This window comes from Pararhizobium sp. (genome assembly GCF_965279435.1).
GTDB lineage: Bacteria > Pseudomonadota > Alphaproteobacteria > Rhizobiales > Rhizobiaceae > Pararhizobium.
The window spans coordinates 3,669,961-3,783,040 of sequence record NZ_CBDIHY010000003.1 but is presented as its reverse complement, the minus strand read 5'-3'; the positions used below and the strand labels follow the sequence as shown (position 1 = coordinate 3,783,040).

The 113,080-nt window shown below is 59.8% G+C and carries 102 protein-coding genes and 1 riboswitch (1 of these 103 cut by a window edge); of the genes, 60 read left to right on the top strand and 42 right to left on the bottom strand.

Features of this window, described 5'->3' with window-relative positions; all coding sequences use genetic code 11:
- Positions 1–774 carry the 5' portion of an ABC transporter permease gene (locus ACQY8Q_RS24155; protein WP_428428994.1) on the bottom strand. It extends 30 nt beyond the left edge of the window, so 774 of the gene's 804 nt are visible here — the first part of the coding sequence; its start codon is at positions 772–774; the stop codon falls past the left edge of the window.
- Between the two features lie 114 nt (positions 775–888).
- On the bottom strand, positions 889–1,671 hold the full coding sequence (locus ACQY8Q_RS24150; RefSeq protein WP_428428993.1) for an ABC transporter substrate-binding protein: 783 nt from the start codon (positions 1,669–1,671) through the stop codon (positions 889–891).
- 386 nt (positions 1,672–2,057) lie between these two features.
- Here ACQY8Q_RS24150 and ACQY8Q_RS24145 point away from each other — a divergent pair, with 386 nt between their 5' ends.
- Together ACQY8Q_RS24145 and ACQY8Q_RS24140 are read left to right on the top strand one after the other, a co-directional pair.
- On the top strand, positions 2,058–4,409 hold the full coding sequence (locus tag ACQY8Q_RS24145) for an OmpA family protein (protein ID WP_428428992.1): 2,352 nt from the start codon (positions 2,058–2,060) through the stop codon (positions 4,407–4,409).
- Between the two features lie 129 nt (positions 4,410–4,538).
- On the top strand, positions 4,539–5,273 hold the full coding sequence (locus ACQY8Q_RS24140) for a polysaccharide deacetylase family protein (RefSeq protein ID WP_428428991.1): 735 nt from the start codon (positions 4,539–4,541) through the stop codon (positions 5,271–5,273).
- A gap of 7 nt (positions 5,274–5,280) precedes the next feature.
- On the opposite strand, the gene mobB is transcribed toward ACQY8Q_RS24140, so the two are convergent.
- From mobB to ACQY8Q_RS24120, 4 genes are read right to left on the bottom strand one after another with little or no spacing between them, the layout of a single operon-like run.
- Positions 5,281–5,814: a molybdopterin-guanine dinucleotide biosynthesis protein B gene (gene mobB, locus ACQY8Q_RS24135; RefSeq protein WP_428428989.1), complete on the bottom strand. Its 534-nt coding sequence runs from the start codon at positions 5,812–5,814 to the stop codon at positions 5,281–5,283.
- Positions 5,811–6,467, bottom strand: coding sequence for a molybdenum cofactor guanylyltransferase MobA (gene mobA / locus ACQY8Q_RS24130; protein WP_428429859.1), 657 nt, complete (start codon positions 6,465–6,467; stop codon positions 5,811–5,813). The genes mobB and mobA overlap by 4 nt, the downstream gene beginning before the upstream one ends.
- A 28-nt stretch (positions 6,468–6,495) precedes the next feature.
- Complete coding sequence (locus tag ACQY8Q_RS24125) at positions 6,496–7,401, bottom strand: DMT family transporter (protein ID WP_428428988.1); 906 nt, start codon at positions 7,399–7,401, stop codon at positions 6,496–6,498.
- 18 nt (positions 7,402–7,419) lie between these two features.
- A complete protein-coding gene (locus tag ACQY8Q_RS24120) occupies positions 7,420–7,569 on the bottom strand; it encodes a hypothetical protein (RefSeq protein ID WP_428428987.1) in 150 nt (49 codons plus the stop codon).
- A 284-nt stretch (positions 7,570–7,853) separates the two neighbouring features.
- Between ACQY8Q_RS24120 and ACQY8Q_RS24115 the strand changes: the two genes are divergently transcribed.
- On the top strand, positions 7,854–10,406 hold the full coding sequence (locus tag ACQY8Q_RS24115; RefSeq protein WP_428428985.1) for a methyl-accepting chemotaxis protein: 2,553 nt from the start codon (positions 7,854–7,856) through the stop codon (positions 10,404–10,406).
- 328 nt (positions 10,407–10,734) lie between these two features.
- Here ACQY8Q_RS24115 and ACQY8Q_RS24110 read toward each other — a convergent pair whose 3' ends face one another.
- A complete protein-coding gene (locus tag ACQY8Q_RS24110; protein ID WP_428428984.1) occupies positions 10,735–11,655 on the bottom strand; it encodes an aminoglycoside phosphotransferase family protein in 921 nt (306 codons plus the stop codon).
- A gap of 34 nt (positions 11,656–11,689) precedes the next feature.
- Positions 11,690–12,679 carry a GTP 3',8-cyclase MoaA gene (gene moaA / locus ACQY8Q_RS24105; protein WP_428429858.1) on the bottom strand — a complete coding sequence of 330 codons (990 nt, stop codon included), beginning with the start codon at positions 12,677–12,679 and terminating at the stop codon, positions 11,690–11,692.
- 296 nt (positions 12,680–12,975) lie between these two features.
- Between moaA and ACQY8Q_RS24100 the strand changes: the two genes are divergently transcribed.
- Positions 12,976–13,350, top strand: a complete 375-nt coding sequence (locus tag ACQY8Q_RS24100) for a gamma-butyrobetaine hydroxylase-like domain-containing protein (RefSeq protein WP_428428983.1) — start codon at positions 12,976–12,978, stop codon at positions 13,348–13,350.
- Positions 13,351–13,368: 18 nt separating this feature from the next.
- On the opposite strand, the gene ACQY8Q_RS24095 is transcribed toward ACQY8Q_RS24100, so the two are convergent.
- Positions 13,369–13,854, bottom strand: a complete 486-nt coding sequence (locus tag ACQY8Q_RS24095; RefSeq protein WP_428428982.1) for a MarR family winged helix-turn-helix transcriptional regulator — start codon at positions 13,852–13,854, stop codon at positions 13,369–13,371.
- A gap of 47 nt (positions 13,855–13,901) precedes the next feature.
- Between ACQY8Q_RS24095 and ACQY8Q_RS24090 the strand changes: the two genes are divergently transcribed.
- From ACQY8Q_RS24090 to ACQY8Q_RS24075, 4 genes are all read left to right on the top strand, one after another.
- Complete coding sequence (locus ACQY8Q_RS24090) at positions 13,902–14,816, top strand: alpha/beta hydrolase (RefSeq protein WP_428428981.1); 915 nt, start codon at positions 13,902–13,904, stop codon at positions 14,814–14,816.
- Positions 14,817–14,921: 105 nt separating this feature from the next.
- The gene (locus tag ACQY8Q_RS24085; RefSeq protein ID WP_428428979.1) at positions 14,922–15,530 is read left to right on the top strand and encodes a pyridoxamine 5'-phosphate oxidase family protein; all 609 of its coding nucleotides are present in this window, start codon (positions 14,922–14,924) and stop codon (positions 15,528–15,530) included.
- Between the two features lie 110 nt (positions 15,531–15,640).
- Positions 15,641–16,027, top strand: coding sequence for a hypothetical protein (locus ACQY8Q_RS24080; RefSeq protein ID WP_428428977.1), 387 nt, complete (start codon positions 15,641–15,643; stop codon positions 16,025–16,027).
- Positions 16,011–16,814: a M15 family metallopeptidase gene (locus ACQY8Q_RS24075; RefSeq protein WP_428428975.1), complete on the top strand. Its 804-nt coding sequence runs from the start codon at positions 16,011–16,013 to the stop codon at positions 16,812–16,814. Before ACQY8Q_RS24080 ends, ACQY8Q_RS24075 begins: the two co-directional genes overlap by 17 nt.
- 75 nt (positions 16,815–16,889) lie before the next feature.
- Here ACQY8Q_RS24075 and ACQY8Q_RS24070 read toward each other — a convergent pair whose 3' ends face one another.
- Together ACQY8Q_RS24070 and fumC are read right to left on the bottom strand one after the other, a co-directional pair.
- The gene (locus ACQY8Q_RS24070) at positions 16,890–17,957 is read right to left on the bottom strand and encodes a GGDEF domain-containing protein (protein ID WP_428428973.1); all 1,068 of its coding nucleotides are present in this window, start codon (positions 17,955–17,957) and stop codon (positions 16,890–16,892) included.
- A gap of 184 nt (positions 17,958–18,141) precedes the next feature.
- Complete coding sequence (gene fumC, locus ACQY8Q_RS24065; protein ID WP_428428972.1) at positions 18,142–19,608, bottom strand: class II fumarate hydratase; 1,467 nt, start codon at positions 19,606–19,608, stop codon at positions 18,142–18,144.
- Between the two features lie 471 nt (positions 19,609–20,079).
- On the opposite strand from fumC, the gene ACQY8Q_RS24060 reads away from it, so the two are divergent.
- Complete coding sequence (locus ACQY8Q_RS24060) at positions 20,080–21,957, top strand: L,D-transpeptidase family protein (protein ID WP_428428971.1); 1,878 nt, start codon at positions 20,080–20,082, stop codon at positions 21,955–21,957.
- 69 nt (positions 21,958–22,026) lie between these two features.
- On the opposite strand, the gene gph is transcribed toward ACQY8Q_RS24060, so the two are convergent.
- Positions 22,027–22,704 carry a phosphoglycolate phosphatase gene (gene gph / locus ACQY8Q_RS24055; protein WP_428428969.1) on the bottom strand — a complete coding sequence of 226 codons (678 nt, stop codon included), beginning with the start codon at positions 22,702–22,704 and terminating at the stop codon, positions 22,027–22,029.
- 219 nt (positions 22,705–22,923) lie between these two features.
- On the opposite strand from gph, the gene rpiA reads away from it, so the two are divergent.
- The 5 genes from rpiA to ACQY8Q_RS24030 all read left to right on the top strand — a co-directional run bounded on the left by rpiA (position 22,924) and on the right by ACQY8Q_RS24030 (position 28,095).
- Positions 22,924–23,616: a ribose-5-phosphate isomerase RpiA gene (gene rpiA / locus ACQY8Q_RS24050; protein ID WP_428428968.1), complete on the top strand. Its 693-nt coding sequence runs from the start codon at positions 22,924–22,926 to the stop codon at positions 23,614–23,616.
- Between the two features lie 160 nt (positions 23,617–23,776).
- Positions 23,777–24,328 (top strand): DUF2059 domain-containing protein, encoded by a 552-nt coding sequence (locus ACQY8Q_RS24045; RefSeq protein WP_428428966.1) that lies wholly within the window; start codon positions 23,777–23,779, stop codon positions 24,326–24,328.
- A gap of 206 nt (positions 24,329–24,534) precedes the next feature.
- A complete protein-coding gene (gene gor / locus ACQY8Q_RS24040) occupies positions 24,535–25,926 on the top strand; it encodes a glutathione-disulfide reductase (RefSeq protein WP_428428965.1) in 1,392 nt (463 codons plus the stop codon).
- A 275-nt stretch (positions 25,927–26,201) separates the two neighbouring features.
- On the top strand, positions 26,202–27,575 hold the full coding sequence (locus tag ACQY8Q_RS24035) for a class II 3-deoxy-7-phosphoheptulonate synthase (protein WP_113244794.1): 1,374 nt from the start codon (positions 26,202–26,204) through the stop codon (positions 27,573–27,575).
- A gap of 121 nt (positions 27,576–27,696) precedes the next feature.
- Complete coding sequence (locus tag ACQY8Q_RS24030) at positions 27,697–28,095, top strand: GFA family protein (RefSeq protein WP_428428964.1); 399 nt, start codon at positions 27,697–27,699, stop codon at positions 28,093–28,095.
- A 44-nt stretch (positions 28,096–28,139) separates the two neighbouring features.
- Here the strand turns inward: ACQY8Q_RS24030 and ACQY8Q_RS24025 are convergent, their stop codons facing one another.
- The 5 genes from ACQY8Q_RS24025 to ACQY8Q_RS24005 form a co-directional block, all read right to left on the bottom strand.
- Positions 28,140–29,060 (bottom strand): hypothetical protein, encoded by a 921-nt coding sequence (locus ACQY8Q_RS24025; RefSeq protein ID WP_428428963.1) that lies wholly within the window; start codon positions 29,058–29,060, stop codon positions 28,140–28,142.
- A 217-nt stretch (positions 29,061–29,277) separates the two neighbouring features.
- Positions 29,278–31,011: a pilus assembly protein TadG-related protein gene (locus ACQY8Q_RS24020; protein ID WP_428428962.1), complete on the bottom strand. Its 1,734-nt coding sequence runs from the start codon at positions 31,009–31,011 to the stop codon at positions 29,278–29,280.
- 1 nt (position 31,012) lies between these two features.
- Complete coding sequence (locus tag ACQY8Q_RS24015; RefSeq protein WP_428428961.1) at positions 31,013–31,435, bottom strand: TadE/TadG family type IV pilus assembly protein; 423 nt, start codon at positions 31,433–31,435, stop codon at positions 31,013–31,015.
- Between the two features lie 209 nt (positions 31,436–31,644).
- Positions 31,645–32,196, bottom strand: coding sequence for a DUF1003 domain-containing protein (locus ACQY8Q_RS24010; RefSeq protein WP_428428960.1), 552 nt, complete (start codon positions 32,194–32,196; stop codon positions 31,645–31,647).
- Between the two features lie 89 nt (positions 32,197–32,285).
- Positions 32,286–34,232, bottom strand: a complete 1,947-nt coding sequence (locus tag ACQY8Q_RS24005; protein ID WP_428428959.1) for an LTA synthase family protein — start codon at positions 34,230–34,232, stop codon at positions 32,286–32,288.
- A gap of 272 nt (positions 34,233–34,504) precedes the next feature.
- Between ACQY8Q_RS24005 and ACQY8Q_RS24000 the strand changes: the two genes are divergently transcribed.
- The 3 genes from ACQY8Q_RS24000 to ACQY8Q_RS23990 all read left to right on the top strand — a co-directional run bounded on the left by ACQY8Q_RS24000 (position 34,505) and on the right by ACQY8Q_RS23990 (position 38,657).
- On the top strand, positions 34,505–36,184 hold the full coding sequence (locus ACQY8Q_RS24000; RefSeq protein ID WP_428428957.1) for an NAD+ synthase: 1,680 nt from the start codon (positions 34,505–34,507) through the stop codon (positions 36,182–36,184).
- A 22-nt stretch (positions 36,185–36,206) separates the two neighbouring features.
- Complete coding sequence (locus ACQY8Q_RS23995) at positions 36,207–37,040, top strand: TolB family protein (RefSeq protein WP_428428956.1); 834 nt, start codon at positions 36,207–36,209, stop codon at positions 37,038–37,040.
- Between the two features lie 114 nt (positions 37,041–37,154).
- Positions 37,155–38,657, top strand: coding sequence for a diguanylate cyclase domain-containing protein (locus ACQY8Q_RS23990; protein WP_428428954.1), 1,503 nt, complete (start codon positions 37,155–37,157; stop codon positions 38,655–38,657).
- Here ACQY8Q_RS23990 and ACQY8Q_RS23985 read toward each other — a convergent pair whose 3' ends face one another.
- Positions 38,658–39,686 carry a LacI family DNA-binding transcriptional regulator gene (locus ACQY8Q_RS23985; RefSeq protein ID WP_428428953.1) on the bottom strand — a complete coding sequence of 343 codons (1,029 nt, stop codon included), beginning with the start codon at positions 39,684–39,686 and terminating at the stop codon, positions 38,658–38,660.
- A 104-nt stretch (positions 39,687–39,790) separates the two neighbouring features.
- Between ACQY8Q_RS23985 and ACQY8Q_RS23980 the strand changes: the two genes are divergently transcribed.
- The 3 genes from ACQY8Q_RS23980 to bluB all read left to right on the top strand — a co-directional run bounded on the left by ACQY8Q_RS23980 (position 39,791) and on the right by bluB (position 42,883).
- Positions 39,791–40,984 (top strand): phytanoyl-CoA dioxygenase family protein, encoded by a 1,194-nt coding sequence (locus ACQY8Q_RS23980; RefSeq protein ID WP_428428952.1) that lies wholly within the window; start codon positions 39,791–39,793, stop codon positions 40,982–40,984.
- An 86-nt stretch (positions 40,985–41,070) separates the two neighbouring features.
- Positions 41,071–41,892 carry an SDR family oxidoreductase gene (locus tag ACQY8Q_RS23975; RefSeq protein ID WP_428428950.1) on the top strand — a complete coding sequence of 274 codons (822 nt, stop codon included), beginning with the start codon at positions 41,071–41,073 and terminating at the stop codon, positions 41,890–41,892.
- Between the two features lie 42 nt (positions 41,893–41,934).
- A riboswitch (cobalamin riboswitch) is annotated at positions 41,935–42,146 on the top strand.
- A 44-nt stretch (positions 42,147–42,190) separates the two neighbouring features.
- Positions 42,191–42,883, top strand: coding sequence for a 5,6-dimethylbenzimidazole synthase (gene bluB, locus ACQY8Q_RS23970; protein WP_428428948.1), 693 nt, complete (start codon positions 42,191–42,193; stop codon positions 42,881–42,883).
- Here bluB and ACQY8Q_RS23965 read toward each other — a convergent pair whose 3' ends face one another.
- The 4 genes from ACQY8Q_RS23965 to ACQY8Q_RS23950 form a co-directional block, all read right to left on the bottom strand.
- On the bottom strand, positions 42,884–43,921 hold the full coding sequence (locus ACQY8Q_RS23965) for a DUF2865 domain-containing protein (RefSeq protein ID WP_428429857.1): 1,038 nt from the start codon (positions 43,919–43,921) through the stop codon (positions 42,884–42,886).
- A gap of 252 nt (positions 43,922–44,173) precedes the next feature.
- Positions 44,174–44,818, bottom strand: coding sequence for an acyl-homoserine-lactone synthase (locus ACQY8Q_RS23960; protein ID WP_428428947.1), 645 nt, complete (start codon positions 44,816–44,818; stop codon positions 44,174–44,176).
- A 189-nt stretch (positions 44,819–45,007) separates the two neighbouring features.
- Positions 45,008–45,745: a LuxR C-terminal-related transcriptional regulator gene (locus ACQY8Q_RS23955; protein ID WP_428428946.1), complete on the bottom strand. Its 738-nt coding sequence runs from the start codon at positions 45,743–45,745 to the stop codon at positions 45,008–45,010.
- 172 nt (positions 45,746–45,917) lie between these two features.
- A complete protein-coding gene (locus tag ACQY8Q_RS23950; protein ID WP_428428945.1) occupies positions 45,918–48,230 on the bottom strand; it encodes an NADP-dependent malic enzyme in 2,313 nt (770 codons plus the stop codon).
- Positions 48,231–48,435: 205 nt separating this feature from the next.
- On the opposite strand from ACQY8Q_RS23950, the gene ACQY8Q_RS23945 reads away from it, so the two are divergent.
- Positions 48,436–49,269: a UDP-2,3-diacylglucosamine diphosphatase gene (locus tag ACQY8Q_RS23945; protein WP_428428944.1), complete on the top strand. Its 834-nt coding sequence runs from the start codon at positions 48,436–48,438 to the stop codon at positions 49,267–49,269.
- 93 nt (positions 49,270–49,362) lie between these two features.
- On the top strand, positions 49,363–50,583 hold the full coding sequence (locus ACQY8Q_RS23940) for an MFS transporter (RefSeq protein ID WP_428428943.1): 1,221 nt from the start codon (positions 49,363–49,365) through the stop codon (positions 50,581–50,583).
- Here the strand turns inward: ACQY8Q_RS23940 and dgcA are convergent.
- Positions 50,535–51,518 (bottom strand): N-acetyl-D-Glu racemase DgcA, encoded by a 984-nt coding sequence (dgcA, locus tag ACQY8Q_RS23935; RefSeq protein WP_428428941.1) that lies wholly within the window; start codon positions 51,516–51,518, stop codon positions 50,535–50,537. The genes ACQY8Q_RS23940 and dgcA overlap by 49 nt on opposite strands.
- Before the next feature lie 140 nt (positions 51,519–51,658).
- On the opposite strand from dgcA, the gene ACQY8Q_RS23930 reads away from it, so the two are divergent.
- From ACQY8Q_RS23930 to ACQY8Q_RS23915, 4 genes are all read left to right on the top strand, one after another.
- Positions 51,659–52,801 carry an MlaE family ABC transporter permease gene (locus tag ACQY8Q_RS23930; protein ID WP_428428940.1) on the top strand — a complete coding sequence of 381 codons (1,143 nt, stop codon included), beginning with the start codon at positions 51,659–51,661 and terminating at the stop codon, positions 52,799–52,801.
- A gap of 35 nt (positions 52,802–52,836) precedes the next feature.
- Positions 52,837–53,652, top strand: coding sequence for an ABC transporter ATP-binding protein (locus ACQY8Q_RS23925; protein WP_428428939.1), 816 nt, complete (start codon positions 52,837–52,839; stop codon positions 53,650–53,652).
- 123 nt (positions 53,653–53,775) lie between these two features.
- A complete protein-coding gene (locus tag ACQY8Q_RS23920) occupies positions 53,776–55,146 on the top strand; it encodes an MlaD family protein (protein ID WP_428428938.1) in 1,371 nt (456 codons plus the stop codon).
- A gap of 212 nt (positions 55,147–55,358) precedes the next feature.
- A complete protein-coding gene (locus ACQY8Q_RS23915) occupies positions 55,359–55,973 on the top strand; it encodes an ABC-type transport auxiliary lipoprotein family protein (protein WP_428428937.1) in 615 nt (204 codons plus the stop codon).
- On the opposite strand, the gene ACQY8Q_RS23910 is transcribed toward ACQY8Q_RS23915, so the two are convergent.
- Entirely contained in the window at positions 55,974–56,237 is a 264-nt protein-coding gene (locus tag ACQY8Q_RS23910) for a BON domain-containing protein (RefSeq protein WP_428428935.1), read from the bottom strand. It lies immediately after the preceding gene.
- A 156-nt stretch (positions 56,238–56,393) separates the two neighbouring features.
- Here ACQY8Q_RS23910 and ACQY8Q_RS23905 point away from each other — a divergent pair, with 156 nt between their 5' ends.
- A complete protein-coding gene (locus ACQY8Q_RS23905) occupies positions 56,394–56,651 on the top strand; it encodes a hypothetical protein (protein WP_428428934.1) in 258 nt (85 codons plus the stop codon).
- Between the two features lie 69 nt (positions 56,652–56,720).
- On the opposite strand, the gene hemF is transcribed toward ACQY8Q_RS23905, so the two are convergent.
- Entirely contained in the window at positions 56,721–57,632 is a 912-nt protein-coding gene (gene hemF / locus ACQY8Q_RS23900; RefSeq protein ID WP_428428933.1) for an oxygen-dependent coproporphyrinogen oxidase, read from the bottom strand.
- 211 nt (positions 57,633–57,843) lie between these two features.
- Here hemF and ACQY8Q_RS23895 point away from each other — a divergent pair, with 211 nt between their 5' ends.
- Positions 57,844–58,104, top strand: coding sequence for a hypothetical protein (locus ACQY8Q_RS23895; RefSeq protein ID WP_428428932.1), 261 nt, complete (start codon positions 57,844–57,846; stop codon positions 58,102–58,104).
- A 37-nt stretch (positions 58,105–58,141) separates the two neighbouring features.
- Here ACQY8Q_RS23895 and soxR read toward each other — a convergent pair whose 3' ends face one another.
- A complete protein-coding gene (gene soxR / locus ACQY8Q_RS23890) occupies positions 58,142–58,621 on the bottom strand; it encodes a redox-sensitive transcriptional activator SoxR (protein WP_428428931.1) in 480 nt (159 codons plus the stop codon).
- 74 nt (positions 58,622–58,695) lie between these two features.
- On the opposite strand from soxR, the gene ACQY8Q_RS23885 reads away from it, so the two are divergent.
- Entirely contained in the window at positions 58,696–59,265 is a 570-nt protein-coding gene (locus tag ACQY8Q_RS23885) for an NADPH-dependent FMN reductase (RefSeq protein ID WP_428428930.1), read from the top strand.
- A gap of 16 nt (positions 59,266–59,281) precedes the next feature.
- Here ACQY8Q_RS23885 and ACQY8Q_RS23880 read toward each other — a convergent pair whose 3' ends face one another.
- A complete protein-coding gene (locus tag ACQY8Q_RS23880; RefSeq protein WP_428428929.1) occupies positions 59,282–59,746 on the bottom strand; it encodes a tRNA (cytidine(34)-2'-O)-methyltransferase in 465 nt (154 codons plus the stop codon).
- 392 nt (positions 59,747–60,138) lie between these two features.
- Here ACQY8Q_RS23880 and ACQY8Q_RS23875 point away from each other — a divergent pair, with 392 nt between their 5' ends.
- The 7 genes from ACQY8Q_RS23875 to ACQY8Q_RS23845 all read left to right on the top strand — a co-directional run bounded on the left by ACQY8Q_RS23875 (position 60,139) and on the right by ACQY8Q_RS23845 (position 68,318).
- Positions 60,139–62,004, top strand: coding sequence for an ABC transporter ATP-binding protein (locus ACQY8Q_RS23875; RefSeq protein WP_428428928.1), 1,866 nt, complete (start codon positions 60,139–60,141; stop codon positions 62,002–62,004).
- Positions 62,005–62,046: 42 nt separating this feature from the next.
- Positions 62,047–62,430: a hypothetical protein gene (locus ACQY8Q_RS23870; protein WP_428428926.1), complete on the top strand. Its 384-nt coding sequence runs from the start codon at positions 62,047–62,049 to the stop codon at positions 62,428–62,430.
- 113 nt (positions 62,431–62,543) lie between these two features.
- Entirely contained in the window at positions 62,544–64,412 is a 1,869-nt protein-coding gene (locus ACQY8Q_RS23865) for an ABC transporter ATP-binding protein (protein WP_428428924.1), read from the top strand.
- Between the two features lie 371 nt (positions 64,413–64,783).
- Positions 64,784–65,362, top strand: coding sequence for a ubiquinol-cytochrome c reductase iron-sulfur subunit (gene petA, locus ACQY8Q_RS23860; protein WP_037095693.1), 579 nt, complete (start codon positions 64,784–64,786; stop codon positions 65,360–65,362).
- 14 nt (positions 65,363–65,376) lie between these two features.
- Positions 65,377–66,690, top strand: a complete 1,314-nt coding sequence (locus ACQY8Q_RS23855; protein WP_428428921.1) for a cytochrome b — start codon at positions 65,377–65,379, stop codon at positions 66,688–66,690.
- Between the two features lie 29 nt (positions 66,691–66,719).
- On the top strand, positions 66,720–67,613 hold the full coding sequence (locus ACQY8Q_RS23850) for a cytochrome c1 (RefSeq protein WP_428428919.1): 894 nt from the start codon (positions 66,720–66,722) through the stop codon (positions 67,611–67,613).
- Positions 67,614–67,751: 138 nt separating this feature from the next.
- The gene (locus ACQY8Q_RS23845; RefSeq protein WP_428428917.1) at positions 67,752–68,318 is read left to right on the top strand and encodes a carbon-nitrogen hydrolase family protein; all 567 of its coding nucleotides are present in this window, start codon (positions 67,752–67,754) and stop codon (positions 68,316–68,318) included.
- A gap of 361 nt (positions 68,319–68,679) precedes the next feature.
- On the opposite strand, the gene ACQY8Q_RS23840 is transcribed toward ACQY8Q_RS23845, so the two are convergent.
- Positions 68,680–75,156 (bottom strand): kinesin, encoded by a 6,477-nt coding sequence (locus tag ACQY8Q_RS23840; protein WP_428428915.1) that lies wholly within the window; start codon positions 75,154–75,156, stop codon positions 68,680–68,682.
- Positions 75,157–75,818: 662 nt separating this feature from the next.
- Between ACQY8Q_RS23840 and ACQY8Q_RS23835 the strand changes: the two genes are divergently transcribed.
- A complete protein-coding gene (locus ACQY8Q_RS23835; RefSeq protein WP_428428913.1) occupies positions 75,819–76,187 on the top strand; it encodes an Hpt domain-containing protein in 369 nt (122 codons plus the stop codon).
- A 206-nt stretch (positions 76,188–76,393) separates the two neighbouring features.
- Complete coding sequence (locus ACQY8Q_RS23830; protein ID WP_428428912.1) at positions 76,394–76,714, top strand: 2Fe-2S iron-sulfur cluster-binding protein; 321 nt, start codon at positions 76,394–76,396, stop codon at positions 76,712–76,714.
- 443 nt (positions 76,715–77,157) lie between these two features.
- Here ACQY8Q_RS23830 and ACQY8Q_RS23825 read toward each other — a convergent pair whose 3' ends face one another.
- A complete protein-coding gene (locus ACQY8Q_RS23825) occupies positions 77,158–77,781 on the bottom strand; it encodes a DUF922 domain-containing Zn-dependent protease (RefSeq protein ID WP_428428910.1) in 624 nt (207 codons plus the stop codon).
- Positions 77,782–77,986: 205 nt separating this feature from the next.
- Here ACQY8Q_RS23825 and folP point away from each other — a divergent pair, with 205 nt between their 5' ends.
- From folP to folK, 3 genes are read left to right on the top strand one after another with little or no spacing between them, the layout of a single operon-like run.
- On the top strand, positions 77,987–78,868 hold the full coding sequence (gene folP / locus ACQY8Q_RS23820; protein WP_428428908.1) for a dihydropteroate synthase: 882 nt from the start codon (positions 77,987–77,989) through the stop codon (positions 78,866–78,868).
- The gene (gene folB, locus ACQY8Q_RS23815; protein WP_113244701.1) at positions 78,865–79,233 is read left to right on the top strand and encodes a dihydroneopterin aldolase; all 369 of its coding nucleotides are present in this window, start codon (positions 78,865–78,867) and stop codon (positions 79,231–79,233) included. The genes folP and folB overlap by 4 nt, the downstream gene beginning before the upstream one ends.
- Position 79,234: 1 nt before the next feature.
- Positions 79,235–79,762 carry a 2-amino-4-hydroxy-6-hydroxymethyldihydropteridine diphosphokinase gene (gene folK / locus ACQY8Q_RS23810; protein WP_428428905.1) on the top strand — a complete coding sequence of 176 codons (528 nt, stop codon included), beginning with the start codon at positions 79,235–79,237 and terminating at the stop codon, positions 79,760–79,762.
- Positions 79,763–79,814: 52 nt separating this feature from the next.
- On the opposite strand, the gene ACQY8Q_RS23805 is transcribed toward folK, so the two are convergent.
- On the bottom strand, positions 79,815–80,363 hold the full coding sequence (locus ACQY8Q_RS23805; protein WP_113244703.1) for a hypothetical protein: 549 nt from the start codon (positions 80,361–80,363) through the stop codon (positions 79,815–79,817).
- Positions 80,364–80,625: 262 nt separating this feature from the next.
- Between ACQY8Q_RS23805 and ACQY8Q_RS23800 the strand changes: the two genes are divergently transcribed.
- Together ACQY8Q_RS23800 and ACQY8Q_RS23795 are read left to right on the top strand one after the other, a co-directional pair.
- On the top strand, positions 80,626–81,489 hold the full coding sequence (locus tag ACQY8Q_RS23800) for a cytochrome b/b6 domain-containing protein (RefSeq protein WP_428428903.1): 864 nt from the start codon (positions 80,626–80,628) through the stop codon (positions 81,487–81,489).
- Positions 81,486–82,277, top strand: coding sequence for a molybdopterin-binding protein (locus ACQY8Q_RS23795; protein ID WP_428428901.1), 792 nt, complete (start codon positions 81,486–81,488; stop codon positions 82,275–82,277). The genes ACQY8Q_RS23800 and ACQY8Q_RS23795 overlap by 4 nt, the downstream gene beginning before the upstream one ends.
- Here the strand turns inward: ACQY8Q_RS23795 and ACQY8Q_RS23790 are convergent.
- The 3 genes from ACQY8Q_RS23790 to ACQY8Q_RS23780 form a co-directional block, all read right to left on the bottom strand.
- Positions 82,274–83,350, bottom strand: a complete 1,077-nt coding sequence (locus tag ACQY8Q_RS23790) for a YcjF family protein (RefSeq protein ID WP_428428900.1) — start codon at positions 83,348–83,350, stop codon at positions 82,274–82,276. The two genes, ACQY8Q_RS23795 and ACQY8Q_RS23790, sit on opposite strands and share 4 nt — an antisense overlap.
- Positions 83,347–84,810: a YcjX family protein gene (locus tag ACQY8Q_RS23785; protein WP_428428899.1), complete on the bottom strand. Its 1,464-nt coding sequence runs from the start codon at positions 84,808–84,810 to the stop codon at positions 83,347–83,349. Before ACQY8Q_RS23785 ends, ACQY8Q_RS23790 begins: the two co-directional genes overlap by 4 nt.
- A gap of 117 nt (positions 84,811–84,927) precedes the next feature.
- Positions 84,928–85,458: a SixA phosphatase family protein gene (locus ACQY8Q_RS23780; RefSeq protein WP_428428897.1), complete on the bottom strand. Its 531-nt coding sequence runs from the start codon at positions 85,456–85,458 to the stop codon at positions 84,928–84,930.
- Between ACQY8Q_RS23780 and ACQY8Q_RS23775 the strand changes: the two genes are divergently transcribed.
- Positions 85,457–85,699: a hypothetical protein gene (locus tag ACQY8Q_RS23775; RefSeq protein WP_428428895.1), complete on the top strand. Its 243-nt coding sequence runs from the start codon at positions 85,457–85,459 to the stop codon at positions 85,697–85,699. The two genes, ACQY8Q_RS23780 and ACQY8Q_RS23775, sit on opposite strands and share 2 nt — an antisense overlap.
- A 237-nt stretch (positions 85,700–85,936) precedes the next feature.
- Positions 85,937–86,356 carry an RNA polymerase-binding protein DksA gene (dksA, locus tag ACQY8Q_RS23770; protein ID WP_037096519.1) on the top strand — a complete coding sequence of 140 codons (420 nt, stop codon included), beginning with the start codon at positions 85,937–85,939 and terminating at the stop codon, positions 86,354–86,356.
- A 114-nt stretch (positions 86,357–86,470) separates the two neighbouring features.
- On the opposite strand, the gene ACQY8Q_RS23765 is transcribed toward dksA, so the two are convergent.
- The gene (locus tag ACQY8Q_RS23765; protein WP_428428893.1) at positions 86,471–87,544 is read right to left on the bottom strand and encodes a flagellar biosynthetic protein FliO; all 1,074 of its coding nucleotides are present in this window, start codon (positions 87,542–87,544) and stop codon (positions 86,471–86,473) included.
- A gap of 334 nt (positions 87,545–87,878) precedes the next feature.
- Between ACQY8Q_RS23765 and cckA the strand changes: the two genes are divergently transcribed.
- Positions 87,879–90,479: a cell cycle histidine kinase CckA gene (gene cckA / locus ACQY8Q_RS23760; RefSeq protein WP_428428891.1), complete on the top strand. Its 2,601-nt coding sequence runs from the start codon at positions 87,879–87,881 to the stop codon at positions 90,477–90,479.
- A 250-nt stretch (positions 90,480–90,729) separates the two neighbouring features.
- Positions 90,730–91,803: a D-alanine--D-alanine ligase family protein gene (locus ACQY8Q_RS23755; RefSeq protein WP_428428889.1), complete on the top strand. Its 1,074-nt coding sequence runs from the start codon at positions 90,730–90,732 to the stop codon at positions 91,801–91,803.
- 51 nt (positions 91,804–91,854) lie between these two features.
- Here ACQY8Q_RS23755 and ACQY8Q_RS23750 read toward each other — a convergent pair whose 3' ends face one another.
- On the bottom strand, positions 91,855–92,778 hold the full coding sequence (locus ACQY8Q_RS23750) for a pseudouridine-5'-phosphate glycosidase (RefSeq protein WP_428428887.1): 924 nt from the start codon (positions 92,776–92,778) through the stop codon (positions 91,855–91,857).
- 32 nt (positions 92,779–92,810) lie between these two features.
- Complete coding sequence (locus ACQY8Q_RS23745) at positions 92,811–93,758, bottom strand: carbohydrate kinase family protein (protein ID WP_428428886.1); 948 nt, start codon at positions 93,756–93,758, stop codon at positions 92,811–92,813.
- Between the two features lie 236 nt (positions 93,759–93,994).
- On the opposite strand from ACQY8Q_RS23745, the gene recA reads away from it, so the two are divergent.
- The 3 genes from recA (at position 93,995) to ACQY8Q_RS23730 (ending at position 98,993) form a co-directional block, all read left to right on the top strand.
- Positions 93,995–95,086 (top strand): recombinase RecA, encoded by a 1,092-nt coding sequence (recA, locus tag ACQY8Q_RS23740; RefSeq protein WP_113244714.1) that lies wholly within the window; start codon positions 93,995–93,997, stop codon positions 95,084–95,086.
- 226 nt (positions 95,087–95,312) lie between these two features.
- Positions 95,313–97,976 (top strand): alanine--tRNA ligase, encoded by a 2,664-nt coding sequence (gene alaS, locus ACQY8Q_RS23735; protein ID WP_428428884.1) that lies wholly within the window; start codon positions 95,313–95,315, stop codon positions 97,974–97,976.
- 165 nt (positions 97,977–98,141) lie between these two features.
- On the top strand, positions 98,142–98,993 hold the full coding sequence (locus tag ACQY8Q_RS23730; RefSeq protein WP_428428882.1) for an AraC family transcriptional regulator: 852 nt from the start codon (positions 98,142–98,144) through the stop codon (positions 98,991–98,993).
- Positions 98,994–99,072: 79 nt separating this feature from the next.
- On the opposite strand, the gene ACQY8Q_RS23725 is transcribed toward ACQY8Q_RS23730, so the two are convergent.
- The 5 genes from ACQY8Q_RS23725 to ACQY8Q_RS23705 form a co-directional block, all read right to left on the bottom strand.
- A complete protein-coding gene (locus ACQY8Q_RS23725) occupies positions 99,073–99,834 on the bottom strand; it encodes an HAD-IIB family hydrolase (RefSeq protein WP_428428881.1) in 762 nt (253 codons plus the stop codon).
- Positions 99,816–101,159, bottom strand: a complete 1,344-nt coding sequence (locus ACQY8Q_RS23720; protein ID WP_428428880.1) for a glycosyltransferase family 4 protein — start codon at positions 101,157–101,159, stop codon at positions 99,816–99,818. The genes ACQY8Q_RS23725 and ACQY8Q_RS23720 overlap by 19 nt, the downstream gene beginning before the upstream one ends.
- A gap of 147 nt (positions 101,160–101,306) precedes the next feature.
- On the bottom strand, positions 101,307–102,521 hold the full coding sequence (locus ACQY8Q_RS23715; protein WP_428428878.1) for an NADP-dependent isocitrate dehydrogenase: 1,215 nt from the start codon (positions 102,519–102,521) through the stop codon (positions 101,307–101,309).
- A 124-nt stretch (positions 102,522–102,645) separates the two neighbouring features.
- Positions 102,646–103,038, bottom strand: a complete 393-nt coding sequence (locus ACQY8Q_RS23710; RefSeq protein WP_428428877.1) for a ribbon-helix-helix domain-containing protein — start codon at positions 103,036–103,038, stop codon at positions 102,646–102,648.
- Positions 103,039–103,101: 63 nt separating this feature from the next.
- A complete protein-coding gene (locus ACQY8Q_RS23705) occupies positions 103,102–103,710 on the bottom strand; it encodes a DJ-1/PfpI family protein (protein WP_428428876.1) in 609 nt (202 codons plus the stop codon).
- A gap of 205 nt (positions 103,711–103,915) precedes the next feature.
- Between ACQY8Q_RS23705 and ACQY8Q_RS23700 the strand changes: the two genes are divergently transcribed.
- The 5 genes from ACQY8Q_RS23700 to ACQY8Q_RS23680 all read left to right on the top strand — a co-directional run bounded on the left by ACQY8Q_RS23700 (position 103,916) and on the right by ACQY8Q_RS23680 (position 108,236).
- Positions 103,916–104,443 (top strand): hypothetical protein, encoded by a 528-nt coding sequence (locus ACQY8Q_RS23700; protein ID WP_428428874.1) that lies wholly within the window; start codon positions 103,916–103,918, stop codon positions 104,441–104,443.
- A gap of 89 nt (positions 104,444–104,532) precedes the next feature.
- Positions 104,533–105,366, top strand: a complete 834-nt coding sequence (locus ACQY8Q_RS23695; RefSeq protein WP_428428872.1) for an RNA methyltransferase — start codon at positions 104,533–104,535, stop codon at positions 105,364–105,366.
- Positions 105,353–106,159: a glutamate racemase gene (gene murI, locus ACQY8Q_RS23690; RefSeq protein WP_428428871.1), complete on the top strand. Its 807-nt coding sequence runs from the start codon at positions 105,353–105,355 to the stop codon at positions 106,157–106,159. Before ACQY8Q_RS23695 ends, murI begins: the two co-directional genes overlap by 14 nt.
- 82 nt (positions 106,160–106,241) lie before the next feature.
- Entirely contained in the window at positions 106,242–106,595 is a 354-nt protein-coding gene (locus tag ACQY8Q_RS23685; RefSeq protein WP_428428870.1) for a GNAT family N-acetyltransferase, read from the top strand.
- Positions 106,596–106,721: 126 nt separating this feature from the next.
- The gene (locus tag ACQY8Q_RS23680; RefSeq protein ID WP_428428869.1) at positions 106,722–108,236 is read left to right on the top strand and encodes a helicase HerA domain-containing protein; all 1,515 of its coding nucleotides are present in this window, start codon (positions 106,722–106,724) and stop codon (positions 108,234–108,236) included.
- 24 nt (positions 108,237–108,260) lie between these two features.
- On the opposite strand, the gene ACQY8Q_RS23675 is transcribed toward ACQY8Q_RS23680, so the two are convergent.
- Positions 108,261–108,596 carry a cupin domain-containing protein gene (locus ACQY8Q_RS23675; protein WP_428428868.1) on the bottom strand — a complete coding sequence of 112 codons (336 nt, stop codon included), beginning with the start codon at positions 108,594–108,596 and terminating at the stop codon, positions 108,261–108,263.
- Between the two features lie 67 nt (positions 108,597–108,663).
- On the opposite strand from ACQY8Q_RS23675, the gene ACQY8Q_RS23670 reads away from it, so the two are divergent.
- From ACQY8Q_RS23670 to ACQY8Q_RS23650, 5 genes are all read left to right on the top strand, one after another.
- Positions 108,664–109,242, top strand: a complete 579-nt coding sequence (locus ACQY8Q_RS23670) for a MarR family winged helix-turn-helix transcriptional regulator (protein ID WP_428428866.1) — start codon at positions 108,664–108,666, stop codon at positions 109,240–109,242.
- Positions 109,243–109,469: 227 nt separating this feature from the next.
- Positions 109,470–110,087, top strand: coding sequence for a 30S ribosomal protein S4 (rpsD, locus tag ACQY8Q_RS23665; protein WP_113244728.1), 618 nt, complete (start codon positions 109,470–109,472; stop codon positions 110,085–110,087).
- A 100-nt stretch (positions 110,088–110,187) separates the two neighbouring features.
- Positions 110,188–111,126, top strand: a complete 939-nt coding sequence (locus ACQY8Q_RS23660; RefSeq protein ID WP_428428864.1) for a glutaminase — start codon at positions 110,188–110,190, stop codon at positions 111,124–111,126.
- A 134-nt stretch (positions 111,127–111,260) separates the two neighbouring features.
- A complete protein-coding gene (ttcA, locus tag ACQY8Q_RS23655) occupies positions 111,261–112,151 on the top strand; it encodes a tRNA 2-thiocytidine(32) synthetase TtcA (protein WP_428428862.1) in 891 nt (296 codons plus the stop codon).
- On the top strand, positions 112,148–112,972 hold the full coding sequence (locus tag ACQY8Q_RS23650) for an inositol monophosphatase family protein (RefSeq protein ID WP_428428860.1): 825 nt from the start codon (positions 112,148–112,150) through the stop codon (positions 112,970–112,972). Before ttcA ends, ACQY8Q_RS23650 begins: the two co-directional genes overlap by 4 nt.
- The last annotated feature ends 108 nt before the right edge of the window (positions 112,973–113,080 follow it).

Here is a 113,080-nt window from a genome sequence, read left to right as displayed (position 1 = left end):
GCGTTCGAGCGCGGAAAACACCAGCGATGATACCATCGCCAGAATCAGGAACAGCAGGCAGGCGATCGAGAAGAATTCGAAAGCATTCTTGGTGACACGCGCCGCAATACCCGTCTGGCGCAGGATGTCCGGCAGGCCGATGACGGAGACGAGCGCTGTATCCTTCAGCAGCGCCATCCAGAGGTTGCCAAGACCGGGCAGGGCGATCCGCACCAGCTGTGGCAGGATGATCAGGCGCATGGTCTTGCCGCGGTGCAGTCCCAGCGCATCGCCAGCCTCATACTGGCCGCGCGGAATGGCCTTGAAAGCCGACAGCAGGACTTCCGAGCAATAGGCCGAGAAGACGACGCTAAGGGCAATCATGCCGGCGATGAAGGCGTTGATCTCGACGGGGCCTTCATAGCCCATCGCCGCCATCACCTGCTGGGCGACAATCTGCAGCCCGTAATAGACGATGAACAGGGTCAAGAGTTCCGGCAGGCCACGAAAGATCGTCGTGTAGATGTTGGTGGCCAGCCGCAGCGACTTTTCTTCGGACTGTTTCGCCAGTGCGATGAAGAACCCGAGGAGGAGGCCGATGGGCAAGGTGCAGATCGCCAGGCTTGCCGTGATCAGAAAACCATGGGCGATCTCGTCGCCCCAGCCGGTATCGCCGCAGGCAAGCAGTGTATCCTGAGCAATAAGCCGGAAAATCCCGATCGGGCCGCACATCGGATCGATGATGCTGGCGAACCACGAGACAATGGAAGAGAGGGCAGCAAAAGCAGCCTGCATGCGTCAAATTTCCCCGGTACGGCGTCTTGGCGCGCTTATTGTTATTGGGCGTTGTCATACAAGAATGGCGGAAGGACAAGCCTTCCGCCATCGTATTTCAGCAACAGGTAAAGATTAATCGCCGTAAACGTCGAACTCAAAATACTTGTCGTTGATTTCCTTGTACTTGCCGTTGGCGCGGATCGCGGCGATGGCCGTGTTGAACTTGTCCTTCAGAGCCGTATCGCCCTTGCGCACGGCAATGCCGGCGCCGATGCCGTTGATGACCGGATCCGGCTTCAGGGCCTTGAGGAGCTTGCAGCAGGCGCCATCGGCGGTCTTCAGCCAGGACGTCAGAACGACGACGTCATCGATGACGGCATCGACGCGGCCGTTGGCAACGTCAAGCTTGTACTCGTCCGGGGTCGGATAGAGCTTCAGCTCCGATTCCTTGAAGAAGGCTTCGGCATAGTTGGAGTGAGTCGTCGATGACTGCGCGCCGAGCGACTTGCCAGCGAGGCCAGCTTCGGTTGCTTCGGTGATCGGCGAATCCTTCGGAACGACGATGGCCGGGCCGGTGTTGTAATACTTGTTGGTGAAATCGACCTTTTCCAGCCGCTCGGGCGTGATCGACATCGATGCGATGATGGCATCGAATTTCTTGGCGGCGAGGGCTGGAATCATGCCGTCCCAATCCTGGGTGACGATGGTGCAGTCAGCCTTCATCTCGACGCAGAGCGCCTTGGCGATATCGACGTCGAAGCCGGTCAGGGTGCCGTCGGCTTCAAGATTGTTGAAGGGCGGGTAGGCGCCTTCCGTACCGATGACGATTTTTTCGCCATCGGCCATGGCAGTGCCTGCCATCAGCGCGAAAACGGCAGCCGAAGCTGCCATGGCGAGACGTCTGGAAATACGCATTGTGATCCTCTCTGTTGGCGGACAGCCGGTTTCTTGTTCTTCGCGGCCGCCGGTACGCCGACCGTCGTTGCGATCGGGCTGAGGCGATATTCCTACGCTTTAAATGGAAAAATCAACAGGAAAGCAGCGCCAGCTTCATGAAATGTCTGCACATCCTCATGTCTTTGCACTGGTTGAGCGCCGATGCCGGCCTATGTCTGGCGAAGATGAACGCAACATTCATGCTGAGTTAATGCAGGCTTGGCTAATCGTCCTTAGCTGATTTGAACCGGTTTGCCTTTTTTTCACCGCTTGGCCTGTCCAAAGAGCGGGTGAACGACTGAAGGACAGGGATGTCTTTCCGGCTCAAGACAACGAAAACGGAACCTCTGAAGGAGGAGACATTTATGAGCATCCGATCCAAACTTTTCGCGACGGTGGCGTTTCCCATGCTGTCGATCTCGGTCGCAATCCAGCCGGCCTTGGCCGATAGTCTGATGAAGCCTTTCGAGGTGGCGCAGGAAGATGGGGCCGCCCAGGCTGACGGCGGCGAGCAGGCACCGGAAGAGGTGATCAAGAAACGCCGTCCGCGCGCCGAGCAGTCCGGGGAGCAGCCCGCTCAGGAAGAAGAGCAGCAGCCAAACCGCGCGGAGCGCCGCAAGGCGCGCCAGGATGCCGAGCAGCAGCAGGAAGCACAGCCTGCACAGGAAGAACAGCCGGCGCAGGAGGAGCAGCCAAGCCGCGCCGAGCGCAGGAAGCAGAAGGCCGAACAGCAGCAGCAAGAAGAGCAGGCCCAGCCTTCCGGCGATGACGACGCTGCAAAGGCAGCGGAAGAGAAGGCCAAGGCTCGCGCCGAGCGCAAGAAGCAGCAGGCCGAACAGCAACAGCAGGAAGAACAGGCCCAGCCGTCTGGCGACGATGACGCTGCAAAGGCAGCGGAAGACAAGGCCAAGGCTCGCGCCGAGCGCAAGAAGCGGCAGGCTGAACAGCAGCAGCAGGAAGAACAGGCCCAGCCGTCTGGCGATGACGATGCTGCCAAGGCTGCTGAAGACAAGGCCAAGGCTCGCGCCGAGCGCAAGAAGCAGCAGGCGGAACAGCAACAGCAGGAAGAACAGGCCAAGCCGTCTGGCGATGACGACGCTGCAAAGGCAGCCGAAGAGAAGGCCAAGGCTCGTGCCGAACGCAAGAAACAACAGGCTGAACAGCAACAGCAGGAAGAACAGACCAAGCCGTCTGGCGACGACGATGCTGCAAAGGCTGCTGAAGACAAGGCCAAGGCTCGCGCCGAGCGCAAGAAGCAGCAGGCTGAACAGCCGCAGCAAGAAGAGCAGGTCAAGCCGTCCGGTGACGACGAGGCTGCCCAGAAAGCTGCCGAGGAACGCCGGCGTATCCGTGCCGAGCAGAAGGCAAGGGCGCAGGCAGGCCAGCAGGATGACGGCCAGCAGCCGGTCGCCGAAGACGGGTTGCGCCCCGCAATCGATGACAATGGCGAGCCAGCCACCGATCGTAAAAGGCCTGATCGCCGCAAGCCGGCCCCTGAAGTCATCGATACGCGTAGCCAGGAAGAAAAGCAGGAAATCGCCCGCGACCCGTCCAAGAGCGACGAGACGGTGGTGCTTCCGGTCGATAATGGTGCTGCCGTTCTCGACAGCGACAAGGATGCGGACAATGCCGATGGCAATGCCCGCGAAGACCGCCGCAAGCAGCGTGAACGCGCCCGGGCCGAAGACGACAATGTCGAGGTGCCAAAGAGCGACGCAGAAGCCCAGTCGAGCCGCAGGGACCGCCGTCCGAGCCGCGAGGAACTGGGAGCTGGTCTCCGCGAAGAAGGCCGCCGCGTCGAACGCGTGCCGGAATTCGGTGTCAACGAGCTGATCGACGCCTTCACGGGCAATAATGGCCGGCGTCCGCGCGTCGACGAGACCCGCGACAACCGCACGGTTCTCGATTTCGGCGACCAGATCATCGTTCGCAGCGACGATCGTCCACGCCTGCGCCGCAACGCCCAGGAAACCTATTATGAAGAACTGTCGCGCGGCCGGTCGCGCGAGACTATCGAGCGGCCGAACGGCATTCGCATCGTGACGATCTACAATCGCTATGGCGATATCATGCAGCGTTCGCGCATCGATCAGGACGGACGCGAGTATCTGATGATCTACGCGCCGGAAGCCGATGAGGGTCCGCGGCCGCCGGCCTACGATGTCGGTGAAGACCTGCCGCCGATGCGCCTGCGCGTACCGGTTCGCGATTACATCATCGATACATCGAGCGAGCCCGACCGCGACTACTACGACTTCCTGGCCGAGCCGCCGGTGGAGCGGGTCGAGCGGACCTACACGATCGACGAAGTGAAGAACTCGGCCCGTATCCGCGACAAGGTGCGCCGTATCGATCTCGATACGATCACCTTTGCGACCGGCAGCGCGGAAGTCCCGCTTTCGCAGGCGAAAACCCTGCGCAAGGTGGCCGATGCCATGCTGGAAGTGATCGAAAAGGATCCGGGCGAAACCTTCTTCATCGAAGGTCACACGGATGCCGTCGGTGGCGACGAGCCGAACCTGGTGCTGTCGGACGAGCGCGCCGAATCGGTGGCATCGCTGCTGACCGAGGTCTACGATATCCCGGCTGAAAACCTGGTGACGCAGGGCTACGGAGAGCGCTTCCTCAAGGTTCGTACCCAGGTTGCCGAACAGCAGAACCGCCGCGTGACAATCCGTCGCGTGACGCCGCTGGTCCGTCCGGTAGCCCAGAAATAGCCATAGTCCGGTTTCTCTGATGGAGACGCCGTTTCAGACGGCCCGGTGCGCAAGCGCCGGGCCGTTTTGCATGGTCTTTACGTTTTTCCGGTATCGAGGCCGGATCGCATACCGCATTGTGAGTTCCCGATGAAAACCCTTGTTGCCGCACTTCTGTTTAGCGTTTTGGCTGGCCATGCCTCTTTCGCCGCAACCCGGCTGTTGGAGCCGCAGCTTCGGCTTGAAAGCCAGGAGAAGGGAGCAGTGCCGCGCGTCGCCCTGACCTTCGATGCCTGCAGTGGGAAGACGGACGAGCGTATCTTGTCGACGCTGATCGATAACCGTATTCCTGCAACCATTTTCGTGACGGCCCGCTGGGTGAAGCGCAACGCCGCGGCAATGGCCGTCTTCAAGGCGCATCCGGATCTGTTCGAGATCGAGAATCACGGGGCGATGCATGTTCCGGCCGTCGATCGTCCCGTGTCGATCTACGGAATCGCCGCCGCCGGAAGTCCGCAGGCCGTCGAGACGGAAGTCGCTGGTGGTGCAGCCGCAATCGTGGCACAGGGATTGCAGCCGCACTGGTTTCGGGGCGCGACGGCGAAATACACCCTGTCATCGATCGGGCAGATCCGGCAGATGGGTTTTCGTGTTGCCGGATATTCGGTGAACGGTGATGGCGGTTCGCTGCTGGGGGCGGGGGCCGCGCAAAAGCAGTTTTTGTCGGCCAGGGATGGTGACGTGATCATCGCCCATATCAACCAGCCGACCCATGCAGCCGGTTATGGCGTCGTCAAAGGTATCCTGGATCTGAAGGCCAAGGGATACGCATTCGTCCGTCTGAATGACGCAACGGAAGACGGCAGCGACGAAACCAGCAACTGATTCTCTTTCAATCCTGTTTTTTCAAGCCGGTGGTGCGCTCGATGAAATCGGCGATGGCCAGCGTGTCGTTGAGATCGAACACGATGAGCCCGCTGTCCTCGACCGGGTGGTCTGCAGCAATGGCTATGATGTGTGGATCGGTAGGTGCGAGCGGCTCGCGGTTTTTTGAGTCCAGCCGGCGGGCCTCGATCTTCGGAATGGGTTCGCGCTTGTAGCCTTCGATCAGCACCAGATCGCACGGGGCAAGGCGTGCGAGGATTTCCGGGAATGTCGGTTCAGCCGCGCCCCGCAATTCGTGCATGATGGCATAGCGCGTGCCTGAGACGATCGTCACTTCATGGGCGCCGGCTTCGCGATGGCGAAAACTGTCGGCACCGACCTTGTCGATATCGAAATCATGATGGGCATGCTTGACCGTTGAGACGCGATAGCCGCGCTGCGTCAGTTCGGTGACGAGGCGGACGGCAAGGCCGGTCTTGCCTGAATTCTTCCAGCCGGCGATGCCGAAGACTTTCGGGCCGGCGGTTTCTGGCGGTGTCATCGTTCAATCCTCTCGATAAGCGGCAGCCAGCGTTCGGCCGTTTCGAGGTCGGCAGGCGTATTGATGTTGAAGAACGGGTCGATCGGTCCGCCCACCGTTTCGATCATGGGGAAATCGACCTTCGCCACCGGGTGACGTTCGATGAAGCCGCGTACCCGGCGTTTGTCGTCGGTCAGCAGCCAATGTTCAAGTTCATCGGCGAGGGCGACCGGCCAGAGGGCGAACACCGGGTGCATGACGCCGGCCGAATAGGCGACGGCGATCTCGCTGGGCTGGGTTATCGCTGCCTGAAGGCGTGCAACAAGGTCCGGTGGAAAGAACGGTGTGTCAGTCGGAACGGTGGCGACGTGGCTAACCACAGCAGAATGTCTTGCCGCATGGCGCATGCCCGAAAGCACGCCTGCCATAGGTCCCACATGGCCTGGAACGGTATCACCAAAGACGGCAATGGCGGGAGCAAGGTCCAGGTCGGTGCTCATGTTGCTGTTGACGCTAAGGCCGGCCGTCTGTGGGGCAAGGCGTTCGATGACATGATGGACAAGCGGTTTGCCGCCAAGCATCACAGCCGCCTTGTCTTGGCCCATGCGCGAAGACAGGCCGCCGGCCAGGACGACGCCGCGCGGGAGATTTGCCGATGGGGTTGCCGATACAATCATCGAGCTGTCCTGCCTTTCAGTCCCGTCATTTCGGCGATCCCGGTTCGGACTGCTGCGCGAGGACGGTCCGCCGTTTGTTTTCGCGGGTGAATGTATAAAGCCCGGACGCGATGATGATCGCCACGCCCGTGACCATCCAGACATCCGGCTCCTCGGTAAAGAACAGGACACCGATGCTGATCGACCAGATCAGGCTTGTATAGCGGAAGGGAGCGACGATAGCGATTTCGCCGTTGCGCATGGCCAGCACGATACACTGATAGCCGACAAGAAGCAGCAGGCTGGCGGCGGCCAGAATGCCGATCGAGGCCATCGACATTGGCTGCCAGCCACCGAGTGGCACGATCAAGACCGCACCCGTCATTGTTATGACCGTGGCGGTGATGACGGAAATGAACAGCGACGGCACGGCGGGGTCGATCCGCCGGGTGCACAGATCCCGGATGGCCGCAAAGACCACCGAGGCCACGACGCTGAGTGCTGCGCCGGTGAAACCTTCCGGCCCGGGCCTGAGCACGATCAGCACGCCAGCGAAACCGACAAGGATTGCCAGCCAGCGCTGCCAGCCGACGGGTTCGCCGAGGAACAGCGCTGCTCCCAGCGTGACGGCCAGTGGCAGTGCCTGCAGGATCGCCGAGGCATTGGCGAGCGGGATTTGCCCGAGCGCGTAGATATAGGAGATCGAGGCGCCGACTTCGGCAGCGATGCGCAGGGCGACCACCGGTGACAGAACCAGCCGGAACGAGCGCATGGCGCCGAAATGGCGCGCGAGCAGCATAACCAGCACCGATGTGAAGAAGCCGCGTACCAGCATGATCTGGCCGGTGTTCATGACGCCGGTGACGGATTTTATCAACGCGTCGTTGCAGGTGAAGCCCGCCATGGCCAAACACATGAAAATGGCGCCGCGAAAATTGGCGGTAGGTTGCATTATTCCAAAAATCCGTTCTCAGCGCTGCCCGGTTTTACAAATCAGCGATGCGGCGGGCTGGAAGTCTGCGCTGCTGGTCTTGCCTATCTCTAAAGCATCGGCATTTCTTTTATGCAACTGCGATCCTTCGTGTGTTTGAATTGATCGCAGCAATGCAAGAATAGCCATTTCCATCAGTCTTGTAGAACCGCGAAATATGGCTGTGCCGATTTTTTAAGCGCAAGATTAAACCTCGGTATTTTTGGCGAAATATTAAGTTTCGCTGCCTATCTTGCCGGAATTCCGCTGCCCTTCGCATGATGCGAATAAGGTTGACGTAACGGCAAGTATTTCCGTTCAGGTCAACCGGATGACATTCCGGTAAGCACTATCGCTGCGCCCCGGTTCGTTCGTTCTCAACCAGAGAGCAATCTGGCGGAAATGTCCGATTTGCTCAACATCTGGAGTACGGAATGTCCCTGATCGATCGCTCTTTGCAGCGCCTGCGCATTGTCACCAAGGTTTTGCTGTTCGTCGTGCCGCTGGTGGTGCTCATCGCAGGTATTGGCCTTGTCGGTTATTTTACCGCGAGCACGCTGAACGGGCACATGACCGTGACACGGGAAACGATCAACAATCTCTCCGATTTCCAGTCGCTGCGCAGTGGGCTGCAAAGTTTTGTCGATAATCCCACCGAGGAGGCGCGCTCAGCGCTTGCCGGCCGCATCGACGAGCAGGAAAGCGGTATTCGTACACTGGATGGCCTGCTGACCGCCGGCGAAGACAAGGCCAAGGTCCACTCGGTCGTTTCGCTCGGGGAAGCGATGCGCGGGCAACAGGACAAGCTCTGGTCGATCAAGACTGAGCGCGACACTGTCACGGCCTCGCTCGATGCGGCGCTGGCCGACATGACGGCGCAGGGCAACACCGCCTTCAAGCAGATCGACATCCTGCGCAAGGAATCCGGCGAGAAGGAATCCTTTGCAAAGGCGCTGCTGTTCGATGCTGCCGCCTATCAGGGGCTTGCCGAACGCATCAAGAAATTCCGCCTGCCGGTCACCATGGCGATGGCGCCGGATGCCAAGGTGCAACAGGCCGCCACGCTGATGCCGCACCTGCGCAAGCAGATCGCCGAAGCCGAAAAGATCGCGTCCGACAAGGTTTTGAAGCGGATTGGCGAAGTGAAGGCCGATACCATGGTCATTCAGGATATTCTGGCCAGCGGCGATACCAATGACGTCAAGAAGACGCAGCTCGGTTCGGCAATGATCAAGTTTTCAAAATACGAAGCCGATTTCGCCAAGGAAGCCGTCGCCAATTCGGACACGGCGGCCAAGCGTTTTGTCGGCATGGACAGCGAGATTTCGACCCTGAAGACGCTGATCGGCCTGATGAACGAGACCTTCAAGGGACTTGACGATACACGGTTGCATATCAGCGAACTGCACCGCAAGCTCGATACGGCGAGCCGTGACAGCGTGATTGCCGATATTGCCGCAGTGCGCGAAAGCGTGACGAAGCTGTCCGAAATGGGCGCCAAGAATGCGGCGCTGCGCGATCTGGCCGGCAAGCTGGCACCGTCGCTTGAGCAGATCGATACCGGCACGGCCCAGCTGATCGATGTCGGCGCCCGCTGGCAGGCAGCCAAGGCTGAAGCGGCAACACTGGTGGCAGACGCCAGCCAGACGCTGGAGAATTTCGTCAGTAGTGCCCAGGAAGCAGGCAAGAAGGACAGCCAGCGTTCTGCCGATGTGTCGATCATCGCCATGGTTGCCGGCACGCTGCTCGCCATCGTCGGCGGCCTGATGCTGATCGAGACCCTGCGCGGTCCGCTGAAGCGGGTGACCGAGACGATGACGCGGCTTGCCAATGGCGATCTCGAGGTCGCCATCGAAGGCCGCAATCGCGGTGATGAGATCGGCGACATGGTGCGCTCGGTTGCCGTGTTCCGTGACAATGCCGTTGAAAACGTCCGGCTGGGCCAGGAGGCGGAAGCCGCCCGCACGCTATCGGCCGAAGAGGAAGCTCTTCGCCGCCGCGAACGCGCCCGCATCGAGGCCGACCAGATGGAAGCGTTGACTGCGCTCTCCGACGTGCTCGCCAAGCTCGCCGACGGCAATCTGGAGGAGGGCATGGCGGAGGATCTGTCCGAAGATTACATCGTCATGGCCCGCACCTATAACAACGCCGTCGAGGCGCTGCGGGCGACGCTGATCGATGTCCGCTCGGTGACCGACGAGATCACCAGCGGAACCGGCAATCTGGCAACCTCCGCAGACGATCTTGCCCGCCGCACCGAACAGCAGGCGGCAGCACTGGAAGAAAGCTCGCGCGCCCTTGGCCAGTTGACGGAAATCGTCCGCTCGACGGCCGAAAGTGCCCGCAAAACTACCGTCTCGGTTGATCAGACCCACAGCTATGCGAAGCACTCCGGCGAAGTCGTCGCCAAGGCAATCGACGCGATGGCGGCAATCAACAAGTCGTCAGACAAAATTTCGACGATCATCGGCGTCATCGACGAGATCGCCTTCCAGACCAACCTTCTGGCGCTGAATGCCGGGGTCGAGGCAGCCCGTGCCGGTGATGCCGGCCGCGGCTTTGCCGTCGTCGCTCAGGAAGTCCGCGAGCTTGCCCAGCGCTGTGCGGGGGCCGCGCGCGAGATCAAGGGGCTGATTTCGGAAAGCTCTGTGCAGGTGCGCGGTGGCGTGGAGCTGGTACAGGAAACCGGCAAGGCACTGACCGTCATCAACGATCACATCTCGACCATCCACCAGCTAGTCAGCAACATCGAATCGGCTGCCGCCGACCAGTATCGCGGCCTCAACGAGGTCAACGAGGCGGTGCGCGAGGTCGAGCTGATCACCCAGCAGAACGCCGCCATGGTCGAGGAAAACACCGCGGAAATCCACGGTCTGCGCCATCAGGTCGATATCCTCAACGAGAAGATCGAACGCTTCAAGACCGGCACCAGCCGCTCGGTATCGGGTGGCCGGGTGCAGGCGTATGGCAGAAGCTACGCGGCTTGAGGCGTGAAAGGTTGATGCGCCTGGAGGCTCCTTAAAACGAGCGGCTCAGACCCGCGACGAACGTAACCTTTGAAAATTGGGCTCACCTCTTATCATTTTGGTACCTAATTTCCCCATCATGCTCGCCCTTGTGGCGGGCATCCAACCAGGTCAAGTCTTTCAGCTGGAATAGTCCTTTGACCCGACCGACGTCGGGTCACTGGATCCCCAGCACAGGGGTGAGGATGACGGAGTTTGAGGTAGTCCATCTGCCAGAAAGACCATCCGTAGAGTTTCTCGGAAGTCAGTGCCGCCCGGTTTAAAACGGCCGGCTTTTCGTTGCTACAGGTCAGTCGCCCAATCCGTCCGCATGATCGGCAAGAACCTGCCTGATGGCGTGACGTGATATTGCAACGAGGGTCGGGTTGGTATCGAGGTAGTAAGGCAGGGCGACGACTGCGACGGACAGGGCCCAGCCTCTGGCTCTGCCCCATGTTGCGTCGTCAACGGTAACGCCAGAGCGGAACGTGGCGCGGGCCTCGGGCGTCAGCAGGTTCCAGCCGACCATCAGGTCACATGCGGGATCGCCGATGCCGAGACCGCCGAAGTCTATGACGGCGGTGAGACGTCCCTGTTCGGTCAAAAGGTTTCCGGCGTGAATATCGCCATGGAGCCAGACGGGTGGCTTGTCCCACGGCTCGATCTCCAGAGCGGCATTCCAGGCTCGTATCAACGGAGCCGTTTCAATGATGCCGTTCAGGCTTTCGATTGCGGCCCGCGTTTGTGCATCCCGACTGGCCAGCGAAGCACCGCGAAAAAAATTATGGGCGCCCGGTGGCGGGCCGCCGGTGATGTCGATTTTCTGCAAAGCAGAGACGAATGGGGAAAGACTGACGGCAGCCTCGTGCAGATCAGCGATCGGGCTGACAACAGCGTCCTTGCCTGCGAGCCAACGGCAGACCGACCAATGGAAGGGATAGCCGGCTGCGGGGATGCCGAGCGCCAGCGGAACGGGAACTGCAAGCGGCAGGTGCGGGGCAAGGCGCGGGAGCCAACGGCTTTCCTTTTCCACCTGCTGGGCGGCGCCCGTACGGCGTGGCAGACGCACCGCCATGTCATCTCCCAGCCGGTAGATGGCATTGTCGGTACCGGCTGACAGGACGGCTTCGAGAGGAAGGCCGGCCCAATCTGGAAATTGTTCGGCGATCAGGCGGCTCACGAGTGGCTTGTTAATATCAAGCTCGTCGTCGTGCATCTTTGTGGTCGACATCGATATCCCGCGCCTGTCCCGAAAAGATTTTCTCTTAGCCGCCCGTGACGCTCATATGTCTGGCGACGGCGGGCTTGTTGCGGGTGCGGTCGATGATGAAGTCGTGGCCCTTGGGCTTGCGGGTGATCGCCTCGTCGATGACGGTCGACAGATAGGTGTCGTCATCGGAGGCGCGCAGAGCCGTGCGCAGGTCGGCGGCATCGTTCTGGCCGAGGCACATATAGAGCGTGCCGGTGCAGGTGAGGCGGACGCGGTTGCAGCTCTCGCAGAAGTTATGGGTCATCGGCGTGATCAGGCCAAGCCGGCCGCCGGTTTCCGCCACCTGCAGATAACGCGCCGGGCCGCCGGTCTTGTAGGCGATGTCGGAGAAGCTGAACTGTTCGGCAAGCGTGTCGCGCAATTCCGACAGCGGCATGTAGTGATCGGTGCGGTCCTCGTCGATCTCGCCCATCGGCATGGTTTCGATCAGCGTCAGGTCCATGCTGCGGCCATGCGCCCAGCGCATCATACCGGGGATTTCCGCGTCATTGAAGCCTTTGAGCGCGACGGCATTGATCTTGACATGGATGCCGGCGGCCTGTGCGGCATCGATGCCTTCCATGACCTTCGACAATTCGCCCCAGCGGGTGATCTGCTTGAATTTTTGGGGATCGAGCGTGTCGAGCGAGACATTGATACGGCGCACACCGCAATCGGCGAGCTCGGCAGCAAATTTCGACAGCTGCGAGCCGTTGGTGGTGAGTGTCAGCTCGTCGAGCGTGCCTGCATGCACATGCTTGCCGAGTTCGCGCACCAGGAACATGACGTTCTTGCGCACCAGGGGTTCGCCACCGGTCAGCCGCAATTTTCGCACACCCTTGGCGATGAAGGCGGAACAGAGCCGGTTCAGCTCCTCCAGCGTCAAAAGATCCTTCTTCGGCAGGAAGGTCATGTTCTCAGCCATGCAATAGGTGCAGCGGAAGTCGCAGCGATCCGTCACCGAAACCCTGAGATAGGTCACGGCCCGCCCAAACGGGTCGATCATCGGTGTTTTGGCATCGACCAGTTTATGGGCGCCGATCCTGTCAATGGTGACGGTATTCAAGACAATTCTCCCTATTCCTTCAATGTCGTGACCAAAACCGGCCGCGTCAAGGCGAAAGAGGGCAAAAGCATCAGAAAACCGGCGCGAAACACTTTCTTATGATCAGGGGAAGTGCGGGCTTATGATCAGGGGGAAGTGCGGGGTTATGATCAAGGAAAGTGCACGGCGCCGGCAGGCAATTCCCTCCGGGAGGAAACTGCGCTAGTGCTTCAGCGCACCAATGGAGACTGCATGGCATGAGCGATATCTGGCCGACCGAACTGCGCGTGTCAAAGGACCGTCATCGGCTAACGGTTGCCTTCAACGACAGCACGTCCGTCGATCTTTCGGCGGAAATGCTACGGGTTCTCTCGCCTTCAGCGGAAGTGCAGGGCCATGGACCGGGGCAGGGCCTGACCGTGCCCGGGAAGCGCAATGTCTCGATCATCTCGATGACGCCGACCGGCAATTACGGCGTGCGCATTGGCTTCGACGATGGTCACGATACCGGCATTTTTACCTGGAATTATCTGCGTGAGCTCGGCGCCACGGGCGAGACGCTGTTTGCGGCTTACGAACAGGATCTGGCTGACAAGGGCATGACCCGGGACAAGGCGGAAAAACCGCGCTGACGCGCGTCTTACCACTCGCTAGTCGAGCGCACCGTCCTCTTTCAACAGCCGCTGGATCAGCCGCTCCATCGATTGGGCGACCATCAGGCACTCCTCGATCGGTTCGCTCTCCAGCGACTTGTCGATCAGCGCCGTCTGGATCTCCATCGCCTGTTCGGTCAGGAGGCGGCCGCTTGCCGTCAGCGACAGCCGCAGCACGCGCTTGTCCTTCTCGTCGCCGCGCCGCTCGATCAGGCCGCGCTTTTCCAGAAGCGGTAGAAGCATGCTCATGTTGGAGCGGCCGACCAGCAGCTTTCGCGCCAGTTCCTGCTGCGAGATTCCGTCGAAGCGATAGAGGTTGATCAGGATATCCAGATGCGGCGGCTTGATGTCGAGCTCGGCAAGCTTGCGCGTCAGCGTCTGCTGCATCAGCTGGCAGGCGCGGGCGACGGCGATCCAGCTGCGGAAACGCGGATGATCCCAGGGAAAATGATGCTGTTCGATCGTCTCTTGCTTTTTGTTCATCGTTGTACAATAATGTTCATCATTGAACATTTAAAGGGAATCCCACTATGGCATCGTTTGCGATCAAGGTCACCCGCCTTGCGCTGAAAACCGTTGCGGCATTCTCACCGGAGTTGGCGGGGCGGTTGGCATTTCGCTTGTTCAGCATCACGCCATCCCGGACACCGAAGAGCGGCAAGGAAAAGACGGCACTTGCAGCAGCAATACCCGTCATGGCCAGAGCGCGGCCGGTGACGCTGTCGTTTGACGGCGGCTGGATCACGGCCAGGCATTTTGATGCGCTATCGAACGGCGACGCGGCCAAGCGCATACTGCTGGTGCATGGATGGGGATCACGCAGCGACTATCTGGCGGCGATGATCGACGGGCTGACGGCGGGTGGCGCCGAGGTGGTGGCCCTGGACTGGCCGGGACATGGTGCCTCGCCGGGCCGGACGTTGACCATGCCGGCTGCAGTCCGTGCCATCGATGCGGCGTGGCGGCAGTTTGGCGGCTTTAACGTTGCCGTCGGCCATTCGTTCGGCGGTGCAAGCCTTGCTTGTGCTGCCGGTGGCGTTGTGGATGATGTGCCGTCGCATGTTGCCCAGAAAATGGTGCTGATCGGCGCGCCCAGCGAGATGACCTGGCTTTTCAAAGGTTTCGGGAAATACCTCCGGCTTTCTGCCAGGACCCAGATGGCGCTGGAGGACATGGTCGCTCGCCTGTTCGGCCGCAGGCTCGAAGATTTCGATGCGGCCCGCATTCTTGGCATGGTAACGGCGCCGGTGCTGGTCATCCATGCTGAGGATGACAAGGAAGTTTCCGCCAACCATGCGCGGCGCTATGCGGCGGCAGGCGGCAATATCGAACTCGTGTGGGCAAACGGCCTCGGTCACCGCCGGATCGTCTCAGCCGCACCTGTCATCGCGCGGATCAATGCCTTCATTCATGCTGGAGCAGCGGACCGGCGAGAGGCTGCCTGAGCGAATTTCAAGATGCCGTCATAAACGTGTCATGCTATCGGTCGAAAGGATCGCCAGCGCCCCGTTGGAGAGGGGCTGGTGGAGATAGCGTCGATGGAGAACGGCATGACGATTATTCGCACGGTGGAAGAACTGAATGCGCTTTACGGTGGCGCGAGCGAAGCGTCGCTGGTCAAGGTCACCAGCCGGCTGACACCGGACTATGCCAGTATGATCGAGGCATCCCCGTTTGCAGCGCTTGCCACGGTCGGACCGGAGGGGCTCGACTGTTCGCCGCGCGGCGACGATGCCTGCGTCGTCCGGATCGCCGACGACAAGACCGTGCTGATGCCGGACTGGCGCGGCAACAACCGGGTTGATTCGCTCGCCAATATCGTCCGTGATCCACGCGTGGCCCTGATGTTTCTCGTGCCCGGCTCCACGACGACGATGCGGATTAACGGCACGGCCGTGCTTAGTGTCGATCCCGAGCTGACCGGATCGTTCGAGGTCGATGGCAAACATCCGCGCAGCGTCATCGTCGTTACGATCGGCGAAGTCTATTTCCAGTGCGCCCGGGCGTTGATCCGCTCGCAGATCTGGAATCCGGAGCGTTTTATCGATCCGCAGTCGTTGCCGACGCCAGGCACGTTGCTGAAGGCCGCCAAGGCGGATTTCGACAACGACACCTATGACCGTGAATGGCCGGAACGTGCCGCGAAAACCATGTGGTAGCGGCGCAAGGCCGGTCGAATAAATCCCGGTGATGAAACGTTTTTTCAACAACGAGCATCCTATTTCGTTCAATGAATACAAAACAAGATTTCGTCTGTCGGGGGATACACATGACATACAAGGCCGTTTTTCTGACAACCGTGATGGCGTTTGGCCCTTCGGCAGGCATTGCCCGCGCTGACCGGTTAGTCGAGGAATACAACGCCTATATCGGCGAGGAAGACCTCTACAACTCCAATGGTCAGGCGCTGACCGAACCATGGCAGGTTATCCGGCAGGACCGGGCGAACTATCATCGCTATGGCGTCAGCCAGCCCGGCGATGAGGGCGACAGTTTCTTCGCTTCCGCCAAGAACCGCGAAAAGGCCGAACGCATGCTCGAATACGGCACGATCGAGAGCCGTGCTGCCCGGGCGCTGCTGCAGGGCGGTTCCGTCATCACCGTGCAGATTTTCCGTGGTGCCGACGGCGACTATATCAATGTCACGGTCGATTGACCGGGAGCTCGCCAGCCTTGCATTTGCGGCCCTGCTGGCTGTCGCGTTTCCCGCCTTTTCTGCTGATCTGACGCTTACCCAGAAACTGGATTTACTGGTCTCGGCCTATCCCGATGGGCTTTCGAAGCATGAAGACGGGTCGGTCCGTTTTCGCGATGGGGGCTTTCTGCCGGTCGATGACGGCAAGGCCAAGAACCATGTGGAAAAACTGGCGGCAGGCGATATCGAGGACAGCCTATCCCAGATCTATCCGGCAGGCCCATGCGAGACCAAGCCCAATGTTAATTTCGATCCGGGCCGTATTCGCAGCGATGCGCTGATGATGCGGCTTTACGGCAAATCCGCAAACGAGGTGAAGGCATCGCTGGTTCCGGTCGAGTGGTTCGGCAAAACGCTTCGCGTCACAAACCGGCACGGTGCTGCGGCAGCGCTTGAAAAAGTGCGTGACGAGCTGAAGGCGATGCCAGAGATGAAGGCGTTTCTGGCGCCCTCGGCCGGTACCTTCAACTGGCGCAAGGTTTCCGGCGCACCCAACATGTCGGTCCACAGTTTCGGTGCGGCGATCGATATCAATACCAAATATGCGGATTACTGGATCTGGTCCGGTGGCAAGCCGGGCAGGGTGGCAGAATACAGGAATAAATACCCGATGAAGATCGTCGATGCCTTCGAGCGCCACGGTTTTATCTGGGGCGGGCGCTGGTATCACTACGACACCATGCATTTCGAATACCGCCCCGAACTGATCGCCATCGGCAAAGCGGCGGGTGTTTCTGCCTGCCGCTAGTGTGGCCGTTTCCCAGATCGCAAGAATAACAAAGGGCGCCACTTGGGCGCCCCTATCTGTCAATGGCATTGCCGTCTATTTGCGGTAGATCAGCCAGTTCTTGCCGGTATCCTTCTTCATGCCCTCTTCAAACAGGATTGTCCTGTTGCGGCCGGCGTTCTTGGCGCAATAGAGCGCAATGTCGGCCTTGTTGTAGAGGTCGGTCGGGTCGTCGGCATGCGATGCCTGGCAGACACCGACGGACAGCGTGATCGGGCCATAGTTGACGCCGGTCTTGGAATTCTTGAAGGGCGTGGTTGCCAGCGCATTGCGGATGCGCTCTGCCACCTGCAGGCTCTCCTCGAGGCTGTTGTCACCGAGGATGATGGCGAATTCCTCGCCGCCGGTGCGCGCCACAAAGGCGTCGCGGCGCAGGTTTGCACGGATGACCGTGCCGACGGTCGCCAGAATCTTGTCGCCGACCGGATGGCCGTAGCTGTCATTGACCTTTTTGAAGTGGTCGATGTCGGCAATCAACAGGCCGGTAAAGGTGCGCTGCTGGTCTGAATTGTAGATCGAGGCGAGTTTCTCATCGAATGCCCGGCGGTTGGCGAGGCGCGTCAGCGAATCCGTATTGGCGATGCGCTTGTATTCGTCCAGTTCCTGCCGGATGACTTCCATTTCGAAGGATTTCATCGACACGTTTTCGGCGCGTTCCTTGCCCTGGCTCATAGTGTCTGCCGTTGCCTCGGTCAAGAGGCTGACGCACTGGCGCAGGATTTCGGCGCTGGAACTGCTTTTGCCGGTGATGTTCTGATAGGTCTCATCCAGCAGCTTGTTGTAGTTCTCAAGCGCGAACTGTTCGTCTCTCAACAGCTTGAGAAGTTCAGCGAGCTCGCTTGTCAGATGGTTGTGGGCCCGGTCGATGCCTGCGGCATGATGGAAATGGCTGAAATAGCGGGCGCCGATCTCGTCCAGTTCTTCCTGGGTGGCACGGCTGCCGAGCGCAGCCAGTTCCTTGGTCAATTTGGGGTTGGAGCCAATATAAGCCTCATAATAAAGCTCATAGTTGCGCGGTAGCGGCGAGATACCCATGATGCGCATCGCATAGGTTACCTGCGCTGCGATGTCCGGTATTTGAGCCTTGTTCGAAGCCGCTTGCATGGCAAGCTCCTGTTTTGTTGTCTCCAGCCACTAGTTTTAGGGATTAAAGATTTTGGAAGGCTTAACGTTTGACAAATTTGGTCAATTAGATTGCACGTAGATAAAGCCTGTAGCATTGCCAAACGAAAACGGGCAGCCGTGATGGCTGCCCGAATGAACTACCGGAGATTGCGTCGATGCCAGATCAGGACGGGCTGATCATCGTTTCGGGGCGAACCGCCGCATCGAACTCGGCGTCGGTGACGTAGCCGCCGCCAACCGCCTCTTCGCGCAGGGTCGTGCCGTTTTTGTGGGCGGTCTTGGCGATCTTGGCTGCATTGTCATAGCCGATCTTCGGGGCCAGTGCCGTGACCAGCATCAGCGAGCGGTCGAGTGCCGCCTTGATATTGTCTTCGCGGGCCTCAATGCCGACAACGCAATTGTCGGTGAAGGAAACGACGGCGTCGGACAGCAGCTGTACCGACTGCAGGAAGTTATATGCCATCAGCGGATTGTAGACGTTGAGCTCGAAATGGCCCTGACTACCGGCAAAGGTCAGTGCTGCATTGTTGCCGAACACCTGGACGCAGACCTGCGTCAGGGCTTCGCACTGGGTCGGGTTGACCTTGCCCGGCATGATCGACGAGCCCGGCTCGTTTTCCGGCAGCGACAGTTCGCCAAGGCCAGAACGCGGGCCGGAGCCGAGGAAGCGGATGTCGTTGGCGATCTTGAACAGCGCTGCGGCAGCCGAGTTGATGGCGCCGTGGCTGAACACCATCGAATCGTGGGCGGCGAGCGCTTCGAACTTGTTGGGTGCGGTGACGAAGGCAATGCCGGTAATCTTGGCAATCTCATCGGCGACCTTTTCGGCAAAGCCGATCGGCGCGTTGAGGCCGGTTCCGACGGCCGTGCCGCCCTGAGCGAGTTCGCAGAGACCGGGAAGCGTCATTTCGATGCGCTTGATCGAGGATGCGACCTGCGCGGCATAACCGGAGAATTCCTGGCCGAGTGTCAGCGGGGTAGCGTCCTGCGTATGGGTGCGGCCGATCTTGATGATGTGATCGAAGGCCTTCACCTTGGCGACGAGCGCTGCGTGCAGATGCTTGAGTGCCGGCAGAAGGTCGTGAACGACGCGCTCGGCGCAGGCAATGTGCATGGCCGTCGGATAGGTGTCGTTCGACGACTGGCTCATGTTGACGTGGTCGTTCGGGTGCACCGGCTTTTTCGAGCCCATGACGCCGCCGAGCATTTCGATCGCCCGGTTAGAGATGACTTCGTTGGCGTTCATGTTCGACTGTGTGCCGGAACCGGTCTGCCAGACGACGAGCGGGAAATGATCGTTGAGCTTGCCGTCGATGACTTCCTGAGCGGCCGCGATGATCGCGTTGCCGATGACTGGATCAAGACCCTGCAGTTCCATGTTGGCGCGGGAGGCTGCCTGCTTGACGACGCCGAGTGCGCGCACGATCGACAGCGGCTGCTTTTCCCAGCCGATCTTGAAATTGCCGAGCGAGCGTTGCGCCTGTGCGCCCCAATAGCGGTCGCTGGCGACTTCGATCGGGCCGAACGTATCTGTTTCCGTGCGCGTTGATGTCATCGTAATCCCTGCTTTCGTCATTCGGTAGCAAGGCCGGGCGGCGTCGATACCGTAGGGTGGATGAGGCCGCCGCATCGCGACGGTCTGAAGCTGTGATGCGGTTCTCTCTGGCCCAGGTGGCTGGTGCTTGTAAAGAGGTTGCAGGGGCGGGCGCCATGCTACAATCGTTTAAAATGGTCTCTCTTCGGGTTTCCTCAGATCATTCGCAACGCTGACCGTTCAGCCCGGTAAACAGCAATGAAGCTGTGCTTTTTCAGACACAAGCGGGCGGATAGTTTTGGGCGCGGACGGCGCAATTTTAGCAAGGAATGCCGATTTTTTTGATCATGAAGAAATAATCTAAGGAATTCAAATTTTTGGGCGCCGTCATCCGTCTTCATGAGGCTGGGTTCTCACACATTTGTGACGGCTGGCGGAGGCCTTCCAGGGTGTGCGTTTCCTTTTCATTCACCATCCTTTCTTATAAGTACGAAAGCCTGGTGACATGACGGAGCATCAGGCGCGAACCGCTGATGGCGGCAATGCGATACGGGGACGAGTGAACCTATGAAGTTGATGAAGACTGCTGCGATCGTGACACTGATGACCGGGTGTGCGTTCGCCTCTCTTGGCGTCCAGCGCGCAGAAGCGCTGAACCTGTTGGATCTTTTTCGCAAAAAAAAGCCGGTAGTGGAAGAATATCAGCCGCTGCCGGGCGTAGAGCAGGTTCAGCCGGTGCAGAAGCAGGCCGTGCGCCCGCTACCGAAGGTGACCTCGCCGCAATACTACACTTACAAAGCCGAGCCGTTGCGCCGGATCGCGACAGCCAAGCTTGTCGATCAGGTGGTGACCGGTTCCGTCAGCCGCGACGTTCTGCCGCCGGCGCCAACTGCGGCGCTCACGGATGCCCGCCAGTTTCTTCCCGATGTCACAGCTTATGCCCCGGCCGATGTCGCCAAGGCTATCGAGACGTTTTATGCCGGTCGCGACGGGTTCGTCTGGATTGACGGCGATGCGCCGAATGCGGCTGCCAAAGCTGCACTGACGGTCTTGGAGCAGGCGGCGAATGTCGGTCTTGATCCGCAGGATTATGCCGTCACTGTGCCGTCCGACACGTTCGACCGCAACGACATGGCTGCGCGCGAAAAGTCGCTGGTCGAGTTCGAAATCCAATTGTCTGCCGCTACGCTGACCTATATCGCCGACACGGTGCGCGGCCGGATCGATCCCAACAAGATTTCCGGCTATCACGATTTTAAACGCAAGGCCGTCAACCTCACCGGCAAGCTGGAAAATATTGCCAGAAGCCATGACGTTGCCGCCTATCTGAATTCCCAGACGCCTTCCGGCGAGGAATTCCTGGCGCTGAAGCGGGAACTGGCGGCGCTGCAGGCGCAGACTGGTAACGCACCACGGATCACGATTGCGCCGGGCACGCTCCTGAAGCCGGGTATCAACAATCCGGAGCTGGCCAATGTGGTCGCGGCCATCCGCGTCAAGGGGTCGGATGCGCTGAAGGTCGAACATGCGCTGACGCTGTCCGCCTATCAGGGCACGCCGGATTATACGCCGGAACTGGTGGCGCTGGTCGAGGGCTTCCAGAAGGAACACGGCCTGACGCCGGACGGCGTCGTCGGCAAGGCGTCGATCCGCATCCTGACGGGTGGGGATACGACCGAAAGCAAGGCCGCCAAGGTGCGGATCGCCATGGAGCAGGCACGCTGGCTGCCCGCCGATCTCGGCAGCCGCTATGTCTTCATCAACCAGCCCGCCTACATGGTCTATTACCACGACAAGGGCGCCGAGCAGTTTTCGATGCGGGTGGTTGTCGGTTCAAAGGCGCACCAGACATTCTTCTTTGAAGACCAGATCCAGACGGTTGAATTTAACCCCTATTGGGGGGTGCCGCAGTCGATCATCATCAACGAGATGCTGCCAAAGCTGCGCAATGATCCGAGCTATCTCGATCGGCTCGGTTATCAGGTGGAGCTCAAGGGACGGCCAGTGTCGTCTTCCGATATCAACTGGAACGGTTCCACGGCCGGTGTCGCCGTGCGCCAGCCGCCAAGCAGCGACAATGCGCTGGGCGAACTGAAGATCCTGTTCCCGAACGCGCATGCGATCTACATGCACGACACGCCGTCGAAGAGCTTCTTCAAGAAGGATGACCGGGCGCTCAGCCATGGTTGCGTGCGTCTGGCCGATCCGCGCCGGATGGCGGCTGCCGTGCTCGGAACGTCGGTTGAGGATGTCGGCAAGCAGATTGCCGGAGGCCGCAACAAGGGCGTGTCCGTACCGGAAAAGATCCCGGTCTATGTCGCCTATTTCACGGCGTGGCCGAACAAGGACGGTACGGTCGAATATTTCCACGATGTCTACGATCGCGATATGTATATGGAGCGCGCACTCGAAGCCACGCGTCAGGCACGCCGCGCCGAAGGGTGAGGACGTTTCATCCGACATACAACATGAAAAAGGCGGCCCCGAGCCGCCTTTTTTGTGTGCCGGCGATCTTTACGCCTGGGTGATCAGGCGCTCGATCAGGTCAGGGGTCAGCTCGTCGAAATGACGCACGATGATATCCGGTTGCAGGCTTTCGATCGGTACGTCGGAATAGCCGAAGGGAACGCCGATCGAGCGAACGGACGCGTTTTTCGCCACCAAAATGTCGTTGAGGCTATCGCCGACCATCACTGACTTTTCAGGCGCACCGCCGGCAAGCCGGATGGTCGATAGCAGGTGTTCGGCATCGGGCTTGCGCACGGCAAATGTATCACCGCCGGTAATGGCAGCGAAGCGGGATGTCAGGCCAAGGCCCTCCAGCAGGCTTCTGGCGAGCATTTCCAGCTTGTTGGTGCAGACGGCAAGCGTGTAGCCGGCGGCAGACAGGCGGTCCATCGCGGTGACGACGCCGGGATAGGGGAAAGAATCGCCTGGCATCGAGCCGTGATAGAAGTCGATGAATTCCTTCATCTGCCAATCGAGGTCCTTGCTGGACAGTGTCTGGCCGCGCAGCGTGAACGTGCGTTCGATCATCGCCTTGGCGCCGTGGCCGACCAGATGCGTCAGGTCGTCATAGGTCACAGGTGCAAGGCCAGCCTGCGTCACCGCATGGTTGAGGCTGGCGACCAGATCGGGCGCGGTATCGACGAGGGTTCCATCAAGATCAAACACGACAACGGATGCGGACACTGGAACCTCTTGAAACTTGGGGGAAATGTTGCCATTCGGGTAGGGGAAGCGGGCGAGAAAAGCAATCGCAACTTTACGTGACAGCGCCCGGTTCGCTTTTGCATTCTGGCCGCTATTGGGGCTTTTGTTTGCCGTTGCAGCCGTGTAAACGTCTCAGCGGAATGATTGGCACCGTGTTTTTCGGCAGCCCATCGGGGCGTTTTGAGGAGATTGTGGCGCATGGACGCCCGTCAAATGAAGATCAAGGCTGCGGCTGCAGCGCTCGACTATGTCGAAGACGGCATGAGACTTGGCATCGGTACCGGATCGACGGCGGAAGAATTCGTTCGTCTGCTGGCCGAAAAAGTGGCTGGTGGTTTTCGGGTCGAGGGCGTGCCGACATCGGAGCGCACGGCAAGGCTTTGCCTGGAACTCGGCGTGCCGTTGAAGTCGCTCGAAGAACTCCCGGAGCTCGACCTGACCATTGATGGTGCGGACGAGGTGGATCCGATGCTGCGCCTGATCAAGGGCGGCGGCGGCGCGCTGCTGCGGGAAAAGATCGTTGCCTGCGCGTCGGCACGGATGATCGTGATCGCCGATGAAACCAAGGTCGTGGAGACGCTCGGTGCCTTCAAGCTGCCGATCGAAGTCAACTCCTTTGGACTGGGCGCCACCCGTATCGCCGTTGAAAAACTTGCGGCGCGGATCGGACTTTCCGGCGAAATCAATGTCCGCGCTTCCGGCGACGGGCCGTTCATGACTGACGGTGGACATCTGATTCTGGACGCATCTTTTGGCCGCATTCCTGATGCAGATGCGCTTGCATGCGAATTGAACGCCATTCCCGGCGTGGTCGAACATGGGCTTTTCATCGGCATCGCCTCTCTTGCCATCATCGCCGGTCCGGTGGGGGCGAGGGTGATGACGGCTTGACCGGTTGCGGCCGATTTGGCCGCGCAGGATCGTTACCAGCGTCGCCGCCGATCGGGAGTGCCCGATACAGTGGCGACAGCTTTAAAATTGAATTATGCAGGGGTTCGCAGATGCAAGGCGCGCGCGAAACCCGGCGTCAACTGACAGGAGCGTTACAGACATGATCAATTTCGCAGGTCTCGGCCGTACAGTGGCTGCAACGGCCATCATCCTTTCCGCCGTCATGGTTCCGACCCTGCGGGCGCAGGATGTAACGGACGAACAAATCAAGGCTGCGCGTGGTGCCATCGCCGCGATCAATGCCACCAACGGTTTTGACAACATCCTGCCGAACCTGGCTGAACGCCTGAAGACGACGCTCATCCAGTCCTCGCCGAACTATGAAGACCTGATTTCCAAGACGGTCGACGCCAAGGCGCTTGAGCTGGCTGCACGCCGCGCCGACCTGGAGCGTGAAGCGGCAACGATCTATGCCAAGACCTTCACGGTCGAGCAGTTGAATGCGATCACGACATTCTACACGTCCGACGCCGGCAAGAAGCTTTTGAACGATGGCCCGATCGCTTCACGCGAAATGGTCAAGGCTGCCGACATCTGGGCCGCCGGTATTTCCCGCGATCTGAACGCGGCCGCAACCAAGGATCTGAGCGCGACCCTGACCGCCGGTCAGCAGCCGATCGATGGCACGGCTCCGGTCACGCCTGCACAATAAGGAACGGCTACCGGTTTGCCGGTCGCATGCCTCACGCCGAATTGCTTAAGCCCGGGTCATTCCGGGCTTTTCATTTTGTATCCCGCCGCCCTATATCACCATCACACGGCGGAATCGCCGGTGAGGCGCTCTGTTGTCCTTCGGGGCCGCAGCCTTGCCCCGTGACCGCCTCCCTTCGCATATGACCCTGCCGGGAGTATTTCATCATGGCTTCTTTCGATTATGAGCTCTTCGTTATTGGCGGCGGCTCCGGCGGCGTGCGCAGCGGCCGGCTTGCTGCAGCGATGGGCAAGAAGGTGGCGATCGCCGAAGAGTTCCGCTATGGCGGCACCTGCGTGATCCGCGGCTGTGTACCGAAGAAGCTTTATGTCTATGCGTCGCAGTTTGCCGAGCATTTCGAGGATGCGGAAGGATATGGCTGGACCGTCGGCGAAAGCACGTTCGACTGGAAAAAGCTGGTTGCCGCCAAGGACAAGGAAATCACCCGGCTGGAGGGGCTCTATCAGAAGGGCCTGGCCAACGCCGGGGCGGAAATTCTGCACACAAGGGCAGAGCTCACCGGACCGAATACGATCAAGCTGCTGGACAGCGGCAGGACGGTGACGGCCGAGCGGATCGTCATCGCGGTTGGCGGTCATCCCAGCTCCCACGATGCGCTGCCGGGCCATGAGCTCTGCATCAGCTCGAACGAAGCCTTCGATCTGCCGGAACTGCCGAAAGCGATCGTGATTGCCGGCGGCGGCTACATTGCGGTTGAATTTGCCAACATCTTCCATGGCCTCGGTGTCGAGACGACGCTGATCTATCGCGGCAAGGAAATCCTGTCGCGCTTCGACCAGGACATGCGGCGCGGCCTGCATGCGGCAATGGAACAGAAGGGTATCCGTATCCTGTGCGAGGACCTGATCCAGTCCGTCAGCAAAAATGCCGATGGCAGGCTGGTGGTGGAAACAAAGAAGCACGGTGCCTTGACCGCCGATCAGGTGATACTGGCGCTCGGCCGCGTGCCCAACACCAAGGGGCTTGGCCTGGAGGCCGCTGGCATTGCCGTCAACGAGCGCGGTGCGATCATCATCGACGCGTTTTCGCGCACCAGTGCGCCCGGCGTTTATGCGCTGGGTGATGTGACCGACCGCGTTCAGCTGACGCCTGTGGCCATCCATGAGGCGATGTGCTTCATCGAGACGGAGTACAAGGGCAACCCGACATCCCCGGATCATGATCTGATTGCCACGGCAGTGTTCTCGCAGCCGGAAATCGGTACGGTCGGGTTGTCGGAAGACGAGGCCGGAAAGAAATTCGAGGATATTGAAATCTACCGCGCCGAATTCCGGCCGATGAAGGCGACGCTTTCCGGACGCAGCGAAAAGACCATCATGAAGCTGGTCGTCAATGCTGCCGACCGCAAGGTTCTGGGTGCCCATATCCTTGGCCACGAGGCCGGCGAAATGGCGCAATTGCTTGGAATTACGCTGAAAGCCGGCTGCACCAAGGACGATTTCGACCGGACCATGGCGGTGCATCCAACCGCATCGGAAGAGCTGGTGACGATGTACAATCCGAGCTACCGGATCAAGAACGGCGAGCGGATCGGGTGAAGCGGTAGGCTGTTGCGCCAAACACGTGGCAATGCAGGGTAGGGCGCGCCGGTGGCACGCGCACTTTGCTGGCACAATGGCTTTGCAATCCCCATGTTAACGTTTATAAGCCCGCATCCGCAAAATTGCCGTTTTCCATATAAGGAAGGCGGCGGTTCAGGAATTGTGCCGTTGATACACGGTTCAAAACCGGTTTCAGGCGGCATTGCCCGGACATAATCCAGCGATGCGACTGCTGCTGCGGCGGACCTTGCGCAAGAGAACAGGTGATCGACATGGTACAGAATTGGACCCCGAACAGCTGGCGGCAGAAGCCCATCCAGCAGGTGCCGGATTTTCCGGATATGGCAGCGCTCGCCGCCGCCGAAGCACAGCTCGCGACCTATCCGCCGCTGGTTTTTGCCGGTGAGGCACGGCGCCTGAAGAGCCAGCTTGCCAATGTTTCGGAAGGCAAGGGTTTCCTCCTGCAGGGCGGCGATTGCGCCGAGAGTTTCGCCGAACATGGCGCGGACACCATCCGCGACTTCTTCCGCGCGTTCCTGCAGATGGCCGTCGTCCTGACGTTCGGCGCCCAGCAGCCTGTGGTCAAGGTTGGCCGTATTGCCGGTCAGTTCGCCAAGCCGCGCTCCTCCAATATCGAGAAGCAGGGCGATATTGAGCTGCCGAGCTATCGTGGTGACATCATCAACGGTATCGAATTCACCGAGAAGGCCCGTATCCCGGACCCTGAGCGCCAGATCATGGCCTATCGCCAGTCGGCTGCGACGCTCAACCTTTTACGCGCCTTCGCGATGGGCGGCTATGCCAATCTCGACAACGTGCACCAGTGGATGCTCGGTTTCGTCAAGGAAAGCCCGCAGGCCGAGCGCTACCGCAAGCTCGCCGACCGGATCTCCGAAACGATGGATTTCATGAAGGCGATCGGCATCACACCGGAGACCAATCCGAATCTGCGCGAAACCGATTTCTTCACCAGCCATGAGGCGCTGCTGCTCGGCTACGAGCAGGCGCTGACCCGCGTCGATTCGACTTCGGGCGACTGGTACGCGACGTCTGGCCACATGATCTGGATCGGCGACCGGACACGTCAGGCCGATCACGCGCATATCGAATATTGCCGTGGCATCAAGAACCCGCTTGGGCTCAAGTGCGGCCCGTCGCTGACGGCGGATGGCCTGATCGAATTGATCGACCTGCTCAACCCGCAGAACGAAGCCGGCCGCCTGACGCTGATCTGCCGCTTTGGCCATGACAAGGTTGCCGAAAACCTGCCGCGCCTGATCCGTGCGGTCGAGAAGGAAGGCCGCAAGGTCGTCTGGTCCTGTGATCCGATGCACGGCAACACGATCACGCTCAACAACTACAAGACCCGTCCGTTCGAGCGGATCCTGTCGGAAGTCGAAAGCTTCTTCCAGATCCACCGCGCCGAGGGTACGCATCCGGGCGGCATCCATATCGAGATGACCGGCAATGACGTGACGGAATGCACCGGTGGCGCCCGTGCGCTGTCCGGCGCCGACCTTGGCGATCGCTACCATACCCATTGCGACCCGCGCCTGAATGCTGACCAGGCGCTCGAACTCGCCTTCCTTCTTGCCGAGCGCATGAAGGGCGGCCGTGACGAAAAGCGGATGGTGGTCAACGGCTGATCAGCGCCACTGATCAAAACCTTGAGCGCATTGAATTTGACAGAACCGGGCCAGCTGACAATGCTGGCCCGGTTTTTTAATGTCCGCAAGGCGGGCAGGATTTCAGTTCAAGGGGATGAGCATGGCAAAAGAAAATACCGGGTCGTGCAATTGCGGCGCCGTCAGCTTTCGCACGCAGGGTGAACTGCGCGAAGTGGTTGCCTGCCATTGTTCCCAATGCCGCAAGCAGACCGGGCTCTACTATGCGGCGACCAATGTTCTGGACAGCGGACTGGAGCTTGAAGGAGCCGAGAATATCACCTGGTATCGTTCAAGCCCGCAGGCGCGCCGCGGCTTTTGCAAGACCTGCGGTTCGGCGCTGTTCTGGAAGATGGATAGTCTCGATTATACCTCGATCATGGCCGGAGCGTTCAACGGCCCGACCGGCCTGGCATTCGGCGTTCATATCTTCTGCGCCGACAAGGCCGATTTTTATGAGATCAATGATGATCTGCCACAATTCGCGCAGTCGAATAGCTGAGAGCCTGCGAACAGCTGAAGACTTGGACCGGAACCGGCTGTCTTTCAGAAGGTATCCTTGCCGATCGACCGGACTGCCTGATTGTAGGCCCATTCCAGTGCGCAAAACTTGACGGACTGCCAGCGCTTGTAGTCGTCCACAAAGGAGGCCGTCGCCCAAATTCTGTTTCGGATACCATTCCGGTCCTGCCAGCCCAGCGAGCCCATGGCTTCGGCCCGCGTAAACAGGCGACGGACATGCGTGCGGGAGAGGCTGTAGTGGCTGGAAAGCTCAGAAAACCGTAAGTCCTCGACCCAGTAACAGCCGTCGACCGGTTCGACATTGGCGATCCGCGAAATGAAATCGTCCAGGATCAACCCGCCATATTCGGTCCAGACGAAACAGGAGATGCTGACCGGCGGTTCACGCCATTCCTGGTCGGCGATCAGCCGCTTGGCGGCGAGCGGCTGGGCGTAACGGAATATGTCCAGATTGGCTTCCAATCGCGCTACCCGGTCACCTTTATCGATGAGGTCGAGGCTGCGCATCTGGCCACGAAACCATAAGCCCATTGCCTCGTGGCTGGTTTCGGTCGGTTCCATCGGGCGGCTGCGTTTGCTCGGTGAGCCGGTGACGTCGCGGACAAGCTTGTAGGCGCGCAACTCGGCCAGAAATGCCGTGGCGGTGTTGCGGCTGGCAAGACTTGTCGGGGCGATGACCTCAAGCAGCCTTGCGGCGGTAATCCCGGAAAGCGGATCGGTCGGGTCGCGCTGCAGGTGCAGTGCGTAGGCGGCTTGGGTGAGCAGCCATTTTTGCTGGGCGGCGACCAGGCGGGCGATCCGGGGAAAGTGATCGTAAAGCTCGATCATATGCCGGGCACCCTGTTGCAGGACCGGAAAAAGGGCAGGGTTAGCCGCAAACAGATCGACCTCGGCAGAGACGCTGACTTTTGGGGTGTCTATCGCTGATGACTGGGTGCCGGTCATGGTTTTGGCGAGAGTCCATACGGGTACGATCGTAAGCCGGGAATCGGCTGGGGGCCTATTGTTAACGTATGTCTGTTGCAAAACGGTATAAGTCCATCAATTGTTTCACCAAAGGCTGCAAATAACAGGACGGTTCTCACCGGTGATCTATTCGAAAAAAAAGACCGGACGGCAAGATTGCCGTCCGGTCCAGGAAGAAGAATGCGGATTGTGATATTTACTGAACCAGAACCGGCTGCAGGCAGTTGACGCCGGTGACGCGAATATCGGCTTCACCGACCCGGACACCAACCGCCAGAAGCAGGTTGTAGATTAATGTATCGACTGCAGGTGTTACCGCACCCAATGTTTGAGCAAGCGCCGCCTGAACGAGTTTTGGGCTGCCGAGGGTCAGGAACAGCACCTGGATATCGACATCCAGGTTGTTGAGCAGCGTCTGCGTTGCCGAGGTCAGGATGTCCTTGGTCGAAACGCTCTTGACGGCGTTTGCTGCAACCTCGGATGGGCTGAATGTCAGTCTCTGCGGTTGCAGGTTCTTGGCTTCGACATGGGCAATACCGTCGATTCTGACCAGCAGCGAGTCGAGGATACGTGCTTTTTCGACCCGTGCCTCATCGCTGAAGTCTGACAGGATGTCAGGGTTAACCGTGCCGATTGCAATTTCGGCAACACCCGGGACAGCATCGATCACGACGCTGGCATTGGTGTTGGAACCGCCATAGCAGCGAATGTCGGCGAGCTTGGCTTCCGCGTAGGCAACTTCGATATAGATCGGCAGTTTGATCCGCAAACCGGCAAGCAGTGCCAGCCCGTCGATGTTGACTTCGATGGCAAGCCGCGTTTGTGCAGTGCGCACGGCCGTCCCTGGAGCACCCAGCCTGTGCGCCGGTGTTGAGACCGGAGGCTCCCCGATGGCAAGCGTGACGCTGGCTGAGGCGATGCCCGGCAGGCCGGCCACGGCTGCAAGCGATATCTGTTTGGTGCCGTTGGCAAGAGCCGCCGCCGTCGAGACGATATCGAGCGCGCTGATCTTCATCGCCCAGTTCGATCCGGCGTCGATCTTTATTCCCTTTTTCGGATCGATATTGAGGAGTTGCGACAACGTGAAGGTCTTCTTGTTGAGCTTGGTCGCATTCTCGAGCGCCTTCAGGGCGGAATTGGCGGCAGCGGATACCCCTTGAACGGCCTGCATGGACGCAAGCAATTGCGGCATGGTCAGATTGGCCTTCAGCACATCGTCATAGCTCGCCGCCGTCAGGTTCAAACGGGTGGCGATCCCCTTGAGGAAAGGCTGGACGTTGATATCCGCATCCACCAGCGCCCGATAATCCATCACCTTCAGGGATATCGTCGTGCCGAGCATCTGGCCCAGCAACTGGTTGAGGATGCCGTCATTGAGGCTTGCCAGCCGTGAACCAACGGAGAAGGCGGCGAGTTTGGTGCTGGCTGCTGTGCCAACCGCGCTCATCGTCGGCGGTGCGCTGAACATCGCGGCCAGATGAAGCGAGCCTTCCTTTTCGATCGAGACTTGGGCTGCGTCCGCCGGGGTGGCATTGGGGATAAAGCGCTGGCCGGTGGCAAGCGCCGGGTCGGGGACATAGCGTCCCTTGACGATGGTGGCGATGCCGTTCTTGACCGCGAGGGCATCCCTCGGAATGACCTTTCCGTCCGGCGTGAGCAATCCATCCTTGGTTGCGACCGCCAGGGAAAGGCCATTGGTCTTGAAGTGATTGCGTGCCACGGTTTCCGCATTGGTCAGATCGGAGGCGGCGACGATGGCGGTCAGATCTGCGACGCCCTGCAACTCCTGCTTCTGCAGCGTGAGATAGCCGAAATCGACACCCAGCCCGAGTGAAAGGACGACGAGTGGCAGAACAAGGGCTGCGGAAATACCGATATTGCCCGAGGTGTTGGTCAGAATATTGCGGCGTTTGAGCGCTTCGCGGACCATGTTAAATACCTCCCAGCCGGATGGTTGCGTAACGTTTGATTTCTTCATCGGGCAGCGCGAAGGAAAACAGCTTCCAGATCGGCAGCTCGCTCGAATCGTAGGTGACGGTGACGGTGAATTGATTGAGATTCTGGACGTCGTCTGCGACGTTGACGGTGAGTTTTGCCCTGTTGATGAAGGCGTAATTCAACGTCGATGATTGGATGAACGACTGGGCAAGACTTTTTCTTTCAGTCTCGGACAGTCCGGCCACGGCGGTTCTGGCCGCATCGGCGGCGAGCTGCTGGATAGCATGCGTCGCGCTCAGGTAGATGCCATACCCGATCATGGTGAAAATCGTCATGAAGAACAGGGGCGCGACAATCGCAAATTCCAATGCGGCCGCACCGTTGGTATCGCCGCGCATTCGCGATATGAGAGACATCAAACACACTCCCAGGTTTGTATTCGGCCGATATATCGATGCCGTTACACCTATATCGTGTGCTTGAAGTCTTAATTTTCCTCTACGCTAATAAATGGTCTTTTACGTTTTCGCTCTTAAATATCGCGAAATGCCCATTTTAGGTTGTGCCATTTCTGGTTGGTTGTGTTTGCAAATGAGGCTTGCGCCCCGATATGGCACAAGGGGCATCAAGCTTGCGGGGGGCCGGCATCCCTGTATCGCGCGAGTTGTCCCTGCAACCGGCCGACATCGGCGCGCAGTTCGGCGATTTCCCGCAGCAGCACCGTGTCGATCTTGTTGTGCAGCGAAATCAGTTCGACCTCGGATTTGAGATTGACCTCGTAATCCTTCGAAGCGTCGAAACGGTCTTTCGTCGCCTGCCGGTTCTGCGACATCATGATGATCGGTGCCTGAATAGCGGCGACCATCGATAGAAGAAGGTTGAGAAAGATAAAGGGGTAGGGGTCAAACGCGTCGCGCGTCAACAGCACCGTATTGGCGACGGCCCATACGACAAGGAAGACCAGGAACGCGATGATGAAACCCCAAGAGCCGCCGATCCGGGCGATGCTGTCGGCCATTCTGTCGCCGAAGCCCTGTCCGGCAACAAAGGCGGCATTGGTATCCTCAGAGACGGTCTTGCGTTCTTTGGAGCGATGAAGAACACGGCGCTCGATATCGCCAAGTTCGCTGCTCGGTTTGCCGAAAAGCACGTGGGAGATTTCGTCAAGATGCGACATGGGCTGGCTCCGCCGGAAAACGTTGCCCTGTTTTAGCCTATGCCGGTGATTTGCGGAAACGCCGAAGGCCCGGCGTCCCCTGCTTCTTTTTACATCGCGTTGGCAAAAAGATCGGCGTGCGACTGGAAGAACCGGTCCGTGCCGTAGCGCTGGCCGAACATCATGTCATGCTGCAGGAAACGATAGTCGCGGATGAGCGGCGGGATCGTCTTCTGGCGTCCCCAGGAGGCTGTTTCTTTACCGACCTTATCAACGAGCATGTAGCGGTCGATGATGCGGTATTTGTCGAAGATATTGCCGAGAAACTCGGTGTAATAGGGATGCTCGAAACCACCCTGCTTGAGGATCTGGTAGGACAGGAAGGCCGGGCTGATCGTGCCGATATCCTTGACCGGACCGGTCTTGTTCGACCAAACGACCAGCGGGGTTTCATGCTGTGCCTTCATCTGTTCGAGCGAGCCCTTGCGCGAGGCGGTGACGTCGGTCATGAAGCCGGTGTTCGGATAGACGGTGTTGAGCGGCGGCAGATGATCGCCGAACAGCACGATGATGGTTTCACGGTCGCGTTCCTTGGCCCAGTCCATCAGCATCTTCAGGCTGTCGTCGGCTTCCCTGATGCCCTGTGCATAGGTTTCAAGAACCTGCTTGTCGGCGGCGGGAAGATTGCCTTCGACCTTGATGGTGTTCTTGGCATAGCGGTTGGCCTCATAGGGGCCATGGCCCTGCAAGGTGACCGTGAAGAAGAAGAATGGATCACGCAGCTGGTCAGCCTGGCGGATGATTTCCTTGGTCAGCGATTCGTCCGAGGCAAAGATGCCGCGCTTTTCCATCACCGGCATGTTTTCTTCCGACTTGAACTGATCGAAGCCGAATGCCTTGTAGACGGCGCTGCGGTTCCAGAACCATTTCTGGAACGGGTGTACGGCACGCGCCACATAACCCTCGCCACGGAAGAAGGTGGCCAGCGATGGGATCGGGTTGCGGATATACTGCTGATACGGAATGCTGCCATAGGGCAGGAACGCGTTCGAGAAACCGGTGAGCGCTTCGAACTCGACATTGGCGGTCATGCCGCCGAATTCCGGCGAGAAGACGTTGCCGGACTGCATTTCGCGGATCGTCGGCATCGGGTCGGGCGACAGCTTGACGTTTGGCAGGCGGGTCGGATCCCAGAAGGATTCGCTCATCAGCACGATGACGTCGGGCTTGCCGCGATGGGACGTGCCGGCCGGCACTGGCTGCGTTGCAATCTTGTCGATCGCATCGGACATGTAGCCCGCAGGTGCGGTGACGTTTGCCATCGGCAGGTTCAGCGCAAACGCCATGGTAAAGCCGTTGTGACGGTAGTTTTCGGTCTGGTCCCACATGATCGGGATGACCTGCAGACGATCACGCACCCAGGAAAAATTGTTGTAGTCCATCATGTGGTAGAAGGCGCCGAGCAACGGCAGGGCGACGGCGAACCGCGCCAGACGCTGGCGCCGGGTCATGGCCGGAAAACGGCGCCACGCGAAGCGGACGAGCCAAACCAGAGCGGCCACGGCCAAAACAATACCAAGGACGATACCGACAGCCGTCCAAGGACGGTCGCGGACCAGAACCGGCATCAGCTCCATGATCTGGCGGCCGAACAGGAAGTCTGTCGGGTAAAGCGGGTCGGACAGGAAAATCTGCTTCTGCCGGCTGACGAGTGCCGGGATGAGCGCCAGCGGCGCCAGCAGGATGACGCCGAAATTTTCGCGCGCGAAGGCAGCGTCAAGCGCCAGAAACATCATGAAAAACACGCCGGTCGTCGTCCAAGCTGGACGGGCCGGGTCGAGGAAAAACAACGCCGCCTCCATTGCGGAGTTGCGGGCAATCCATTCGACGCAGAAAATCAGGACAATCGACAGAAGCAGCGAGAGAGAAAGCCGTCCTGCAACCGAAAGCGCCTTGGCATGGCGAGCGCCGAAACCGATTTGCGGGCCATAGGCCCTAGAAGCGGTGGCAGCGATTGCTGCCGATTCAAAAATGGCCAAGGCCGTCTCCGATTTCATAAAACTGTCGTGTGAATGTCATATAGACGTCATCTTGAACGGAGGATGAATAATTCAAGGGGGGTTCTCCACTGACTTTTTAGGCACCTGTTGCCGATCGGACATGGCCTGAACGGTGGGGTTGTGAGCCGCAGCGAGCACGCTATCTTGCGGCGCACGCGGATTTTTTTCTGACTTGGTCGCAAGCACGGGGTATTTTGGTGCGGAATGCGATAAACAGCTCCTCGGATGTTCCGGCATCCGCGATAGCAAGATCAAGCACAGGCCTGTTCATGACCGCGCAAAAGACCATTTCCACGACGTTCCGTATCGCTGTTGCCCAGCTCAATCCGACGGTCGGCGATATCGCCGGCAATCTTGCCAAGGCACGCGAAGCTCGCGCTGATGCAGCACGCAGCGGCGCCGACCTGCTGCTTCTGACCGAATTGTTCATTTCCGGCTATCCGCCGGAGGACCTGGTCCTGAAGCCTGCCTTTTTGAAGGCCTGCCAGAAGGCTATCGATGCGCTTGCCGCAGACACTGCCGACGGTGGTCCGGGTATTGTTGTCGGCTATCCGCGGCAGGGCGAAGCAGGGCGCCATAATTCCGTTGCCGTTCTCGATGGCGGCCAGGTTCTGGTCGTTCGCGACAAGCTCGATCTGCCGAACTACGGCGAATTCGACGAAAAGCGGGTCTTTACCGAAGGCGCGATGCCAGGGCCGGTCAATTTCCGCGGCGTGCGGCTCGGTATCCCGATCTGCGAGGAAATCTGGAACGACATGGGCGTCTGCGAAACGCTGGCCGAAAGCGGCGCCGAGATCCTGCTCGTGCCCAACGGCTCGCCCTATTATCGCGGCAAGATCGACGTGCGCCATCAGGTGGTGCTTCGCCAGGTGATCGAGACCGGCCTGCCGATGGTTTTTGCCAACCAGCTCGGAGGCCAGGACGAACTGGTCTTCGATGGCGCCAGCTTCGCCTTCAATGCCGACAAGCAGCTCGCGTTTCAGATGAGCCAGTTCGAAGAGAGCATTTCTGTCTCCGAATGGCGCAAGAGCGGCGAGGGCTGGGTTTGTCAGCAGGGGATGATGTCGCGGCTGCCGCAGCAGGAGGAGGCCGACTACCGGGCCTGCATGCTGGGCTTCCGCGATTACGTCAACAAGAACGGCTTCAAGAACGTCGTGCTCGGCCTATCCGGCGGTATCGATTCGGCGATCTGTGCTGCCCTCGCCGTCGATGCGCTCGGCGAAGAGCGTGTCCGCACGGTGATGCTGCCCTCTCGCTACACGTCGTCGGATTCTTTCAAGGACGCCGAGGACTGCGCCAAGGCACTCGGTTGCCGCTACGATATCGTTCCGATCGAGGAGCCGGTGCAGGGTTTCCTCAGTGCCCTGTCCGAAATGTTCGAGGGCACAGAATCCGGCATCACCGAAGAAAACCTGCAGAGCCGCGCACGCGGCACCATCCTGATGGCGCTGTCCAACAAGTTCGGCTCGATGGTGGTCACCACCGGCAACAAGTCGGAAATGTCGGTCGGCTATGCGACGCTTTACGGCGACATGAACGGTGGCTTCAACCCGATCAAGGACCTCTACAAGATGCAGGTCTACGGCCTGTCGCGCTGGCGCAACACCACGGTGCCGCCCGGCGCGCTCGGACCGTCGGGCGAAGTGATCCCGAAAAACATCATCGACAAGGCACCTTCGGCCGAGCTTCGCCCGAACCAGACTGACCAGGATTCGCTGCCGCCCTATCCGGTGCTCGACGATATCCTCGAGTGCCTGGTTGAGAAGGAAATGGGTACCGAGGAGATCGTTGCGCGCGGCCATGACGAGGCGACGGTGCACCGGATCGAGCATCTGCTCTACATCGCCGAGTACAAGCGCCGCCAATCGGCACCGGGCGTGAAGATCACCCAGAAGAACTTTGGCCGCGACCGCCGCTACCCGATCACCAACCGGTTCCGCGACCGCTAGACCTATCATTGGAGGCCAAGGCATGCGCAGTTCGGTCGAAATCTACACGATTGCCAGCGGCCAAACCCGTGTGGTTTGGCAGACGGAACAGCTGGTCGAGGCTCCGAACTGGTCGCCCGATGGCCAGTCGCTGGTGATCAACGGCGACGGCCTGCTCTATCGCTTGCCGCTTGCGGGCGGCGAGCCGCGATTGATTGATACGGGCTTTGCACGCACCTGCAACAACGACCATGGCATCTCACCGGATGGCAAGACCATCGTCATCAGCGACAAGACCGAGTATGGCGCATCGACAATCTACACACTGTCTGCTGATGGCGGCCTGCCGAGGCAGGTGACGCTGAACCGGCCGTCCTATTGGCATGGCTGGTCGCCGGATGGGAAGACGCTTGCCTATTGCGGTATTCGCGATCAGGTCTTCGATATCTACACCATTCCCGTCGGCGGTGGCGAAGAGACCCGCCTGACTTTTGGCGAGGGGCGCAATGACGGACCGGACTACAGCCCCGACGGCGAATGGATCTATTTCAACTCCAGCCGGACGGGCCGGATGCAGATCTGGCGCGTCCGTCCCGATGGTTCGGATGTCACGCGCGTCACCGACAGCGCATATGGTGACTGGTTTCCACATCCGTCGCCGGATGGCAAACACCTGCTCGTGATCTCCTACGACGGTGACGTCTTCGATCATCCGCGTGATCTCGACGTGCGGTTGCGGCTGATGGATCCGGATGGCGGCAACGCCCGTGACCTGTTTGAACTGTTTGGCGGGCAGGGCACGATCAACGTTCCCAACTGGTCGCCTGATGGCCAGGAATTCGCCTTCGTGCGCTACCAGCCGGCCGTTGGCAATTAACCGATTTCCAACCAGCTTGTTTAAATGAAACTTCCCTTTTTCTTGCTAGTCTCGGTCTCAATCAACGCGTGAAACCTGGGGGCAGGTTTGGTGAGAAGGACCGGTGAGGCGGGCATGGCAGCAGGGGCGAAGACGCGAAATTCGAGCAGGGCAGTCCTGGGTATCCATGCGGCCTGTACGCTGGTTGCCTTGCTGATTGTTGCGAGCTTAGCCTTCGTGCTCAACCGCTCCGTCACCGAGGCGGACCGGTTCGGCCTGACCGCCGAGCGAAAACTGGTCGAAAGCGAAATGCAGCATCAGGTCGATGCAGTCGTCCAGTATCAGGCCGAATTGTCCTATTGGGACAAGAGTTTCATCCAACTGGCAGGCCGCACCTTCTCTGACGCTTTCGTCAAGCAGGAGCTGACCGACTGGCTCTGGCGGGATTTCGGTTTCTCCTGGATGATCTTTGCCGACGCCTCCGACGGGACATTGCTGGCCATAGAAAATGGCCGCAAAGTGGATACCGAGATTGGCGGGCGCACCCTGAAATGGGTCGAAGACCTCATCGAAAAGGCGAATGGTCTTTACGAGGCGGCACTGGTTGCCAAGGGGAGCGGGTGGACGCTGTTATCGACGGAAAAGGATCCGGACGCGCTGTTGGCGCCGCTGCCGAATATCCATGCGGCCGACCTGCGGATGATCGACGGCAGAATGAGCATCGTCGTGGTGCAGGCCGTCGTTCCCAAAACGTTGGATATTCCAGCTGGACGCCGCAAACCGGTGTTCATGATCACCGTCAAGCCTTTCAGCGATCGCATGATCCGCGACATGGAAGATAGGCTCGCCATCTCAAATCTCGGATTTACGCCGCTGCGCCAGGTGGCGAAGGGCTCCATTCAGGTCGCGGTCAGCGATTGCTCCCAGCCGGCCTGCATGGTTGCAGCCTGGACGCCGCGCACACCCGGCAGTTTCGTTCGCTCCGAAACACTGCCGAGCGTCATCGTCATCGCGATGCTGGCAGCTTTGATCATGGCCTTTATCGCCACCCGGTTCGGTGCGGTGTTTTCCGCTCTGCAGAACAGCGAAGCGGAAAACCGGCATCTGGCCAAGCATGATCGCCTGACTGGTCTTTTGAACCGCAGCGGCTTCGACGACGTCCTGCATGCCTCGCTTGCTAAGGTCAAGGAACGCCCGTTCTCGCTGCTTTGCCTCGATCTCGACACGTTCAAGGTCGTCAACGATACCTACGGCCATCCGGCTGGGGATGCCGTGTTGAAGGCGCTCGCTGTCCGGTTTGCCGATCGTGTCGCGGATCATGGTGTCGTTGCACGGCTCGGCGGCGACGAGTTCATCATCATTGTCGATCACACCGTGTCGCGCGCTGACGTGATGACGCTTGCCAACGCGCTGATCGTCGATGCACAGGTTCCCGTGCTGTTCGAGGGACAGTTGCTGCGCGTCGGCAGCAGCGTCGGCGTGGCCTTTGCGCCCCAACACGGCAACATTGCCCGTGAAATCGTCCCTCTGGCCGATCAGGCGCTGTACCTTGCCAAGAATCGCGGCCGCAATCGCGTTCAGACTGCAGATGACCTGGTCGTGGTCGATCGTCTTCCCCGCACCGGGCAGGCTGCCTGATCAGCGCCCCGACGCCGGAATATTATACGGCGTGATAACCTCGACCGCCGATAGGCGGGCAACACCTTGTCCGGTCGGAGCGCTCCTTTTTCCCAAAATTGCCCGAAAGGCAGTCCGTACATCGGCCTTCAAGTCGTGGTGCAAGATGAAATGGATCTGCCCATTGCGCAGGAATTCGAGGTTTCCGGCGTCAAGGTCATGTGCCACGAATACCGAGCAGGCCCGGTTTGCGGCGGCAAAGGCGGCTAGCACTGCGCGGTTACCGCCGCCAATCGAATAGACGGCATTGATGCCCGGATTGTTTGACAGCGCTTCGGCCGTAAGTGCACCGGTTGCGTCGTCGCGGCCAAGCCCCTCGCTGATTTCCACGATGCCGATCGACGGGTAGCGGTTGCGCAAGGTGCGGCGGAAGCCAATTTCCCGCTCCTCTTCGCCACGGAACCGGCTGCTCGACAGGGTGGCCAGGACCATCGCCGGTTGCCCGGAAAAGCGCTCGCCAATCAGATAGGCAGCCGTTTCGCCGGCTGCCCTGTTGTCGGCTCCGGCATAGGCGGTGCGCGGAGCATTGGGCAGGTCGGTGACCAACGTGATGACGGCAATGCCGGATTGTTCGAGCCGCGCCACCGCAGCGCTGATCTCGGGTACGTCCGGTGCTTTCAGGACCACGCCGTCGGTACCGCGCAAGCGCACCCTGTCGAGCAGCTGGACGATATCTTGCGGGCGCATGGATTCGGCGAAATGAAAGCGGGAGCGGAAGATTGTCGGCAGAAATGTCAGGCTTTCGCTTTCGAACGCATCCCGGACGGCGTCTGTAAAGCGGTCGGGCGCCTCCATGATGACGTCGATGCCGAATTTACGGCCCTGGATCTCGACGCCGGACTGCTGTTTTTCCAACTCGCGGATTGCGGCGTGCACGCGCAGATCGGTCTGTTTGCGCACACCGGGGCGAGCGTTCAGCACGCGGTCGACCGTTGCGATGCTGAGGCCGGCCTGAAAAGCGATGTCCTTTACCAGAAATTCGTGCGCCATCGCCGTTCCGTTCTGATGGTTTTTTGAGGTGTTTCTGCTCTATATCAGCTTTCTCCTCCGCGTATAGTGCGGTCATCGACAGACATCCGGCGGGAGGAAATGGGATGAAAACCGACAATATCGTGAAGCAGCGCGCGGACCGGGTCTGGCTGACGGAAGCTGCCTGTGACCTTGAGGATTTTCGCGCCGAGGTGGAGCGCACGACATCGCTTGCCGACTATCCACATGCGGCAGCCGTCGAGAAGAATGTTCTGATCTATGACAGCGCCAGTGTGCTGAAGGCGGCAGCTTCACAGGAGGGGCGCCGGGCGGTGCTGGCGGAAATCTGCGAGGCCTTTGCGACGGGGCCGGGTGTCATCGTGCTGAAGCACGCTTTCGAGGACACGGCCGTCATCGATGCGGCGAGCGGCATTTTCGACGACATCATCAACGAGCAGCACCAGACCAATACCGGTGGCGGCGACCATTTTGCCAAGCCGGGCGCCAATGACCGCATCTGGAATTCGCTGGAAAAACACTGCTTGCGCGACCCTCAGAATTTTGCCGCCTACTATGGCAATGCCGTGATCGCTCTGGTCAGCGAAGCCTGGCTCGGGCCGAGCTACCAGATGACGGCGCAGGTCAACCGGGTCAATCCCGGCGGGGCGGCGCAATCGGCGCACCGGGACTATCATCTCGGCTTCCAGACTTCGTCTGTCATCGAGCAGTTTCCTGCGCATGTTCATCGGTTGTCACCGGTCCTGACGCTGCAAGGGGCGGTGGCGCATTGCGACATGCCGCTGGAAAGCGGACCGACGTTGTTTCTGCCCTACAGCCAGACCTATGTTCCGGGCTATCTGGCACTGAAGCGCCAGGAGTTTCGCGATTATTTCGATCGTCACCATGTGCAGTTGCCGCTGTCGAAGGGCGATCTGGTCTTCTTTAACCCGGCCCTCTTCCATGCCGCCGGCACCAATCGTTCCGAAGGGATCAAGCGGGTGGCAAACCTCCTGCAGGTCTCCTCGGCGTTTGGCCGGGCAATGGAGACGGTCAACCGGGAGCGCATGAGTGCCGTTCTCTATCCGGCCCTGAAGGCGATGCTTGCCGACGGCCGGTTGTCTTCGGCGGAAGCGGCGTGTGCCATTGCGTCCTGCGCCGAAGGTTATTCCTTCCCGACCAATCTCGACCGGGATCCGCCAGTTGGCGGGCTTGCGCCGAAAACGCAGGCACAGTTGATGCACGAAGCGCTGTCGGGTGGTTGGGAGGAAGCCGCTTTTGCGGCAGCGCTTGCAGCCCAGTCGGAGAAGAAGCTCAGCTAGCGGAAACATCTCTCTCAATGTGAGCTCCTGCCCGAATGCCGGGCGGGAGTTTTTGGCATCGGCGATATCGAAAATGGAGGAATACAATGAGCAATGATTATGGCCGTCTCGATGGCAAGATCGCGATCGTCACGGGTGGCACACAAGGGCTGGGGGCGGCGATTGCCACGCTGTTTGCCGAACGGGGTGCCGCCGGTATCGTCATCTGCGGCCGCAATGCCGCCAAGGGCGAGGCCAAGGCGGCCGAGATCGGCAAGGCGACAGGAACCCGGGTGGTCTATGTGCAGGCCGATCTGGAAAAGGTCGAGGATGCGCGCAAGGTGGTTTTGGCTTGCGACACGGAATTCGGCCGTATCGATGCACTGGTGAACGCGGCGGCGATTACAGATCGCGGCACAATCCTCGATACCAGCCCGGAACTGTTCGACCGGATGTTTGCCGTCAACGTGCGGGCGCCGTTCTTCCTGATGCAGGAAGCGATCAACGTCATGCGCCGCGAGAAGATCGAGGGAACCATCGTCAATATCGGTTCGATGTCGGCCATGGCCGGCCAACCTTTCATCTCTGCCTATTGCGCTTCCAAAGGCGCACTGGAAACGCTGACCAAAAACACGGCTTATGCCGTGCTGCGCAACCGGATTCGGGTCAACGGTCTGAATATCGGCTGGATGGCATCCGAAGGCGAGGATCGCATCCAACGCGAATTTCATGGCGCGGCCAGCGACTGGCTGGAAAAGGCAGCGGCGAGCCAGCCCTTCGGCCGTCTGGTCGATCCGGCCGAAGTCGCGCGCGCCTGCGCCTATCTGTCGTCGGCGGAATCCGGCCTGATGACCGGATCGATGATCTGTTTGGATCAGTCGATCTGGGGTGCCTATGACGGTTCGCCGCATCCGGTCGCGGCGATCTGATGACAACCGGCGGGCCGCCTTGCAAACGGCGGCCTGCTATGGCCATATCGTTTCGTTCAGGTGCCTGCGCAAGCGGGAGAATCGGGAACCCGGTGAAAGTCCGGGACGTGCCCAGCGCTGTAACGGGGACGGTTTTGCTTTATTGAATCTCTGAATCATTTCAGAATTATGCCACTGGATCTTCAAGCAATCCGGGAAGGCGGCAAAACCGGATGATCCGCAGTCAGAAGACCGGCCTGACGAGATAGACCAGCCCCGCGCGGACGGCGGGAGGTTTCGCATTGTTGGGGATCAAACGATGCAAACTGAACCGCAAGACTGCCTTGTGAGGGCGGACGCATTTTCATCGGACGAGCGCGCAGCCGTCTACCGCGCCATTGAAACCCGCCGCGACGTGCGCGATCAGTTCCTGCCTGCGCCCTTGCCGGACGCGCTGATCAGGCGGTTGCTCGCTGCCGCTCACAGCGCGCCGTCGGTCGGCTTCATGCAGCCCTGGAATTTCATTGTCGTCCGCGACGAGGGCCGGCGTACTCGTGTCTTCGAGGCATTCCAGCGGGCCAACGAAGAGGCGGCGCTGATGTTTGAAGGCGAGGCGCAGGGCAAGTACCGCTCATTGAAGCTCGAAGGAATCCGCAAGGCGCCCGTGAGTATCTGCGTCACCTGCGATCCGACCCGCGCCGGTAAGGTCGTTCTCGGCCGGACGCACAATCCGCGCATGGATGCATTTTCGACAGTCTGCGCCGTGCAGAACCTCTGGCTTGCCGCACGCGCCGAAGGCGTCGGCGTCGGCTGGGTCAGCATTTTCCATGAGCGCGATATCAAGGACGTGCTCGGCATTCCAGATCATATCGAGATCATCGCCTGGCTGTGTCTTGGCTATGTCGATACGCTCTATGCCGAGCCGGAATTGGCCGTCAAAGGCTGGCGCCAGCGCTTGCCGCTCGAGGACCTGGTATTTTCCGACTGCTGGGGTGGGCGACCTATGAAGTGATCAGTTGGTCTGCTGCAGTTCCTGATATCCGGGGCCGGCTGGATGCCGCAGGTCAATCGAGGTTTCCTGCGACGGAAGGAAGCTCGGGCCGACGACACGAACCTTGTTATCCTGTGGATTGTAGGCCCGGTCGGCAACGGTGCTTTTCACCTCCGCGGGATCAGCCTTCTTGCGGGTGCGAACCTCGATAACGCCCTTGCCATCGTTCGGGGTGCTCTGCTGCGTCGCCGTGCGTCCGACGGGAGCGCAGCCGCATTGGCCGGGCTGGCTAAGATCGCGGGTCTTGTAGGCGAAAGCCGAGGGTAGATCGGCATAGGGTTCGCCTGTGGCAGCCGAGACCATCTGGTTTGTCTCTTCGGTCGCCAGCTCATGATAGTAAAGTGCCGTCTCCGTTCCCGGGCAGCGCCGTTGGCATGCTTCGGCATCGCGTTGAAAATCGGCTGGCGATGAGTTCGAGGAGATCGGGAAGAACGCACCATCACAGGTGCGCACGCACATTGTGCGCAGGTTGCCGGGATAGTCGGCGCTCGGGCCGAAGCCGTTATCCGGCGTAGTGAAATCGGTGTTGCTGCCGCGCATGTCCGGATAGCCTTCGCCGATCGGCGGCAGGTCGTTCAGGATATTGCGATGGGTTTCCGGTTCCTCGATGGCGGCACTGAGCACTTCATCCTGCTCCTCGCCGCAGCGATTGGCAGCAAGCGCCGCATGAATGCGCCGCCGGGTCACGTCGCTGTCGCCGCCTTCCAGAAGGTTCAGCCGACGGGCCTTCAGTGTTTTGAGATCCATTTGCATCTGCGAGATTTCAGCGTCCAGGCTGTTGCAGGCGTCTTCGTTCGGACCGCCGACGATGATGACACTGCCTGAACTGCATCCCATCCGCCTCAGATCGCTGCGCGCCTGCCGCAGGTCCAGGTTCTGACGGGAGATCGCACCGGTATAGTCGCGCAGATTTGCATTGGATGCGACGATTTTCGGCAGGCCGGCAAGGCGGGCGTTCAGCCGTTCGCACACCGCTGAAGCGTCGGCCGTGGTCGTCATGACCAGAAGAAGCGGGGCTATCAGCGCCGCAAGGGATATCGAACGGAAGGTCACGTGTTTCTCTCGCCTGAGCGTACCGGCACCGTGCCGGGTGCGAAGGAGCATCCTGCGCACTCTGACTGTGCCGCTATCATAGCGTCATTCGACGGTGCTGCAACGCAGTCCGCGTAGCAGCGTTAACGGCGGGCGGGAGATAAATGCGGGGCGAGGCGGGAGAGCCACAATCGGTGGCTCTCCCGTGGGTAATGCAACTTATGCGGCCCGGGCTGTTTCCAGAGACATCGGCCGTTTCAGCACCGACCCGCCGATTTCAGCGATGGCTTTCATCCTGTCCAAAAGGTCGGTCGTGACTTCCCAGGCAACTGCGACGGCATAGACGGAGCCGATCCGCTGTGGTTCGCCAATGCGCTCACCAGGGCATCCCATGCGCCGGAACATCCGTTCGAGGAACACATCGGTGACGGTGACGATATGGCTGAGGCCGGAGGACAGCCCAAGCTCGCCAACGCCGCACATCAGTTCCGCTGCGGCGATGGTCACCTGGTTGGAACCACGATCCTGCGAGATCGTCGGGTCGATGCAGAAACGGCTGGATTCCCACACCGAAGCGCTGCGCACCTGCGGATTGTCGCCGAGCAGGATCGGAAATGTATCATCCAGCATGTTCGGTCCAAGTGTCGGTAGCAGCCGTAACGCACCGCGCAGACGGCCCGTCTGGTCAGAGTAGGACAGCACGTAGAGTGGATTGGCGTCATCGTAGTGATCGATCTCCCAGTCGCCGCGAACCGAAACGTCCCATTTCAGCAAGTCGTGGAAGACACGTTTGCGCAGGCGGAACATGGCGTCTAGGTCGCCCGGGTTCTGCTTGCCGGTGTTGTGGTTGAAAATCCTGATCATTGTCTGCTCCTGTGATCGAATGCGAGGAGCAAATGCTGTCAGGGATCGTTATACGGCATAACTGTCGGTAGTGACAGGTTTCTAATACACGCGGATATGTTTCTCCTGACGGGAGGTCCGCGAGGACCTCCCGTCAGGAGAAAAAGGAGGTGGGTGGGGTGTATTGGAGTTGGGTCTTTGCCGGGGCAGTCAAAACGTCGGGATGAGATCGCGCCGGACGGCCTGGGCGACGGCCTGGGTGTTGGAGACGACGTTCAGCTTGCGCCGGGCGTTGGTCATGAAGAAGCGCACGGTGCGCTCTGAAATGCCGAGGATTGTGCCGATTTCCCAATAGCTCTTGCCTGCGGCCGTCCAGCCGAGCACTTCGGTTTCTCGGTGGGTCAGCGCCTTGGCGCACTGCTCGGCGAGTTCCTTCCTGCTGTCGCTTTCCAACAGGGAGGCGTGGAAGAGATTGGCCAGCAACTGAAAGTCGCGCAGGTGGCACCGCCGGTAGGCCGGCCATTCCTCTGTGGATACATCGGTCTGGATTGCCAGAAAGGCCAGGCGCCGGGTGGGGGTAGCAAGCGGCAGGGTGATGCCGTCGAGACCGTGGCCAAGGTGTTCTGCTGCGGAAAACAACGGCTCACTGTCCGGGTGCAGTTTTCGCGCGGTGGCCCAATCCACGGGCCTGATACCGCCCATCGTCATGCGCAGGATCGGGTCGATGCGCTGGTAGCGCTTGTCGACATAGGTCCTCAGACTGCGCGCGCTGAAAGTATGGTGTAGTCTGTGGATAACAAAACCCGCCGTCAGGACGTCGACGTCCAGATAGAGCAGGTTTGCAATGCTGAACGTGCTGCGCATCAGGTCGAAAAACCGTTTTGGTTCAACGAGTTCCTCGTTCTCCATGATGTCCAGCAGGTCAAAGAATGCCTGTTGGTCAGCCATGCTGCAATACCCTGTTATTTTGAGGGTTTCAGCATGATAACGCTTGAAGTCTTTGTCCAGCGCAATCTTTGGTTAACTGTGCATTTTTAGTACACTAAACTATAGATTGCAATTTAATCCAATTTTATATTTAGATTGAGCCGGTTCTGAACCGGCTCAATCTTTGTTTTTACTAAGCAGGGTACGAGGCTTCCACCACGGCCAACGCTGCCATGTTGACGACGCCGCGCGAGGTCACCGATGGCGACAGGATATGCGCGGGCAGGGCCGTACCAAGCAGGATCGGTCCGACATGCAGGCTATCGGTCATCGTCTTGACGACACCGAGCGTGATGTTGGCGGCATCCAGATTGGGGAAGACCAGCAGATTGGCTTCGCCAGTCAACGTGCTGTCGGGCATGACGCGGCGGCGTAGAGCTTCAGAAATGGCGGAATCGCCGTGCATTTCCCCGTCGGCTTCGAGATCGGGCGCAAGTTCGCGGACGATCTGCATGGCCTTGCGCATCTTGAAGGCGCTTTCCGAATCCCGTGAGCCGAAGTTCGAATGGGACACCAGTGCGGCGCGCGGAGTAATGCCGAAGCGGCGGATTTCCTGGGCGGCCATCACGGTCTTCTGGGCGATTTCCTCGGCCGTCGGATCGAAGGTCACATAGGTGTCGGTGAGGAAGGTCGCGCCGCGCTGCGAGATCAGCAGGCTGAGTGCCGAGAAGTCCAGGACGCCTTCGCGCTTGCCGATGATCTGGGATACGGCGCGAAGATGGGCGCTATAACGTCCTTCAACACCGCAGATCAACGCATCCGCTTCGCCGCGGCGGAGAGCCAGGGCGCCGATGACGGTCTGGTTTGTCCGGACGATGGTGCGGGCTGCTTCCGGAATGACACCCAAGCGGCCGACCAGCGCAAAATAATCATCGACATAGTCACGGAAGCGCGGATCGCCTTCCGGATTGACCACTTCGAAGTCGACGTCCGGACGAATGCGCAGGCCGTAGCGTTTCAGGCGGGCCTCGATGATCTGCGGACGACCGATCAGGATCGGGCGGGCCGTGCCGTCTTCGAGCAGCACCTGGGCAGCGCGCAGGACGCGCTCGTCCTCGCCTTCGGAAAAGATCACCCGGTTCTTCTGGGCATTCTTGGCGGCGGCGAAGATCGGCTTCATGATGAAACCCGAGCGGAAGACGAAGCGGTTGAGCTGATCGAGATAGGCGCCGAAATCGGTAATTGGCCGGTTGGCGACGCCGCTGTCCGCAGCTGCCTTGGCAACGGCCGGAGCGATGCGCAGGATCAGGCGCTGATCGAACGGCGAGGGGATCAGGTAATCCGGGCCGAACACCGGCGTTTCGCCGGAATAGGCGCGGGCGGCAACGTCAGACGGTTCTTCACGAGCAAGCGCTGCGATGGCGCGCACGGCGGCCATCTTCATTTCCTCGTTGATCGTGCGGGCCCCGCAATCGAGCGCGCCGCGGAAGATATAGGGGAAACACAGGACGTTGTTGACCTGGTTGGGGAAGTCCGAACGGCCGGTGCAGATCATCGCATCAGGGCGGGCTGCACGCGCCACTTCCGGCATGATTTCGGGATTGGGGTTGGCGAGCGCCATGATCAGCGGCTTTTCCGCCATCTGCACCAGAAGCTCGGGCTTCAAGACGCCTGCGGCCGAAAGGCCGAGGAAGACGTCGGCACCGCTGATGCTGTCGGCCAGAACGCGGTTGGCGCTGTCCTGCGCATAGATCGATTTCCACTCGTCCATCAGGACTTCGCGGCCGGTATAGACGAGGCCTTCGAGGTCGTGCACCCAGATATTTTCGCGCTGGGCGCCAAGCGTCACCAGGAGGTTGAGGCAGGCGAGGGCCGCAGCACCGGCACCGGATGTGACGATCTTGGCCTTGGCAATATCCTTGCCGGCCAGTTCGAGGCCGTTGAGGATGGCGGCGGCAACGATGATCGCGGTTCCATGCTGGTCGTCATGGAAGACCGGGATATCCATCTTCTCGCGCAACTGGCGTTCGACCTCGAAACATTCCGGCGCCTTGATGTCTTCCAGGTTGATACCGCCGAACGTTGGCTCCAGGGCCGAGATGACATTGACCATCTGGTCGATTTCGGGTGCGTCGATCTCGATATCGAAAACGTCGATGCCTGCGAATTTCTTGAACAGGACGGCTTTGCCTTCCATCACCGGCTTGGAGGCAAGCGGGCCGATATTGCCAAGACCAAGAACCGCCGTGCCGTTCGAGACGACCGCGACCAGATTGGCGCGCGCCGTATAATCGGCGGCGGTCGATGGATCGTCGCGGATGGCAAGGCAGGGGGCGGCAACGCCCGGGGAATAGGCGAGCGCCAGGTCGCGCTGGTTACCGAGCGGCTTGGTCGGCTGGATCTCGAGCTTTCCGGGGCGTGGATAGCGATGGAAGAACAATGCCTGTTCATCGAGGTCGCCGCTTGCAGGAACCGCTGGGGTCTTGGCCTTGTCGCCGGTGCTCATAATTCTTATTCCCTACTATTCGTCGCGGCTCTTTTTGCATGAAAAGGCGGTCCCGTACAGTTTCGAAACGGGCGTTTATCCCCGGTTTTCAGGAACAGGTGTTTCTCCGGCGTTACGGGTGGTTCCACAGGCTGTCATCCTCCTGAAACAAGAGTCTGTTTTTGAAGGCTCATAAGAGAGGCACGATAGACCGTTGCGAGGCACGATGACCGAGAAAGAGCAAGAACCCCGGCGTTTCAGGACCCTGTTCATTTCCGACGTTCATCTGGGATCAAAGGCCGCCAAGACCGACTACCTGCTCGACTTCCTGCGTGTCACTGAGGCGGAGACCATTATCCTCGTCGGCGATATCATCGACGGATGGCGGTTGAAGCGCAGCTGGTACTGGCCGCAGGCTTGCAACGACGTGGTCCAGAAACTGTTGCGCAAGGCGCGCAAGGGCAGCCGCATCATCTATATTCCGGGCAACCACGACGAATTCATGCGCGATTTCCCGGGCGTGCATTTCGGTGGTATTGAGGTTGCCCAGCGCCACATGCACGAGGCTGCCGATGGCCGCAAATATCTGGTGTTGCATGGCGATGAATTCGATGTCGTGGTCCGCAATGCCCGCCTGCTCGCCTATCTCGGCGATTGGGCTTACGACATGGCGATCGTCATCAATATAGGGCTTGCGGCTATTCGCCGCCGTCTCGGCATGCCTTACTGGTCGTTTTCGGCCTGGGCGAAGCAGCAGGTCAAGCATGCGGTCAACTTCATCGGCGAATTCCAGCGGGTGGTTGCCGACGAGGCGCGCCGCGAAAATGCCGATGGCGTCATCTGCGGCCATATCCATCATGCGGTCATGGAAGACATTGGCGGCATCCGTTACATCAATACCGGCGATTGGGTGGAAAGCTGCACGGCAATTGCCGAGCACCATGACGGAACCATGGAGCTGATCACCTGGCGGGAATTGAGCAACGTTCCTGCGGTTCGTGAAGACACGGCCGAGGTGGAAATGATGATGGCACGGGTTCTTTCGCAACAGGCGGCATAAAACCGCAGGTATCTGCGACTTTAGGGAAAACTAGCGGCTGGCGCTGTTCTCTGGCGTCGTGATAAATCATGGATGCAACTGTCAGGTCCTTCCATGATTCCCTCATCTCCGTCTCCCTTTCGCGAGGAAGCGCCGCGCTATTTCGTGCCGCGTATCGCCTTGCTCTTCTGCGCGCCGCTCGTCGTCAATGGATTTGCCATGCCGTATTTTCCGGTCTGGCTGAGCACCTTGTCGCTGAGTGATTTCGAAATCGGCATCATCCTTGCCTTGCCGATGTTCGTGCGCGTCATCACGGCGCCTCTGGTCGGGCTTTTGGCGGACAGGATCGGCGAGCGTGCCGAGGTGCTGATCTGGTCGGCAGTGCTGTCGTTGCTGACGGCACTGGCGCTGTTCGTATCGCATAGTTTCTGGTTCGTACTGATCATCTATGCCATCCAGGGCGGCGTCTATGCGCCCTATGTGCCGATTGTTGAGGCGATCGCGCTGACCGGCGTGCGGCGTTGGGGTTACGATTATGCGACCATGCGCGTCTGGGGCTCCGTCGCCTTCATCGGGGCAACGATGCTGGGCGGCGTCATGGTCGGCTGGTATGGCGGCTCGATGGTGCTGCCTGCAATGGCTGGCGGTTTCATCCTGATGATTCTCCTGACCTTCATCGCCCCACGCGTTGGAAAACCGCGCCGGCCGTCGACACTGACGACGCTGACGGAACCGCCGCCGAAGGCGCTGCGCAAACTGGATCTGCAGTTGCTGTTGATCGGTGTGACATTGGTCAACGGCAGCCATGCGATGCTGTTCGCCTTCTCGGCGATCTACTGGCAGCATATCGGTTTTACCGGCACCGAGATCGGCCTTTTGTGGAGCGCCGGGGTCGCAGCTGAAGTTCTCATGTTCTTCTGCGCCAAGATGATAATCCGGCGGTTCAGCCTGTGGACGATGATCTTTTCAGGCTGCGTGCTTGCCGTCGTGCGCTGGATCATTTTTCCGATGGATCTCGGCTTCGGAGGCTATTTCGCGCTGCAATGTTTCCATGCGTTCACCTATGCGATCATGCATACGGGCATGCAGAACATTCTGGTTCAACGGGTTCCTGAAGAACAGGAGTCCTCGGCGCAGGGGCTGTATTTCTTCTATACCGGCGTCTTCTCGGCGATCTTCACCTTCACATCGGGCTATTTTTACACTTGGTTCGGCGTCCAGGGCTTTTACTCGATGTCGGTTGTTGCCTTCGTCGGTTGCTGTTCCGCCTTTGCCGCCTGGTATCTTCAGCCCCAGAGGGCCGGAAGGGGCGGAAAGACCAGCGAATCGGCGTAGCGCAGGCCGGGCTCGCGGTCGCGGGCCAAAAGCAGCGGTCCATCGAGATCGACGAAATCTGCGCCCTGCGCCAAAAGCACGGCCGGTGCCATGCCGAGCGACGTGCCGACCATGCAGCCAACCATGATCTTGAGGTTCAGCGCCCGTGCCGCATCGCGCATGCGCAAGGCCTCTGTGAGGCCACCGGTCTTGTCGAGCTTGATATTGACGGCATCGTAGAGCCCCGCAAGCTTCGACAGGTCTTCAGTCTTGTGGACACTTTCATCGGCGCAGACCGGTACCGGGCGGTGAACGGATGCGAGCAGGGCGTCCTGCCCGGCGGGCAGGGGTTGCTCGATCAGGGCCACGCCTGATTCGAGGCAGACATCAAAATGATAGGCGAGATTGGCCTCCGTCCACCCTTCATTGGCGTCCAGAATGATGGCGCTGTTAGGGGCTGCTGCCCGCACGGCGCGAATGCGCGAGGCGTCGTCGGCGGTTCCGACCTTGATCTTCAAAAGCGCCCGATGAGCATACTGCGCCGTCTGGGCCGCCATGGCTTCCGGTTCACCAAGCGAAATCGTGTAGGCAGTGGTGAGCGGCGCGGGTTCGGCAAGTCCAGCCAGCGTAAACGCGCGCACGCCGGCTTTCTTGGCATCAAGATCCCAGAGCGCGCAATCGACGGCATTGCGTGCGGCACCGGCGTTCATCACTTGCCGGAGTTCCTCGCGATCAATGCCCGCTTCGATCCGTGGCCCGATGGTTTCGATTTCGGCCAGCACGCTGTCGATGGTTTCGCCGTAGCGCGCATAGGGCACACATTCGCCGATGCCGGCAAAAACACCGTCCGAAACATGGCAGGTGACCACGGAGGCCGTGGTCTTGCTACCGCGCGAAATCGTGAAGCTTCCGGCGATCGGGAAGTGTTCGACGGCGGTTTTCATCTGGCGGGTCATGGCTATCTCCTGTGTCTTCCATATCCCAGCGGGCAACCGATTGGCACGGAAACGTTTCAATCGGTGACAGACCGGGCTCAAGCGGCTATGAGTCGCTGACGTTTTATCAAATGCAGCCATCTCCGGAAGACCCAACAGACGTGACGCGTTCCCAAGTGAAAACCGACACCGACGTGCAGCTTGCAGAAGCTGACGATGGCAGCACCCGGGCTTATCGTCTCAGTGGCGATTGGCGCAGCGTATCCATTCACCTGGCAACACCGAAGCTGGATGCGTTCGCTGCCAAGGGCGGCGAACCCGCAGAAGTCGATCTGAGCGATGTCACCGCCATGGATACGGCGGGTGCCTGGGTTATTCGCCGCTTCATGACGCAGATCGGCGACGTGACGCTGAGAAGCGACAAGCCGCGTTATCTCGAACTCATGAATGCGCTGCCGGAGAAACTGCCGGAGCCAGCCTCTGAAGACAAGAAACCCGGCTCGCTTTTCGTTCGCATTTTTACCCCTATCGGCAATTCGGTGGTCTCCGCTTGGGAAGACACCGTTGCGGCGATGTTTATTCTGGGATCGGCCGTGCGCGGCGCCCAGCTGAAACTTGGCCGCCAGAGCGGCCTGTCGCCGGCGGCAATCGTCAGCCAGATCGACCGCATGGGCGTTCAGGCAGTGCCGATCATCCTTTTGATGTCGTTCCTCATCGGCGCGATCATTGCCCAGCAGGGTGCGTTCCAGCTGCGGTATTTCGGCGCCGAGCTTTTCGTCGTCGATCTGGTCGGCATTCTGCAGCTGCGCGAAATCGGTGTGCTGCTGACCGCGATCATGATCGCCGGCCGTTCCGGCAGCGCGATCACGGCCGAGATCGGCTCGATGAAGATGCGCGAGGAAATTGACGCGCTGAAGGTGATGGGGCTCAGCCCCATCGGCGTTCTGGTGTTTCCAAGGCTCGTCGCGCTGACCATCGCGCTGCCGCTTTTGACGATCATCGCCAATTTTGCCGCTCTGACAGGGGCTGCGGTCGTCACCTGGAGCTATTCCGGCATCACCTTTGCCACGTTCCTGGCACGGCTGCAGGAGGCGGTGGATTTCTCCTCCGTGCTTGCCGGTATGATCAAGGCGCCATTCATGGCGCTGATCATCGGTGTCGTTGCCGCCGTCGAAGGCTTGAAAGTCGGCGGCAGTGCCGAATCGCTCGGCAAGCACGTGACCCAATCGGTGGTGAAGTCGATCTTCGTGGTCATTCTGGTCGACGGCCTGTTTGCGATCTTCTACGCGGCGATCAATTTCTGATGGAAGAGGTTTTGCCGGTGGATCCGAGGGAAGACATGACAGCCGACACGGCCACGGAGGCCGGCGAAGACGGCAGGGAAGTTATCCTGTCGGTGAAGGATCTGACTGTCGGTTTCGGCTCCAACATTGTTCTCGACAAGCTCAACCTCGATATTTACCGCGGTGAAATTCTCGGTTTCGTCGGAGCATCCGGCACCGGAAAGTCGGTGCTGATGCGTACGGTCCTGCGCCTTTTGCCGCGCCGGTCGGGCTCCATCGAGATTCTCGGTGTCGAATACGATGCGGTGAGCGAAGAGGAGCGCATGGAACTCGATATGCGTCTTGGCGTTCTCTTCCAGCATGGCGCGCTGTTTTCGGCGTTGACGGTCAAGGAAAACATCCAGGTGCCGATGCGGGAATATCTCAACCTGCCGCAGGAGCTGATGGATGAACTGGCACGGCTGAAGATCGACATGGTGGGGCTGGCGCCGGAAGCGGCCGACAAGTTCCCGTCCGAACTGTCCGGCGGCATGATCAAGCGTGCTGCGCTGGCGCGCGCGCTGGCGCTCGATCCGGACCTTGTCTTCCTCGACGAGCCGACCTCCGGGCTGGATCCGATCGGGGCGGCTGAGTTCGATAACCTGATCGCCAAACTGCGCGACACCCTGGGATTGACCGTGTATATGGTGACTCACGACCTCGACAGCCTGTTTTCGGTCTGCGACCGGATTGCAGTGCTCGGCAAGAAAAAGGTTCTCGTCGAAGGCACGATCGAGGACATGCTGGCCTGTGACGACGAGTGGGTGACGTCCTACTTCCAGGGCAAGCGCGCGCGTTCCATCGTGCGCGAGGATGACGAGAGGGCCTCCTGACAGCGCTGCATGATTGAGACGTAGCAGGCGTGATTGTTTGAAGCCGACTGACTAATTGAAGCCGACTTATTTATTTGAAGCAAGGAGCCGCATTGGCGGCGTCCCCCAAGGGTACCGGTAGCAATGGAAACAAAAGCCAACTACGCCATCGTCGGATTTTTCACCGTCGCGATCATCTTCGCGGCTTTCGGCTTTGTCTACTGGATGTCCCAATACGGCCGAAGCGGCGAAATGGCGGAGCTGGTCATCAGCATTCCCGGATCGGCCAACGGCCTGAGTGTCGGATCGCCGGTGCGCTTCAACGGTATTCCCGTCGGCTCGGTTCGCAACCTCGCCATCAATTCCAACGATCCGCGCTATTCTGTTGCGGTGACTGAGGTGTCCGCCGATGCGCCGGTGCTGAAATCGACGACGGCGACACTGGAAATCCAGGGGCTGACCGGAGCTGCCTATATCGAACTCAGCGGCGGCAACAAGGGTGAAGAAAACATCCTGCGCAAGGCGCTCGATACCGGCACATCCGCGCAGCTGACCGCCGACCAGTCCAGCGTCACCAGCCTGCTGGCAACCGCCGACAAAATCCTCGACCGGGCAAACACAGCGATTGGCGATATTCAGGGCTTCGTCAAGGATGTGCGCGGACCCTTGACCGATACGATTTCCAATGCCGACCGTTTCACCCGGTCGCTGGCTGACAATTCCGAAGGCATCGATCAGTTCCTAAAGAGTGTCAGTGCGCTGTCGACCTCGATCACGGCCGCAGCCAGCAAGCTTGATTCGACCCTGTCTGCAGCAGACACTCTGGTGAAATCGGTCGACCCGAGGAAGATCGATCACATTGTCAGCAATGTCGAGAAGATGAGCAACGACCTGAGTGCCGCATCCACGGGCGTCGCCGACACCATCGCCTCGTTCAAGAAGACGGCCGAGACCTATGAACGGTTTGGCGAAAGGGCTACGGCATCGCTGGATCGCGTCGATACGCTGATCGCCTCCATCGACCCGCAGAAGGTGTCAGGCGTCGTCAACGACGTCTCGGCTGCCAGCGCCGATGCTCGCAAGGCGGTGGCTTCGGTTGCGGATTTTGCCGAGCGGATCAAAGGCCGGCAGAACGATATCGACCAGACGATCACCGATGTCACCCAGATGGCCAACAAACTGAACGCTGCTTCCAGCCGCGTCGATGGCATTCTGGTCAAACTTGACGGTTTCCTTGGTGATGCCGATGCACCGTCGCTGTCGGCGGATGCCCGGGCGACAATGGAATCCTTCCGCAAGGTGGCCGATAACCTGAATGCCCAGATCGGCCCGATCGCTGATAACCTCAAGCGTTTCTCAGGCTCTGGCTTGCGCGATATCGAGGCTCTGGTCAGCGATACGCGCCGGACGGTCAACACGCTCGACACGACGATTTCGACCTTCGACAAGGATCCGCAGCGGCTGCTGTTCGGTGGCGAAACGGTGAAGCAGTATGATGGACGCACGCGCCGTTGAGCCGAAGCTGCGCGCCGGTGAGTCTAAGCGGGAATTACCGCAGCTGCTGCCGTCGAATCGGGTATTGCCTTCCGAGGCGTGACGTGAGCGTGGCAAGGCTGCAAGCCTTGACGGATTTTTAACTTGTCTTCGCCGGATTGGCGGCTTTTTTGACTTGTTTTGACCGGATCAGCCTCTACGTTGCTGCTGATTGGCGAAGGATAGTGTTTGAAATGAATTTTTCCGGTGTGTCGTTTGGTCGAAAGGCAGGTTTGATCCGGGCCTGTTCTGCATTTCTCTTGGTCGCCGTGCTTTCCGCCTGCGCCGGCAAGGCAAACAATGACACCTACAGCCTGTCTGCTTCGCCCGCCATCGAAGGCCCTTCTTCGACCAAGAAACAGATACTCGTTCCCGAGCCGACCGCGCTGAAAGCGCTCGACAGCGATCAGGTGGTGATCCGGTTGTCGGGTTCGGAAATCCAGTATCTCGCCAAATCGCAGTGGAGTGACCGCCTGCCGAAGATGGTGCAGGCAAAGCTTGTGCAAGCATTCGAGAACACCGGCAAGATCGGTGGCGTCGGCAAGCCGGGCGAGGGGCTGGCCATCGACTATCAGGTCATCACCGAAATCCGGTCGTTCGAAATATCGACCGAAGGTGCCGATACCGCCATCGTCGAGATTTTCGCCAAGATACTCAACGACCGCAACGGCACCGTCGGTGCGCAGAAGGCTTTTCGCGCAACCGTTCCGGTCCGTGGCAGCGGGGCGCCGGCTTTCGTTGCAGGCCTTGATGGCGCGTTTGCACAGGTTGCAGGCGAGATTGTCAGTTGGACGCTCAAAGCGATCTGATCAGGAAACCGCGATCCGGTTGACGATTTCCGCAACACCTTCGACGGTGTTTGCGGCTTCTTCCGCCCGCTCGGCCTCTTCAATGGTTGCGACCGTGCCGCTGAGCACAATCGTATTTCCCTTTGAGACCACGGAAACATCCGAGGCATCGAGCCCGTCTACCGTGGCCAGGCAGTTGGCGACCCGCGTTTCCAGGTCGGCCTGATCTCCCTCGAAAAGCTCTTCCGGGGTTTTGCCGTAAAATGTGCGCTCTTTGAAAACCATGGCTCAGTTCTCCAATCCGGTTATCCGCCGATAACGCGGCGCGCCTGTTTTTGTTCAGGCCTGTTCCATTCGAAACAGCGCGGATAAGCGGCGTGTGAGATTGTTGGGTCACTGGATGAGACGAACTCATCAGGAACCAACAGAGGAGACAACATCATGCGCAAGTTCATCATATCCGCCGCCGTCGCAGTCATTGCCGCCGTCTCGTTTGCCGCACCGTCTCAGGCCGGCGGACATGGCCATCACGGATATGGTCACCACGGCGGGTTTTCCATCGGTTTCTACAACACTGGCTACTATGGTGGCGGCTACTACGGCGGTGGTTATTACGAGCCATCCTGCTACATCAAGAAGGTGAAGCGCTGGGACCGGTGGGGCAACCTGCATATCCGCCGCATCCAGATCTGCGATTGATACGCAGACTGCAGACAACAAAAATCCGGCCGTTTACGCGGCCGGATTTTTTCGTTCGGGAAATTGGTTTCAGGGCCAGCGGACCACCGGTGGCAAGGATGACAGAATTGAATCGACATTTCCGCCGGTTTTCAATCCAAAAATCGTGCCGCGATCGTAGAGCAAATTGAATTCGACATAGCGGCCGCGGCGGACCAGTTGCTCGTCGCGGTCTTCCTCACTCCAGGGCTTGTTGAAATTGGCGCGCACGATCTTCGGATAGATCAGGCTGAACGCTTTGCCGACGTCCTGGGTGAACGCGAAGTCGGCCTCCCAGCCGCCCTTCTCCTCGCCAGAGTGCAGCCAGTCGTAAAAGATACCGCCGGTGCCCCGCGGTTCGTTGCGATGTTTTAGGAAGAAATACTCGTCGCACCATTGCTTGAAGCGGCCGTGGTCGGCAACCGGGTGCCGTTTGCAGGCGATCTCCATGCCCTTGTGAAACAGCAGCGTATCCGGGTCGGTCGGCGTCCGGCGGCTGTCGAGAACAGGTGTGAGGTCTGCACCACCGCCAAACCAGTTGCTGGTGGTGACAACCATGCGCGTGTTCATATGAACAGCTGGAACGTTCGGATTGACCGGATGGGCGATCAGCGAGATGCCGGAGGCCCAGAAGGTGGGATCTTCTTCGGCGCCAGGAATCTGGCTGCGGAATTCCGGCGAGAACTCGCCGTAGACTGTCGATGTGTGGACGCCGACCTTTTCAAAGACGCGGCCTTCCATCATCGACATGCGCCCGCCACCGCCAGCTCCCTTGTCGCGCAACCAGTCCTTGCCGACGAAACGCCCTGGCTCGCGGTCGGACAATGGGCCTGCCAGTTCGTTCTCGATGGTTTCAAACGCGGCGCAGATGGTATCGCGCAAGGATTGGAACCAGGCTGTTGCTCTGGCCTTCTTGTCTTCGATATCCGCGGGCAGTCCCTGTGGCAGGTTGGGTCGTTCCATGAAAAGTAATCCTGTTTGGCGGGGCCTCAAGCGGCAAAAAGCGCGCCGATTCGCATATTGGCCGACAGTTCATATTTTTGCCACGGCTGCAACGGCGCAGGCATCAACAGGTCAGTCTGCCGCAGATGTCTATGCGGAGATTCCGACTCGCAAAAGCAGGAATATCTCCCTATCTTCACTATAAGAGGCTCGACTGGCGAAAGGTGAGCTCATGGCACGACTTCCGGCAGGACCGCCGCTCGACGGCTTGAAACGTCAGATCGCCCGGCACCGCAGCGGCAACCCGCAACGCAATGACGGGCTGTTCGTGCGCGAAACATTCCGGCTCGATCGCACCGATGCGCGCCAGAAGGCGCAGGAATGGTTCGATGCCTGGCCGAAAGCCGCCTACTGGACCGAAGTGGAGAGCTGGCGCCAACTCGACGGCGACCAGATCGAATTCACCATGCGGCGCCTGCCCAGCGCCGATTGAGGTCTCAATCTGCTGATCCTTTGTTACAGCCGAACGCTTACTCCTGTTCCTCACCGGCATGCTCGATGAGATAGGCGCCGGCGCCTTTCTCAGACAGCGTGTCGTAGGGATTGCGCAACGGACAATCGCGCATCGAAAGGCAGCCGCAGCCGATGCAGGACGTCAGCTGGTCGCGCAAAGCGGTGAGCTTTGCGATACGCTCGTTCAGATCGGCCTTCCAGTGTTCCGACAGATGCGCCCAGTCGCTCGCCAGCAATTGCCGGTCGTTTGGCAGGGCGGAAAGCTCCCTTTGAATATCTGCGAGCGGAATTCCGGTGCGCTGGGCAATCTTGATGACGGCGATGCGGCGCAAAACGCTGCGGGGATAACGGCGCTGATTGCCCCGGCTGCGCATGCTCTTGATCAGGCCTTTTGTCTCGTAGAAATGCAGCGTCGAGACCGCGACGCCACTGCGCGTGGCGACCTCTCCGACGGTCAGTTCGCGGCGTGGCAGATCGGTTCGATTTTCTTCCGGCATATCTATTGACCTCAACTATAGTTGAGGTTCTATACCATAGGCTCTATCGCATCTACAACGGAGCTTTCGCAGATATGAATGAGAAAATGACCATCGCCGTCGTCTATGGCAGTGCACGGCAAGGGCGCTTCTGCGACACGGTCGTCAACTGGGTTTTGACGGAATTATGGGCCGAAAGCGGTTTCCGCGTCATTCTCATCGATCCCCTCGAGTTCAAGGGGGCGGCCGGGGATGCGGCGTTGAACGCCGAAGCGCTTGAGGAAAGGATTGCCGAGGCCGATGCCTTTATCGTCGTCACGCCGGAATACAATCACGGCTATCCGGCTCCGCTCAAGGAGCTGATCGACAGTTGCTATGAGCCGTGGCACGCAAAGCCGGTTGGCTTCATCTGCTATGGCGGTGTCTCGGGTGGACTGCGGGCCGTTGAGCAGTTGCGCCAGGTCTTTGCCGAGCTGCACACCGTGACGATCCGCGACACGGTCAGTTTTTCCAATGTCTGGGCGCAGTTCGATGCGGCCGGTAATCCGTTCAAGGCGGTAGAGGCCAAGGCCGGATTGATGGTGATGCTGCGGCGGTTGAAATGGTGGGCGAGGGCGCTGAAGACTGCCCGGGCCGAAAACGCCTATGGCGGGGTTGCGGCATGAAGCAGGCCGGCAGGTTTCAGCCGTTGACCTGCCGGATCGCCTCGCCGGCGATCATTGCCACCGACATGGCAACGTTCAGCGACCGTTGTCCCTCGACCATCGGCACGATGATGCGCCCGTCCGCCTTGTCATGGACGTGATCCGGCACACCGGCGCTTTCGCGGCCGAACAGCAGAGTGTCGTTCGGCCGGAAGGAAAAGCGTGTGTAGGGCTCGGCGGCCTTCGTGGAGGCCAGCACCAACCGGCGGCCCTCAGCAAGCCGGACCTCCTCGAACAGCTCCCAGTTGATGTGACGCGTCAGCGTGACCGAGGCGATGTAATCCATGCCTGCGCGCTTGAGGTTCTTGTCCGACAGATCGAAGCCTGCGGGCTCAATGATATCGACGGCAAGGCCAAGACACGCGGCAAGGCGAAGGATCGTCCCGGTATTGCCGGGAATATCGGGCTGGTAGAGGGCGATGCGGAGTGAATGGGACGACATATCAACAAGTCTTATGGGGTTCATCAATGGCCGTAATCAATCTGTGCCGTAATGGCAACAGAATCCTGGCTGAGACAAAAATGATGAAAAAAACGCCAGCGGCAATCTGGCGTACCGGCGCAAATCAATCTATGTCTGCAGCATCTTCAACGCGAACCACAGGAGGCTTACATGGATATTCGAATGACCACCAGCCTCCAGGCTGTGCCTCCAGTCCTCTTGGGCTGACCGGTTTCGCGCTTTTCTTTTTTTGGCACCATTGCGCACGACCGCCCGCTTTCCGGACGAACACGTCTCGTGTGCAAGATTGAGCTGTTTTCCGGTTTTTAATTTCTGATCGATGAATGCGGGATGTCCCGCTTTCCTTCACTGAATTCCTGAAGGAGCTTATAATGTTCGGCTGGTTTGAATCCCGCCTCAATCCCTATCCCGTCGAGGAACCCAAGGTTCCACCGCAGGGTCTGTTTGCCTTCTGCTGGCACTATACCAAGCCGGCGGCACCCTGGCTGTTGACCATGTCGGTCTGCACCATGCTGATCGCGATTGGCGAAGTGGCGCTGTTCCAGTTCCTCGGCAATGTCGTCGATTGGCTGTCTTCGGCCAAGCAGGACACCTTTCTTGCGAGCGAGGGTACAAAACTGTTCTGGATGGGCGCGCTCATCCTGATCGGCCTGCCGACAGTCGTCGCTGTTGATTCGATCATCATGCATCAGATTCTGCTCGGCAATTATCCGATGATAGCGCGCTGGCAGATGCATCGTTATCTGCTGCGTCAGGGCATGACCTTTTTCGCCAACGAGTTTGCCGGCCGCGTCGCCACCAAGGTGATGCAGACCTCGCTTGCCGTGCGCGAAACGGTGATGAAGATCCTCGACGTCTTCGTCTATGTCGTCGCTTACTTCATCTCGATGCTTGTGGTGGTTGCTGCAGCCGACTGGCGGCTTTTGGCACCGCTGATCGTCTGGATCATCATCTATGTCTGCATCGTCACATACTTCGTGCCGCGCTTGCGCAAGATCTCCAAGGATCAGGCGGATGCGCGCTCGATGATGACCGGCCGCGTCGTCGACAGCTACACCAATATCGCCACCGTCAAGCTGTTTTCGCATGCCGGCCGCGAGGAGGTGTATGCCAAGGAAAGCATGGACGCGTTCCTGCAGACCGTGCACCGGCAGATGCGCAAGGTGACGCTGTTTCATATCCTCGTCTATACCAACAACTGCATCGCACTGTTCGCGATCTCGGCGCTCGGCATCTATTTCTGGATGACCAGCGGCATGTCGGTCGGCTCGATCGCCATTGCCGTGTCGCTTGCCATGCGCATCAACGGCATGTCGCAGTGGATCATGTGGGAAGTCTCGGCGCTGTTTGAAAACATCGGCACCGTCTATGACGGCATGAGCATGATGACCAAGGCACATGACATCGTCGACAATGACGATGCCAAGGTGCTGAAGGCGCCGCAGGGCGCCATCGCGTTCGAAAATATCGGCTTCCACTACGGCAAGAACAAGGGCGTGATTGAAAACCTCTCGCTCCACATCAAGCCGGGCGAGAAGATCGGTCTGGTCGGACGCTCAGGTGCTGGCAAGACGACGCTGATGAACGTGCTGTTGCGCTTCTACGATCTCGAATCGGGCACGATCCGGATCGATGGGCAGGATATTTCTGCGGCAACGCAGGACAGCCTGCGTGCGCAGATCGGCGTGGTGACGCAGGATACATCCCTGCTGCACCGTTCGATCCGCGACAACATCGCCTATGGTCATCCCGAGGCTGGCGATGCCGACATCATCGCGGCCGCCAAGCGGGCCAATGCCTGGGACTTCATCGAGTTGCTCGAGGATAACCAGGGCCGCAAGGGGCTCGATGCGCAGGTCGGCGAGCGGGGCGTCAAGCTCTCCGGCGGCCAGCGCCAGCGGATCGCGATTGCCCGTGTCTTCCTGAAAGACGCACCGATCCTGATCCTCGACGAGGCGACCTCGGCGCTCGATTCGGAAGTGGAAGCCGCGATCCAGGAAAACCTGTTTGCCCTGATGAAGGGGAAGACGGTGATCGCGATTGCCCACCGCCTGTCGACGCTGACGGAGATGGACCGGCTGGTCATTCTCGAAGCCGGCAAGATCGTCGAGACCGGCAGCCATGCCGAGCTGGTCAGCCGCAGTGGCCTTTATGCCGACCTCTGGTCGCGGCAGTCCGGCGGCTTCATCGCTGATGATGGCGATGGTGCAAACCAAAAGGAGGAGGCGGCCGAATAGGCCGCCTCCAAGCCTTGCATGTTATCTCCCGGGACGATCGACGTGAGCGATATCGGTTTTGAATTCGACATCCTGATCAAGGGTGAGCGCACGGAGGCGTTCGATGTCTTCACTGCTGCCAATCCGGACTGGGGATGCCGCTATGGAAAGAACGGCGGCTTCCTGGCCGAGCCGCCGCAGCTGACCGTCGATCAGCCGGACGCGAGCAGCTTCATTGCGCTGCATGTCGATGCCTATGCAGCCCAGCTTTCGGCGCTGCGGGTCTTTGGCCATGGCCATGGCATTCGGATTGCTGTCTATTTTGACAGTGCGACGATGACAGCCTTGAACCTTGGTCTCAAGCCCTCGACCATGGCGCTGGTTTCGGCACTCGGCTACGAAGTCGAGTTTTGCCTTTATCCTTCCACCGACCACGGCGACGGCTGAAAACGGACTGAAGAACTGCGTTAAAGTGAACATGACGGATTTGTAATCGAAATCCCGGACATTCGGCGGCAATTGCCGATTGTCCGGCCTGCGAATCCGCCTATATCGGACATATGGTTTTGCGCGCCCTGTTTGCCTTTTTCGAAAACTGGATACAGCCTTTCGCGGCGCGCGACAGTTTGCAGCCGCCCGAGCGGTTAATCCCCTATGTCTGGTTTTACATAAAGCAGGCCAAGGCACCGTTTATCGCCATGCTGGTTCTCGGCGGCATGACGGCGGCGATCGAGGCGACGCTGTTCTGGTTTGTTGGCCGCATCGTCGATATTCTCGCCACCGTCAGACCAAGCGACGGCTGGAGCGGGCTGCTTGCAGACCACGGCGCCGAGCTGTTCGGTATGCTGGTTCTGATCGGCATCATCCGCTTCGTCGTCTCGCTGGTGATGGCGCTGGTCGATCAGCAGGTGATTACGCCGGGCTTTTACAATCTGGTGCGCTGGCAATCCTATCTGCATGTCTCGCGCCAATCTTTGTCGTTCTTCCAGAATGATTTTTCCGGCCGCATCGTGACCAAGGTGTGGTCGGGCGGACAGGCGGTCGGCGATGTCGTCACGTCGCTGATGGAAAGCGTCTGGTTCGTCGGCATCTATTCGGTCTCGACGCTGGTGCTGGTCGGCCAGCTCGATCTGTCGCTTGCCGTCGTCGTTTTTCTCTGGCTGATCGGCTTTGCCTTCCTGGCGCGCTATTTCGTGCCGCGCATCCGCAAGCATTCGAAGGAAACGGCCGAAGCGTCGTCGATGCTCAGCGGCCGCATGGTCGATGCCTACAGCAATATGCAGACGCTCAAACTGTTTGCCCGCGACGAGGAAAACGACCGCTATATGCGGCAGGGTTTCGATATTTTTCAGGATAGCATCATCCGCTTCACCCGGTTCATCACCGGCGTGCGGGCATCGATGGCGTTTCTGTCGGGGATCATGATCGTCACCATGGCAGGGTTGAGCGTCGATCTGTGGCTTTCAGGCGCAATCAGCTCCGGTGCGGTGGCGTTCACGATGGCGCTGATCCTGCGGCTGAATTTTCTCTTGAGCCGGATGATGGTCCAGTTCAACGGTATCATGCGCAATATCGGCACGATCCAGAATGCCGCCGAGATGATTTCTCAGCCGGTGCAGCTTATCGACCAGCCGAATGCACCGAGCCTCGTCGTCAATAGCCCGGCGATCCGTTTTGACAATATCCACTTCCATTACGGCAAGGGGCAGGGCGTCATCGATAACCTGTCTCTGGTCGTAAGGCCGGGTGAAAAAATCGGTATTGTCGGCCGCTCAGGTGCGGGCAAGACGACGCTCGTCAATCTGCTGTTGCGCTTCTACGACCTGGAAGCCGGCCGCATTCTGATTGACGGGCAGGACATCTCGATGGTGCGTCAGGAATCGCTGCGCATGCAGATCGGCGTCGTCAGCCAGGATACATCGCTGCTGCACCGGTCGATCCGCGACAACATCCTGTTTGGCCGGCCGGATGCCGACGAGCACGGTCTGCGTGAAGCGGCTGAAAAAGCCGAAGCGCTGGATTTCATCGAGAACCTGCAGGACCAAAGGGGCCGCAAGGGATTTGACGCCCATGTCGGCGAGCGCGGCGTCAAGCTGTCTGGCGGACAGCGCCAGCGGGTGGCGATTGCGCGGGTGATGCTGAAGGATGCGCCGATCCTCGTGCTCGACGAGGCGACTTCGGCGCTTGATTCGGAAGTCGAGGCTGCCATCCAATCCAACCTCGACCGGCTGATGCACGGAAAGACCGTGCTTGCCATCGCCCACCGGCTCTCCACCATCGCAGCACTCGACCGTCTGATCGTCATGGATCAGGGCCGGATTGTCGAAGATGGAACCCATGACCAGCTGATATCAGCCGGTGGCCTCTATGCCGATCTCTGGCTGCGGCAGTCCGGCGGATTTTTGGCGCGTGAGGCTGCGGCCGAATAACGCACCAGCTCTGTGCCAAACGGCTGTGCGGCGTCGCGTTTCGATCGTGCCGGACGGCAAAAAGCGGTTTGCGAACATCGGCTTCGGTTTTCCCGCGACAATGTGGCTCACCCCTTGCACCCAAGGCTAGACATCCCCAGCGATCAAGCATAGAACGCGCCGGAATGCCGGGGGAATCTGCCGTTTTTTTGATGGGCGAGGTTTGCCCGGTTTTGGTGCATGAGCGGGGAAGGCGAAAGTTTTCTTCGAATCGTGCATAGAGGCTTATTGATTTGGCGCTGTTCTTTCGCTCAAGTGTCAGCACGGGGCGCGGATCGACGCCGGGGACAGTGCGGTTTCCGCAAAACATTGCGTGAGAGGATGGTTTAGCCGTGAGCGAACACGAGATATCAAGCGAAACCTCGGGCGAGCCCACTCGCCGCGATTTCCTGTATTTGACGACTGGGATGGCAGGCGCAGTCGGCGCAGCAGCCGTAGCATGGCCATTCATCGACCAGATGCGGCCTGATGCTTCGACGCTGGCGCTGGCTTCCATCGAGGTCGATGTTGCAAGCCTGCAGCCGGGCATGTCGCTGACCGTAAAATGGCGCGGCAAGCCGGTGTTCATCCGCAACCGTACCGACAAGGAAGTCGAGGAAGCCAACGCTGTTGCGCTGGCCGACCTGAAAGATCCGGTTGCGCGCAACGCCAACCTGCCCGCCGATGCGACTGCGACAGACCTTGATCGCTCCGCCGGCAAGGAAAAAGAAAACTGGATCGTCATGATTGGCTCCTGCACGCACCTCGGTTGCGTTCCGCTCGGCCAGGCTGGCGATTTTGGCGGCTGGTTCTGTCCGTGCCACGGCTCTCACTACGATACGGCTGGCCGTATTCGTAAGGGCCCGGCACCACAGAACCTCGCTGTACCGACCTTTGCGTTCGCTACCGACACAGTCATCAAGATCGGTTGAGGGGAATACTGATTATGAGTGGTGATCATTCAACCTATACGCCGACGTCCGGTTTCGAGAAATGGGTGGATTCGCGCCTGCCGCTGCCGCGGCTCGTGCATGACAGCTTCGTTTCCTATCCGGTTCCGCGCAATCTGAACTACGCCTACACATTCGGCGCCATGCTTTCGGTCATGCTGATCATCCAGATCCTGACCGGTGTGGTTCTCGCCATGCACTACGCCGCCGAAACGACGGTTGCCTTCAATTCCGTCGAAAAGATCATGCGCGACGTCAACCAGGGTTGGCTCCTGCGCTACATGCACTCCAACGGCGCGTCGTTCTTCTTCATTGCCGTCTACCTGCATATCGGCCGTGGTCTCTACTACGGTTCGTACAAGGCACCGCGCGAAATCCTCTGGATCCTCGGCGTTGTCATCTACCTTCTGATGATGGCTGCCGGCTTCATGGGTTACGTTCTGCCCTGGGGTCAGATGTCCTTCTGGGGGGCGACCGTTATCACCGGCTTCTTCACCGCCTTCCCTGTGGTTGGCGACTGGATCCAGCAGTTCCTGCTCGGTGGTTTTGCCGTCGATAATCCGACGCTCAACCGGTTCTTCGCGCTGCATTACCTGCTGCCCTTCATGATCGCGGGCGTCGTTGTCCTGCATATCTGGGCGCTGCATGTGGTTGGCCAGACCAACCCGACCGGCGTCGAGGTCAAGACCAAGACGGATACCGTTCCCTTTACACCTTACGCGACCCTCAAGGACGCGCTCGGCGTATCGGTCTTCCTGCTCTTCTACGCATGGTTCGTGTTCTACATGCCGAACTTCCTCGGCCACCCGGACAACTACATTCCGGCCAATGCGCTGAAGACACCGGCTCATATCGTTCCTGAATGGTACTACCTGCCGTTCTACGCGATGCTGCGCGCCATCACCTTCAATGTTGGCCCGATCGACTCCAAGCTTGGTGGCGTTCTGGTGATGTTCGGTGCGATCATCGTGCTGTTCTTCCTTCCCTGGCTCGATACGTCGAAGGTTCGCTCGGCCGTTTATCGTCCCTGGTACAAGCTGTTCTTCTGGCTCTTCGTGGTCAATGCCATCCTGCTCGGCTGGCTGGGCTCGCGCCCTGCCGAAGGCACCGGTTTGCTGGGGCTGATTTTCTCCGGCGACCTGAAGGGCAACTACGTCGGCTATTCGCAGCTCGGCACTCTCTATTACTTCGGTTTCTTCCTCGTCATCATGCCGATCCTCGGTCTGGTCGAGACGCCGAAGCGCATCCCGAATTCCATTACCGAAGCGGTTCTGGAAAAGCAGGCTGCGAAAAAGTCCGTTGCTGCGTGATGTCTGCGAAGAACAAGGAACCCAAAACAATGAAAAAGCTTGTTACAGGCATTCTTTCGCTCGCAGTCGTCGCCGGACTTGGTGCAGGCATGGTGTTCGCCGCTGAGACCGGCGAAGCCAAGCCTGCGGGTGCTGCCGCTGAGGAAGAGCATGGCGGCGGTACGCCCCACTTCCCGATCCACAAGCCGGAGCAGGAAAAATGGTCCTTTGCCGGACCGTTCGGCAGCTACGACAAGGGCCAGCTGCAGCGCGGCCTGAAGGTCTACACCGAAGTCTGTTCCGCCTGCCACTCGATGAACCTTGTGTCCTTCCGTACACTGGAAGGGCTCGGTTACTCGCCAGCCCAGGTGAAGACCTTTGCGGCCAACTACGAAGTCCAGGACGGCCCGAACGCCGAAGGCGAGATGTACACCCGCAAGGCCGTGCCTTCGGATCATTTCCCATCGCCGTTCCCGAACGCCGAGGCTGCTGCTGCTGCCAACAATGGTGCTGCACCGCCGGACTTTTCGCTGATCGCCAAGGCACGCGGTATCGAACGCGGCTTCCCGACCTTCATCTTCGACATGTTCACCCAGTATCAGGAAGGTGGCCCGGATTACATTCACGCGCTGCTGACCGGCTACCAGGAACCGCCGAAGGGCGTCGAGATTTCGGCGGGTACACATTACAACCCGTACTTCGCCAATGCTGCGGCTCTGGCCATGGCAAAGCCGATCTCCGACGATCAGGTGACCTATGACGACGGTTCGCCACAGACGGTCGAGCAGTATTCGCACGACATCTCCGCGTTCCTGATGTGGGCTGCCGAGCCGCATCTGGAAGCGCGCAAGCGCACCGGATTCATGGTGATGATCTTCCTGTTGATCTTCACCGGCCTGATCTACCTGACGAAGAAGTCGGTTTACGCCAACAAGGAGCATTGAGGTTTCCTCAAGCTTTGGAAATGACAAAAAGGCGGCCCATGTGGCCGCCTTTTTTTTGCCCGCCCGCTGTCCGTACTGCTCATTGGCGAAGTGATTCTTACGCATGGGGGGCTATGAAGCTTGTAATGGCGCAGACCGTTGTTTCGACGGATTCTCCGCCAACGGAGTTGCAATACGCGCCGTGATCGTTCAGGCAGCAGCGCAAGGGGCAAGGCTTGCCGGTTTTGCGAGGGCGCTCTTTCCGGCTATTCGAAATTTCAGATCGGCAGTTCGGCCGAATGGGAAGGGTTGGCGGGGCTGCACAGGAAGCCGAACTTCGCTCCATCGCGGCCCTTTGCGGCGAACTTGGCATTTTCGCCGTGGTCGGTGGAGCGCACCGGCTGGCCGCACAACAGCCTTTATATCTTCTCCGGTTCCGGAGCCCTGCTGACCAGGCATGACAAGCGGTTTCTGTCCAACAGCGAGCTCGACGGCTGGTATACGCCGGGAGCCGCGCCGATTGTCGTCGAGGTCAATGGTTTCCGCTTTGGCTGCGCCATTTGCATCGAGTCGCAATTTCCCGAGATATTCAGTGATTATGAAAGGATGGGCGTTGATGGCGTAATTTTCGAGTCCTATGGACTGCCGCCCCATTTCCAGATCGCGTTGCGCGCCCATGCTGGATTGAACTGTCTCTGGATTGCGGCTGCAACGCCTGCCCATTAGGCTGGCAAGGGACCTGCTGGCATCACCGGCCCGGATGGTGAGTGGATGGCGCAATGTGCCCAAACGCCGGAGCCGGGTTTGGTCTTGGCTGCACTGGACCGGAACGATCCCGCTTATGATATCCCGCTTCAAAAGGCCCGGCCTTGGCGGGCAAAGGCGCGGCAAGGGGATATCTATCGCGACCAGCTGGTCGATGATTCGCGTAGCCACACCAGAGATGAATATTGACGTGAGCTTTTATCCCAGCTGATCAACGGCAATGGCTTATTTGCTGTTGCGGCATTCTCGTTCATTGGCTTCCAACAAAAAAAGCCCCGCAGTTTCCTGCAGGGCTTGATGTCTAAGGTCGTTGTCAAAGCTCTTAGCTGAACCGTCCAGCCGCGTGTGCCAGCATCGTGTAGACCTTGCCGGTATCGGACGTCAGATAGGTCTGGGTCATCACCTTGTCGCGGTCGTTGCGGGCGACGTCGCCGAGCAACTTTTCGAAGTCGGCGATGTAGCGATCGACGGCCGTGCGGAATTCCGGTTCGCGATCATACTTGCGCTTGATCTCGTCGAAGGTCTGCTGGCCCTTCAGCGTGTAGAGGCGGCGTGTGAACACGTCGCGCTCGCCGCGCTGGTAACGGCGCCACAGGTCGACCGAGGCATCATGGTCGATGGCGCGGGCGATGTCGACCGACAGCGAGTTCAGCGATTCCATCACATGGCGCGGGTTGCGGGTGTCGCCTGAGCGGGTCGCTGCGGCAGGCTGTGCTTCAGCGGCACGCTGGACCGGTGCAGCAGTTGCCGGCTCTTCGTCGCGCGAGGCGCCACGCAGCAGGTCACGCATCCAGCCGCTGCCTTCTTCGGCGCGCTGTTGGCGGGGGGCGGCTTGCGGCTCCGGCTGGCGGGCAACCGGCTGTTGGGCGGCTGGCTGCTGGGCAACGGCACGCGGCTGCTCGATACCGAGGCTACCGCGAAGCGCCGTCTCCGGCTCAGGGCGGCGTTGCTCGACAACAGGCTGGTGGGCAACGGCGCGGACCGGGGCGGGCGCTACGGCCTGCTGGACTGCCTGCTGTGCCGCGGTCTGTTGGCGGGTGACCGGCTGGGAGATCTCGAGCTGGCCGGACGACTTGCCGATGATATCGGAAAGCTCCTGCAAGGCCTTGATCTGTTCGGCAACCGCACGGCGCATGACCGAGGCGTTTTCCTTGGCTTCTTCCGGCAGGTCGAAGGCACCGCGCTTCAGTTCCTCGCGGGTCATATCAAGTTCCTTGCGGATCTCGTGAGCCGAGCGGCGGATTTCGTCGGTGGCACCGCTGAAGCGGCTGACCGCCTCTTCGACAGCCTGGCGGATGGCCGAGCCCATGTGTTCGGCTGCGCCGTCCGATTTCTTGCTGGTTTCGGTCATCAGGCGATCAATGTCCGACAGCGAGGCGCCAACGCTGCCGCGCAGACGGGAGGCGACTTCCTTGGAGCGTTCCTCGGCGCGCACGAACGCACCCTCGACGGAGAGACTTGCGTCTTCGCCGGCCTTGGTGACGGCGGCACGCATGGCTTCGCTGGCCGATGCGGCACGGGCTTCGGCTTCCGACAGGGTCTTGCTGACATTGGCGAAGGACGACTGGACACCGGCGCGCAGGTTGCTGGCGATCTCGTTGGAGCGTTCTTCTGCCCGCACGAATACCGATTCGACCGACATGCTGGCTTCGTCGCCGGCCTTGATCACGGCATTGCGCATGGCCTCGGCGGCCGATGCGGCACGTTGTTCGGCTTCGCTCAGAATGCGGCCGACATCGCTGAAGGATGACTGGATGCCGGAGCGCAGGTTGCCCGCGACCTGGGCCGAGCGGTCCTCTGCCCGCTGGAAGGCGCCATCGACGAAGCCTTCAAGCGCATGCATGGTCTTTTCGATTTCTTCGGACCGGCTGACGAGGCCGATGGAGAGTGTGCGCAGGGCATCCTGGCGTTCTTCCAGCGTGCTGACTAGATTGGACTGGGCAGCGGCGAGAAGATCGGATGCCTGGCCGAGAACCTTGGAATGATCCTCGAAGCGGCCGACGATGCCGCCGATCTGCGACAGGGTGGAGCCAGAGATATCCGCCAGCTTGTCGACCTTGCCTTCGAGAAGACGGGTCGATGTGGACAGCATGTCGGAGGCGCGGGTGGCGGATTCAGAGAACCGTGCGGTGGTCGATTCCAGTTGCTCGTCCATGGCGCCAAGATTGGCGCTGGCCTGTTCAATGACGCCGGCAATCGAGCTGTTGCTTGCCGACAGCTGGTCGATCAGACCCATGGCCGTCGACTGCAGACGGTTCTCGACCATCTTCATGGCCTTGGCCGTCTCTTCGGCGCGGGTCGAAATCGCATTCAGCGTTTCGCCGGTGCGTGCGCTCAGGCTGTCGAGCAGGGTAGCATTTTCGGCGCGCAGGCGGTCAGCGCTCTGCTGTGCCACTTCACTGATACGGTCGGCTGCTTCCTTGCCGGTTGCAGCATACTGATCGATGATCGGGCGGGCCTGCTCGTCGATGATGCGTGACAGTTCGGCGGAGCGGCCAGCCAACATTGAGTTGAGCTCGCGGGTGCTGTCGTCGAGGGTGGTGCGAATGGTGTTGCCACGGGCCTCCAGCGCCTTCTCGACGTCGGTCAGGCTCTGGCTCAGCGACGATGCCTGTTCGGCGACGCGCGACTGTGTCTGGGCAATCCGGGCGGCTGCACCATCGGATGCCTCGCCAACCGAACGGGCAAGCTCGGCGCTGCGCATTGCTGCGGTCGCAGCTGTCTGTTCCACGGCCGACTGGAAGTCGGCCTGCCGTGCAGCCATTGCCTGTGCAAAGTCGTCACCGGCCTTGGCCAGCAGTTCGGCCGAGCGCAGTGCTTCCGCATCAATGCCCTGAGCCGCTTCGCCGACGGCACCGCGCAGGTTGGTGACGAGGCCTGCGGCCTTGCCTTCGATCGTGCGGCTGACATTGTCAAGGCCGATCGAAAGGGCACGGTCCATGGTGCCGAGGCGTTCCTCGATGCGGCCTGTGCCACCTTCGATGCTGGCTTCGATTCGTGTAGCGGCGGCTGCCGTGACGCGGTCAAGTTCTGCCGTGTGGGTGGTGAGCGTCTCGGTGATACGGTTTGCGGCTTCGCCGCTGATCCGGTCGATCTCTTCGGTGCGGCCAACCAGGCTGCCAGCGATCCGGTCGGCGGCAAGGGTGCTGACGCGGTCCAGTTCCGTCGTGTGGTCGGACAGGGTCGAAGCGATGCGCGCTGCGGCAGCATTGCCGACGCGGTCGATCTCTTCCGTCCGGCCAGCCAGGCTATCGGTGATCATGGCGGCAGCAGCCGTGCTGATCTGGTCGAATTCAGCCGTGTGGGCAGACAGTGTTTCGGCGATCCGTGCGGCGGCAACGCCGCCGATCCGGTCGATTTCGCCGGTGTGGCCGGACAGGCTGTTTGCGATGCGCGCGGCTGCGCGGTCGCTGACCTGATCCAGCTCGGACACCTTGGCCGACAGCGTATCGGCGATCCGCTGACCGGCATTGTCGACGAATTCGCTGACGCCGCCGACGCTCTCGCGAATACGGCCTTCCAGGACGCCAAGGCTGCTTTCGATGCGTGCGCCGGTCTCGTCGACGCTGCTGTTGATGTTGGTGAGCGACGTGTCCATCCGGTGCGTCAGAGTGTCGGCCGCGCGGCTGATCTGGTCGGCGGTTTCGCCAAGCTGGGTCGCCACGTGGCTGGTGCTGGCAAGCATGCGCTGCTCAAGGGCGAGCGCGCTCTTGTCGATGGTGCCGCCGAGTTCCGCCTGGCGTTCGTCCAGTGTCATTTCCAGCATGCTGGCGCTGGTGGCGAGCGTTGTCGCAATCGACATCGATTGTTCGGACAGCACGTCCGAAAGCTGGTCTGTCCCGTGAGCCACGGCGACATTGATCGCGTTGATCCGGTCGTCGAGCGTTGCCCGGATCTGGTCGTGAGTCGATGCAAGCGAGGCCGCCAGCTGGTCGGCGCGGCCAGAAAGCGTCTGCTCGATATCGGAGGCCCTGCCTGTCATGGCCAAGGCCAGTTCGGAGGCATGGCCGGACAGGGCGCTGGCAATTTCGGCCGATGTGCTGGTCATCGTGCCGGCGATTTCGGCGACACGGCCGGAAAGCTGCTGTTCGATATCACCGACACGATCGGCCATCGTTTCGGCAATCGCACTGGCGCGATAGGCGAGGCTATCGGCAATTTCTTCGGTGCGGCTGCTGAGCGTATCCGTCATTTCGGTGGCGCGCGCAGACATCGTGCCGGCGATTTCGGCAGAGCGTTCAGACAGAAGCGTGTCGAGCGTCGCGGTTTGCGCGGCGAGCGTATCGCCGAGCGCGCGGCTGTGTCCGGACATGACGCTGTCCATGCGCTCGGTGGTGCCGCTGATGGCCTGTTCGATCGCGCCGGCCGAGGAGGTCAGCACATTGGCGAGTGCACCGGTGCGGTGTGAAAGGATCGTATCGAGGCGCTCTGCGGTACCATCAAATGCGCCGTCGATCGCTGTGGTCGATGAGGCCAGCACGTTTGCAAGTGCACCCGTACGCTGGGACAGGATGGTGTCGAGACGTTCTGCGGTGCCATCAAATGCGCCGTCGATTGCCGCAGTCGATGAGGACAGAACGTTTGCGAGCGCATCAGTGCGCTGCGACAGGATCGTATCGATCCGTTCTGCCGTGCCTTCAAAGGCGCTGTCGATGGATTCCGAGCTTGCAGCGAGCAGGCCGGAGAGTTCGACGGTGCGTTCCGACAGCGTGTTGTCGAGGCGCAACTGGCTGGCGGCGATCGATGTGGTGATCTCGTCGGCGCGGTTGGTGAGGGTTTCCTCGATGCGGCCGTGGATCGCCTGCAGACCGTCGATGAAGCCTGTCGTGTGCGTGTCCAGGTTCTGAGCCAATTGCTGGTTGCTTGCGGCAATCGCACTGGTGCGGGCATCAAGCGTTTCGGCAAGACGCTGCTGGCTCTCGGTGAGGGCTGTTTCAAGCGAGATCGCGCGGTGGGCAAAGCCGGTTTCAAGCCGGTCCTGCGCCGCCGTCAGCGCGCCCATCAGGGTGCCGGAACGCTCCTGCAGTACGCCGTCGATGCGGACATGCGCGTTGCCGATGGCGTCGCTGAGTTCGGCGGTCTTGCCGCTGATGGTCTGCTCGATGAAATCCTGCGTCGTGCCAAGCGTCGTCGCCAGTGTCAACGACTGGTCGGACAGTGCGGATTCGAAGCGTTCGATACCACCGTCGAGGATGTTGCCGATCGAATCGGCGCCCCCGTTGACGGACTGGTTGATGCGGGCAAGGCTCTCCATCAGCTTGGAGTCCAACAAGCCGGCGCGCTTGTCGAAGGCTGTGGCAAATTCGTGGAAGCGGCTGTCGAAGGCCGTTGACAGATGACCGACCGTCGTCTGCAGCTTTTCGTCGAAGAAGCCGGTGCGCAGGTCGATGTCCATGATCATGTCGTCGGCACTGGACTTCAAGCTCTGGCGGAAGTTGGCGCCCTTTTCGTCGAGCGTTGCGTTCAGCGTGTTGAGGATGTCGTCGAGGCCGCCGGTGATGGCCTGCTGGCCAATATTCAGGCTCTCGTTGAGATCGCGTGTGCGGGCGATCAACGTCTCGTTCAGCTGGCGGGCGCGCTCATTGAGGGCGGCGTTCAGCTTTTCGGTATTGGCATCCAGCGATGAGGCGCGGGTCTCGAACTGACCCAAAAGCTGCTGGCCACGCTTTGCCAGCGTCTGGCTGAGATTGTCGAGGCGGGTGTCGAATTCGTTGCTGAGCGAAACGCCGGCGGTGGTGAGGCCCGAGAGCAGGGCGTCGGTGCGCGTCGACAGCATGGCGCCGATCGTCTGGGTGGCGCTGTCGGAGCGCTCCATCAGGGCAGCGGCGCGGGTCTCGATCATCGAGGCAAACGCCTCGCCGGATGTGGCGATACGGTTGGAAATGTCGTCGCCGGCAATTGCCAGCTCGTCCTTGAGCTGGGTATGGGCGCCGGAAATCGACGAGCGGATGCGTTCGGCATGGCCAACGATGGATTCGCGTTCGAGGCCGAGTTCCTGGACCAGAGTACGGACGCGCAACTCGTTGTCACTATAGCTGCGCTCAAGCGCGTTGACTTCGGAATGAACCAGCGTTTCCAGTTCGGTCGCACGGGCGATGGTCCGCTCGATGCCTTCGTTCATCGCCGACACTTCGCGGCGAACCGCCTGGCCAACGGTCATGATGCGCTCGGAGGCGGCGGTTTCCGGCTCGGCGAGGCGCAAGGCAACTTCGGCCATGGAGCGGGCGGCGCTGCGCAATTCCTGGGCGCGCGAAATCATGATGGCAAAGGAGAAGAACAGCATCACCGGCAGGATGATGAAGATCGCCACGCCAATGGCGCCCGGCATGGCCGAGAGGTCGGCGAGCGAGCGGATCTGCCAGATTTCCGGACCGTAAAGAAGATTGGCAACACCGAGGCCACCGATGATCCACAGGGCGGAGACGGCTGCGGCAATGCGCATCGCAGACCGGCTGGAACGCACATCCAGCGATCGCAGGATGGCAGCCGGCGTCTTGCGGCCATCGTCGTTTGCGGGCGCAAACGAAGGGGCTTTGGGAGCGGGTTCGGGAGACAGGTTTCTCTGGGTTTCGGCAGCACGGGCGGCCTTGGCGGCCTGGTCAGGCTGTGCCTTGGCGTTCTTCGCCTGGCTGGGCGCGGGTGCCTGTTTGATCGGCTCAGACACTTTTTCCTCCGGTTTGTCCAGGGAAGTCTTGTCGTTGAGGGCAGACTTAAGCTCGTCAAAATCGATTTTCAGAGCGTCTTCCAACGCTTGAAATGCCTTGTCGTCGATCGACTCATTGCTTTTATTGGTCGCCATGCGGATACGCCTCGTTACTAAACTGTCCTTTCGGAAGGATCCGCCGCAACACCGCCTGCATTGGGAACACCTCCGAAACTCGGACGGTGACATGAGGATACGCGCATACCATCTACGCAGAACCCTGACATGCACCCATTTCAACCACGCACCGACGGATAACGCATTGAGACCCGTAGGTGCTTCATTCAATACAGTTTTCCGTCAGGACCGTTTACACCCAAAGACATAAACATATCCCTCAACGTACCGTAGTGACACATTCACCGGTTTCTTACAATTAAGCCCCTCCGGCATTCGTTAAAATCCTAACAAGTTCTTAATGAGAATTAGAGGCATTTCGGCCAAAAACCCTTGTAATCAGGCAGTTTAAAAGCCGTTAACCATGCCAAGCGAAAGCTGCCCACATTGTGCCGCGTTTTAATCAGATAGCAGCGCCGCTCCTGTCTAATCAGCTGTAGAAATGGTGGAAACAGCGGCTTTGCAGGGCAGGGGACCACACGGTTCGCGCCATCTTCAAGCCACATAATAGGTAGACTGGTCAGGCACTTCCAGACAAATCCGGGCAACCCGGGGCGTCATGGAGAAGCGAACCGGGTAAAAACGGGACGACCGGTTGCGAGCCGGTGCGTCAGAAAAAAACACAACAAGGACATTGGCACATGGCGGCTCTCAAGATCGCATTCGAAGCACCCGATAATTTCGGGGGCGCTAGCTCTTCCACGTCGAGGCCCATCGATCTCGTGCATCTGGCGACGCAGACGATGGGCGACAAGCTTCTCGAAATCGAAGTGCTGCAAATGTTTGCCCGCCAGACCCGCCAATTGATGAAGGACCTGTCATCAGAAAACGCCGATGCACGGCTGGCGACCGCCCACCGGCTGCGGGGCGCTGCTCTGGCCGTTGGCGCTTTCGGCGTGGCCGAGACTGCGGCTGCGGTTGAAGCCGCGCCGCATGACGCTGGCAATCTTGCGGCACTCGGCGCCGCTGTGCTTGAAGCCGAACTGTTTATCCTGAAACTCTGCCGGTAATTTTAGCTGGCCTGCGCTGGCGAAATGCCTGGTGATAAAGGGGTGCGGCTGATGCTGGACCTTGCCAAAACCCATGCGAGTTGACTGGCGATGGGATTTGTTGGAAGAAATCGGATGAATTTGCCGCGTTCCACCGCCGCCTCTGTTCCAGGGCGGCGTTTGTTCTTGCGGCAAGCCGAAACAACGCCAAGCATCCGGAAGAAACAATGCCAAAACTGAGTATCATTGCCTTTGACGGCACGCGCCACGATCTTGAGGTTCAAGCAGGTTCCACCGTCATGGAAAACGCCGTACGCAATTCGGTGCCTGGCATCGAGGCCGAATGCGGCGGCGCCTGTGCTTGTGCCACCTGTCATGTCTATGTGGATGATGAATGGTCAGCGAGGGTCGGCGCCCCGGAGGCGATGGAAGAGGACATGCTCGATTTCGCCTACGACGTGAAGCCGACCTCGCGACTGTCCTGTCAGATCAAGATGAACGATGGCCTGGACGGTCTCATCGTTCATGTTCCCGAGCGTCAGGCCTGAGTTTCAGGCTAAGCCGATCCCATTGTTGCCGATAAAGTTGCCGACAAAAAAAGCCCCGCTCGTCGCGATCGACGTGCGGGGCCAGGAGGGCGCATCGCATGCAGATGAGGGAGGGAACATCTGCTGCATCAGGATACGCCAGGAGAACACAACCTGCTTGATGGATCCCGCCGGTCGAACATCAATCCGGACGAGACAGTCAAGCGCGAAACAAATTCCGGAAACGGCGCATCCGTATGGGTGCGTACTCAGCAATCCGGGCAGTAATGAAGTCGGTTTGTTTGCCTGTTCTTCACTCTATGATTGCACTGTAGCGCATCTTGTGACGTTGTTGTATCGCTAGAAATCACCAATGAGATACTGTTGACGCGCAAGCTTGGCGCAAGCCGCGTGATTATCCGCTCCGGATTATGTGGGGCGTGATTCTGCCGTAGGCCCAGTGTTTAACGCTTGGTCAGCGTATCCAGCCGGTACTGCAAAAGCCGGATCATCCGGCGGTCGAAATTCGCGGCTTCCATCCTGTCGAAACGGGCCTGATCGCGATCATGGTCCTGGATGGCGGTTTCGCTCAGCCGTGCAACGCGGGCCTGCATGCGCTCGCAATCCGCCTCCGGTTTCAGCGCCAGGAAGTCTTTTTCCAGTTTGCGCGCGTGGTTGCGGGCAATTTCGGCGTGCCGCTCCTCGTGGCGCTTGATGTCGCTCGACAGCGTATCCCAGACCAAGCCCAGGTCGCGGCTGGCCTTGCGGCGGTTTTTCCAGCGTGGCAGGATCAGCCGGGTGCTGAGCGTGACCTTTGCACTGCCGACGGTGCAACGGTTTCCATGTTTCACATAGGTGACCGTACCGCCGAACTTGATCTTGGTGGCGCCGGGATGGCGCGAGCCACTGCTTTTCATCATCGGACCGTTTTCCGACAGCGCCTTGTCCAGCTCTTCTGCCGTGCGGCCGCCGATCGAGAAATACGTGATGCTCTTATTCACGACGGTTTCGGCAGAGGCTGTCGAAAAAGGGCTCGCCACGAAGCTTGCTATCAGCAGTGCGGCGAATGAAATGCGGCCAGTCGGCATATGTTTACAGGTCTCGGCAGTTGAACTTCCCAAGAGCTTGGGGCATAGCCAGCCGGAGCGCAACAGCAAATAGGCAACAGCTCCCGGTAAACCGGAAAAGCCAATGTATTTCGGATATTTGCGGTTTGCCAATTGTGTATGCGCCTCCGCCGTCAAATGGATCGCCGGTTCATGCGCCCACTGCAAGAAAGGGAATGAAACCATCATGATCGATCCTTTCCAGCCGTTCGAATGGGCATTGGCACATGGCCGCACGTTGACGCTCGGTCCGAAGGGATTATTGATGGCAATCATCAACGTCACGCCGGATTCGTTTTCCGACGGCGGCAGCTATACCGGAACAGAAGCGGCAGTATCGCAGGCGTTGCGTTGCATCGAAGACGGCGCCGGGATTATCGATATCGGCGGTGAATCGACCCGTCCGGGCGCTGCCGTGGTCACGGCTGCAGAAGAGCAGAGCCGTGTGCTGCCGGTGATCTCGGCACTTGCCAGCCGCACCGATGTGATCATGTCTGTGGATACCTACCGCGCCGAAACAGCGAGCCTAGCGATCGCCGCAGGCGCCCATATCATCAACGACGTGCACGGACTGCAGCGAGAGCCTGATCTTGCCAATGTCGCTGCCGCGACCGGGGCAGGGCTCTGCATCATGCACACGGGCCGCGACCGCGAAAAACGCGCCGATGTCGTGGATGATCAATATCATTTTCTTGAGCGGTCTCTGGAGATCGCCGCTGCAGCCGGTGTTGAGCGCCAGCGGATCGTGCTTGATCCGGGCTTCGGCTTTGCCAAGGATACCGACGAGAACGTCGCGTTGATGGCGCGGTTTGACGAGCTGTCCGGTTTCGGGCTGCCGCTTTTGGCCGGCACGTCGCGAAAACGCTTTCTCGGCGCCATTACCGGCCGTGAGGCGCGGGAACGGGATGCGGCCACGGCTGCAACGACTGCGTTGCTGAGAATAGCGGGGGCTGCTGTTTTCCGGGTACACGATGTCGCAATCAACAGGGATGCGCTTCTTGTGGCGGATGCTATGCTGGCCGCAAAAAGACGGATGCCAGAACGGCCTGGGAAGGAAAATCGACCATGACAGCGATCTACACGATCACCCTGAAGAATTGCGCCTTCTTTGCGCGCCACGGCGTCCATGATGAGGAGGAGTTCCTCGGGCAGCGGTTCTTCGTCGATGCGGAGCTGGATGTTGTTCAGGGGACAGCGCTGGTTGATGATTCCATCAATGATACAGTGCATTACGGCATTGCTTTCACCGAGATTGAGAAGATCATCACTGGACGCCGGCGGTACCTGATCGAGGCCCTGGCGCTCGAGGTGGCCACCACGCTCTGTTCGGTTTTCCCACAAATTCGCCGTGCGAAAATATCGATCCGCAAGCCGAATGCACCAGTTCCAGGCGTGCTCGACTATGTCGAAGTGACGGTCGAGCATTTTGCCTGATATGGACGGGCATCTGGCGACGCTTGGCCTTGGCGGCAACATCGGCGATCCGGCAGCATCGATGGCGCGCGCGCTCGTTCTTCTGGACACGCGGGCGGATTGTGCGGTGGTCAGTGTTTCAAAACTCTACCGGACACCACCCTGGGGAAAGATCGATCAGGCTTGGTTCTTCAATGCTTGCGCTGCCGTGAGGACGACATTGTCTCCGGACGATCTGCTTGATGCCTGCCTGTCGATCGAACGCCAGATGAAGCGCGAGCGGTTGGAGCGCTGGGGCCCGCGTACGATCGATATCGACGTTTTGACCTATGACGATCGCACGCAGCATTCGCAGACGCTGGAAATACCGCATCCGCGGATGACAGAGCGCGGTTTTGTCCTGAAGCCGTTGGCGGATTTTGCCCCGAACCTTGCCATCGCCGGCCGCACTGTTGCCGATTGGCTGCAGGACGCCGATGTGGCGGGCATAGAAATCGCCGATCCGCGCAGCGACTGGTGGCGGCAGATCACGGAAAGCCCGGCTTCCTGAACGCAAAAGAGCCGGACAAGCCGGCTCTTTGAGCTACCCTATGGGCGTTTTGTTATTCGATAGAGCCTACAGCCATGTTGTCGACCTGGCGGCTGAGGCTGACGCCGATCACCGGAACCATCGTGTCTTCGACCTTGACGGAGATGGTGATATTCAGGGTGGACGGATCCTGCAGGCGGGCGATCATCGCGCCGTTCAGCTTCTTGCGATTGATGCCGACGACGACCTTATCCTTGGCAACGTTGCCCGAGACGATGTCGAGGCCCTTGCCGTTGGCGCCGTCGAGGAACTTGCCGGTATAGGTCTTGCCCTTCTGCGTGATCAATGCCGACATCGGCTGCTTGAAAACACCAACGCGGCAGGTGCCATCGAGCTTGATGCCTGCGGATGCGCCTTCTGCCGGTTCTCCGATCAGGTCACAGGTGAATTTCGTACCCTTGTATTTGCCGGCGACGATTTCGCCCGGACCTTTCCACTGGCCGGAAACCTGCTCGAAGAACGCCTTGTCGTCGCCTGAAAAAGCAGGCGAAGCAGCGCAGGTCAGGGCTGCGAGTGAAGCTGCGGCAACGCCGCGAGCGATCAAAGAAGGGCGCGAGAACATGAACGATCCTTGATGGTCGATGTCAGGAATGTGAGGCTACATTTGCACTTAAATGGTTAATGGAGCGTTTCGCCGAGCCTGCCGGATGACGGTCAGCGATACTCATGATTTGTTCATCCGGAATTTCGAAAATAATCTAAGTCATTGGAAAATCGGTTCTTTCATCTGTAGATCACCATGACGTGTGTATCGGTGACCGGATGTGCTTTTGAAACCACAGCATGGTTTGTTACGTAGTTGCGCATATAAAGGGAGGTCCGGGATGGCCATCATGGACGACATCGAGTCGCGCTCTGCGCCGAATAACGACGAGAAAACCGTTATCTACCGTCACCGTATCGCCACGCGCGTGACCCACTGGACCTGGGCGATTGCCCTGTTCTTCCTGCTGTTGAGCGGACTGCAGATCTTCAATGCCCATCCTCAGCTCTATATCGGCAATCAATCCGGCTTCGAATTTGAAAACAGCGTGCTGTCGATGCGGGCGATGCAGGCGGCCGATGGGACGGTCGGCGGCTACACCACGGTTCTTGGGCGCAGTTTCGATACGACCGGCGTGTTCGGCATGAGCGGTCCGGCTACCGATCCCGCCTATCGCGGCTTCCCGGCATGGGCGACACTGCCGTCCTACCAGGATCTGGCGACAGGGCGCGTCGTACATTTCTTCTTTGCATGGTTTTTTGTTGCCGCCTTCCTTGTGTGGTTCGTCAGCAGCTTGATCAGCGGGCATCTGAAGCGGGATATTCTTCCCTCCATCGCTGATATCAGGGCTTTGCCACGCAGCATCATCGATCACCTGCGCTTCCGGTTCCATCATGACGGCCGTTACAACGGACTGCAGAAGCTGGCCTATGCCGGTGTACTGCTGGTGATCTTTCCGCTGATCATTGCCACCGGCCTCACCATGTCGCCGGGCATGAATGCGGCTTGGCCCTGGCTGCTCGATATCTTTGGCGGCCGGCAGACGGCTCGTACAATCCATTTCCTCTGCATGGCGGCGCTGGTGGTTTTTTTCCTGATCCACATTTTCATGGTTTTGGCGGCCGGGCCGCTCAACGAAATGCGCTCGATCATTACCGGCTGGTATCGGACGGATGAGAAGAAGAACGAGGAGCACTCGGCATGACCCGGTTTATCATCAACCGCCGAAAGTTCCTGACCCTTGCAGGCGTTGCCGCTTCTACTGTTCCACTTTCGGGCTGCGATGCCTTTGACAGCTTGCTGTCCGGACAGAGCCCGGTGCGTGAGTTTCTGGCTTCAGCGAACGCGTTGACCTACCGCGCCCACCGCGCGCTGATCGGGGACGATACGCTGGTGCCGGAATTTGCGGCCAGCGAAATCCGCCAGGGCCAGCGGCCGAACGGTTCCACCGATCCGACCGATGCTGACTATCTGGCACTGAAGGACACGGCTTTTTCCGGTTACCGGCTGACGGTTGGCGGGCTGGTCGAAAAGCCGGTGAGCTTCAGCCTCGACGAGTTGCGCAACATGCCGTCGCGCACGCAGATCACCCGTCACGACTGCGTGGAGGGCTGGAGCTGCATTTCCAAATGGACCGGCGTGCCGCTGCGTCAGATTCTCGATGAAGCGCAGGTGAAATCGCAGGCACGGTTCGTGGTGTTCCACTGCTACGATACGATGAACCTTGGGCTGCAGGGTGCCGTACCCTATTACGAATCGATCGACCTCATCGACGCGAGACATCCGCAGACGATTCTTGCCTATGGCAACAATGACAAGCCGCTGGCGATTGCCAACGGCGCGCCGCTCCGGGTCCGTGTCGAACGGCAGCTCGGCTATAAGATGGCAAAATACATCAAGGGCATCGAACTCGTCTCGTCGCTGGCCCCGTTCGGCGGCGGCAAGGGCGGTTTTTGGGAAGACCTCGGCTACGACTGGTATGGCGGCATTTAGCCGCCTTCGGTGGTTTTCGCCTTGGACGAGCCGGGCGTCAGGTCGCCGATGAAGTCACCAATGCCGGGCCGTTTCAGCGCCCGGAAGGGCATTGGCCGGCACAAATCCATCGCGGCGATCCCAATGCGCGCGGTCATCAGGCCGTTGATGACGCCCTCACCAAGGCGCGCCGACAGTTTGGAGGCAAGGCCATGGCCAAGCACCTGCTGAATGAGACTGTCGCCGGCCGCAATCGAGCCGGTGACCGCCAGATGGGCAATGACATCGCGCATCAATCGCAACAGTCCCAATGTCCCCGGCCGGCCGCCGTAAAGATCGGCCATGGCCCGGATCAGCCGTGCCGATTCGTAAATCACATAGCCGAGATCGACGAGCGCGCGCGGGCTGACGGCGGTAACGATCGAGACGCGTTTGGACGCGTTGAGGATCAGGCCTCTGGCTTCGCGATCAAGCGGCGTCAAGAGTTCGCGCTCGGTCAGGTCCAGCAGATGAGGGCCGTCGATGATCTCCGTCTCGGTTTCCTTCAACCGCAGGCGGCCGCGCGCCGTCTGCGGTTTGGCTGCCAGCAGATGGACGAGATGGGCCATCACCTGCCGCGCCGGTTTTGCCGTCGATGACAGGCTTGCATCGACGGTTTCCTGTTTCAGCGCCTGCACGGCATTCAACCGCATCAGGCCGGACAGTTCGCGGGCGATAATCACCAGGAAGGCGATCAGGCCGATCGCAACGGCGCCGATGGCGAGATAGCCGAGCCAGTCGGCGCGTGTGAAAAGATCGCGCACGAGGCTATCGACCCAGAGGCCCACCGCCAGGGAAATCAAAATGCTTATCGCGCCAACGGCAAGCTTGGCGAAAGAGAAGCGCTGTTTGCGCGGTGCGGCTTCAGGCGTGTCGGGCAGGGCAGTCGTGGTCGCCGCGAAAGGATCATCGGCATCGGTCGTCATGACGATCTTGTCACTGAAACTGGCCGGTGAACGTTTCGTCGGGGCCGGCCCCCCGGCGGAGATGGAGGGATCGTTGCCGATGGTGAACACGGCAGGTTTTCGGTGCGGAATCTTGGGCGTGTCGCTCATGCCAAACGGTCTCCGAACAGGAACTGCATGGCCCGGTCGAGCCGGATATGCGGGACGGACAGTTTCAGGCCGCCGCCGGTCTCTTCGATCGGTGGTGGCCGGAAGCGGACAAAGCTCAGATCGGGCACCAGGCTTTCTTCCGGTTTGGATTCAAGGTCTTGAAAAAGTGAATCCGGATTTTTCGGTAAGTCACCGGTAAATATCGCTGTTTTCCGTTCGCCATCAAACGTCTCACCGTTGATGGTTTCGCCCGCAATCGGTGTTCCGACGATGACCGGCAGGGTGTGGCCGTCGTGTTCGACGGTCGCCTCGCGGGTTGCCCTGACGGAGGCGATGGCCATGACCTCAAGGCCGGCACCGCTCATACCGATACGATCGACGGCGCGCCGGACGAGGCGCTCGGTGATCCGCTCAAGCCGGTCGTGGCTTTCATGGTGCAAATGGTCGGCCTTGGTGGCGGCGATCAGCACCTTGTCGATCCGCTTGGTGAGAAAGGATGACAGGAAGGAATTGGTGCCTGGCTGGAAGCTCGCCAAAACATCGGCCAGCGCGCTTTCCAGATCGAGCAGTGATTCCGGGCCGCGGTTGATCGCCTGCAGCGCGTCGATCAGCACAATCTGCCGGTCGAGCCGAGCGAAGTGTTCGCGGAAGAACGGTTTGACCACGTGGGTCTTGTAGGCCTCGTAACGCCGCTCCATCATCGCCCAGAGCGAGCCTTTTGGCGCACGGCCTTGCGGAAGGTCTGGCAGCGGCGAGAATGTCAGGGCAGGTGAGCCTTCGAGGTCGCCGGGCATCAGGAAGCGGCCGGGCGGCAGCGTTGACAGCGAGCGTTCGTCCGACTTGCAGGCCCGCAGATAACGGGTGAAGACCTCGGCCAGCCCACGCGCGTCTGCCTCGATGGCAGGTGCAGCGATGTCGAGCGAGGAGGCCAGCGCCAGCCAGTCCGCCGACAGTTCAGCGCGGACGCCGGTCTTGGCGCGATCCGCCGTGCGCTCGCTGAAGGTGCGAAAGTCCTGGTTGAGTAGGGGCAGGTCGAGCAGCCATTCACCGGGATAATCGACGATGTCGATCGACAGCCTGCCGGGTGAAAACATCCGGTTCCAGCCGCTGGCGCTTTCATAGTCGAGCGTGATACGCAATTGCGAGATCGCCCGCGTCGAATCCGGCCAGAGCCGGTCGCGGACCAGCGCTGCAATATGGTCTTCGTACTGAAAGCGCGGCACCGCATCATCCGGTTGCGGCTCCAGCCGGATTTTCGAGACCCGCCCGGAACGAACGGCTTCGAAGACGGGCAGGCGGCCGCCGTTCAGCAGATTGTGGACCAGCGACGAGATAAACACGGTCTTGCCGGCGCGGGAAAGGCCGGTGACCCCAAGCCGCAGGGTCGGGTTGACGAAACCCGATGCGCGGTCGGTCAGCGTGTCGAGCGCAAGTCGTGCGTCATCGGTGAAGCGGGTCATGAATGGCAAGAGTTGCGGCCCTCAAATATGCGTGGGTATGGCTTCAAGGCCATGCATGTCATCTGCGATATAGTGCGCCGGGGCAGCCGAATAAAGGTTACGGCGTGCGAACAGTGTTCACCGGTTGTGACTGTCCGGATCGAGCCATGCTGTCAAAGTGCCAAGTGGTAAGATGCCATCGGAAGGGCGTGTGTCGAAGTCGATTACAGCAAGCGCGCCCGCAGGATAACCGGCCGGTGCGGCCTTGATCGCGGCCTCTTCGCCGAGAATGTCGCGCAGGATTTCCTCGATCACCGGATTGTGTCCGACCACCATGAGCGATGATAGGCCAGTATCCTGACTGCCGATGATGTCGCGATAGACACTTGCTCCACCGGCATAGAGTTCATCGACGTAGCGGATATCCAGATCCTCCGTCATCGCGCGCCGGAAAGGGTCCGCCGTCTGGCGGCAGCGCACGGCGGTTGAACAGAGAACCAGATCCGGGCGTAGGTTTTGGTCTGCCGCCATATCGGCGACGATTTCGGCATCGGCAAAACCCGTATCATCCAGCGTCCGGTCAAAATCCTTCTGGCCGGGAAGTGCCCAGGCGGCCTTGGCATGCCGGAGAAGATAAAGACGAAAAACCGGAGCAGGCGCAGCGGGCATGGCAGATTTCCTGGAAATGGCATTGCCGCGCGAACGTCAATTCGATGCGGGCAGTGTACGCTTTGTCCGCTGGGAGCGCCGAAAGATCAAGCCGCGACGGTCTGTTTTTCAAAAAGGAAACGCCAGAGATTGCACGACCGCCTTAAGGGCCGCGAAGCAAGAGAAGAATGCCCCTCCGGCTTTGGCGGAAAAGAGGAAAAAAACATCTGCCTATTTGTTGTGCTGCGGGGAATTCGAATAAAGCCGCCTCGGAAACTCTGCTGCCGTCGAGTTGCAGTTTTAATGATGGATGTTGGATGCCGTCAGCAAAACAATTTCGAGAAAAAACCAAAATCTGTAATTTTGATGAAATATTAGCCTGTTAGCCTCTCAAGTAAGCAAGGCTTAAAAAACGGTGGGCTGTTTTTCAAAGACTTGAAACGGCGCGTGCATGGGTCTATACACCGCCGCACATGAGATGTTCTTCAGGAGAATCGCGTTGAGTGAGAAGATCGATCTTAGTTCCTTCGTCTTGTCTGAGACAGAGGAATTCATGAATACCAACCAGCGTGCATATTTTAGAGCAAAGCTGAACGCCTGGAAAAACGACATCCTCCGTGAGGCCCGGGAAACACTCGGACACCTAGCTGAGGAAAGTGCAAACCACCCTGATCTTGCAGACAGAGCATCGTCGGAAACTGACCGGGCCATCGAGCTTCGGGCACGGGACCGGCAGCGCAAGCTGATCTCCAAGATCGACGCGGCCCTGCAGAGAATTGACGAGGGTACGTACGGTTACTGCGAGGAAACCGGCGAACCGATCGGACTAAAGCGTCTCGACGCAAGGCCGATCGCCACCTTGTCGATCGAGGCGCAGGAGCGTCACGAGCGCCGGGAAAAAGTCTACCGCGACGAGTAATCGTTTCAGGTTCAAACATCAAAAAACGGCGCGAGATGATCGCGCCGTTTTTGTTTATGTGGTCATGATTGCATGCGTCAGACGCGGCATCGTCGCCGATGCCAGCAGACCGGTTCAGTTCTTACGGTTTTCGGCAATCTCGTTCAGCATCCGGTTCATCTCGTCTTCCAGCGACGGTTCTGTGCGGTTGCCTTGCGCTGCGCCGAGGCGCGGTTCCTGGCGGCCTGCTGCATTGGCTATGGGGGTATTTGTACGCTTATCGCCGTCGATACGAACGGGATCGGCGCTCAGTTTGCCGAGGTCGCCGGTGATCTGGGCATCGAGAATACGTTCAAACTCAAGGGCGGTGGCGTCCTTCTGAGCTTTGGCATCTGGCTGAACTTGCGCACCCACCAAGCTTGAAACGGCTTGTGCTTGCGTTGCTGCGGTGACTGCAATGGCAGGCGCCTGGGGCAAAGGCCGCTCTGCGGTGGAGGATTGATTTGTAGCCAGCACCCGTGATCGTGCGGCATCCAGAATATCTTCTGGTGATGATCTGGCTGTTTCGATCGAAACGGGCGGCGGCGTGTTGGACGCGACAGGTTGCGGACGAACCTGAGCCTGGACCGGAATAGTCCGCTCGGGGAGGGCTTGGCGCGGTGTTGCTGTGTCGGTTCGTGCTTGCAACGGCTGGGCGGCCCGTGCCGGAGGTGGGGAGACATCCGCGCTGTCACCATAAAGAGCCTGACCCATGGCCGACACTGGAGCGAGTTTGATTTCCGCCTGGGGGGCAACACGGCGCTCGCTCACTGGACGCTCTGCAACGGCGCGCTCCGTGAGTAGACGCTCGGTGGCCGGGCGTGCGGCAATGGCAGCCTCGGCAGGCGGCTGAGCAATGGCAGCTTGCACCGGTGGCTGGACCGTGGACGCAATCCGGCTCTCGATAACGACGTCGGTCGGGCCGCCGATCATGATCAGGTGCTCGACATCGTCGCGCCGCACCAGCACGAGCCGCCTGCGTGTATCGATCGCGGCCGCGTCCAGTACCGCAAGCCTTGGCTGGCGGTTCTTGCCGCCGCGGATGAACGGAGAGGACGGCCTGTTGCGCATGAACCGGAGTACACCGACCAGGCAAAGCAGGCCAAGAGCCACAGCGCCCGCCGCAATGATGAAACGGGTACCGTTGTTGCCAACGATATCTTCGATCATGTGCTGTACTCCTTCGTGAACCCGCGACCTTTGCCGGCTTGACTGTTTTTTCGGGTCGCAATTAGCAGTGCCGGTCATTGTCCTAGCGCCAATGTAGCGCTGTTTCCAGCTTCGGCGAGGTTTTGTGGGACATTCCCTGTGAATTGACCGCAATGCCTTTCACAGAGATGCTTTCTGCTCTTCCCTGCGGCTGTTAAAGATGATTCTTGCTTGGTGTTTCGCGGTCCGCCGGCGCGGGTTGCAGATTTGCCCCGGCTGCCGTTGATCCGAGCATTAAGACCAAACCTGCGCTTTCATTCCGGACGCGCCTGGCATGGTTGAAAACGAGGGCCTTATGACGAAATTGCGGCAGGCAGGTGATTACCACATGCCGATTGTAGACCGTGGAACGCGGCCCGGAACGGTGCTGCGGATCATTCTGCTTGCCCTCGTGCTGACCGCGTCGGCCGTCGGTTTCGTCATTTTCAAGGATCAACTGGAAAACCAGATCGTTCTGGGCATTCTCGGCGTGCTGGCCATGGTCGGCATTTTCTTCCTGGTGTCCTCGGTCATCGGCTTCATTGAGGTGATGCCGCAATCACGTCCTGACGAATTGGCGCGCGCGTTCCTCGACGGTCATCAGGATGGCACGCTGGTGACTGACCGCAAAGGCCGGATCATCTATGCCAATGCCGCCTATGGTGCGCTGACCGGCGCTACCAAGGCGACGGAAATCCAGTCGCTCGAAACCATTCTGTCGCGCAACCGCGAAGCAACGGAGGCGATCTACCGGCTGACCAACGGCCTGCACGAGGGCAAGGCTGGCCATGAAGAGTTCCGGCTTTTGAAGCCGTTGCGCTCGAGCGGCGGTTCGGCCGGTTCCGGCGCTCACTGGTTTCGCCTGAAAGCGCGCGTCCTGCCGCTTGAGGACGGTGACCGCAACCCGTTCTACATCTGGCAGATTTCCGACATCACCTCGGAGCGCGACGATCAGGAGCGTTTCTTCAAGGAATTGCAGAACGCCATCGATTATCTCGATCACGCTCCGGCCGGCTTCTTCTCTGCCGGCAAGAAGGGCGAGATTTTCTACGTCAACGCGACGCTCGCCGATTGGCTGGGCCTGGATCTGACCAAGTTCCAGCCGGGATCGATGACGATCGCTGATCTCGTCGCAGGCGAGGGGCTGGCGCTGGTCCAGTCGGTGCAGGCCGAACCTGGTTTGAAAAAGACCAAGACGCTCGATCTCGATCTGCGCAAGGCCAATGGCCAGAGTTTTGCCGTGCGTTTGGTGCACAGGGTTTCCTCGGCCCGTGACGGCGCACCCGGTGAAAGCCGTACGATTGTTCTGGCCCGCTCCAACGACGACGAAAGCGATCAGTCGGCCTCGATCGCCGCGATGCGCTTTACCCGTTTCTTCAACAATACGCCGATGGCGATCGCCTCCGTCGATGGCGACGGCCGGATTCTGCGAACCAACGCGCCGTTCCTGAAGCTGTTCTCCGCCGTCGTTTCGCAGGATGACATGGAGCACGGCGCACTGCTGGAAGCTTTCGTTCACAGCACCGACCAGACACGGCTGCGCGATGCGCTGGATGCCGCCAAGGACCGGCAGGGCGATATCGCACCGATCGATTCGCTGCACCCGACCGACGAGGCGCGGCATTTCCGCTTCTATGTGCATGCGGTTATCGACCAGAGCGACCAGGCGCCGGAAGAAGCGGCGATCGTCTATGCCGTCGAGATTACCGAGCAGAAGGCGCTCGAAACCCAGATGGCGCAGACGCAGAAGATGAATGCCGTCGGCACCTTGGCTGGCGGTATCGCGCATGACTTCAACAATGTGCTGACGGCGATCCTGCTCTCGTCCGACCACCTGCTTTTGTCAGCTCGGCCATCGGACGCGAGTTTTGCCGATCTGATGGAAATCAAGCGCAACGCCAACCGCGCGGCCGTGCTGGTGCGTCAGCTTCTTGCCTTTTCGCGCAAGCAGACGATGCGGCCGACCGTCCTGTCGATGACCGATGTCGTTGGCGACCTGCGCATGCTGGTCGACCGGATGACCGGCACCAACGTCAAGCTTGAGGTCGACTACGGCCGTGATCTCTGGCCGGTGCGCACCGATCTTGGACAGTTCGAGCAGGTCGTGCTCAACCTGGCCGTCAACGCCCGTGATGCCATGCCCAATGGCGGTATCATCACGTTGCGCACCCGTAACCTGCCTGCCGCCGAAGTTGCGTCGTTGAATGTCCGGGAACTGCCGGAGGATGACTATGTGATGGTTGAGGTGTCCGACCAGGGCACCGGCATTCCGCCAGAAATCCTCGACAAAATTTTCGAGCCTTTCTTCACCACCAAGGAAGTCGGCAAGGGCACCGGGCTTGGGCTGTCGATGGTCTACGGCATCATCAAGCAGTCCGGTGGATACATCTATCCGGAATCCGAAGTCGGCAAGGGAACAACGTTCCGCATCCTCCTGCCGCGCTATATCGAAGAAGCGCCATTGCCGGGCGAGGCCGGCGAGGCACAGGCTGCTGCAGCACTGGCCGCAAAAGCCCCAGCCAAACCGGAACCGACGGACCTGACCGGAAACTCGGCGGTTGTTCTTCTGGTCGAAGACGAAGAGGCTGTACGGCGCGGTGGCAAGCGCATGCTCGAAACCCGCGGCTACACGGTGCACGAGGCCGGTTCCGGCGTCGAGGCGCTCGAAGTCATGGCGGAACTGAACGGCGCCGTCGATATCGTCGTTTCCGACGTTGTGATGCCGGAAATGGATGGGCCGACTTTGCTCAAGGAAATCCGCAAGACCTATCCGGACCTGAAATTCATCTTCGTCTCCGGTTATGCCGAGGATGCCTTTGCCAGAAACCTTCCGGCCGATGCCAAATTTGGTTTCCTGCCGAAGCCGTTCTCGCTTAAGCAGCTTGCCGTTGCCGTGCGGGAAATGCTCGACAGTTGATCTGCAACCGCTGGTCAACGACAAGGTGCTCGCTCTGTCATTCTTGCGAGTACCGAGTGCGGCCACATACCGGCTGGGGCCGGTCGTGTTAACCGCTCGCCGGGATATTTTTAGCCAGATGTCAGCCGTCCTAAAAAGGCCGGTTTCGCGGTTGCATCTACGGGTGTCCTGCGCTGCGCTCCTCGTCTGAAGGGTTTTCGCCCTTTAGCTCAGGCGTAGTGCTCCATCTCCTGATTTTGCGAGCGCTCGAATGAATTCAAAGCTAAGGGTTGTAGTTCTCTTTGGTGGCCGTTCTGCCGAACATGATGTTTCTGTTCTGTCGGCGCGCAATGTGTTCAAGGCGCTTGATACTGAAAAATACGATGTCGTCCCCATTCTGATCGACCGTCAGGGGAAATGGCTTCTGCATCAGCTACGCGACAAAGCCTTGTCCGACCCTCTGCCAGCGGTGAATACACAAGTGTGCCTTTTGCCCGGCGGCCGTGGCCGCCTTTTTAGTGTTGCCGACGACGGAAGTATCCGTGAACTGCCGCCGGTCGATATCATCTTTCCGGTTCTGCATGGGCCGCATGGCGAGGATGGTTCGGTACAGGGACTTGCCGAAGTTGCGATGGTACCGTTTGCCGGTTGCGGGATTTTGGGGTCGGCCACCGCCATCGACAAGGATGTGGCCAAGCGTCTGCTGAACGAAGCGGGATTGCCGGTGGCGCGTTCACTGACGTTCCATCAGGGCGACGCACCCTCTTTCGATGACGTTGTCGCGGCGCTAGGTCCGACGGTTTTCGTCAAGCCCGCCCGGCAGGGGTCGTCTGTTGGTGTCAGCAAGGCTCAAACGGCAGACGGCTTTCGTGCTGCACTTGCGGAAGGCTTCCGCCACGATCAGAAAATCCTCGTCGAAGAGTTCATTCAAGGGCGCGAGGTCGAATTCAGCATTCTCGAACAGACCGACGGCACGTTGATCGCCTCGCTTCCAGGAGAAATCATTCCTGCCGGCAGCCACGGTTTCTACAGTTATGATGCCAAATATATCGACCCGGACGGCGCAATTATTAGCGTTCCAGCTCAGTTGCCGGATGAAATCGCGCAAAAGTTGAGATCAATGGCGCAAGGTGCCTTCCGCGCGCTCGGATGCGACGGCATGGCCCGCATCGATTTTTTCGTGCGACCCGACATGAGTGCTGTCGTCAACGAGGTCAATACGATCCCCGGTTTTACCGATATCAGCATGTATGCCAAGGCTTTGGCCGCAAGCGGAATTGCCTATGCCGAAATCATCGACAGGCTGATCGAGCATGGCCTTGCTCGGGCAGGGCGGCAGGGCTGACGAAACGGGGGCTGGAAACCAGCCCCCCGATTTTTCCGATGTTGTGTTAACTCAGACCAGTGCGACGGCAATCTCTGCCGCGAGCCGGGCATTGTTTTCGACCAGCGCGATATTTGTCTCGAGGCTGCGGCCGTCGGTCAGGCCGAAAATGCTGTCGAGCAGGTAGGGCGTGACTTTCTTGCCGGAAATCTCGTCGCGCGCTGCATTGTCCAGCGCCCGGGTGATGTAGATTTCCATTTCGTCGCGCGGGATTTCGTTTGCTTCTGGTACCGGATTGGCAATCAGCATGCCGCCATCGATGCCGAGCAGGTCGCGCATCTTCTGGAAATTGGCAATTGCTGCCGGGCTGTTCAGCATCAATGGGCTCTTCAGGCCGCTATCGCGCGACCAGAAGGCCGGGAAGATTTCGCTATCATAGGTGATGACCGGAACGCCGCGCGTTTCCAGAACTTCCAGCGTCTTTGGAATGTCGAGAATGGCTTTTGCGCCGGCGGAGACGACGATGACGCCGGTGCGGGCCAGTTCGTCGAGGTCGGCGGAGATGTCAAAGCTCTCCTCCGCCTTGCGATGCACGCCGCCGATGCCGCCTGTGGCAAAGACGCGGATGCCGGCGCGGGCAGCGGCAATCATCGTTGCGGCAACTGTGGTGGCGCCGGTGCGGCGCTCGGCGATCGCAAAGGCGAGATCGGCGCGCGACAGCTTCATCGCGCCTTCCGTCTGCGCCAGCTTTTCCAGCTGGGCGTCTTCCAGGCCGATATGCAGGATGCCGTCGATGACGGCGATGGTTGCGGGGACGGCACCTTCCTCACGGATGATCGCCTCGACGCTGCGGGCCATGTTGAGATTGCCGGGGAAGGGCATGCCATGGGTGATGATGGTCGATTCCAGCGCGACGATCGCTGCGCCGCGGGCCTTGGCGGCCGCGACTTCGCTGGAATATTCCATCGGCAGAAGGGGGGAGAAGGGCTTGGTCATCGCGGATCCTTATTTGGCTTTTTAAGGCGCGTTCATGACAGGAATTCGGCTGGCGGCACAAGTCGAATTGCGTCTTCCAGCATTGCCCGCGACATTTTTTCCGATACGGCGAGCGGCGAACGGACGGTGATGCCGGCGGCGGCCACGCCGGAGCGAAGGCAAATATCGAGCGGTTCGCCTGCGACAAATGCCGACAGGAACCCGGCTGCGAGCGAATCGCCAGCGCCCGTGACATCGGCAAGCGCGTCCAATTGTGGCGGTGCGACCGTAACGGTTCGCCCCTTCTGAAACGCAATCGCCGATTTGCCGCCACGGGTGATGACGCCACCTGACAAGCCGGCCGCCTGAAGCAGAACAGGCCATTCCGCCGCTTCCGCGCTATCGCGAGCGGTCAGTGCGCGCGCTTCCGCCTCGTTCAGAAACAGAAAATCGAGCCCGGGCAGGCTTTTCACCAGCCGCGTCACTTTCGCCGGGGAAATGGCGATGGCGGCGATTGGCTTTGATTCGGCGTTTGCACGCGCAACCAGACCGGTCAGCGTCTCTTCGGGCAGGTTGGCATCGGTGACGATCAGGTCGCTCGCCGAGATGATCTCGCGCATGGCCTTTTGCTGCAAGCGCCTTGGAGAAAACAGCCGGTAAAGCTCCATGTCGGCCAGCGCAATCACCAGATTACCGTCGTTTTCAAGAATGGCTGTGTAGCTTGGCGTCTTGCGATCAAGGAAGATGAAGGGGCAATCGATAACGCCGGCTTCAGCCGCTGCCCTGGCGACCATCTCGCCGGAGGCATCGCCGCCACGCGGGCTGATCATGCAAACGTCAAGCCCAAGCCGCGCCAGATTGCGGGCCGCGTTGAAGCCGCCACCGCCAGCCTCCTCAAACCAGCTGCCGGGATTGCTGGAACCAGGCACAGTGGTGCCGAAGATGCGGGCCCTGCGGTCGATATGCGCGCCGCCAAAGATGGAAACTTGTCTGCCTGTCATGCGTTTTCCTGTGTGCCGATCCCTGGCGATTCGTTGCGCTATCGTGCCGATTTGCGTTTTGTTTCAGTCATTTCCGGAAGATATGAAATACGTAGAACAAGAAAAGAACACGCACCGATTTATGTTGCTAATTCAAGTTCATGGATAGCTCTTGCAGAATGAGAACAAAAAGTGTACATAGCTTTCATCGGCGACTTCATTGCCTCAGCAGCTTCCATAACCTAAAGGTGGATCACATGGCACAAAACTCTTTGCGGCTTGTAGAGGACAAATCGGTGGATAAAAGCAAGGCACTTGAAGCGGCACTCTCCCAGATCGAACGTTCGTTCGGCAAGGGATCGATCATGAAGCTCGGTGGAAAAGATAGCATTGTCGAAATAGAAACCGTTTCGACGGGGTCGCTGAGCCTGGATATTGCGCTCGGCATCGGCGGGCTGCCCAAGGGGCGCGTCATCGAAATCTATGGACCGGAAAGCTCGGGCAAGACGACGCTGGCGCTGCAGACTATTGCCGAAGCCCAGAAGAAGGGTGGCATCTGCGCCTTTGTCGATGCCGAACATGCGCTGGATCCGGTCTACGCCCGCAAGCTCGGTGTCGATCTCGAAAACCTGTTGATCTCGCAGCCGGATACTGGTGAGCAGGCCCTGGAAATCACCGACACGCTGGTCCGTTCCGGCGCCATCGACGTTCTCGTCATCGATTCGGTCGCAGCGCTTGTGCCGCGTGCTGAAATCGAAGGTGAAATGGGCGATAGCCTTCCAGGTCTTCAGGCCCGCCTGATGAGCCAGGCTCTGCGCAAGCTGACCGCGTCGATCTCCAAGTCGAACTGCATGGTTATCTTCATCAACCAGATCCGCATGAAGATCGGCGTCATGTTCGGCTCGCCCGAAACGACAACAGGCGGTAACGCTCTGAAATTCTATGCCTCCGTACGCCTCGATATCCGCCGCATCGGCGCCGTCAAGGAGCGTGAAGAAGTCGTCGGCAACCAGACGCGCGTCAAGGTCGTCAAGAACAAGATGGCGCCGCCCTTCAAGCAGGTCGAATTCGACATCATGTATGGCGAAGGCGTGTCGAAGACCGGCGAATTGGTCGATCTCGGCGTCAAGGCCGGTATCGTCGAAAAATCCGGTGCCTGGTTCTCCTATAACAGCCAGCGCCTCGGCCAGGGCCGCGAGAATGCCAAGTCGTTCCTGCGCGACAATCCCGATACCGCCAAGGAAATCGAACTGTCGCTGCGCCAGAACGCCGGCCTGATTGCCGAAAAGTTCCTTGAAAACGGCGGCCCGGAAGCCGGAGACGAGGATGACGATGCCGCTCTGGCATAAGATCACCTGATTTTCGACCTGATGTTTGCCGGCCGCTTCTTTCGGGAGCGGCCGGTTTTCTTTTGCCGTCTGGACAGGGATTGGCCCGGACGATAAAAGCCTGTGTTCCAATGGGGCGGGAGAGGATCGGCGGATGTCCGGTGATCCGCGATTTTCAAAAGTTTTCCGGTTCGCGGTTCGGCCAGGCAGGTCGCGGACGGTCCGATGCAAGAGGTAAGGGCGCAATATGAGCGGCGTGAATGAAATCCGGTCGACGTTCCTCGACTATTACAAGAAGAACGGCCATGAGGTCGTCGCGTCGAGCCCGCTGGTTCCGCGCAACGACCCGACCTTGATGTTCACCAATGCCGGCATGGTGCAGTTCAAGAACGTGTTTACCGGCCTTGAGCAGCGCCCGTATTCGACGGCAGCGACGGCGCAGAAATGCGTGCGCGCCGGCGGCAAGCACAATGACCTCGACAATGTCGGTTATACCGCACGCCACCACACTTTCTTTGAGATGCTCGGCAATTTCTCCTTCGGCGATTATTTCAAGGAGCGGGCGATCGAGCTTGCCTGGAACCTGATCACCAAGGATTTCGGCATTGATGCCAAGCGGCTGCTGGTTACCGTCTACCACACGGATGATGAGGCCTTTGGCCTGTGGAAGAAGATTGCCGGCCTGACCGACGACCGGATCATCCGCATCCCAACCAGCGACAATTTCTGGGCGATGGGCGATACCGGCCCCTGTGGCCCGTGCTCAGAAATCTTCTACGATCACGGCGATCATATCTGGGGCGGCCCTCCGGGCTCCAAGGACGAAGATGGCGACCGCTTCATCGAAATCTGGAATCTCGTCTTCATGCAGTACGAGCAGGTGACGAAGGAAGAGCGCGTCGACCTGCCGCGTCCGTCGATCGATACAGGCATGGGCCTCGAGCGCGTTGCAGCATTGTTGCAGGGCAAGCACGACAATTACGATATTGACCTGTTCCGCGCGCTGATTGCAGCCTCTGAAGAGGCCACCGGCGTTAAGGCGGAGGGCGACAATCGCGCCAGCCACCGCGTTATCGCCGACCATCTGCGCGCGTCCGCGTTCCTGATCGCCGATGGTGTGCTGCCGTCGAAGGAAGGCCGTGGCTACGTTTTGCGCCGGATCATGCGCCGCGCCATGCGTCATGCGGAGTTGCTGGGCGCCCGTGACCCGTTGATGTGGCGGCTGTTGCCGGCCCTGATCGGCCAGATGGGCCGCGCCTATCCGGAGCTTGTCCGGGCGGAATCACTGATTTCGGAAACGTTGAAGCTGGAAGAAACCCGGTTCCGCAAGACTCTGGAACGTGGTCTTGGTCTGTTGTCGGACGCGACGAGCGATCTTGCTGAGGGCGATCAGCTGAACGGCGACACCGCCTTCAAGCTTTACGACACGTTCGGTTTTCCGCTTGATTTGACGCAGGATGCACTTCGCGCGCGCGGTATCGGCGTCGATACCGAAGCGTTCACCGCTGCCATGCAGCGCCAGAAGGCGGAGGCCCGCGCCTCCTGGTCCGGTTCCGGCGACAAGGCGACGGAAACCATCTGGTACGAGCTGAAGGAAAAGCTCGGCGCTACTGAATTCCTCGGTTACGACACTGAAACGGCCGAAGGTGTGGTTCAGGCGATCGTGCGTGATGGCAAGGCGATCGAAACCGCCTCGAAGGGCGAGACGGTGCAGCTGGTGCTCAACCAGACACCGTTTTACGGAGAATCCGGTGGTCAGATGGGCGATACCGGCGTCATCGCGACTGATCATGCCAAGCTGACGGTGACGGACGTGCAGAAACGCGGCGAGGGCCTGTTTGTGCACTTCTGTGTTGTCGGTGAAGGTACGGTCAAGGTCGGTGATGCGGCGGCGCTCACCGTCGATCATGCCCGCCGTTCGCGCCTGCGTGCCAACCATTCGGCCACGCACCTGCTGCACGAGGCCCTGCGCGAAGTGCTCGGCACCCATGTTGCCCAGAAGGGCTCGCTGGTCGCGCCTGAGCGTCTGCGTTTCGATGTCTCGCATCCGAAGCCGATGACGGCCGAAGAGCTGAAGATCGTCGAGGACATGGCCAACGAGATCATCGTGCAGAACAGCCCGGTGACGACGCGGCTGATGAGCGTCGATGACGCGATTGCCGAAGGTGCAATGGCGCTGTTCGGCGAAAAATACGGCGATGAAGTGCGTGTCGTGTCGATGGGGCAGGGCATCCATGGCGCCAAGGCCAACCGGCCCTATTCTGTCGAGCTCTGCGGCGGCACCCATGTCGGCGCAACCGGCGAGATCGGCCTTGTGCGCATCGTCGGCGAAAGCGCCGTCGGTTCTGGCGTTCGCCGGCTGGAGGCACTGACCGGGGTGTCGGCGCTTGCCTATCTCAACGAGCAGGACGAGCGGGTCAAGACGCTGGCCACGACCTTGAAGGTTCAGCCGGCCGACGTTCTGACCCGCGTCGAAGCCTTGATGGACGAGCGCCGCAAGCTGGAGCGCGAATTGAACGAGGCCAAGAAGAAGCTGGCGCTCGGCGGCGGCGATGCCGGTGGTTCAGCTGATCAGGTCCAGGATATCGGCGGCGTGAAATTCCTCGGCAAGGTGGTTACCGGCGTCGAGCCGAAGGATCTGAAGAGCCTTGCCGATGATGGCAAGACGAGCCTCGGCTCCGGCGTCGTCACCTTCGTCGGCGTTTCCGAAGACGGCAAGGCGAGCGCCGTTGTTGCGGTGACTGACGATCTGACATCGCGGTTCAGCGCCGTCGATCTGGTTCGTATCGCCTCTGCAGCGCTCGGCGGCAAGGGCGGCGGCGGTCGTGCCGACATGGCGCAGGCTGGCGGCCCCGACGGTAGCAAGGCTGCGGAAGCAATCGAGGCGGTCGCTGCGGCACTGGCCGGATAATCCGGCTTCTGTTTCATTGCGGTGTTTGAGAAACCGGGCCGAAAGGTCCGGTTTTTCTTTGGCCAATCGCATTTTTCCGTGTTGAAATCGGCGCCATCAACTCCGCAGGATTTGTCAAATCCGGATGTGGTTCTGTCTGGTTGTTCGGCTTGTATGAGGATCGGCATGAAGGAAGACAGCATCTGGGCGGTTTACGAGCAGCGTCTGCGGCGCGTATCAGCCTATATTCACGATCACCTGGATGAGGAGCTCGATCTTGATCGGCTCGCAGACATCGCCTGCCTGTCGCCGCATCACTGGCACCGGATTTACCGGGCTGTGCACGGCGAAACGCTGGCGGCGACCGTCAAGCGGTTGAGGTTACACCGGGCGGCGGGTGATCTGGTGGGAACCAACCTTTCTGTCGAGGAAATCGCAAGACGGAGCGGCTATCCCAATCTCCAATCCTTCACCAGGATTTTCAAGTCGGTGTTCGGCATGCCGCCGGCCCGATATCGGAGAGAGGGTAGCCATACGATCTTTCAATCGGCAAACGGCAAAGGATTTGGCGACATGTACCCTATAACGACGAAAACGATTTCCCCGCGCGAGCTGGTCGGGGTCAGCCATACCGGTTCCTATATGGGCATAGGCCGGGCTTTCGAAACGCTTGGCGGTACGCTGCAGGCGCGCAAGCTCTATCGGCAGGGCATGACAATGATCGGCCTCTATCTCGACGATCCCGATCTGGTGGCGGAAGACAAGCTGCGCGCATTTGCCTGCGTGACCGAAGGTGAGCATGTACCGGCGGATGAGCCACTGGTGCGCCAGCATCTGGATGGCGGCGAATATGCGGTGCTGCGGCACAAGGGACCTTACGCCGACATGCACAAGGCTTATCAATGGCTCTACGGTACATGGCTGCCGCAATCGGGCCGGGAGGTCCGCGATACCGTGATGTTCGAGGAATATATCAACAATCCGCGCGATGCTGCGCCGACGGAGCTTTTGACGGATATTTATTTGCCGTTGAAATAGTCGGCGGGGAGTACCCGGCATGGCAAAAGCTATGCCGGGTACTCTATTTTTGTAAGCTGGCTAAATAAACTTTAGTCGATTATTTGGCCAAGACGCCCCAGTGGGCTAATCCCTCCAGCACACCATCCGCAATATGAGCCTCAGCGCAATAGATATCCTGCCGGTCTTCGGCAATGGCCTTTAATTCCGCCAGTGCATTTCCGACAATGATACCGCGCACGCCCGGCAGGTCGAACATGCTGCGGTCATTGTTGGTATCGCCGGCCACCACGACATCGTCATGCGAGAGGCCGAGCTGGCGGCATAGCCAGGTGAGGGCTGCGCCCTTGTCGACACCATCCGGCAGGAGGTCGAGGTCACGGTTGCTGGAATAGACAAGCCGGGCGGCAATGCCCGCACTTGCCAGTCTTTCCTCGATGCCGGTCAAGATTGCCGCATCGGCGTCGCGCAGATACCAGCTGGATTTTTGTGCGTCCTGATAGACGTCCGGTTGGATGGTGATGTCAGGCAGATCGGACAACACGGTCTCAATCCGTTCGCGGTCGAAACCAGCACCAATGGAGCGGGAATAGAGCATGGCGTGAGAGGGCTCTTTTTCATGGTCGAGCATCGTGCCGACCCCGCCGATATAGACATCCGGCTTCGGCAGTGCGGTCGTCGCGATAAAAGCCTTCTGGTCATCGATCAGCCGGCCGCTATTGAGCACCAGCAACGGCCGCTCGTCCGGGGCGAGACTTTGCCAGGCCTGGCAAAACCGCGCCTCTGCATCCCTGTTTCCTGCCAGCGTCCCGTCAATATCGCTGCAGAACAGCCGGACGCGCCTCAATCTCCGTCCGTCCATGGTTCTGCCCATTCGTTATCATCGATCGCCTGTGGCATCGGCCGTCCCTCGACAACGCCGATCAACTGCTGCGCAATCCCGGTCCAAGTGAACAGGCTGCGGGCTTTGTGGGCGCCCATACGCGACAGCCGCCCGTAGAGCCGTTCGTGCTTCAGCGGTTTCATCATGGTGATTCCGAGGTCGTATTTGTCGAACGGATCGGCAAATAGCGCGTGGCGGCCATAGCTGACGGCGCGGAACAAACCGCCGTGAATGGTGATGATGGTGGGGGTGCCGCTTGCCATGGCCTCGATTGCCGTCATACCGAAAGGCTCGTAACGGCTCGACAGCACGAAGATATCGGCAGCGCGGTAAAAATCGGGAAGATCTTCGTCGGCAACGAAGCCGGAAAAGACGACTTTGTCGTCCAGGCCCAGCGAGGCGACGCGTTCCTTCAGTTCCGCAAGAATGCCCGCTTCCTGCGGGTCCATGTTCTCGCCGCCGACGGCCAGATGCAGCCGCGCCTCCGGCTCGCGCTCGGCGAGAACGGAAAAGCCGTCGATCAGAAGGTCATAGCCCTTGTTGGTGGCAAGACGGCCCATCGCCATAACCACTTTGCCTTCAAAGCCGAAGCGCTGTCGGGCCATTTCGCGCGTTGCCTTGGAGACCGGGAAGAAGCGGTTGTCATCATAGCCGGGCGGGATCATGTGGACCCGGTCGCGCGGCAGATTGTAGTCGTTGACGAGCATTTCCACCTGGATGGGCGTCGTGGCAATCACCATGCTGCAGGAGCGGTAGATGATCAGTTCATGCTTGATGCGTTCGGAAAAATTGAACTCCTTGTCGAACTCGGCTGCCTTGTCGGGATAATCCGTCTCCATCTGACGCTTTTTCCAAAGGCCGAGCGAATGCGGCGTATGGATATGGGTGACGGCAAGGGCTTCGGAGAGGCGCTGTCCGGCAATGCCTGCATCCCAATAGTGGCTGTTGATCAGCGTATAGGTAAAATTGTTCTTGCGAATGAAGCGAACCGCATTTTCGCACCACTCCATCAGGTGCCGGTGGAGATATTCCTTCGGAATGAAGTCGTTACCGCCGCAGGGGATACGGATGACGCGGACGCGGTCATCGACTTCGTCGAATTCCGGCTGGTCCTCGAACCGGCGCGTGTAGATATCGACCTGATGGCCGAGCAGCGCCAGCTTGCGGGCGAGTTCGATGACGTAGACGACTTGGCCGCCCGTATCGGCAGCGCCAAGCGGTGGTTCCGCAGCAACATATCCATGCGTTGAAACCAGTGCGATGCGGGGAAGATGCGGGTGGGTCTTGTCAGTGGAAACAGTCATTGAGGGAGGTTCACGATCTTTTTGGGAGGTGAAGCATGCAGTGCAGCATGCAAGGGTCTCACATCGCGAACGGGCGGGGCCTCATAAAGTTCCAATAAAAAACCCGGCACCATGGCCGGGTTTCTCTGTTGATTGCGATGCGGTGGCTTAGGCAGCCATTGCCTTGCGCAGGTTCTCGTCGATCTTGTCGAGGAAGCCGGTGGTGGATAGCCATGGCTGGTCGGGGCCGATCAGCAGCGCCAAATCCTTGGTCATGAAGCCGCTTTCGACCGTGTCGACGCAGACTTTTTCCAGCGTGTCGGAGAACTTTGCCAGCTCAGCGTTGTTGTCGAGCTTGGCGCGGTGAGCAAGACCACGCGTCCAGGCGAAAATAGAGGCGATCGAGTTGGTCGAGGTTTCCTCGCCTTTCTGGTGCTGGCGGTAGTGACGGGTGACCGTGCCGTGAGCGGCTTCGGCTTCGACCGTCTGGCCATCCGGCGTCATCAGGACCGAGGTCATCAGGCCGAGCGAGCCAAAGCCTTGCGCCACGATGTCGGACTGGACGTCGCCGTCATAGTTCTTGCAGGCCCAGACATAACCGCCGGACCACTTGAGCGCCGAAGCGACCATGTCGTCGATCAGGCGGTGTTCGTACCAGATCTTGGCTTCCTTGAACTTGTCGGCGAATTCGGCTTCGAAGACAGCCTGGAAGATATCCTTGAAGCGGCCGTCATAGACCTTGAGGATGGTGTTCTTGGTCGACAGGTAGACTGGAACGCCGCGCTGCAGGCCGTAGTTCAGCGACGCGCGGGCGAAATCGGTGATCGATTCGTCGAGGTTGTACATGCCCATGGCAACGCCGGCTGCCGGTGCGTCGTAAACTTCATGTTCGATTTCCGTGCCGTCGTCACCGACGAACTTCATCGTCAGCTTGCCCTTGCCGGGGAACTTGAAATCGGTGGCGCGGTACTGGTCGCCAAAAGCGTGACGGCCGACGATGATCGGCTTGGTCCAGCCGGGAACGAGCCGCGGGACGTTCTTGCAGATGATCGGTTCGCGGAAGATGACGCCGCCCAGAATGTTGCGGATCGTGCCGTTCGGCGACTTCCACATCTTCTTCAGGCCGAATTCCTCGACGCGCTGCTCGTCAGGCGTAATGGTCGCGCACTTGACGCCGACGCCGTGCTTTTTGATGGCGTTGGCGCTGTCGATCGTTACCTGATCGTTGGTCGCATCGCGGTTTTCCATGCCAAGGTCGTAATATTCCAGATCGATATCCAGATAGGGATGGATCAGCTTTTCCTTGATGAACTGCCAGATGATGCGGGTCATTTCATCGCCGTCGAGCTCGACGACCGGATTGGCGACCTTGATCTTTGTCATGTTGCAAACCTCTGCATGGGGTTGGATGGAAACGGGTTTGCGCCCCTATAGCATCCAGTTCACCACAGGCAAAGGCATACACACGCAATTCCGCGTGCGTTTCCCGCCGATTGCAAACCTGCGTTCAATGGCCCCGGACGGCGCGCGGGAAATCCGTAGCGCGGGGCTTTGCATAGCGTCTGTCCTCGCGAACAAGGATGCTTTCCGCATCGAGCGAGGCGATCGGCGTATGGCGGTCTGTTGGCACGAGCCCTTCGACTTGCAGCGCCAGATAGCGGCCGCAGCAGACGCGCAGGAAGGATGTAAAGTTTTCCGGCGGATGGCCTTCGCCGAGCGATTCGACATAGAGCCGGCCGATCAGGCGGCCGACCGACATGCCGTCGCGGTCGCCGATATCGTCCAGAATGGACCAGAAGAAGCTTTCAAGCCGTATGCTTGTCGCCACACCGTCGATCCGCACCGAGCGGGTGACACTTTGCCAGAGCGCCGGGTCGGCGCCGATGAATAGTCTGCACATCCGTTCCTCCCAGAACTCCAGCCTGAAGTGTTCACCCTTCGATGCGGTTTGGCAAGGCCGCTGTCAGGCGGCGGACCGCGTTAAGGGCGTGCTGTGGCGGATTTCCGTGCCGAGAACCGTCAGGAACTGGCCAATCCAGGCGGGGTGGGCGGGCCAAGCGGGGGCGGAGACGAGATTGCCGTCGGTGACGGCCTGATCCATCGGGATTTCGGCATAGTGGCCGCCTGCAAGCTCGACGTCGAAACGGCAGGCCGGGTAGGCGGAGCATGTCCGGCCCTTCAGCACGCCGGCCGCCGACAGCAATTGCGCGCCATGGCAGATTGCCGCCACCGGTTTGCCGGCGTCAAAGAAGTGACGGACCATGGCGATGACGTTGGCATCGAGCCGCAGATATTCCGGCGCTCGGCCGCCTGGGATAACCAGCGCATCGTAGCTCTCGACTTTTGTGTCGGCGAAGGTCGCGTTCAGGGTAAAGTTGTGACCACGTTTTTCCGAATAGGTCTGGTCGCCCTCGAAATCATGGATGGCCGTGGCAATCTGCTGGCCGGCAGCCTTGCCGGGGCAGATGGCGTGAACGGTATGGCCGACCGCGAGCAGCGCCTGGAATGGCACCATCGTCTCATAGTCCTCGGTAAAGTCGCCGCAGATCATCAGAATTTTCTTGCCGCCCATTATATCCTCCATCGGGTTTGCGTCGATAGTCAGGATGCCACGGGCGTTCCCTTGCCGGGTATTAGCCGGATACTACATTGCAGGTGGGTGAGGGGTAGGGCGCGCAGCATGAATCTGGCCTCGCCTGACGTCACGAAAATGGATATGACCAAGCGAAATATCTGGCACCGGCCGACCCGCCGCGCTTTGAAATCGGAGATGATCGATGAAACGGTTGATGCTTGTTGTTCTTGCCTGCACGGCCTTTTCCACGGCGCAGGCGGCCGACCCGGCGGCTCCCGTCAACGAGATCATGCAAGAAGCGGTCAAGGGCTGGGCGGAAGAGGCGCAATCCGGCGAAGACTATTTCTCCGAGGCCCGGCTTGGCCGTATCTATAGCCAGGACTTTGCCAAGACCTACCGTGAGGCGGCAAAATTCCCGGCCTATGACGAAGGCGATTCGCCCTTCGACTATGATGTAATCGTCAGCGGGCAGGACAGCTGCTCGATCAAGGATCTCGCCGTCATTGCTGGTCCGAAAACGGACGGCAAGAGCGACGTGAAGGTCACTTTCGACAATAGCCATTGTTTTGGCGAGCGCGCCAGCGACTGGAAACCGAGCGAATTGCATTTCATGGTGATCGAAGAGGGAGGCAAGCCCGTCATCGATGATATAGTCCGTACCGGCGAAACAGGCTCGCTGAAAGGCGAACTGCAGGGGATCGCCAGCCAGGGCGTCACCAATCCGCAATAGGCCGTCGCGGGTTGCGGCTTTCAAAATCCGCACATCTGTGCAAGGAAGCGCTGAAATCCAGGCGCTGAAACAGAGACGAAAGTACCGGAATGGCAGGAACGAACAGCGAGCGCGTGCTTCTCACCGAAGGACCAGCGATCATTCTGGTGCATCCGCAGCTTGGCGAGAACATCGGCATGGTGGCGCGCGCCATGGCCAATTTCGGTCTTTCCGAGTTGCGGCTGGTCAGCCCGCGTGATGGCTGGCCAAGCGAAAAGGCCCGCTCTGCCGCAAGCCGGGCCGATCATGTCATCGATGCGGCAAAGGTCTATGAGACGGTACCCGAAGCGATCGCCGACCTGAATTTTGTCTATGCGACCACCGCACGCGACCGTTATGGCTACAAGCCGGTACGCTCGCCGCTGGTCGCGGCTGAAACGCTGCGAAACCGCTTCAATCTCGGCGAGGCGACCGGCATCCTGTTTGGCCGCGAGCGCACCGGGCTCACCAACGAAGAGGTCGCGCTCGCCGACGAAATCGTCACCTTCCCGGTCAATCCTGCCTTTGCCTCGCTCAATCTGGCGCAGGCGGTTCTTTTGATGTCTTATGAATGGCTCAAGACATCCATGGAATCGCGGGAGGAAACGTCGTTTCATGCCCTGCCGCAGAACCCGGCGACCAAGGATCAGCTGCAGGGGATGTTCGATCATGTCGAGGAGGCGCTCGAGGCGCGCGGCTATTTCCGGCCGGTCGCTAAAAAGCCGAAATTGGTCGACAATTTGCGCGCAGTCCTGACCCGCCCCGGCTTTACCGAATCCGAAATCCGTCTGGTGCGCGGCGTCATCTCGTCGCTCGATCGTTTCACCCGCGAGGCGCCGCGCGGTACCGGAGCGCCGGAAAATTCGCGCGCGAAAAAGGTTGACGACGCCGGTGACGACACCTGAGCTAAAACCCATCCTGGTTTTCGACAGCGGCATCGGTGGGCTGACCGTACTGCGCGAAGCGCGCGTGCTGATGCCGGAGCGGCATTTCATCTATATTGCCGATGACGCCGGTTTTCCCTATGGCGGCTGGGAAGAGGAAGCGCTGAAGCAGCGCGTCATCTCGCTGTTTGCCAGATTGCTCACCGAGCACGATCCCGAAATCTGCGTCATCGCCTGCAACACCGCCTTCACGCTGGTCGGCGCCGATCTGCGGGCGGCTTTCCCGAATATGCGCTTCGTTGGTACAGTGCCAGCGATCAAGCCTGCGGCGGAGCGAACGCGCTCCGGCCTCGTCTCGGTGCTGGCCACTCCAGGCACCGTCAAGCGCGCCTATACCCGCGATCTCATCCAGTCTTTCGCTACGCAATGCCATGTCCGCCTCGTCGGCTCGGAAAACCTGGCACGCATGGCGGAAGCCTATATTCGCGGTGAGCCGATCGAGGACGCGGCGGTTCTATCCGAAATCGAGCAGTGTTTTGTCGAGAGGGATGGCAGGAAGACCGACATCGTCGTGCTGGCCTGCACGCATTATCCGTTTATGGCCAATGTTTTTCGCCGCCTCGCCCCCTGGCCGGTGGACTGGCTTGATCCGGCCGAGGCAATTGCCCGGCGGGCACGCAGCCTTGTGCCACTCCCGGATGGTTTCGAGCCGCTGAACGGCGTCGATCCGGCGATCTTCACGTCGGGGCGCCCGGATTTTACCACGCGCCGTTTGCTGCAGGGATTTGGGCTGACGGTGTCGCAGGCCATCTGACGTGATGCAGATCGTGCCGATAACGCCTGACTTTGATGGATTCGATGCTTTGCGGGAGGCAAGCGTTGCCGACGGGCAGCGTATGCTCGCTCGTTTGCTGGAAAACTGGGTCTCCGGCTTGAACCGGTTTGATCGTCCGGGCGAAATCCTTGTCGGGGCGATTGTTCGTGGCGAGCTTACCGGCGTCTGCGGCCGCAATGTCGATCCGTTCTCCAATAATGTGTCAGCCGGCAGGGTACGGCATCTGTATGTCGCACCGGCTCATCGAGGCGAGGGGATCGGCAGCCAGCTGGTTCGCTTCATCGTCAGGGACGCAGCCGATTTCTTCCGGTTTTTGAACACAAGGGCGCCGCCGCAGGCGTTCGAATTTTATCAGCGCCTTGGGTTTTCGCCGATTCTGGAAAACAGCACAGTCACGCACAGGCTTTATTTCTGAAGATACTGCTGTCTTAGCTGTGGGTTTTGCTGCGATTGGCGCGCAGCACAGGCGGTTTGGTGCTAGGGGTCAACGCTTGCGGGTTCGTGGCGGCGCATCCGGCATGGCATTTTGAACGAGGTGGATATGAAAGTCGGCATCGACATGGGGACGGCGTCCGATGGCGCATCCGTTCCGCTCGATATCGAGGAGCTTCTGGCGACGCGTCTTCTGGTGCAGGGCAATTCCGGCTCGGGTAAATCGCACCTTCTGCGCCGTTTGCTGGAACAGTCCGCCCCCTGGGTGCAGCAGTGCATCATCGATCCGGAAGGCGATTTCGTCACTCTGGCCGACAAGTTTGGTCATGTGGTCATCGAAGGCGAGCGCACGGAAGCCGAACTGATCGGCATTGCCAGCCGTATCCGCCAGCATCGCGTCTCCTGCGTGCTTTCGCTTGAGGGGCTGGATATCGAGCAGCAGATGCGCAGCGCCGGCATCTTTCTCAACGCCATGTTCGATGCCGATCGTGATTATTGGTATCCGGTGTTGGTCGTTGTCGACGAAGCGCAGATGTTTGCGCCGTCGGTTGCCGGCGACGTCTCGGAAGAGGCGCGAAAAATCTCGCTTGGCGCCATGACCAACCTGATGTGCCGTGGCCGTAAACGTGGGTTGGCCGGCGTCATCGCCACGCAGCGACTGGCAAAGCTTGCCAAGAACGTTGCCGCCGAAGCCTCCAACTTCCTGATGGGCCGTACCTTTCTCGATATCGACATGGCCCGCGCGGCCGATCTGCTCGGCATGGATCGCCGCACCGCCGAAATGTTCCGCGACCTGAAGCGCGGCTCGTTCGTGGCGCTCGGTCCGGCTTTGTCGCGGCGTCCGCTGCCGGTGACCATCGGCCATGTCGAGACCTCGGCCCGCTCCACCAGCCCCAAGCTGACGCCGCTGCCGGAAGCAGTCGCCGATGTCGAGGATCTGATCTTCACGCCGGACCCGGAAGAGCTGATCCGGCCGTTCGTGCGCCGCCCCAGTGCCCAGCCGCGCCCGGCCACCGATATCCTCGCCGAGCTATCCCGGCCGCGCCCGGAGCCGATCGGTCTTGCCGAGCCGAAGGCGCCGGTGCCGGAAATGCCGGTTCAGGAGCGCGAGGCGTTGCTCGACGGCCTGCTTGCAGAGATCCTCGAACATCCGGATGCAGCGTTCCGCGCCGATGCCGAACTGTTTCAGGATTTTCTCGTGCGCTGCCGTATCCGGCGTGTGCCCGGTGCACCGCTGTCGCTGAGCGCTTTTCGCCGCAAGATGGCGGTTGGCCGGTCCGGCGTCGATGCCGATACGGCCGCGACCGAAATCTGGGCGTCCGCGCTTAACCTGTCACGCAATGTCACGGACGATCTGCAGGGCGTGTTCCTGCTGGTGGCGCAATCTGCCGTTCGTAATCTGCCATGCCCGTCGGATGCGATGATCGCGCGCGCCTATGGTACGCATTCCGCCCGCCGCGCCCGCCGTCTGCTCGGCTATTTCGAGGAGCAGGGCCTGATCGTCGTTCACAGCGACCTTTCCGGCAAACGTATCGTGGCGTTTCCGGACTTGCAGGTGGAGACGGCGCCCGGTGCTGCCGATGCCGTCTACGATGACACCGGAAACCGCAGCGCCGCAGAATAGACGCCGACAACAAGCGCAGGATTGTCAGACCCAGGTCTGGATGACGCGTTCGGATGCGTGGATGCAGGTGAGCTCGAGCCTGTCCGGCCCTGCATTGACGAAACGGTGCGGTGTTTCGGCGTTGACCACAATGATATCGCCCACTTTGGCGTCGAGCGTTTCAAGCCCGACGGTGAACTGCGCGTGACCGGACCGGACGATCCAGGTTTCGCTGTAGGGATGCGTGTGCAGCGCCGGTCCCTGGCCAGGGTCGTTGTCGATCAGGAAAATTGAAATCGGCGTGTCGTACTTTGCTCCCTCAAACAGGACGGTCCTGTTTGACCGCTGGTCCTGTTCGGCGCGGGGAATGACATAGAACATGCTGGCATCCGTTTGCGGACTGGTGAATGAGAACAAAGGACTATATATATCTTGACGAGAAGATATTATGCGAAATTGTCTTCCTGTCAAGATAGTCTCGATTTCTGAAAGGCACACCGTGGCGGAAGACACTGAAAACCCCGATCACGTGGACCGGCTGCGCGGGCAGTGGCAAAGGGAATTGCCAGACCTCGATACCGAGCCAATGGCCATTCTGGGTCGCGCCTACCGGCTCGCCAATCTGGTGCGTCCGTCGATCGAGGCGACCTTTGCGTCGTTCGGTCTCGATCGTGGCGAGTTCGATGTCATTTCCACTCTGCGACGCTCGGGGCCTCCATATCGGCTGACGCCGACGGAGCTTTACACGTCGCTGATGATCTCGTCGGGCGGGCTGACGCATCGGCTGGACAGGCTGAAGAAATCGGGGCTGATATTGCGCCAGCGTTCGCAGGACGACGGACGTAGTATGGCCGTCGGACTGACGGAGGAGGGTATACGGCTTGCCGAGGCGGCGTTTCGCGTCGACATGGCCAGTGAAGTAACCTTCATGTCCGAGTTGAGCGTCGAGGAGCGAACGGACTTGGCGGCGTTATTGCGTAAGTTGCTGGTCTCGGTGGAGCGGCGGACTGAAGGCGATACGCGTTAAATCTCAAGCGCAAAAACGCAAATTCGTTTGACAATAAGGGGTGAAGTGACTAAAGCCGCCACAACGCCGGGCCGAAATGTCCGGTGTTTTATTTGACATGTCCCGTGGATTCTCCGTTAGCGTAATGTGAGAAACCTGTCAGAGCTTTCAAAAGAAGTTCAGAGGAGGGCGTGTTTCCTTGATCCGGTTTGGCAACAGACCGGTGTAACCTGTTGAAGGGAAATACGATGAGCAAGCGCGAATCGTCCAAGTACAAAATTGATCGCCGTATGGGCGAGAACATCTGGGGCCGTCCGAAGTCCCCGGTGAACCGCCGCGAATATGGTCCCGGCCAGCACGGCCAGCGCCGCAAGTCCAAGCTTTCCGACTTCGGTGTGCAGCTGCGCGCCAAGCAGAAGCTCAAGGGCTACTACGGCGACATCCGCGAAAAGCAGTTCCGTGCGATCTTCGCCGAAGCTGACCGCCGCAAGGGTGACACGTCTGAAAACCTGATCGGCCTGCTCGAATCACGTCTCGACGCGATCGTGTACCGCGCCAAGTTCGTACCGACGGTCTTTGCTGCCCGTCAGTTCGTCAACCATGGTCACGTCAAGGTCAACGGCGTTCGCGTCAACATCGGTTCGTACCGCTGCAAGGCTGGCGACGTGATCGAAGTTCGCGAAAAGTCCAAGCAGCTCGTTTCGGTTCTCGAAGCCGTTTCGCTCGCTGAACGCGACGTTCCGGATTACGTCGAAGTCGATCACAACAAGATGGTTGCGACTTTCGCTCGCATTCCTGCCCTGGCCGACGTTCCTTACCCGGTCATCATGGAACCAAACCTCGTCGTCGAATTCTATTCGCGATAATTTCTTCGGGCCTCGGCCTTGTGAAATTCGGAAAAGCCACTCAGAGATGGGTGGCTTTTTTTTGCCCAATCTCGACCCAGTCTGATGCGGAGAATGACTGATGCCCGGCCCGTTGGACCTGCAGTCGATTGTCGATGATATCCACCGCGAACTTGCGCCACGGCTCGGCGAGGGCAAGGTGGCCGACTATATTCCGCAGCTCGCCCGCGTCGATCCGAAGAGCTTCGGCATGGCGATCGTCACCGTCGATGGTGACGTGCATATGGCCGGCGATGCGCAGGTGCCATTCTCGATCCAGAGTATTTCCAAGGTTTTCACGCTGACGCTGGCGCTTGGCAAGCACGGTGAAAACATCTGGAAGCGCGTCGGCCGCGAGCCGTCCGGTTCCGCTTTCAATTCCATCGTCCAGCTCGAGCACGAACACGGTGTCCCGCGCAATCCCTTCATCAATGCCGGTGCGATCGCCATTACCGATCTTGTCCTTGCCGGCCATACGCCTAGGGAGGCAATCGGTGAGATCGTTCGTTTCGTTCGCTATCTTTCCGATGAAGAGGACATTCTGATCGATCAGGATGTCGCCAAATCGGAAGCGGCGACAGGCTACCGCAATTTCGCGCTGGCCAATTTCATGCGCTCCTTCGGCAAGCTTGATCATCCCGTCGAGCATGTGCTTGGTGTCTATTTCCATCAATGCGCGCTGGCGATGAGCTGCGTCCAGCTGGCCAAGGCCGGGCTGTTCCTAGCTGCATCCGGTACCAATCCGCTGACAAAACATTCCGTTGTCTCAAAACAGCGGGCGCGGCGTATCAATGCGCTGATGCTGACCTGCGGCCATTATGATGGCTCTGGGGATTTCGCCTATCGTGTCGGTCTGCCGGGCAAGAGCGGCGTCGGTGGCGGTATCCTCTGCGTCGCGCCGGGCAAGGCTTCAGTCGCGGTCTGGTCGCCCGGGCTCAATCATAACGGTAATTCGCTGCTCGGTTCGCTGGCGCTGGAAATGTTGGCCAGCCGTACCGGATGGTCCGTGTTCGGCGCCTGAGCGGGCGTAACCGAAGTTTCATGGCAAAATCCGCGCATTTTCCTTGATCTTGCTGCTTTAGACGGGCAAGTGCAGGGCATCGTTTTCGCGCGCCGTTTTTTTCGCCTGCGCGCCCTTTCATCCGGGACTTTGTCATGGATATTGCCTTTCAGCCGCGCGCTATCGGCCTCGAAAATCTTCCGTCCAGCCCGGATGATGCCGGTAATGAGGCGACGCATCCGATCTTTGCGAAAATGCCTGCCTCGGTTTCCTTCAACAAGCTGCGCAAGCGGTTGCTGCGGCAGGTGCGCCAGGCGATCGAGGATTTCGGCATGCTGAAGGGCCAGAAGCGCTGGCTAATCGGCGTTTCCGGCGGCAAGGACAGTTACAGCCTACTGGCGCTATTGATGGATCTGCAATGGCGCGGCCTGCTACCGGTGGAACTGGTCGCCTGCAATCTCGATCAGGGGCAGCCGAATTTTCCCAAGCATGTGCTGCCGGAATATCTGACATCGATCGGCGTCAAGCACCGGATCGAATATCGCGATACCTATTCTATCGTGAAGGAGAAGGTCCCGGCCGGTGGCACCTATTGCGCACTTTGTTCGCGTTTGCGCCGTGGCAATCTCTACCGGATCGCCCGCGAGGAGGGCTGCGACGCGCTGGTGCTCGGCCATCACCGCGAGGATATTCTCGAAACCTTCTTCATGAATTTCTTCCATGGCGGCAGGCTTGCGACGATGCCGGCCAAGCTCCTCAACGACGAAGGTGATCTGATGGTCATGCGGCCGCTTGCCTATGCCGCCGAAGACGATCTCGCCAAATTTGCGGCTGCGATGGAGTTCCCTATCATCCCTTGCGACCTCTGCGGCACGCAGGATGGGCTTGAGCGCAATGCAATGAAGGCGATGCTGTCGGACATCGAACGCCGCATGCCTGGCCGCAAGGACACGATGCTGCGGGCACTCGGCCACGTCAATCCGTCACATCTGCTCGACCCAAAGCTGTTCGATTTCCAATCTCTCTTCGCGGAGCCCAAAGCATGACATCTGCCATCGATATCGCGGCCATCGCCAACATCCTGCAGGAAGCCGCCTTCAAGGAAATCCTGCCAAAATTCCGCAATCTCGGCGCGGGCGACGTGCGGATGAAGTCGGAAGCGATCGATCTGGTGACCGAGGCGGACGAAGCTGCCGAACGGCTGATCAAGGCACGGATGGTGGAACTGGCACCGGACGCGTTGTTCATCGGCGAAGAATCGGTTGCCGCCAACCCGGCACTGCTGGATAGCCTGGCGGGGGCCGACCTCGCCATCGTCGTCGACCCGATCGATGGAACATTCAACTATGCGGCGGGTTTGCCGCTGTTTGGTGTCATGGCCGCCGTCGTTTCCAACGGCGAGACGGTCGCCGGTCTTATCTATGATCCGATGGGCAATGACTGGGTGATTGCCGAAAAGGGCTCGGGCGCCTGGCTGTGCAAGGCTGATGGCTCGCAGGAGCAGCTTTCGACGGTTCCGTCCGTGCCGCTGGAAAGTCTGGTCGGCTGCGCTTCGACCGGTTTCTACGCCCCGGATAACCGCCGCATCGTCATGGGCAATATGGCCAAGGTCCGCATCGCCACCAGCTATCGCTGCGCGGCGCATGAGTATCGCGGCTTTGCCGGTGGTCACTTCCACTTCCTGATGTATCAGAAGCTGATGCCGTGGGATCACCTTGCCGGTACGCTGATTGCGCAGGAAGCCGGCGCCTACGCCGCACGGTTCGATGGCTCGCCATACCTGCCGCGTCATGTCGATGGCGGCCTGCTTCTGGCTTCCGACAAGGATTGCTGGGAGATGCTGCGCCGCGAGGTGTTTACGGTCTAGGCTGCCGATGGAGCTGCGCGAAACATCCGTGGCGCTCGGAAAGCAAGGTGTTCCTGCTCATAGCTTGCGGATGATCGCGGCGGCGACGGGCGGTGCAATGAACTGCAG

Coding starts and splice junctions, on each gene's coding strand:
- ACQY8Q_RS23925 (WP_428428939.1), top strand. CDS start 52,837: ATGACAGCCGACACGGCCACGGAGGCCGGCGAAGACGGCAGGGAAGTT.
- ACQY8Q_RS23850 (WP_428428919.1), top strand. CDS start 66,720: ATGAAAAAGCTTGTTACAGGCATTCTTTCGCTCGCAGTCGTCGCCGGA.
- ACQY8Q_RS23805 (WP_113244703.1), bottom strand. CDS start 80,363: ATGTTCTCGCGCCCTTCTTTGATCGCTCGCGGCGTTGCCGCAGCTTCA.
- soxR (WP_428428931.1), bottom strand. CDS start 58,621: ATGCCGGAAGAAAATCGAACCGATCTGCCACGCCGCGAACTGACCGTC.
- ACQY8Q_RS23840 (WP_428428915.1), bottom strand. CDS start 75,156: ATGGCGACCAATAAAAGCAATGAGTCGATCGACGACAAGGCATTTCAA.
- ACQY8Q_RS23885 (WP_428428930.1), top strand. CDS start 58,696: ATGAATGAGAAAATGACCATCGCCGTCGTCTATGGCAGTGCACGGCAA.
- ACQY8Q_RS23780 (WP_428428897.1), bottom strand. CDS start 85,458: ATGCCCGCTGCGCCTGCTCCGGTTTTTCGTCTTTATCTTCTCCGGCAT.
- ACQY8Q_RS23745 (WP_428428886.1), bottom strand. CDS start 93,758: ATGACAGGCAGACAAGTTTCCATCTTTGGCGGCGCGCATATCGACCGC.
- ACQY8Q_RS24115 (WP_428428985.1), top strand. CDS start 7,854: ATGTCCCTGATCGATCGCTCTTTGCAGCGCCTGCGCATTGTCACCAAG.
- ACQY8Q_RS24025 (WP_428428963.1), bottom strand. CDS start 29,060: ATGACCGGCACCCAGTCATCAGCGATAGACACCCCAAAAGTCAGCGTC.
- ACQY8Q_RS23940 (WP_428428943.1), top strand. CDS start 49,363: ATGATTCCCTCATCTCCGTCTCCCTTTCGCGAGGAAGCGCCGCGCTAT.
- ACQY8Q_RS24035 (WP_113244794.1), top strand. CDS start 26,202: ATGGTACAGAATTGGACCCCGAACAGCTGGCGGCAGAAGCCCATCCAG.
- ACQY8Q_RS23785 (WP_428428899.1), bottom strand. CDS start 84,810: ATGACCCGCTTCACCGATGACGCACGACTTGCGCTCGACACGCTGACC.
- ACQY8Q_RS23895 (WP_428428932.1), top strand. CDS start 57,844: ATGGCACGACTTCCGGCAGGACCGCCGCTCGACGGCTTGAAACGTCAG.
- ACQY8Q_RS24005 (WP_428428959.1), bottom strand. CDS start 34,232: ATGAAATCGGAGACGGCCTTGGCCATTTTTGAATCGGCAGCAATCGCT.
- ACQY8Q_RS24020 (WP_428428962.1), bottom strand. CDS start 31,011: ATGGTCCGCGAAGCGCTCAAACGCCGCAATATTCTGACCAACACCTCG.
- ACQY8Q_RS23650 (WP_428428860.1), top strand. CDS start 112,148: ATGACATCTGCCATCGATATCGCGGCCATCGCCAACATCCTGCAGGAA.
- ACQY8Q_RS24090 (WP_428428981.1), top strand. CDS start 13,902: ATGGCATCGTTTGCGATCAAGGTCACCCGCCTTGCGCTGAAAACCGTT.
- ACQY8Q_RS24030 (WP_428428964.1), top strand. CDS start 27,697: ATGGCAAAAGAAAATACCGGGTCGTGCAATTGCGGCGCCGTCAGCTTT.
- ACQY8Q_RS24015 (WP_428428961.1), bottom strand. CDS start 31,435: ATGTCTCTCATATCGCGAATGCGCGGCGATACCAACGGTGCGGCCGCA.
- ACQY8Q_RS24070 (WP_428428973.1), bottom strand. CDS start 17,957: ATGCAAGCGGCTTCGAACAAGGCTCAAATACCGGACATCGCAGCGCAG.
- dgcA (WP_428428941.1), bottom strand. CDS start 51,518: ATGACCCGCCAGATGAAAACCGCCGTCGAACACTTCCCGATCGCCGGA.
- ACQY8Q_RS23920 (WP_428428938.1), top strand. CDS start 53,776: ATGGAAACAAAAGCCAACTACGCCATCGTCGGATTTTTCACCGTCGCG.
- ACQY8Q_RS24150 (WP_428428993.1), bottom strand. CDS start 1,671: ATGCGTATTTCCAGACGTCTCGCCATGGCAGCTTCGGCTGCCGTTTTC.
- ACQY8Q_RS23755 (WP_428428889.1), top strand. CDS start 90,730: ATGAATTCAAAGCTAAGGGTTGTAGTTCTCTTTGGTGGCCGTTCTGCC.
- ttcA (WP_428428862.1), top strand. CDS start 111,261: ATGGATATTGCCTTTCAGCCGCGCGCTATCGGCCTCGAAAATCTTCCG.
- ACQY8Q_RS23765 (WP_428428893.1), bottom strand. CDS start 87,544: ATGATCGAAGATATCGTTGGCAACAACGGTACCCGTTTCATCATTGCG.
- ACQY8Q_RS23700 (WP_428428874.1), top strand. CDS start 103,916: ATGAAACGGTTGATGCTTGTTGTTCTTGCCTGCACGGCCTTTTCCACG.
- ACQY8Q_RS23855 (WP_428428921.1), top strand. CDS start 65,377: ATGAGTGGTGATCATTCAACCTATACGCCGACGTCCGGTTTCGAGAAA.
- ACQY8Q_RS24045 (WP_428428966.1), top strand. CDS start 23,777: ATGATCAATTTCGCAGGTCTCGGCCGTACAGTGGCTGCAACGGCCATC.
- ACQY8Q_RS24075 (WP_428428975.1), top strand. CDS start 16,011: ATGTCACGGTCGATTGACCGGGAGCTCGCCAGCCTTGCATTTGCGGCC.
- ACQY8Q_RS24100 (WP_428428983.1), top strand. CDS start 12,976: ATGAGCGATATCTGGCCGACCGAACTGCGCGTGTCAAAGGACCGTCAT.
- ACQY8Q_RS24110 (WP_428428984.1), bottom strand. CDS start 11,655: ATGTCGACCACAAAGATGCACGACGACGAGCTTGATATTAACAAGCCA.
- ACQY8Q_RS23725 (WP_428428881.1), bottom strand. CDS start 99,834: ATGGACGGACGGAGATTGAGGCGCGTCCGGCTGTTCTGCAGCGATATT.
- ACQY8Q_RS23980 (WP_428428952.1), top strand. CDS start 39,791: ATGAAAACCGACAATATCGTGAAGCAGCGCGCGGACCGGGTCTGGCTG.
- ACQY8Q_RS24080 (WP_428428977.1), top strand. CDS start 15,641: ATGACATACAAGGCCGTTTTTCTGACAACCGTGATGGCGTTTGGCCCT.
- ACQY8Q_RS23695 (WP_428428872.1), top strand. CDS start 104,533: ATGGCAGGAACGAACAGCGAGCGCGTGCTTCTCACCGAAGGACCAGCG.
- ACQY8Q_RS23990 (WP_428428954.1), top strand. CDS start 37,155: ATGGCAGCAGGGGCGAAGACGCGAAATTCGAGCAGGGCAGTCCTGGGT.
- cckA (WP_428428891.1), top strand. CDS start 87,879: ATGACGAAATTGCGGCAGGCAGGTGATTACCACATGCCGATTGTAGAC.
- ACQY8Q_RS23795 (WP_428428901.1), top strand. CDS start 81,486: ATGACCCGGTTTATCATCAACCGCCGAAAGTTCCTGACCCTTGCAGGC.
- hemF (WP_428428933.1), bottom strand. CDS start 57,632: ATGGAACGACCCAACCTGCCACAGGGACTGCCCGCGGATATCGAAGAC.
- ACQY8Q_RS24095 (WP_428428982.1), bottom strand. CDS start 13,854: ATGAACAAAAAGCAAGAGACGATCGAACAGCATCATTTTCCCTGGGAT.
- ACQY8Q_RS23910 (WP_428428935.1), bottom strand. CDS start 56,237: ATGGTTTTCAAAGAGCGCACATTTTACGGCAAAACCCCGGAAGAGCTT.
- ACQY8Q_RS23835 (WP_428428913.1), top strand. CDS start 75,819: ATGGCGGCTCTCAAGATCGCATTCGAAGCACCCGATAATTTCGGGGGC.
- ACQY8Q_RS23720 (WP_428428880.1), bottom strand. CDS start 101,159: ATGACTGTTTCCACTGACAAGACCCACCCGCATCTTCCCCGCATCGCA.
- ACQY8Q_RS23995 (WP_428428956.1), top strand. CDS start 36,207: ATGCGCAGTTCGGTCGAAATCTACACGATTGCCAGCGGCCAAACCCGT.
- ACQY8Q_RS23680 (WP_428428869.1), top strand. CDS start 106,722: ATGAAAGTCGGCATCGACATGGGGACGGCGTCCGATGGCGCATCCGTT.
- bluB (WP_428428948.1), top strand. CDS start 42,191: ATGCAAACTGAACCGCAAGACTGCCTTGTGAGGGCGGACGCATTTTCA.
- ACQY8Q_RS24145 (WP_428428992.1), top strand. CDS start 2,058: ATGAGCATCCGATCCAAACTTTTCGCGACGGTGGCGTTTCCCATGCTG.
- folB (WP_113244701.1), top strand. CDS start 78,865: ATGACAGCGATCTACACGATCACCCTGAAGAATTGCGCCTTCTTTGCG.
- rpiA (WP_428428968.1), top strand. CDS start 22,924: ATGGACGCCCGTCAAATGAAGATCAAGGCTGCGGCTGCAGCGCTCGAC.
- ACQY8Q_RS24125 (WP_428428988.1), bottom strand. CDS start 7,401: ATGCAACCTACCGCCAATTTTCGCGGCGCCATTTTCATGTGTTTGGCC.
- ACQY8Q_RS23750 (WP_428428887.1), bottom strand. CDS start 92,778: ATGACCAAGCCCTTCTCCCCCCTTCTGCCGATGGAATATTCCAGCGAA.
- ACQY8Q_RS24010 (WP_428428960.1), bottom strand. CDS start 32,196: ATGTCGCATCTTGACGAAATCTCCCACGTGCTTTTCGGCAAACCGAGC.
- ACQY8Q_RS23670 (WP_428428866.1), top strand. CDS start 108,664: ATGCGAAATTGTCTTCCTGTCAAGATAGTCTCGATTTCTGAAAGGCAC.
- moaA (WP_428429858.1), bottom strand. CDS start 12,679: ATGATCGACCCGTTTGGGCGGGCCGTGACCTATCTCAGGGTTTCGGTG.
- ACQY8Q_RS23825 (WP_428428910.1), bottom strand. CDS start 77,781: ATGCCGACTGGCCGCATTTCATTCGCCGCACTGCTGATAGCAAGCTTC.
- ACQY8Q_RS24120 (WP_428428987.1), bottom strand. CDS start 7,569: ATGGCTATTCTTGCATTGCTGCGATCAATTCAAACACACGAAGGATCG.
- ACQY8Q_RS24085 (WP_428428979.1), top strand. CDS start 14,922: ATGACGATTATTCGCACGGTGGAAGAACTGAATGCGCTTTACGGTGGC.
- ACQY8Q_RS23865 (WP_428428924.1), top strand. CDS start 62,544: ATGGTTTTGCGCGCCCTGTTTGCCTTTTTCGAAAACTGGATACAGCCT.
- ACQY8Q_RS23800 (WP_428428903.1), top strand. CDS start 80,626: ATGGCCATCATGGACGACATCGAGTCGCGCTCTGCGCCGAATAACGAC.
- ACQY8Q_RS23875 (WP_428428928.1), top strand. CDS start 60,139: ATGTTCGGCTGGTTTGAATCCCGCCTCAATCCCTATCCCGTCGAGGAA.
- recA (WP_113244714.1), top strand. CDS start 93,995: ATGGCACAAAACTCTTTGCGGCTTGTAGAGGACAAATCGGTGGATAAA.
- ACQY8Q_RS23715 (WP_428428878.1), bottom strand. CDS start 102,521: ATGACAAAGATCAAGGTCGCCAATCCGGTCGTCGAGCTCGACGGCGAT.
- ACQY8Q_RS23965 (WP_428429857.1), bottom strand. CDS start 43,921: ATGACGACCACGGCCGACGCTTCAGCGGTGTGCGAACGGCTGAACGCC.
- fumC (WP_428428972.1), bottom strand. CDS start 19,608: ATGCGGCGGCCTCATCCACCCTACGGTATCGACGCCGCCCGGCCTTGC.
- alaS (WP_428428884.1), top strand. CDS start 95,313: ATGAGCGGCGTGAATGAAATCCGGTCGACGTTCCTCGACTATTACAAG.
- ACQY8Q_RS23790 (WP_428428900.1), bottom strand. CDS start 83,350: ATGAGCGACACGCCCAAGATTCCGCACCGAAAACCTGCCGTGTTCACC.
- ACQY8Q_RS23710 (WP_428428877.1), bottom strand. CDS start 103,038: ATGTGCAGACTATTCATCGGCGCCGACCCGGCGCTCTGGCAAAGTGTC.
- folK (WP_428428905.1), top strand. CDS start 79,235: ATGGACGGGCATCTGGCGACGCTTGGCCTTGGCGGCAACATCGGCGAT.
- ACQY8Q_RS23985 (WP_428428953.1), bottom strand. CDS start 39,686: ATGGCGCACGAATTTCTGGTAAAGGACATCGCTTTTCAGGCCGGCCTC.
- ACQY8Q_RS24060 (WP_428428971.1), top strand. CDS start 20,080: ATGAAGTTGATGAAGACTGCTGCGATCGTGACACTGATGACCGGGTGT.
- ACQY8Q_RS23705 (WP_428428876.1), bottom strand. CDS start 103,710: ATGGGCGGCAAGAAAATTCTGATGATCTGCGGCGACTTTACCGAGGAC.
- ACQY8Q_RS23880 (WP_428428929.1), bottom strand. CDS start 59,746: ATGTCGTCCCATTCACTCCGCATCGCCCTCTACCAGCCCGATATTCCC.
- ACQY8Q_RS23730 (WP_428428882.1), top strand. CDS start 98,142: ATGAAGGAAGACAGCATCTGGGCGGTTTACGAGCAGCGTCTGCGGCGC.
- ACQY8Q_RS23950 (WP_428428945.1), bottom strand. CDS start 48,230: ATGAGCACCGGCGACAAGGCCAAGACCCCAGCGGTTCCTGCAAGCGGC.
- ACQY8Q_RS23945 (WP_428428944.1), top strand. CDS start 48,436: ATGACCGAGAAAGAGCAAGAACCCCGGCGTTTCAGGACCCTGTTCATT.
- folP (WP_428428908.1), top strand. CDS start 77,987: ATGATCGATCCTTTCCAGCCGTTCGAATGGGCATTGGCACATGGCCGC.
- ACQY8Q_RS23960 (WP_428428947.1), bottom strand. CDS start 44,818: ATGATCAGGATTTTCAACCACAACACCGGCAAGCAGAACCCGGGCGAC.
- ACQY8Q_RS23975 (WP_428428950.1), top strand. CDS start 41,071: ATGAGCAATGATTATGGCCGTCTCGATGGCAAGATCGCGATCGTCACG.
- ACQY8Q_RS24000 (WP_428428957.1), top strand. CDS start 34,505: ATGACCGCGCAAAAGACCATTTCCACGACGTTCCGTATCGCTGTTGCC.
- ACQY8Q_RS23775 (WP_428428895.1), top strand. CDS start 85,457: ATGGCAGATTTCCTGGAAATGGCATTGCCGCGCGAACGTCAATTCGAT.
- ACQY8Q_RS23675 (WP_428428868.1), bottom strand. CDS start 108,596: ATGTTCTATGTCATTCCCCGCGCCGAACAGGACCAGCGGTCAAACAGG.
- ACQY8Q_RS23830 (WP_428428912.1), top strand. CDS start 76,394: ATGCCAAAACTGAGTATCATTGCCTTTGACGGCACGCGCCACGATCTT.
- ACQY8Q_RS23660 (WP_428428864.1), top strand. CDS start 110,188: ATGCCCGGCCCGTTGGACCTGCAGTCGATTGTCGATGATATCCACCGC.
- rpsD (WP_113244728.1), top strand. CDS start 109,470: ATGAGCAAGCGCGAATCGTCCAAGTACAAAATTGATCGCCGTATGGGC.
- ACQY8Q_RS23955 (WP_428428946.1), bottom strand. CDS start 45,745: ATGGCTGACCAACAGGCATTCTTTGACCTGCTGGACATCATGGAGAAC.
- gor (WP_428428965.1), top strand. CDS start 24,535: ATGGCTTCTTTCGATTATGAGCTCTTCGTTATTGGCGGCGGCTCCGGC.
- ACQY8Q_RS23915 (WP_428428937.1), top strand. CDS start 55,359: ATGAATTTTTCCGGTGTGTCGTTTGGTCGAAAGGCAGGTTTGATCCGG.
- mobB (WP_428428989.1), bottom strand. CDS start 5,814: ATGACACCGCCAGAAACCGCCGGCCCGAAAGTCTTCGGCATCGCCGGC.
- ACQY8Q_RS24140 (WP_428428991.1), top strand. CDS start 4,539: ATGAAAACCCTTGTTGCCGCACTTCTGTTTAGCGTTTTGGCTGGCCAT.
- ACQY8Q_RS23685 (WP_428428870.1), top strand. CDS start 106,242: ATGCTCGCTCGTTTGCTGGAAAACTGGGTCTCCGGCTTGAACCGGTTT.
- ACQY8Q_RS23905 (WP_428428934.1), top strand. CDS start 56,394: ATGCGCAAGTTCATCATATCCGCCGCCGTCGCAGTCATTGCCGCCGTC.